This is a genomic window from Phenylobacterium sp., from assembly GCF_030645195.1.
GTDB lineage: Bacteria > Pseudomonadota > Alphaproteobacteria > Caulobacterales > Caulobacteraceae > Phenylobacterium.
The window spans coordinates 1-112,987 of sequence record NZ_JAUSLW010000198.1 but is presented as its reverse complement, the minus strand read 5'-3'; the positions used below and the strand labels follow the sequence as shown (position 1 = coordinate 112,987).

Genomic DNA, 112,987 nt, shown 5'->3' with positions numbered 1-112,987 from the left:
CATCATGGTGCGCGGCGGGGTGTTCCTCTATCCGTGGGACGCCCGCGAGCCCGACCGGGCCGGCAAGCTGCGGTTGATGTACGAGGCCAACCCCATGTCAATGCTGGTGGAGCAGGCCGGGGGCGCGGCCTTCGACGGCCAGGGGCACATCCTGGACGCCGAGGTCACCTCCCTGCACCAGCGCATCTCGGTGATGCTGGGGTCGCGCGCCGAGGTGGAGCACCTGATGGCGCTGCACGCCGAGGCGACAGGGGTCTGAAGACGCCGGCTACGCCCCTCCGGGTCTAGAGCATTTTCCGATAAGTGTGAAACGGTTATCGGATCGAAAAATGCTCTAACCTTTTGAATTAGAGCCCTTTTTATCCGATCTGATTGAAGCGATCAGATCGGAAAGGGCTCTAGGCGTCCATGTCCAGGGAATAGCCCGCCGAGCGCACGGTGCGGATCGGATCGGCCTCGCTCTCCTGGCGGTTCAGCGCCTTGCGCAGTCGGCCGATATGGACGTCCACCGTGCGGGCCTCGACATAGACGTCGGAGCCCCAGACGGCGTCCAGCAGCTGCTCGCGGGAGAAGACCCGGCCCGGATGCTGCATCAGGTAGTCCAGCAGCCGGAACTCGGTGGGGCCAAGATGGACCTCGGACCCGGCGCGCTTCACCCGGTGGGCGACGCGGTCGATCACCAGGTCGCCGATATGCACCCGATCCTCGGCCAGGCCCGGCCGGATGCGGCGCAGCACCGCGCGGATGCGGGCCGACAGCTCGCTCATGGCGAAGGGCTTGATGACATAGTCGTCGGCGCCGGTGTCGAGACCGCGGATGCGGTCGCTCTCCTCGCCGCGGGCCGTCAGCATGATGATCGGCACGTTGCGGCTCTCGGTGCGCTGGCGCAGCCGGCGGCAGACCTCGATGCCCGAGACCTTGGGCAGCATCCAGTCCAGCACGATCAGGTCGGGCAGGCGTTCGCTGACCAGGGTCAGGGCTTCCTCGCCGTCGGCGGCCACGACCACGTCATAACCTTCCTTCTCAAGGTTGTATTGCAGGAGGGTGGACAGCGCGTCCTCGTCCTCCACCACCAGGATGTTGGGGATCATGATCAGGCGTCCCGCAGCAGGTCGTCGGTCTTGGGCCGGGCCGAGCCTATGGTCTCGGCGCCGGTGATCTCGTAGTGGATGATCTCGGCGATGTTGGTGGCGTGGTCGCCGATCCGCTCCAGGTTCTTGGCCACGAACAGCATGTGGGCGCAGGCGGTGATCGTGCGCGGATCGCCCATCATGTAGGTCAGAAGCTCGCGGAACAGGCTATTGTAGTGTTCGTCCACCTCGTCGTCGCGGGACCAGACGGCGAGCGCCCGGTCGAGGTCGGAGCCGGTATAGGCGTCCAGCACATCCTTCAGCCGGCCCAGGACCAGCTTGCCCATCCGCTCGATGGAGCGGGTCAGCGGGCTCATCGGCTCGGCCTCGGTGAGCACCAGGGTGCGCTTGGCGATGTTCTTGGCCAGGTCGCCGCAGCGTTCCAGGTTCATGGCGATCTTCATGGCCGCCACGGTCTTACGCAGGTCGTTGGCCATGGGCTGGCGCAGGGCGATCAGCCGGATGGCCTTGCGCTCGATGTCGGCCTCCAGCACGTCCAGCCGCTCGTCGCGGCCGACGATGGCCTCGGCCAGGGCCTGGTCGCGCTTGACCACCGCCTCGATGCTGTCGCCCACCTGGGCCTCGGTGAGGCCGCCCATCCGCGCGCATTCGGCGGTGAGCGTGTTCAGCTCGTCTTCGTAGGATTTGACGATGTGCTCGTTCATGGTCGTCTAGCCCCTAACCGAACCGGCCGGTGATGTAGTCCTGGGTGCGGCTGTCCCGCGGGTTGGTGAAGATCTCGCCGGTGGGACCGGCCTCCACCAGCTTGCCCAGGTGGAAGAAGGCGGTCTTCTGCGACACCCGCGCGGCCTGGGCCATGGAGTGGGTGACGATGACGATGCAGTACTGGTTGCGCAGCTCGTCGATGAGCTCCTCGATCCGCGCCGTGGCGATGGGGTCCAGGGCCGAGCAGGGCTCGTCCATCAGGATCACCTCCGGGGAGACGGCGATGGCGCGGGCGATCACCAGGCGCTGCTGCTGGCCACCCGACAGGCCGGTCCCGGGCTGGTGCAGCCGGTCGGCCACCTCGCCCCAGAGGCCCGCCTTCTTCAGGGCGGTCTGCACCAGGGCCTCCAGCTCGGCCTTGCTGCTGGTCAGCCCGTGGATGCGGGCCCCGTAGGCGACGTTTTCGAAGATGGTCTTGGGGAAGGGGTTGGGCTTCTGGAACACCATGCCGACCCGGGCGCGCAGGATCACCGGGTCGATGGAACGGTCATTGACGTCCTCGCCGTCCAGCTCGATCCGCCCGCGCACCGTCGCGCCGGGGATGGTGTCGTTCATCCGGTTGATGCAGCGCAGGAAGGTGGACTTGCCGCAGCCGGAGGGCCCGATCAGGGCGGTCACGGACTTTTCCGGAACGTCCAGGGAGACGTCGAACAGGGCCTGCTTGTCGCCGTAGAAGACGTTGACGTCGCGGGCGCGGATCTTGATGCCCGTGCTGGTTCCGTTGGCGTGGGCGCGGTCCACGGCGATGTGGACGGGCGCGGCCGCTTGGGCCTGGCTGTCGTCGCGCTGGCTGGGCATGGGGGACCTTGAGGTTTGACGCGGGGTCATCGGACTACCACCGGCGTTCGAAGCGGCGGCGAAGCAGGATCGCGGCCAGGTTCATGACGATCATGAAGGCGAGGAGGACCAGGATCGCCGCGGCGGTGCGCTCGTGGAAGGCGCGCTCCGAGGCGTTTTCCCAGATGAAGACCTGGACCGGCAGGGTGGTGGCGGCCCCGGTGAAACCCTCGGGCACGCCGGGGACGAAGGAGATCATGCCAATCATCAGCAGGGGGGCGGTCTCCCCCAGCGCGTGGGCCAGAGACAGGATCGCCCCGGTCATGACGCCGGGCATGGCCAGCGGCAGGACGTGGTGGAACACGGTCTGGGTGCGCGACGCGCCGACGCCGAGGGCCGCCTCGCGGATCGAGGGCGGCACCGCCTTCAGGGCCGAGCGGGTGGCGATGATCACTGTCGGCAGGGCCATCAGGGCCAGGACCAGCCCGCCCACCAGGGGCGAGGACCGCGGCACGTGCAGCCAGTTGATGAACACCGCCAGGCCCAGCAGGCCGTAGACGATGGAGGGCACGGCGGCGAGGTTGTTGATGTTGACCTCGATGAGGTCGGTCCACCGGTTCTTGGGCGCGAACTCCTCCAGATAGGTTGCCGCCAGCACCCCGATGGGCACCGCCAGGACCGCGGTCACCAGCAGCATCATGGCCGAGCCCACCACCGCGCCCAGGACGCCGGCCTGCTCGGGCTCGGTGGAGTCGGACTTGGTGAGGAAGCCGAAATTGAAGCCCTTGGACACCGCCCCGGAGGCCTGCATCCTGTCGAGCCAGGTCAGCTGCCGGTTGTCGAGCTTGCGCTCCTCCTCCGGCGTCGAGCGCTTCAGCTCGCCCTTGTAGTAGAGGGCGGCGTCGGCCTTGACCGGGCCGGTCACCTTGACGGTCTTGCCGATCAGGGTCGGGTCGGCCTTGACCATCTTCAGCAGCTGGAAGCCGAAGTCGTTGGAGATGATGTCCATCATCTTCCCCGACGTCTCGCCGAACTCGTCGTCCTTCTCCCCCAGGCGGGCCAGCATCTGGTCGGCCACCAGCAGGTCGAAATTGGCGCCGCCGATGTCGGAGCGATCGACCTTGGCCGGATCGACATAGATCGACTGGGTGATCTGGTAGTCGATGAAGGTGGAATAGCCCTGCAGGGCGATGCGGCCCACCAGAAGCACCAGGAAACCCAGCGCCAGGGTGATGGCCAGCTGGCCATAGAGGCGGAAGCGCCGCTCTTGGGCGTAGCGCTTCTTCAGGCGCGTCTCCAGCCCCTGGCGGAAGGCGGCCTTGTCCGTGGGGAGGGCGGCGTCAGTCATACTGTTCCCGGTATTTCTGCACGATGCGCAGGGCGATCACGTTCAGGATGAAGGTCACCACGAAGAGGGTGAGCCCCAGTCCGAAGGCCGAGAGCGTCTTGGGACTGTCGAACTCCTGATCGCCGGTCAGCAGGGTGACGATCTGCACCGTCACCGTGGTCACGGTGTCCAGGGGGTTGAGGGTGGTCTTGGCCTGCAGGCCGGCGGCCATGGTGACGATCATGGTCTCGCCGATGGCCCGCGAGACCGCCAGCAGCATGGCGGCCATGATCCCGGGCAGGGCCGCGGGCAGGACCACCTTCTTCACCGTCTCCGAGCGGGTGGCGCCCATGGCCAGGCTGCCGTCGCGCAGGGACTGGGGCACGGCGTTCATGATGTCGTCGGAGAGCGAGGAGACGAAGGGGATCAGCATGATCCCCATCACCGCGCCGGCCACCAGGGCCATCTGGTTCTGAACCTGGCTGAGATAGACACCCAGGCCGTCCAGGGGGCCGCCGATCATCAGGCGGCCCAGGCTGTTGAAGCCCTCGCGGAAGATCGGACCCACGGTCAGGGCGGCGAAGAAGCCGTAGACCACGGTCGGCACCCCGGCCAGGATCTCTAGCAGCGGCTTGACCACGCCCCGGGTCAGGGGCCGGGCGTATTCCGACAGATAGATCGCCGAGAACAGGCCGATGGGCGCGGCCACGATCATGGCGATCAGCATGATCAGGAAGGTGCCCACGAAGAGGGGCACGGCCCCGAAGGCGCCCTTGGTGGCGTACTGGTCGCTGCGCATGGCGATCTGCGGGTCCCAGTCGGTCCCCAGCAGGAAGTCGATGGGCGACACCGACTGGAAGAAGCGCCAGCTCTCCCAGACCAGGGAGGCGACGATGCCCACCGTGGTCAGGATAGCGGTGACGGCGCAGGCGATGAACAGCACCGCGATCCAGCCCTCCACCCGATTGCGGGCGCGGAAACTGGGGCTAATGCGCGGATAGGCCAGCGCCAGACCCGCGAGGCCGAGGACCGCCCCGGCCGCCAGGGCGCCGTAACGGATCAGCTGCTCCAGGCGCTTGGCCTGCTGGGCCTTGGCCTCCAGCGCGACCCTCAGGTCGCCGTCATAGGCCGTCTCGCTGGCCTGGCCGCCGTGGGCCAGGGCGCGGGCGTCGTCGAAGAACACGTCCTGCATCTGGCCCTGCAGGGCCGCAACGGCGGGGGGGATGTCGGCCCGCAGCAGGGCGGCTTCCATCCGGCCGCCAAACATGGCCGCGGCCAGCACCACCAGGGCCGCCGGCAGGCCCGCCCACAGGGCGACATAGCTCCCGTGGTAGCCCGGCAGGGAATGGAGGGCGCCCTTCTGTCCGCGGACCAGGGCCTGGGCCTTGCGGCGACCGAAGGCGTAGGTCGCGCCGGAGAACAGGAAGAGCGCCAGAAGGGCGATCCAGGTGAGCATCGGGGCTCCAGAGCCAGAACAACTTGCCCGACGGTGGTCCGCCTGACGCCGCGCGGAACCTGCCCGCGCAATGCTGTCGGCTTACGACACTTCTACGACGGTTTTGTAACAACGTCTTCGATGGGTGGCTCCGGCATGGCCAAGGCGGCCGCCGAAAGCGGGAAATAGGCGCTGAAGGTCGTCCCCTCCCCCTCGACGCTTTCCACCGCCAGGCCGCCGCGGTGACGGTTCATGATGTGCTTGACGATGGCCAGGCCCAGGCCGGTGCCGGACCGCTCACCGCTCTTCTGGCCCTCGACACGATAGAACCGCTCGGTCAGCCGCGGCAAATGTTCACGCTTGAGGCCAACCCCGGAGTCGGACACCCGCAAAGCGGCATAGAGATCATGCCCATGATCCGGGGTCAGCAGGGACAGCCGCGCGGCTTGGGGCCGCAGGGGCGCCGCGGCGGCGTCGGCCGTCAGGGCCGACTGCAGGACGATGGTCACGGCCCCGCCCTTGGGCGAGTACTTCAGCGCATTGTCCACCAGGTTCTGCACCACCTGGACGATCTGGTCGCGGTCCCCGGCCACCACCACCTCGCCCCGGGGCGGCAGGCAGGGCGCCAAGGTCACGCCGCGCTCGCGGGCCAGGGGCCCCAGGGCGTCGACCACATCCATCACCGCCAAGGTCAGGTCGGTCTCGCCCTGGGGGGCGATGTGCTCGTTGAGCTCGATGCGGGAAAGCGAGAGCAGATCGTCGATCAGGCGCGCCATCCGCTCGGCTTGGGTCTGCATGATGGTCAGGAACTTCTCCCGTGCGCCCTCGTCGGTGCGGGCATGGCCGCGCAGGGTCTCGATGAAGCCGCTGAGGGAGGCGAGTGGCGTGCGCAGCTCGTGGCTGGCGTTGGCCAGGAAGTCGGCGCGGGTTTGCTCGGCCCGCCGGATGTCGGTCTCGTCGCGCAACACCAGAAGGGCCAGGCGGGAGCCGTCGGGCGCCTGGCCGAGCGGCTTGGCGAAGGCCTTCAGCACCCGAGCCTGGGCCCCGCCGGGCTCATAGACCGCCTGGCTGTCGAGACCCCCGAACAGGGCCTCGTCCACCGCCTCCAGCACCTGGGGATCGCGAATCGCCGTAACCAGGAGGCCAGCGTCGTGCTGGATCCTCAGCAGGTCGCGGGCGGCTTGATTGACCACCACGAAACGCCGCCCCGTGAGGTCATCGGGTTCATGCGCTGCGATCACCAGCACCGGGTCGGGCAGGGCGTTGATGATGCTGACATAGGGCGGCGCGTTCTCGTGGGGCGGCCGGGCCGGAACCTGCGGCGCCTGGGTCGCGTCCTGCGCGAGCTGCCCGGCCCGCCAAGCGACCGCCAGGACCAGGATCGCCACGATCAGGGCCATCCAGGCCGCGGCGTCGCTCTGATCGCCCCTTCCCGCGGAGACCACCAGCAAGGCCAGGACACCCAGACCGCCGGCGATCAGCGCCGGGCCCGAGAGCCGGAGCCATCGGCGCGGCGGCGTCTGCGACAAGGCGAATCTCCGAAACTGCAATATCCGAGCAGACTCCAGACTTATGACACCGACATGACAACCGCCCAAGCTTGGCGGCCCTGTCAGGAAATCTGCGGCCACTTCAAATCAATCTCTATTTATCCAATGGGATTTGCCGGGTCTTTACGGACCTGAGTTTTGGAAACTCCAACAATCGAGGGGCTAGAGGCCAAATGGCTTGGAAATCGAAACTGCTGGCGGGGGTCGCGGGCCTCTTCCTGGCGTGGCCCGGGCTGGCCGCGGCCGATCCGGCGACCGACGCCAAGATCGCGGCGCTTGAGGCGCAGCTCGCCCTGCTCCAGGCCCAGATCGCCGACCTGAAGGTCTCGACGGGGGCCAGCATCGCGGCCCTGCGCACCGACGCCACCACCACCTCGGCCACCATCGCGGGCGGCAAGCCGACCATCGCCACCTCCAACGGCCGCTTCTCGGCCACCCTGCACGGGGTGATGCAGCTCGACACCGCCAAGTACGACCAGGAGGACCGCCTGCCGGCCGCCGTCACCGTCCGCGACCTGTCCGGCGGCGCCAACTTCCGCCGCGCCCGCATCGGGGTCGACGGCAAGGTGTTCGGCAATTTCGACTACAACATCCTCTTCGACTTCGGCGGCAGCGGCGCGGAGGACTCCGGCCGGGTGCAGGAATTGTGGCTCCAGTATTCGGGCCTCAAGCCCCTGCGGTTCCGGGTCGGAGCCTTCGCCCCGCCGCTCGGCCTCGAGGACGCGGCGTCGACCAACGGGGCGCTGTTCCCCGAGCGTCCGGCCGCCGCCGACATCGCTCGCGGCCTGGCCGGCGGCGACACCCGCATCGGCGCGGGCGTGATCGGTAACGGCGACCACTGGTTCGCCTCGGCCATCGCCACCGGGCCCCTGGTCCAGAGCCTGAACTCCGGCGCCACGGCCTTCAACGCCCCGATCTTCGACGAGCAGCAGGGCTACGCCCTGCGCCTCGCCGGCACGCCGCTCCATGGCTTCGACTGGCTGGTGCATGTGGGCGCCAACGCCAGCATCGTGGCCCAGCCCACCGACCTGGGCGCGGCGGCCGCCACCCGCTACACCCTGCAACTGCGCGAACGTCCCGAACTGCGGGTCGACGGCACGCGGCTGATCGACACCGGCCAGATCGACGCCAGGGGCGCTCAGGCCTATGGCCTTGAACTGGCCGCCCAGACGCAGAACCTGTTCGTCCAGGGCGAGTACTTCGACATCTCCGTCGACCGCCGCAACCCGGCGGCCGGCGCCTCGGACCCAAGCTTCAAAGGCTGGTACGTCGAGGGCGGCTGGGTCCTGACCGGCGAACGGCGCAAGTACAACATCACCACCGCGGCCTTCGACGCGCCCAGCGTCGACAAGCCCTTCGACCCGGCCAACGGCCAATGGGGCGCCTGGGAGCTGGCCGCCCGCTACTCCACCATCGACCTCAACTATGCGGAGAACAGCCTCGTCGCCGCCGACCGTGTGCGCGGTGGCCAGCAGCACATCTGGACGGTCGGAGTGAACTGGTTCCCCAACCCCGCCGTCAAGTTCATGCTCGACTACTACAACGTCAGTGTGGACCGGAAGAACACCGCCGGCCTGGCCATCGGCCAGGACTACCGCGCCCTCAACCTGCGCTCGCAACTGGCCTTCTAACCCGAGTAGCCCGAGCCCCAAACCCAAGGATCTCGATCCATGCGTGACTTCGGCACGCCGGCCCGCCGGCGTCGCAACTCAACTTGCGTGACCGATTGCCGCGGCGCTGACGAGGACCCGCGCCATGACCATCCCCCACCTGTCGCTCACCGATCTCGTGGGAACCCTGGCGGCCCTCTGCTCGATGGCCAGCTTCGTGCCCCAGATCGCCGAGATCTGGCGGGAGAAGGACGCCGCCTCGGTCTCCCTGCGGATGTACGTGGTGACCGTCACCGGCTTTATTCTGTGGACGGCCTACGGCGTCCTGATCGAGAGCGGCCGGTGGCCGCCTCCAACATCGTCTGCCTGGCGCTGTCGGCGGCGATCCTGGCCCTGAAATGGCGATTCAGCGGAAAGCCCGGCTGAGCCGCTGACCGGTTGGCGCCGCGACCGTCGCACTCTAGATTACCGCCAACCGCGGGCGCGACGACGAGCCCGCACACCACAACCCCCAATCGCGGCCGAAGGCGCCTCGGATTCCCGAGCCCTCACGCGTGACAGGACGCCGCGATGTCAATGGAACGGTTCGCCCAGGCCGAAGCCGCCCTCAAGGCCGGGAACCGGGACGAAGGCATCCGCCTCACCGCCGAGGAACTGACCCGCGAACCCGACGCCCCGGTGCGGGTCTATCAGAACTTCACGGCCCTGCTCATCCGCCAGAAGCTCTACGACCAGGCCCAGCACTGGGCCGAGATCGCCACCAGCCGCTATCCCCGCGACTACGACCTGTGGAACATCCTGGGCGTCGCCCTGCGGCGCCTGAACCGCTACCCCGAGGCCCTGAAGGCCCTGGATCGCGCGGTGAAGCTCAATCCCAAGAGCATGACCGCCCACATCAATCGCGGGAACATCTTCAACGACATGAAGAACGGTCCGGCGGCGATCGAGGTCTTCACCCGCATCCTCCGCCAGGGCCCCACCAACGCCGAGCACCAGCGCTCCCTCGGCCGCGCCTTCTGGAACGCCGGCGACCTGGAAAAGGCCGAGATGCGCTTCAACCTCGCGGTCAAGCTCAAGCCCGACTATGTCGACGCCTGGCTGGACCTGACCTCACTGACCGCCGATGTGAAGAGCGCGGCCGAGACCCTGCCGGTCCTCGACCGGGCCGTGGCGGCGCTCGTCGACAGCCACCGCATGCGCGAGGCCAAGGCCGTGATGCTGCGCCGCGCCGGCCGCAACAAGGATTCCGAGGACTATCTCCTCAGCCTGCTGACCGAGCTGGGGGACCAGGGCTGGATCCACTACCAGCTCGGCATGACTCTGGCCGACTTCGACCGGGTGCGGACCAACGCCTACCTGGAGAAGGCCCACGAGCTGGAACCGGACAACGCCGAGTTCCAGATGGCCCTGGCCGAGAGCTATTCCCGGACGCGGCACGGCGACGAGGCGCAGCACCTTGAGCGCGCCTACCAGCTTCTGAAGCCGGTGATCGGCAAGGCGGGCGACGGCGCGGGGCCGGTGAAGGTGGCCAGCGACATCTTCGTCCGGGTCGCCGACTACGACGCCGCCGACGCCCTGGGGGACTTCCAGCACCTGGGCCGGCTGTGGGCCTCAAACGGCCGCCACACCGCCCTGCTCTCCCACCTGGCCCGCGTGCGCACGCCCGAAGACCGCCGGGAGCTCCTGCATCAGCACCGCATATGGGGCGAACTGATCGAGACCGCCGTGGCCCGCCGCCCGATCACCCACCCGGCCCCGCGCCAGCCCAACGGCAAGATCCGCGTGGGCTTCATGTCCTCGGACCTGCGGGCGCACCCGGTGGCCTATTTCTCCCTGCCGCTGTTCGAGCACTACGATCGGGCGCGGTTCGAGGTCTATTGCTACTCCTACTATACGGGCCAGGAAGACCCGACCCAGAAGCGGATCGCCGGGATGGTGGAGGGCTTCCGCTGGAACCCCGACATCGGAGACCGCGACGCCGCCCAGCTGATCGCCGACGACCAGCTGGACATGCTGATCGAGCTGGGGGGCTCGACCCACATGAACAAGCTCACGGTGATGGCCTACAAGCCGGCGCCCCTGCAGGCGAGCTGGCTGGGCTATCCTCACTCGGCGGGCCTGAAGGCCATCGACTACCTCATCGTCGATCCCTTCATGCTGCCCGAGCACGACGGCCTGCTGATCGAAAAGCCCCTGGTCCTGCCGCACGGCTGGTTCGCCCTGTCGGCCGGCGCCTTCAACGAGCGTGTGGCGGTGCAGAACCCGGCCCCGGTGGCGCGCAACGGCTACGTCACCTTCGGCACGGCCAACAATCCCTACAAGTACAGCCGCGACCTGGTGCGGACGTGGGCCAAGATTCTCGCCAGGGTCCCCAATTCGAAGTTCATGTTCGTGCGGCCGGAGGGCGGCTCGGAGAGCTTCCGCGAGAACCTCTTGGCGATCTTCGCGGAGGAAGGCGTCAGCGCCGACCGCCTGCGGTTCGAGGCCGTCCGCGGCGCCCACCTGCCCTTCTACAACGAAATGGACATCTCCCTGGACACCTTCCCCCAGACGGGCGGCACCACCACCTGCGAGAGCCTCTGGATGGGGACGCCGGTGGTCACCCTGGTGGGCGAGACCCTGTTCGAGCGGCTCAGCTATTCCAGCCTGATGAACGGCGACCTGCCCGAGCTCTGCGCCCGCGACGTCGACGGCTATATCGCCGCGGCGGTGACCCTGGCGGAGAATCCCGACCGCATCATCGAGCTGCGGGCCGGCCTGCGCGAGCGGATGCGAAACAGCCCCATCGGCCAGACCACCCAGTTCGCCCACGACTTCTTCGACCTCATCGAGAAGGCCGTCACGGGCAAGGCCTAAGCCAGCGCGGTGAGCAGGCCCCGGGCCTCGACCTCGCGGTAGTAGTCGACATAGGCGTCCCAGAACCCGGTCTCGTCCCAGGGCCGGGTGAGGGTCGGCTCGGTGTTGGCCACCAGATAGGGTTCGGGGAAGTCGGTCTGGGCCAGGCGCTCCACCGCACACTCGCGCCCGAGCCGGACGCTGGCCTCGCCGGCCACCCGCAGGGCGAAGTCGCCCTGGGCGCCGACATAGCCCGCCGGCCGGCAGACCCGGTCCAGCTTCGGGGTCTGCAGCATCTCGGCGACCAGCTCGGCATAGGCCCGCGCCAGCAGGACCACGGGGATATTGTCGCGCACATAGTCCGGGGTTCGAACCACGCCGGCCTTGCCCGCGAACCAGGCCTGGAACAGGGACCAGACCAGCCGCCCCTCCTCCAGCGGGCCGAAGGGGCCGTTGATCATGAAGCGGCCGAAGGCCAGGCCCCGCCACAGGGCCAGGTGGCGGAAGCCGTCATTGGTGAGCTTCTTCGACAGGCCGTAGGGCGAGACCGCCAGGCCGCCCGCGGCGTCTTCGAAGCCGGTGCCCGTGGCGATGATCCCGCGCACGCCCGCCTTGGCGGCGGCCTCGAACACCGGTCCCGCGCCGCCCAGATTGCGGGTCACGCCGGCGGCCACGTCATAGTCGGCGTTGCGGTAGCCGGGGATGTCGGCGGCGTGGTGAGCCAGGATGTCCAATGGCCCCGCCGTCTTCAGCAGGTCGAGGAAGGCCGGGGACCCGAAAGGCGTCTCGAAGGTCACCTCGGCGACGGCCTTGAGCCGCGCGACCCGGTCCAGGCGCAGGCCGGCATAGTCGCCCTGCGCGCGCTTCAGGGGGGCGATCACCTGGTGCCCGGCCTCGTTCAGGGCCTGGGCGATCCAGACCCCGGTGAAGGAGGTCGCCCCGGTGAGCAGGATCCTGGCCATCCCTAGGCTCCGTGGTCGGGATAGGCGGCGTCGCGCTGCGAGATCACCACGGGCTGGGCCGGCCAGTCGATACCGAAGGCCGGGTCGTTCCAGCGGACGCCGCGGCCGTGGCCGGGCTCGAACATGCGGTCGATCTGGTAGAGGACGTCGGTCTCGGCCTCCAGGGTGATGAAGCCGTGGGCCATGCCGGCCCCGATCAGCAGGGCCCGGCCATTGTCGGCCGAGAGCTCGGCTCCGGTCCATTTCAGATAGGTGGGACTGTCGGGGCGCAGGTCCACGGCCACGTCGAAGATCCGCCCACGCGTCGCCCGCACCAGCTTCACCTCGGCCCGGGGCGGCGCCTCGTAGTGCAGGCCGCGCAGGGTGAAGGCGGCGGTGTTGCGCGACAGGCTGGTCTGGGCCGGAACGAAGGGATGACCCGCCGCGGCGAATTCGTCGGGGCAGTGCAGCCGGGCGAAGGACCCGCGCTCGTCCGTGGACGGTTCGAGATCCACCACCGTCACCCCGTCGATGGCCGTGCCCGAAAACCGCATCAGCTGATGACCTTCGTCTCCGGCGAGGCGGTGACGAAGCGGCCGCCCCAGTCGGCGATGTGGGCCAGTTGGCCCGTGATCTCGTCCTTCAGGTTCCAGGGCAGGATCAGCAGGTAGTCCGGCTTGATCTCGTCCACCTTGGCCGGCGCGTAGATCGGGATGTGGCTGCCCGGCATATAGTGATCCTGCTTGTGCGGATTGGCGTCGAACACCGCCACGATGTCGTCGGTCCCCACGCCCGCATAGTTCAGGAAGGTGTTGCCCTTGGCCGCGGCGCCATAGGCCGCCACCCGCTTGCCCTGCGCCTTCGCCTTGGCCAGGAAGGCCAGGAAGTCGGCGCGCACCGCCTCGGCCCGGGCGGTGAAGCCCTGATAGCCCGACAGCTTGTCCAGGTTCGCGGCCTGCTCGCGGGCGCGCAGGTCCCTCAAGCCCTGGGTCTCCTGATGGCTGGACGCCTCATGGGCGCAGAACAGCCGCAGCGACCCGCCGTGGGTCGGCAGCAGCTCCACGTCGAAGGGACGCAGGCCGTTGGCCCGCAGCACCCGCTCCACCGCCAGCAGGGACAGGTAGGAATAGTGCTCGTGATAGATGGTGTCGAACTGCACCAGCTCGATGAGGTTGAGCAGGTGCGGGAACTCGAAGGTCAGCACCCCCTGCGGCTTCAGCACGTGCTGGAAGCCGGCCACGAAGTCGCCGATGTCGGGCACGTGGGCCAGCACGTTGTTGCCGGCCATCAGGTCGGCGGCGATCCCGCGCGCCTTCAGGGCGCGGCCGGTGGCGTCGTTGAAGAACGAGACCTCGGTGGGGATGCCGCGCTCGCGGACCGCCACCTCGGCGGTGTTGGCCGTCGGCTCGATCCCCAGGACCGGAATGCCCATGGCCTTGAAGTGCTGCAGCAGGTAGCCGTCGTTGGAGGCCACCTCCACCACCAGGGACTGGGGCCCCAGGCCAAATCGCTTGGCCATGGCTTCCGCGTAACGCTTGGCGTGGGCCACCCAGCTGGCGGAATAGGCGGAGAAATAGGCGTAGCCCTCGTCGAAGATGTCGTCGGCCGCCACCGGGTCGTCGGCCTGGACCAGGAAGCAACTGCCGCAGACGCGGGTGTGCAGCGGATAGGACTTCTCGGTCCCTGCCTCAAGCTGGGCCTTGGTCAGATAGCTGTTGGCCAGGGGCTGGCTTCCCAGGTCGATGAAGTCCTGGGTCAGCGGCGCACGGCAGAAGCGGCAGGTGGGAGCAGTCATCAAAGGCCTTCGTAACGCGAGATCTGGTCCCGGCACAGGGTGAGGGCGTCGCCGCCGTCGGCCTGCAGGCGATACCAGTCCATGGTCCATTCGACGGCCACCGGTGCGTCGAGGCGGCTCTCGAAGCCCAGCACCCGCTTGGCGAGGCTGGCGTCGATGCCCAGCGACCGGGCTTCCAGGGAATTGGGGTCGGGTTCGTGGCGCCAGGGCTTGGCGCCCAGGGCCTTGACCGCGGTGGTGGCCAGCTCGCCCACCGTCACCTCGGGCCCGCCAGGGCGAGGGCCGAAATTCAGGGCGCGGGGCGCGGCGGGATCGGTGGCCAGGCGCTCAAGATAGGTCAGGTAGCCGGCCACGCAGTCCAGCACATGCTGCCAGGGTCGGGTGGCCTCCGGATGGCGCAGCACCGTCACCCCCTGGGCCTGACCGGCGCGGACGATGTCGGCGACGATCCGGTCGCGGGAATAGTCGCCGCCGCCGATGACATTGCCGCCCCGGGCCGTGGCCACGGGCACGCCGGCCTTGTCGAAGAAGCTGCGGGCGAAGCTCTGGGTGACGATCTCGGCCGCCGCCTTGGAAGCCGAATAGGGGTCCTTGCCCCCCAGGGCGTCGGTCTCGGAGAAGGCCCGGCCGGTCTCGGCGTTGGCGTAGACCTTGTCCGACGTGATCACCAGGACGGCCTTCAGGGCGGCCTGACCGCGCAGGGTCTGCAGCAGGTGGGCGGTGCCCAGGATGTTGGAGGCGAAGGTGGCCACCGGATCCTCGATGGAGGCCCGCACGATCGGCTGGGCGGCCATGTGCAGCACCAGATCGAACTCGCGGCCCTTCAGCGCCGCCTCGACGGCGGCCTGGTCGCGCAGGTCGGCGATCTTCGACTCGATCAGGGCCCCGACGCCCGCCTGGTCGAACAGGGCGGGCGTCTGGTCGGGGGCGAGCGCCAGGCCGGTGACCCTGGCGCCGAGCGCTGTCAGCCAGATCGCCGCCCACGAGCCCTTGAAGCCGGTGTGGCCGGTGAGCAGGACGCGCTTGCCCGACCAGAAGGCGGGATCGGGTCGGCTCATTTCCAGACGTGCCAGGGCGCTTTGCCCGAGGCCCACAGGGCCTCCAGTTGATTCTTGTCGCGCAGGGTGTCCATGGCCGCCCAGAAGCCCTCGTGGCGCCAGGCCATCAGCTCGCCGTCGGCGGCCAGGCCCTCCAGCGGCGCGGACTCGAACGGGATCTCGTCTCCGGCGATGCGGCTGACCACCTCGGGCTGCAGGACGAAGAAGCCGCCATTGATCAGCCCGTTGTCGCCGGGCGGCTTCTCGATGAACCGCTCCACCGCGCCATTGACGATGTCGAGCGCGCCATAGCGGCCGGGGGGCGAGACCGCCGTCACCGTAGACTGCTTGCCGTGCGCCTTGTGGAAGGCCGCCAGGGCCGCAAGATCCACGTCGGCCACCCCGTCGCCATAGGTGAAGAAGAAGGACTCGCCCGGCGTCAGGTACTTGGCCACTCGCTTCAGGCGCCCGCCGGTCATGGTCTCCGGGCCCGTCTCCACCAGGGTGACCTTCCAGGGTTCGTGATTGGTGGCGTGGTATTCCATCGAGCCATTGGCCAGGTCGACGGTGAAGTCGGCGTTGTGGAGCACGTAGTTGGAGAAGTACTCCTTGATCACGTAGCCCTTGTAGCCAAGGCAGATGATGAACTCGTTGAAGCCGTAGTGGGAGAACAGCTTCATGATGTGCCAGAGGATGGGCCGGCCGCCGATCTCGATCATCGGCTTGGGCTTCAGGTGGCTTTCCTCGGAGATGCGGGTTCCCAGCCCGCCGCACAGGATGACGGCCTTCATCGGCCGCTCGCGGGGGCTTTGCCGGCATGCGCGGCGGTGTCGATCTTGGCGGTCAAGGCTCTGAAACCCGTTCTAGCGTGGCGCCGCGCGGGGCCCGTCGAGGGCCGGCGGCGCAGTCCCCTTCCTATTATCGCGTGTCGTCGCGCGCATGAAGTCGTATCCACGCCAAGCGTAGGTCGGGGCCGCCCCGCCTCGCGCGCAGGGTGAGCCCAGAGGAACCATGCCCCTCGTCGACTTCATCATCGCCGGTGTGCAGAAGGCCGGGACGACGGCCCTGTTCGATCACCTGGGCGACGTCCCGGGAATCTCGCTCTCGACCATCAAGGAGGTCCACTTCTTCGACGACGAGACCGTCGACTGGAGAAACCCCGACTATGGCGCCTACCACGCCCAGTTCGCGCCGGGCCCAGGCGCCGTGGTCGGCGAGGCCACCCCCATCTATCTCTATTGGCCGCGGAGCCTGGAGCGGATCGCGGCCTACAATCCGGCCATGCGCCTGATCGTCATGCTGCGCGATCCCGTCGAGCGGGCCTGGTCCCACTGGCGGATGGAGACCTCCCGCGGCGCCGAGCGCGAGCCCTTCGGCTGGTGCGTCCGCCAGGGCCGCCAACGGCTGTTCGACAGCCAGCCCTGGGGCCATCACCGGGAATACTCCTATGTGGAGCGCGGCTTCTACGGCGAGCAGTTCGCGCGCCTCTACGCCCTCTTTCCCCGTGACCAGATCCTGGCTCTGAAGGCCGAGGACCTGCGCGCCGATCCCAACCGGGTGCTGGGAGAGGTCTGCGCTTTCCTGGGCGCACCCCCGCCGCCGCCCACCAGCCCCCGCGCCATCCATGTCGGCCAGGAGATGGCGGGGCTGGAGCCCGCCGATGTCGACCACCTGCGCGGCGTCTACGCCGCCGATCTCGCCCGGCTGCAGGCCCTGACCGGGATCGGCTTCTGACGCGTCACAGTTCCGTCCCAGCAGACCCCCAGGATCGCGGCTTCAGGGAGCCATACCGATGACTGTCAACCGTTACGCCGCCCTGGCCCTCCTGGCCCTGATTACCGGCTGCGGTCCCGGCACGCCGGCGGCCACCGCGCCCAAACCCGCCCCGGCTCCGGCGGCGCCGGTGTCGGCCATCGTCCCGCCGCCGGCCGACGCCCCGCGCCTGGCCCTGCCCATCGCCTGCGCCATAGGCGTCGACTGCGCGGTGCAGAACTACCTGGATCGCGACCCTGGCCCCGGGGTCCAGGACTACCGCTGCGGGGGCCAGACCTATGAGGCCCACGGCGGGATCGACTTCCGCATCCCCAACATGGCCGCCCAGCGCGCCGGCGTCCTGGTGCTCGCCGCCGCCCCGGGTCTGGTCGCCCGCCTACGCGACGGGGTGGAGGACATCTCGGTGCGGACCGCCGGCGTCGATGTCGCCAACCGCGAGTGCGGCAACGGGGTGGTGGTCGACCACGGGAACGGCTGGGAGACCCAGTACTGCCACCTGGCCCGGGGCAGCATCGTCGTGAAGACCGGCGATAGGGTCGAGGCCGGCCGCCCCCTCGCCAAGGTCGGCCTCTCGGGCAATACCGAGTATCCCCACCTCCACCTCACCGTGCGCCACGACGGGGTGACCATCGACCCCTTCGCGCCGACCCCAGGCGCGGCCTGCGACCCGGGCGCCGCCCCGGGATCGAGCCTGTGGGATCCCGCCACCGCCCGGAAACTGGCCTATCAGCAGGGTGCGGTGCTCAATATCGGCTTCGCCGCCGCCCCGGTCTCCGGGCAGGCCGTGGAGGCTGGGGGGATCGCCGCGCCCACGGCCGACAGCCCGATGCTCATCGCCTACGTGCGCGCCATCAAGCTAGGGGGCGGAGATATCCAGAACGTGACCCTGACCGACCCGGCCGGCCAGATCCTGGCCCAGTCGCAGTTACCGCCCCTGGATCGCGACAAGGCCCAATACCTAGTCTATGTGGGCAAGAAACGCCCCGCTGCGGGGTGGCCGAAGGGTCGTTATACCTTGCTCTATACTGTCGTCCGGCGCGGTGCTGTTGTGGTGGAACGCCAGGAGCGCCTGACCTTTTAGGCGAGTGATTCGGCCTCGGATGCGCGGCCAAGCCGCCGCCGGCCGCGCCTCCTCGCGAACTGTTGATTTCGCCTGCAGCGGGATTTTCTTTTTTCCGCCGTTGAATTGGATTACAGTTTTTTGTCAGCCGAGCTCTCCAAGGCTGTGTCGCTTTGGCCGGGCGGTCAGCCCCTGGGTGAGCCGCCCGGCCTCTCGCCTCCTCAATTCCATGAAGTCTGCGCAACGTCCTCGGCGGCGGCGGCGGTCTCGTCAGCTTGCGGAGCGATTGGTGACCGTTGGCGGGGCGACGAGCTCGACGATGCCGAATTTCACCAGCCATAGCAGACCGCGTTCCAGGAATGACCGTCGGTTGACGGGGAAGGTCTCGAGGATCTCGGCGACGCTGGCCTCCGGCCGCGCCGAGAGATGGCTGAATACCGCCTCGGCCTCCGTCAGACTGGGCAGGGCCCAGGCGCCGAGCGCACCCAGGGGCAGGGTCAGGCGGTCTCGCCCCATCTCCCAGGTCATGGCCGGCGCCACGCGCAGGCGGTCGACGGCCGAGAGAATGCCGGTCGGATAGGTCTCGAACAGCTGGAAGGGGTCGAGCCGTCGCGGATTGTCGATCGGGCTGGTGGAGGCGCCGATCTCCGCCCTCGCGGCCGCGGCTCGCCGGGCCGCCAGCTCCGACCACAGCGCCTGGTAGCGCGGAATGATCGCCGACCAATCGAAATGCTCCCGAGCCTGGCGGGCGGCGGCGGCCCCCATGGCGCCCCGCAGCTCGGGATTGCTGACCAGGGCCACGATCGCCGCCGTGGCCGCGCCATGGTCGACGCCGGTCATCTGGGCGGCGCTGGCCAGATAGAGTTCGTAGGTGATCCAGTCGTTGGCGAACTGATAGGCGAGGTCGCGCCCAAGCCCGGGGCGCGGCGCCGTGGTGGGGATACGGAAGCCATCCACGCCATGGCGGACCGTATCTCGGTAGCCGTCCCAGTCGGTGACCACCGAAGGCAGCCCCGCGGCCATCGCCTCCACCGGGGTCAGGCCGAAGGTCTCCTGCACGTTCTCCGAGAACGAGATGAAGAAGTCCGCGGCCGACCAGAGGGAGAATCGGGTGTCGGCCGGGCGGCCGTCCACCGGCCGATAGTGGATGCTGGGGCAGTAGGCCTGGGTCTGCGCGTGGAAGAGCGCCGTGGTCTCGTCGGTGGCCGACCATCCGCCCACGATCCAGTAGATCGGCCTGCCCGTCTGCTGGGCCGCCGCCTCCAGGGCCAGGGCCATGGTGGCCGGGTTCATCTTGCCCGCGGCGTGGAAGCGACCGAGATAGAGGGCGACGACGGCGTCGGCGGGAATGTCCAGACGGGCGCGCCAGTCGGCGCGGGCCTGGTCGTTGGCGGCGAAGTCCGACGCGTTGACGCCCAGGGGGATGGTGGCGAGTTCCGGGGTCGGGAAGCGCGTGGCTCCCAGCCGGGCCCGCAGGTCCTCCCGGGTCGCCTCCAACAGAACCTCGACCCCCGAGCGGACGGCGTCGGAGGTGCAGATCAGAGCATCCCAGGCCTCGACCGGCGAGGTCATCATGTCGGCGATGATGTCGGTGGCCCGATGGGTCGCGGTGGTGTGAGTGATGCCGCAGAGGCTGTAGCGGTTACGGCCCAGGGGACTGCGCAGCCAGGCCTCGGCCGCCAGGGTGGGCTGGGGAAGGTAGAGGCATCCGGGATCGGCCAGTCGGCCGCGGCCCATCCTGTTCAGCCAGGTCACCGGCCGTGTGCTGGGCTCGATCCGGTCGAGGAGCGGTTGCAGGGCCGCCGGCGGACGTGTGCCGGCGTTGAACAGGTGCAGCCGGTCGATGTCGCCGTGCCGCAGGAAGCCGCGAAGGAAGCTCTCCCCCGCGGAGTGCCGGCCCATCAGCCGGGCGCCGGTGGTGTCATAGCCGTCGGGATGAAAAAAGATCGCCGCATTGCTCATCGGCCTAGGCCGTAGCGGATATTCGCAGGCTCTACAAATTCGCCCAAAAGAAAGGGGCCGCCCCGAAGGGCGGCCCCAAACCTTGGTCCGTCGTCGTCGGTCTTAGGCGACGAAGTCGGTGTGGTCGATGGTGCCGGTGGCGCCCGTCAACTTGATCGCGTTACCGATCGTGTTGGTGCCGGCGCTGTCGGCGAAGACGTAGGTGCCGTCGTCGCTGGCGGTGCCCGAAACCGTGATCACCACGATGTCGCGCGAACCACCAGTGATCAGCGAGTTCGCATCCGTGATGGCTTGCGACAGGCTGGTGGCCGTCGTGCCGATCAGGAAGTTGCTCGCCGTGCCGGTGACACCCAGAGCGAAGGTGTCTTCAGCGGTGAAGGCGACCGTGCCCGAGATCAGGTCGATCGAGGTGGAGGAGGAGTCGCCCGCCGCGAAGACGAAGCGATCCGCGTCACCACCCGCACCGGCCGCGATGGTGTCAACACCAGCGCCGCCCGTGAGGGTTTCGGCACCGGAACCCGCCACGATGGAGTCGTTGCCGACCCCACCGGAGAGCGAACCCGTACCCGCGCCCGTGCTGCTGATGGTGTCGTTGCCATCATCACCAGCGATCGTCTGAGCGCCAGCCGCGACCGTGATCGAGTCGTTGCCCGTGCCGCCGGAGACGTTGTTGGCGCCAGCGCCACCGTCGATGGTGTCAGCGTCGGCCCCACCGGTGATGGTGTCAGCGCCGGCGAGCGTGGTGATCTTGTCCGCGCCCGCGCCGCCGTCGGCGAGGTTGGTGCCACCAACGCCACCGGCGATGGTGTCAGCGTCGTCGCCACCCAGGAGGGTGTCGAGACCCGTGCCACCCAGCAGGCTGTCGGCGCCAACGCCGCCGTCGGCGTAGTTGGTGTCGTTGGCGCCCGAGAGGGTGTCGGCGCCGTCGTTGCCGAACATGGTGTCACGGCCGGTGCCACCGGCGCCGCCGAGGATGGAGTCGTTGCCAGCGTCGCCGGTGGCGTAGTTGGTGCCGTCGCCGAGGCTGATGGCGTCGTTGCCGGCGCCCGAGGTCACGGTGTCGTTGTTCGCGCCGCCGGTGTAGGCGTCGTTGCCCACGCCCAGATCGGCGATGTCGTTGCCGCCGCCGACGTTGGAGACAGCGTCGTCGCCGTCGCCGCCCCAGACCGTGTCAGCGCCAGCGCCGGACACCAGGGAGTCGGAGCCCAGATCGCCGAAGATCAGGTCCGAACCGCCAGCGCCGTCGATGGTGTCGGCGCCTTGGCCGCCCAGGATGGTGTCGGTGTCAGCGCCGCCGAGAACCGAGTCATCGCCGAGGTTGCCGTGGGCGTAGTTGGAGCCCGCGCCAGTCGCGATGATGTCGTTGCCTTGACCGCCGAGCAGGCTGTCGGCCAGAGCGCCGCCGGTGATGTTATCGTTGCCCTGGTTACCCTGGACGGAGTTCACGCCCGTGCCAGCGTTGATGCTGTCGTCGCCGTCGCCGCCGAAGATCACATCGTTGCCGATGCCGGAGGTGATGGTGTCGCTGCCGACGCCGCCGTCGAGGGAGTTCGCGCCATCGCCGCCGAAGACGCTGTCGGCGCCGTCGACGCCGAGCAGGCTGTCAGCGCCCGTGCCGCCGACCACGGTGTCGTTGCCCAGGTCGCCGAAGACCAGGTTGGCGCCGTCGATGGCGTCCAGGTAGTCGTCGCCTTGACCGCCCAGCAGGGTGTCAGCGCCCGTGCCCGCACCGGCGACGACGCTGTCGTTGCCGAGGTTGCCGTGGACGTAGTTGGCGCCCGTGCCGGAAGCGATGGTGTCGTTGCCCTGGCCGCCGAGCAGGGTGTCAGCGCCGGTGCCGGCGAGGATGCTGTCGGCGCCCTGGTTGCCCTGGGCGTAGTTCTTGCCGTCCAGGCCGCTCAGGGTGTCGTCGCCCGCGCCGCCGTAGAGGGCGTCAGCGCCGGCCGAGGCCACCGCGATGGTGTCGGTGTTGTTCGAGCCGATGACCAGCTCGGTGCCGTCGGCGAAGACGCTGTTTTCGTTCTGGGTGATCAGCACCGCCGGGTCGAAGGACCGGGTGGTGCCGGCGTAGGTGACGTCGATGCGCGCCGGGCTAGCGCCCGCCGCCGGAACGTAGACGACGGAAACGGCGGTCGCCGTGGCCGCCGAGGGGAAGACGAGGGTGTCAGCCGCGACAAAGGCCGCCGCGTTCGCCGCCGTCATTGTGTCGAAATAGTACGTAGCCATGAGTCTCTCCAGTCATGTGTCACACGGACCGCCTGAAAACGCCTGGCCACCATTGCCGAATGGCGCGGTCCCAGGAAGTCCTTACCGTCCGCCATAACATGGTCGTGGCGAAGGTTAAACGAGCCCGAGGAAGACGTATCGGAACCGTCGAAAATGCGCAACAGTAAAAACGGCGGGCAACCCACCCCTTCCACAGGCGCGAGCGAGGACGGTTCGCCCCCTGTTCAGTCCTCCTTCAAGGAGTCGCGGATCGTGTCGGTCAGCGGGCTGACGACATAGGACAGGATGGTGCGCGTCCCGGTCGTGATCGACACCGTCGCGGGCATGCCAGGGCTCAGTTTGGCGCCCTTCGGCAGGGTCGCGAGCTGGGCCGGCGGAATGCGGACATCGGCGCGGAAATAGCCCTCGCCGGACTTCGGATCGCTGAGCTGGTCGGCCGAGACGGCGATGACGTCGCCTTCCACCGGCGAGACCTTGCGGTAGTTGAACGCGGTGAGCCGCACCTGGCCCTTCATGCCAACCTTAACGTCATCGATGTCGGCGGGCTTGATTCGCGCCGAGACGATCAGCGGGGCGTTGGCGGGCACGATGTTCATCAGCACCTCGCCGGAGCCGATCACGCCGCCGATGGTCGATTGGCTGAGGTCGAGCACGTAGCCGTCGACCGGCGAGCGCAGGACTGAGTGCTCGAGGGTCTGGAGGGCGGCGGTGAGTCGGGGCGACACGTCCGACAGCCCCGACTGCATCTGCCGCAGCCCTTCGGCCGCCTGGCTGACCCGCTGATCGCGCAGACTGTTGAGCTGCATTCGGGTCTCGCCCTTCTGCTGGCGCAGGCGGGTGATCTCGGAGGTCAGGGCGCCGCGACGGCCGGCCAGCTCCGCCAGGCTGCGGTCATAGCGCAGGATCAGGGTCTTGGGCGCATAGCCCTTCTCATAGAGGGTCTGATAGCCGGCCAGTTCTTCCTTGGTCAGCCGGACCGACTCCTCCAGGGCGTCGAGCTGCGCCTGCACGCCGGAGATCTGGGATTCGATCTGGCTCTGGCGCTGGTTGAGCACATCGGCCTGGCTGTCGAAGAACTGCAGGCGGGTGGTGAACAGCAGCTGCTGATCGCGGATCAGGCCGGCCACGCGGGGGTCCGACATGCGGTTGGTGAGGCTGGCCGGGAAGGCCAGGACGCGCCGGCCCGTCGCCTCGGCCTCGAAGCGCGCGCTCTGCGCGGCCAGGGCGTCATACTGGTTCTGGAAGACGTCGACGGAGGCCCGCGGCTGCACGTCGTCGAGGATCAGCAGCGGTTGGCCCAAGGTCACGTGCTGGCCTTCCTTGACCGGAATGGCTTTGACGGTGCCGCCCTCGCGATGGCGGATGACCTTGCGGTTGGCTTCCACCCGCACGACGCCCTGCGCCATGATCGCGCTGCGAATCGGCGCGACGGCCGCCCAGAGGATCGTGGCGACCACGAAGACCCCGACCACGGCCCCACCGATGATCATCGGTTGCCGCAGCTTGCGCTTCAGCTCCGGATCTAGGCTCTGCTCGGCGCCGCTGAAGGACGGCGTCACATAGGGTTTGAGCGGGGTGACTTCGCGGTTCATCGCGCGGCGCCTATGGCTTGTACGGCGGCCGGCTGGGTGAAGCGGGCCATGACCTGATCGCGCGGGCCGAACAGCTCCATGCGGCCCTCGCGCAGGACCAGGATCTTGTCGGCGGCCCGGAACAGGTTGGGCTTGTGCGAGACCACCACGATGGTGACGCCGGAGGCCTTGAGCGCGTCGAGCGTCGACATCAGGGCGTCCTCGCCCTCGGAGTCGAGGCTGGCGTTAGGCTCGTCGAGCACGACGAAGCGGGGCTGGCCCATCACCGCGCGGGCCAGTCCGATCCTCTGGCGTTGCCCGGCCGAGAGCACGTGGGCGCTCTCCCCGAGGTCGGTGTCATAGCCCTTGGGCAGGCGCAGGATCAGGTCATGCACCCCGGCCAGCTGGGCCGCGGTGATCACATGGCTGTCGTCCACGCCGGGCTGGAAGCGGGCGATATTGTCCCGGATGGTGCCGGCGAACAGCTCGGTGTCCTGCGGCAGGTAGCCGACGTTCCTGCCGAAGTCCTGGCGGTCCCAGGTGAAGACGTCGGCGCCGTCGAGGCGGATGCTGCCGTTGCTCGGCTGCCAGATCCCCATCATCAGACGCGAGAGGGTCGACTTGCCGGCGCCGGAGGGACCGATGATGCCCAGCATCTCGCCGGGCTCGATCTTGAAGTTGACTCCCTGGAGCACGAATCTCTGGCCGCCCGGGGGCACGAAGTTGACGGCCTCGACCGAGAGGCGGCCGGTGGCGCGGGGCAGGCCGGTGACCGGCTTGGCGGGCTTGTAGTCGCCGAACATCAGCATCAGTCGGTCGAAGGCCCGGGTGCCCTGGAGCATGCCGTCCCAGGACCCCACCAGGCGGTCGATGGGCTGCAGGGCGCGCGCGGCCAGGATCATGTTGGCGAACAGCAGGGCCATGTGGATCGTGCCCTTGACCACCAGATAGGCGCCCACGGCGATGATCAGCACCTGGATGCCCTGGCGCCAGAACTTGCTGACGTTGGAGATGGCGCTGGCCAGGGTGCTGGCCTCGGCGCTGCGGTCCATGGTGACCTGGCGGAAGACCGCCCAGCGGCCGCCCAGCGGCTCCACCATGCCCATGGCCCGGACCACCTCGCTGTTGCGCAGGGCCGCGTCGGTGAAGGAATAGCTGCGCAGGGCCGCGTCGTTGGCCTCCCCCAGCATCGGCCGGGTCACGCGGTCCTGGGCCAGGGTCAGGATCACCAGCACCACCGCCCCCAGCAGGGTCACCATGCCCACCAGGGGGTCGATGATCCACAGCACGATCATGAAGATCGGCATCCAGGGCAGGTCGAAGACCACGCCGAAGGTGGGGCCGGTGAGCATCTGGCGGAAGGAGTCGAGGTCGCGAAGGGCCTGGGAGCGGATGGCCGGATTGCCGCGCACAACGCCGTCGAACAGGGCCGAGAAGACGTGGCCCGAGACCCGCTGGTCCATCACCACGCCGAAGTTGATCAGCACCTTGGACCGGTAGTGGTCGATGACGCCGGAGACCGCGAAGGTGGCCAGGACGCCGAAGGTGATCACCAGCAGGGTGGGGATGCTGCCGCTGCTCATCACCCGCCCATAGATCTGGAAGGTGTAGAGCGGCAGGGCCATGTAGAGCAGGTTGGAGACCATCGTGAAGACGAAGGCCACGGCCAGGGACGGATAGCCTTCACGGATCGACCGCGTGAGCGGATTGTTCGGCTGGTCCGCCGACAGCAGCTTGAAGATCTTCATGGGCGCCAGGCCGTCTCGTTACTTGCGGGCGAAGGTTCGCAGCGCGGATCGTGGGCGCCAACTGTCACGACAGCGGGCGGCATGAGCGGGCGAGAGATGATCGGCGCCCTTGGGGATGTCAATGCCGCACGCCCGAGGCGGGCGGGCGCGGCCGCCCCCGACGCGGGATGGCGACCGGGCGAGCTGTGGTAAGGAGCGGGCGACAGAGTTGTGATGGGAGACGTGCCCGGGTGGCCAGGGTCGCAATAATCGGCAGCTGCATAACCCGCGATTTGTGGCCGATCCTGGGCGAAGCGCCCGCGGACCTGCTCTATATCTCGCGCACCAGCCTGCCGAGCCTGTTCGCCCGGCCCCTGGCCGATGTCGAGGTCGCGGCCGATCCGCCGCCGGGCCTGGCGCGGCATCAGAACAACGCCGTGAGGGCCGACCTGCGCAAGTCGTCTCTGGCCGCGCTGATCGCTCACCGTCCCACCCATGTGATCTTCGACTTCATCGACGAACGTTTCGACCTCCTGGCGGCGCGCGACACCCTGGTAACGCACAGCTGGGAGCTCGAGGTCAGCGGCTATCTGACCCAGCCGGACTTTTCCCATGCACGGATCGTGCCGCGGGCCTCGGCCGAGTGCGACCAGCTCTGGGGCGAAGCCTGTGTCGAGCTGGCCGCCTTCCTGCGCCAGACGCCCCTGCGCGAGGCTCGCATCATCCTGCACGAGAGCCAGTGGGCGCAGCGCTACCTGGACCGCGCCGGCCAGCCCCACGACTTCGACCAGGACGTGATGATCTTCGACGGCAACCTGGGCCGGCTGGACGCCCACAACGCCCTGCTGCGCAGCTACCAGGACCGATTCGCCGCCCTCACCGGCGCGTCTCGGGTCCGGGCCGACCCCCGCCTGCGGATGGGGGACGTCGGGCATCGCTGGGGCCTGAGCCCCTTCCACTATGTCGCCGACTACTACCGGGACATCTGGCGCCAGCTGCGGGACCTCGGACTCTAGCCCTCGTCGGACAGCGACGCCCAGCGCTCCAGGGGGGTCAGGCGCGGATCGACGCCGTCGACGACCAGGGGCTCGGCCACCGTCCAGGCGCCGCCCTGCAGATAGTCGGTGAGCGGGTCGACATCGGACCGCAGCTGGTCGCCGCGCAGGGCCATGTAGCGCCCGACGTCGAACCACGGCCCGGGGTTGCGGCCCTCCCGGCCTCCGGCGACCACATAGTGGCTCAGAGCCTCGAAGCCGCCCGCCGCCACGTCGGGATACTCGGTGCGATACCAGGCCGGATCGAACAGCCGGTGCGGCTTCAGGCTCCGGGCCGAGCCCTCGGTGACGTAGTGGACCAGGGCCGGAACCTGCGCCGCCTCGCCCCGCAGGCGGGCGCGGTAGCGGGCGGCCTGGAACAGGGGATGCGGATCGAGGTCGTCCTTCCAGCCCTGGCGCAGATAGTGGGCCAGAGGGTTCTCGCCGCTCTGGGCCAACTCCGGCGCCTGGGCGACATAGTGGCCGATGCTGAACAGGGGGTGGGGATCGAGGCCGAGCGCCGCGCCGATGTGGACGAAGTGCTCCAGGGGCGACAGGCCGGTGGCCGCTAGGTCGGCGGCGTTGCGCGCATTGTAGAAGGCTGGGTCGAACAGCGGATGGGGCGCGCGGCCCTCCATCCAGCCCTGGGCCACATAATGGACCAGGGGAGCCAGCCGGCCGGCGGCCACGTCGGGATAGGCGGTGAGATACCAGGCCTGGTCCAGGAGCGCCGGCGGCTGGAGGCCGGCGTCGGGCCCGCGCCGCGCATAGGCCGCCATGCCCCGCAGATCGCCGCCGCGCCAGAGGCCAGAACGGGCGATCACCAGGGCGCCGCCCAGGGACCGCAGGCCCGCCAGAACTCGGTCGAGGCGACGCTTGATCCGGTTGCGGCGCGTCGCCCGGATCTTCGGGGCGGCCGCCGCGCGATAGGCGGCCGCCGCGGCCGCCCGCCCCTGGGCCTGGGCCTGCGCGTTGGCGACCAGGGCCTGGGCCAGGGCCTGGCTGAGGCGGGAGCGGGTCAGGGCCTCGGCGGTCTGGGCCCGCTGCACCTCCTCGCGCAGGGCGGCGTGGCGCAGGGCCAGGGTCTCGACCTTAGCGAGGAGATCGGGGCCGTCCTGGCCTGGGGTCGCGGAGGTCGCCACGGCTAGAGCGGCGGAATGACGGGCATCTTCAGGCTCGAGAATCCCGAATCCAGATGCTCGATCTCGAGGAAGCCCGCCGAGCGGCCAAAGGCCTTGTAGATCGAGAAGGTCTTGGCGATCCCCAGGGTGGCCGCGCTCTCCAGGGGCGAGATGAAGCTGACGTCGCGGTCCATCCAGTGGGGCCGCCGCATCCAGTAATTCAGCTGGTCGCGGGTCAGGGCGAAGAAGCCGGAATGGGGGTTGCGGGCCCGACGCATCACCATCTGGCGGCCGAGGGGGGCGCCGTAGAGGGCGTCGTCGTCGGGGACGAAGGCGTTCATCTGGTCGGCGATCTGCGCATTGAGATCGCCGTCGATATAGGTCTTCAGGGTCGGGGCCTTGCGGTTCCACTCGATGCGGTTGGGCGACAGCACCCGCTTCTGGCCATAGGCCTGGTTGAACCAGGCCAGCTTGGAGAAGAAGCTCGGATCATTGACCCGCAGGTCGTCCTCGCTGAACACGAAGAGATCGTACTGGTTGGCCCGCTGGGCCATGATCTGGTGGGCGCTGAACCCCAGCATGCGGGGGTTCTCAAGTTCCAGCTTGGCGACCTTCACCCCATAGGTGCGGCAGAAGTCCGGCTCCAGCAGGTGCTTCTCGTGAGTGGTCACGGCGACGATGTCGATGTCGTCGTCGGAACCCACCCCCGGCTGGAAGCTCTTGGTCCCGACATCCATGGTGGTGGAAGTCCCGAACTGACCGCGATAGGCGCAGATCACCTCCTCGACCGCCCGCTTGCGATCCTCGCGGCGCGACTCGCGGGTGGAGGCGTGACGCGGGTTCGCCTCGGCGGAAAAATAGTGGGCGATGGTGACGAGGATTCGCATCGAACAGCCGGCTACGGAAAGGGAGCGGCACGGTAGGGAACCGCCGGCGCCCACGCAAGCCGAGGCTCTGGCGTGGGACGTCGGCGGCCACATGTCGGCGCGTGTCGGTCACCTCGCGGCCCCGCAGATCCTTGCCGGGCAAGGCCCCGCGCCGACTCGCCGCTGAACGCCTTTTCTTCCATCCGCGCCGACCGACATGTGGCCCGGTCGGGGGCCTAGGCCAGGCCCTCGTTCTCCAGCCAGGCCAGGTAGCCGCCGGCCTCGAAGGGGTCCGGGAAGGCCGCCTGCAGGTCGGGGCGGCCGCGATAGAGCACGCGGTGAGCCTTGGCGATCTTCGCCCCGTCGCTGTAGGCCTCGTAGGCCCAGTAGCGCTCGGGAATGATGGGGTCGGTGGTCTTGGCCACCTCGTCCTTGTACCAGCGCCAGATCTCGTAGACCGCGTGGTTGTCCCCGGCGTAGCGCTTGGTCATGGCGTCGCCGGTGGGGCCGAGCTTGGTGAAGTGCCAGAAGCGCAAGGGATGGCCGTTGACGGTGATCGCCCCATCCTTGCCCACCGCCACCGTGCGCTTGGAGAGGTTCCAGCTGGCGACGTTGTAGCCGGGGTCGCGGACCACCTTGACGTGATCGAACAGGGCCGGGACGTGGTCGCACCAGCGCTGGTCGACGAAGAGGCCGTTGGGGATATCGTCGTAGCAGAAGGAAAGTAGGCGGTCGTTCCACCACTTGCCGAACCGCGAGCCCTCCCCGCCCGCCTTCACCGCCACGAAGCCCAGGTTGAAGATGCCGGTGCGCGAGGCCGAGAGGTCGTTGTCGAGGATGGCCTCCAGCTCGTCATTGGCGTCGATGAGGTGGGGGGTCAGCAGGATGTCGTCGACAGCCAGCATCTGCTCCAGGGGGGCTAGGCTGGCGAACAGGGCGGTGTCGGGATCGAGATAGACCACCGCATCGGCGCCGGCGCCCAACGCCTGATGCAGGAAGGGGCCTTTCACCGCGGTGCAGACCTCCACCACGTCGTGCTTGAACAGCCAGGTCTTGAAGTCGGGGATTCCCAGGTCCTGGGCGTAGACCACCCGGTCGAAGGGCTCGGTGGCCGGATCGAAGCGGAAGCCCGGGGGCGGCTCGTCGGTGATCAGGGCCACCCGCTCCCAGTCCGGCTGGTGCGCCTTGAGGGTCTGGAACAGCACCCGGGCGCGGTTCAGATAGGAGAAGGTGAAGCTGGAGAAGCAGACGACCTTCACGCTGCGGTCTCCGCGATCAGGTCGGCGGACAGGTTGCTGAACTCCAGGTCATAGAGCGGCGGGGCGCGCCGGGCGCGGGCGAGCTTAAGGATCTCGCCGCTTTCGAACATCGCAAACAGGGCCGCCTCGTCAGGCAGGACCAGGCCATGACCGCCCTCTCGCGTGAAGGCGGCGATATTGCCCGAATCGGGGCCGGTGACGATGGCCGACCCGGCGGCGGCCGCCTCATAGGCGGTCAGCGAGAAGGTCTCGCGGCACAGGGACCAGATCATCGCCGCGTCGATCTCCAGGCGCCTGAGCGCGTCGCGCATGGCCATGGGCTTGCGGGCGGTGGCCGAGACCGGATGGTGCTCCAGGGGCAGGCCTGGCATCGGGGTCTTGCCCAGGTGCAGGAAGGTGTAGCGCGGGTCCTTCTCGAACCGGATGGCCAGGTCGCGGAAGATCGGCCAGCCCTTGTGCAGGGATGGCGTGCCGGGGAAGGCGAAGCGGAAGGGTCCCGGCGTCGGCGCGCGCGGGCGCGCGCGGCTCGGGACCAGGCGGGCCAGGGGCAGGACGCGGGCGTCGACGGCGTCCAGGTCCGAGCCGCCGCGCCAAGTGTCCATCGCCGCCTGGGAGGGGGAGACCACCGTCAGGTCCAGGTGACGGAACAGCCGGGTGTGCTCGGCGATGTGCAGCTCGCGATAGGGGCCATAGAGGCAGATGCCGCAGGCCGGGCTGCTCGGGGGCGGGGCGCCGCAGTCCTCGACATCGTTGCGCAGCAGGTGGATCCCCGCGCAGAGGCTGGTGAAGTCGTGGGTCCAGTAACAGCCGGCCTGCGCGCCGGCGACCCGCACCACGTCGATCACCTCGCGGCTGGAATGGCCCAGCATGGAGTGGATGGCGAAGCTGCGCTCGCCGTCACGCCAGTTCGCCAGGGCCGCCCGCAGCCCCTCGATCACCACCGGCGGGACGAAGGCGCCCACCTTCTGGCCGTTCCACAACACTCCGAGCGGCGGGCCCGACAGGCCCGTGGCGACGATGGGCCAGGGGGAGGCCGGATAGATGTGCAGGTGGTCGCGTCCCAGTTCGGCGAATCGCTGCGCCTCCCGCTGGACGCTGGCCTGCACCCCGCCCACCACGGCGGCGTAGTTGTCGTGGCTGAAGGTGATGTGCAGGTGGCGCCGTCCCGAGCGCGACTCTGCGAGCCCCGCCACGAGATCCTCCGCGGGGCTGAGGCCGACGGCGCGGGCCCAGACCTCGCAGTCGGCCAGCCGCTCCTGCAGGGGCCGCAGCCGGGCCACCGCGTCGTGGCGGAAGCCCAGCCGGCGCACGGCGATGCGGCCCTCGCGCCGTCCCTGGCTGAGGTAGTGGACGAAGGGCTGGACCCCGGCGGCGGCCACGTCGGGATTGAGTTCCAGATAGTCGGCCAGGCTGAAGTCCCGCGACGGATCGCGCCCCTCCTTCCAGCCGCGCTGGAGGAAGTGGTCCAGCGGGTCCTGGCCGGCGGCGGCCACGTCGGGATTGTTGAACAGGTAGAAGGCCGGATCGAACTCGGTGGCCGCCAGCGCCCGGTCGGCGGCGGTGACGGGAACGTCGGCCTTGCCGTCGCGCGCCAGCTTCCGCGCCTCCAGATAGGCCAGGGCCCGGACCGAGGGGACGGCTTCGCGGCCCTCCCGGCGGCCCATGGCCAGGTAGTGGTAGAGGGGGTTGGCGCCGCCCTCGGCGACGTCGGGATAGCGCTCCAGATAGCCGGTGGTGGAGAACCAGGGCGCGGGATCGCGCCCCTCGCGCCAGCCGGCCTGCGCATAGTGGGCCAGGAGGTCGACGCCGGTGGCGGCCAGGTCCGGGTAGGTCGCGCCATAGAAGGCCACGTCCACAGCCGGACCCAGCACCAGCAGGCTGCGATCGAGGGCGGCGGCCATGGGACGAACTCTCTCCAAGGCGGTGAGCTGTGCCGCAGAAACCCGCCCCGATCAACCGCGCCCTTGCCCGCGCGCGCCGGCGGTCATAGAGGCAAGGGTTCACGCGCGTTCGTGGCGCGCCAGTGGGGCCCGATGGCGAGAACGACAACCCGACCGGCCAAGCATGGCGCCTACCTCGTCCTGGGCATGCACCGGTCCGGCACCTCGGCGGCGACCCAGTTGCTGGCGCTCGCCGGCGCCGAGCTGCCGCAGAACGTCATGCCCGGCGACGAGCACAACGCGCGGGGCTATTTCGAGCCCTGGAAGATCGCGCTGTTCAACGATGAACGCCTGCGGGCTGGCGGCAGCGCCTGGGACGACGTCTTCGCCCTGCCCTACGCCCCGCTGGCCAAGGCCGACGAGGCCGCCTGGATCGCACGGGCCACCGCCCTCTATCGCGACGAGTTCGGCGAGGCCCGCTTCCCCCTGCTGAAGGACCCCCGCGTCTCGGTCCTGGCCCCCCTGTGGCGGGCGGTGCTGAAGGACGTGGGCATGCCGGCCCGGGTGGTGATTCCCGTGCGTTCCCCCCTGGCCGTGGCCGGGTCGCTGGCCCGCCGCGACGGGTTCCCCGTGGAGAAGTCGGTGCTGCTATGGTGCGCCTACATGCTGGCCGCCGAGCTCTATTCCCGCGACCTGCCCCGGGCCTTCATCTCCTATGACGGCCTGATCGCCGACTGGCGGGCCGAGGTGGTGCGCATCGAGGCCGCCCACGGCGCGCCCCTGCCCCGGATGAGCCCGCATGCCGAGCGGGAGATCGACGCCTTCCTCACCGGCGACCTGCGCCACAACGCCGGGACCGGCGACCTGGCCGCCGTGCCCACCGTGGGGCCGATGGCCAAGACCGTGTTCGACTGGTTCGCCGCCGCCGCCGTGGGGCCGCACCCGCCGCTCGCGCCCCTGGAGGCCGCCGCCGCCCAGATCGCCGAGCTGAAGGCGAAGATGGGCCCCTTCGTCTCGCCGGTGACCTGCGCCCTGTCGGCGGCCCGCGCCGAGCTGGACGAGGCCGTGCAGGACCGGGCCCGCGACGCCTTCCACACCCGTGAGCTGGAGACCGAGCTGGCCCTGCTGCGTCGCGAGCGCGCCGCGATCGAGGCCCAGGTCGACAACCTCCTGGCCGCCCGCTGATCGCCTTGACCAAACGCCCCACCCGGAAAAAGACGGAGATCTCCGCCGTCGCCACCGAACTCCTGGACCGCCGCCGCGCCCTGCATGCGGCCCATGTGGCCCTGGCCCAGGACCGCTGGAAACGCTTCCAGGCCGCCGCCGCCAGGCGCCAGTGGGACCGCGAGCGCGGCCGGCTGGAGCAGCGGTTCGACCTGACGCTGGCGCGGGGCAAGTGGCCGGGGCGTGTGGCCCTGATCCTGCGCTCGGGCCTGTGGACCTTCGGCCTCGACAAGGGCCTGGGCCGCGAGGGCGGCGCGACCCGCGGGGTGATCAGCTATGTCCGGGCCGGGCCCGATTCCAACGCCCACCCCAAGGCCCTGTTCGACCAGACCTGGTACATCGAGAAGAACCCGGACCTGGCCGGCACCGCCTGGGCGCCGCTGGCCCACTATCTGGTGGCCGGCGACAAGGAGGGGCGCGACCCGCACCCCCTGTTCGACCTGGCCGACTACCGGTCGCGCCACGCGGTCAAGATCGCCGCCAGCGGCCTGACGGCCCTGCAGCACTTCGTCTTCACCGGGGCACGGGAGGGGTTCGATCCCCACCCGCTGTTCGACCTTCGCCACTATGTCGGCCAGGCCGAGGAGGTGGCCCGGTCCGGCGAGAACCCGTTGGCCCACTACCTGCGCGAGGGCTGGCGGCTGGGCTATGAGCCGCATCCGCTGTTCTCCGGCGCCTGGTACCTGCAGCAGAACCCCGACGTGGCCGAGCGCGGCGTCCCGCCCCTGCTGCACTATGTCACCAGCGGGGCCGGCGAGGGCCGCCCGCCCCATCCGCTATTCGACACCGGCTGGTACGCCGACCGTTACCGCGATGCGACCGCGCTCGGCGCCAGCCCGCTGGCCGACTTCCTGGCCCATGGCCGCGAGGGCGGACGCGACCCCAGCGTCCACTTCGATTCGGCCTTCTATCTGGAGCAGAACCCCCAGGCGCCGGCGGGCGTCCATCCGCTGCTGCACTACATGGCGGCAGGCGCCTTCGAGGGCGCCTCCCCGGCCGCCGACTTCGACGAACTGACCTATCTGGCCGCCAATCCCCAGGCCGCCGAGGCCCCGATCTCGGCCCTGGAGCACTGGGCGCTGAGCCGGGCGCCCAAGCCCGATCCCGGGGCCGGCCACGCCCGGGCCGGCGGCTCCGACGTGGGCCTGTTCGAGCAGCTGCGCGGCGCGCGCAACCGCGACGCCAGCCTCTACGACGTCCAGGCCTATCGCGACCTGACCACCGAGCGCCGGCGCATCGAGGACGGCCGCAAGGCGGGCCTCAAGGTCAAGCCCCTGAAGCTGATCAAGATCACCGACCTGGAGAAGGGCGCGGCGGGCCTGGCCTTCCACGCGGCGGCCAGGCCCGCGGCCTCCATCGTCATCCCGGCCTACAATAATCTGAAGTTCACCCTGGAGTGCCTCGCCTCCCTGCAGGCCGCGGGGGGACTGGAGACCGCCGAGGTGATCGTCATCGACGACGCCTCGGCCGACGAGACCTCGGCGGTGCTGGCCAAGGTCCAGGGCCTGACCCTGCTGACCAACCCCGAGAACCTCGGCTTCATCCGCACCTGCAACCGGGCGGCGCAGGCGGCGCGGGGCGAGGTGGTGATCTTCCTGAACAACGACGTCCAGGTGCGGCCGGGCTGGCTTTCGGCCCTGCTGGCGCCCTTCGACGAGGAAACCGGTGTCGGGGCCGTGGCGCCGAAGATGCTGTTCCCCGACGGCCGGCTGCAGGAGGCCGGCGCCCGGATCGCGCCGGACGGGACCGCCGAGATGATCGGGCTGTTCGAGGACCCGGCCCTGCCCCGCTGGAACGTGCGCCGCGAGGTGGACTACGCCTCCGGCGCCTGCCTGGCGGTGCGGCGCGAGGTATTCGCCGAGCTAGGGGGCTTCGACCTGGCCTTCGCCCCGGCCTATTGCGAGGACGCCGACCTCTGCTTCCGCCTGCGGGAGCGTGGCTTGAGGATCATCTACGAGCCGACCTCCGAGATCGTCCACCACCTGTCGGTGACCGCCAACTCCATCGACGCCGGCTACAAGATGCGGCTGGCGACGCGGAACCAGCAGGCCTTCGTCGAGCGCTGGGGCGAGCGCCTGGAGGCGCTCAACACCATCCGCACCATCGCCTTCCACCTGCCCCAGTTCCACGCCATCCCCGAGAACGACCGCTGGTGGGGGGCGGGCTTCACCGAGTGGACCAACGTCACCCGGGCCCTGCCCAACTATCGCGGCCACTACCAACCCCACCTGCCCGCCGACCTCGGCTTCTACGACCTGTCGGACGCCCAAGCCCTGAAGCGCCAGGGGGAGCTGGCCGCCCGCTACGGGATCGGCGGCTTCTGCCACTATTTCTACTGGTTCTCCGGCGGCCGCCGGGTGCTGGAAAAGCCACTGGAGCACCTGCTCACCGGGGCGGCGGGCGACTTCCCCTTCTGCCTGTGCTGGGCCAACGAGAACTGGACTCGGACCTGGGACGGCCAGTCCGGCGACGTGCTGCTGGCCCAGACCTATGAGGAGGGCGACGCCGAGGCCCTGATCGCCGAGATGGGCCCGTACCTCAAGCGCCCCAACTACATCCGGGTCAACGGCAAGCCCCTGGTCCTGCTCTACCGGCCGGGCCTGCTGCCCGACGCCAAGCTGTGGGCGGCCCATTGGCGCGACTGGTGCGCCAGGAACGGCGTGGGCGAGATCTACCTGGCCTATGTGGAGAGCTTCGAGATGGCCGGCGGGGTGACTGATCCGGCCAGCCTGGGCTTCGACGCCAGTGTGGAGTTCCCGCCGGCCGGGTCCCAGGCCCTGATCCATCCGCCGGGACCGCTCTACAACGCCCGCTTCGAGGGCCGGGTGAACGACTACCGCCAGATCGTCCGCCGCTACATGGCCGAGGCCGTCCCGCCCCATACCCGCTTCCGTGGCGCCATGCCGAGCTGGGACAACACCGCGCGGCGGCAGGACAATAGCTGGTCGCACCACCACGCCACGCCCGGCGCCTTCCAGGCCTGGCTGGAAGCCATGTTCGCCGACACCCGGCGGCAGAACTTCGGCGAGGAGCGGATCGTCTTCATCAACGCCTGGAACGAATGGGCCGAGGGCGCGCACCTGGAGCCCGACCAGCGCTATGGCCACGGCTGGCTGGAGGCGGTGAAGAACGCCGCCGACGCCGCCCTGCTGGACAAGCCGTGAGCGGCGACCTCGTCCTGGTGGGCCACCCCTTCTCGGCCATCGGCATGGCCGAGCACGTCCGCTCGGCCTGGCGGGCGTTCCGGGCGGCGGGGATCTCGCCGGGCCTGATCGACATCTACGGCCTGGACCGCAACAAGGACGCCGACTTCGAGCGCGAGTTCGGACCCCACACGGTCCCGACCCTGAGCCCCCGCGCCAACCTCTTCTGCATCAACGCCAACGAGGTGGAGCAGGCCCTGGGGGTGCTGGAGGCCACCGGCTCCAAGGCCGCCTTCGAGAGCGCCTACAACATCATCTATCCGGCCTGGGAGCTGGCGAAATATCCCGAGCCCTGGGCGCGGATCCTGGAGCGCTTCGACGAGGTCTGGGCGCCCTCGGACTTCATCGGCCAGGCCATCACGCCGGCGGTCAGCAAGCCGGTGGCCCACATGCCGTTGGCCGTCGACCTGACCCTGTCGAGCTTCCTGGGGCGGCGCGCCTTCGGCATTCCCGAGCACGCCTTCGTGGTGCTGTTCTCCTTCGACTTCTCGTCCTTCTCCGAGCGCAAGAACCCCCTGGCCATGCTGGAGGCCTTCGAGCGCCTCTGCGCCCTGCGGCCGGCCGCGCCCCTGCACGCCATCGTCAAGTACAAGGGCGGCGACGCCAAGCACCCGGCCCGCAAGGCCCTGGAGGCCCGACTCTCAGCCCTCGGCGGCCGGGCCCAGGGGATCACCCGGGAGCTTTCCGACAATGAGAACAAGAACCTGATCCGCTGCGCCGACGCCTTCGTCTCCCTGCACCGCTCGGAGGGATTCGGACGGGGTCCGGCCGAGGCCATGGCGCTGGGCCGCGTCGCCATCGCCACCAACTATTCGGGCAACCTGGACTTCATGACCCCGGAGACCGGCCTGCTGGTGGACTACGACCTGATCCCCGTGCCCGCCGACGCCTACCTCTTCCCCGAGGGCCAGGTCTGGGCCGACGCCCATGTCGATCACGCCGTGGCGCTGATGGCCCGCATGCTGGACCACCCCGGGGAGGCTCGCGCGCTCGGCCGCCGCGCCAGCCGCCATATCCGCACGAACTTCGGCGCCCGGGCCGTGGGCCTGCGCTACGCCGCCCGGCTGGACGAGCTGGCTAGGGTTTAGGTTTGGGCGCCGGCTTGGCGGGTTCCGGCCGCTTGGGCGGCGGGGCCAGGCCCAGGGCCTCGCGGCCGGGATTCTCGGTCACCGCGATCTGCCGGATCACGAAGCCGCCGCCCGGCGAGTCGTCGGTGTCCAGGCGGATCTGGCTGATGAGGGACGTCGTCCAGTCATCGCCCCCGCCCATCGGATGGGCCATGTCATAGGCCAGGATCAGGGTCTCGTTGACGGCGGGATTTCCCCCCATCACCGGCTTGGCGAAGAAGCCCTGGGATTCCCCGTGGGCCAGGGTCGAATAGTAGAGGGCGCCGTCCCAGGCGGGGCTGGCCTGCTTGCGGGTCAGGCGCACCAGCACCAGGGAGCCGCGGGCGCCGTTGAGCTCCAGGCCGCTGGGAGAGCGCAGGGCCGGGTCGGCCGCCTGGTTGGTGAGCCGCAGGCCGGCGTTCTGGGCCAGGCCCGTCAGGCCGCCGGTGAGCACCCAGCCGTCGCTGGCGCCGTCGAAGGTCCACATCCGCACCGCCTTCAGGGGGGTCGCCCCCAGGCGGAAGGTCTGTTCGGCGGGGTCCCAGGTGATCGGCTGGGCCCGCGTCGAGGGGGCCACGACCTTGTCCACCGGCAGGGCGGGCTTGGGGACCGGCGCCAGCCTGGGCGTGCGAGGGGCGGGCTTGTCGCAGGCCGAAAGCACCAGGACCAGGGCCAGGATCGGCAGGATCGGGCGGGCCATGGTCAGCGCCTCAGCAGCCGGCGGACCTGGGCCACGGGGGGATCGAGCGCCAGGTAGAGCAGGCCGGTCAGGGCCGCCAGGTCCAGGAAGTAGAGATAGCGGTAGTCGCAGGCGATGGAGATGGCCAGGAAACTGCCGGTGAAGGCCAGGCTGGCGGCGAGCATCGCCACCATGACCATGTCGGCCCGATCCCGGCGCAGCAGCAGGGCGCCGGCGGTCAGCAGGGCCGTCAGGGCGTAGCTCAGGTGCGAGAACAGCGGTCCGTCCAGGAACCAGGTCCCGTAGTTGTAGATCGCGCGGTCCGAGGCGTCCTTGCCCACCGCGATCTCGAGCTTCTTCAGGCTATCGGCCGGTCCCTCCACGCCCACGAACAGCGGCAGGCAGGAGTCGATCCTGGGGGTCAGGAACACCCAGCGGAACACGTCGAGGCGGTGGGCCAGATAGGCGCGGGGGTGATGCAGCACGATGTCCAGCCACTGGTCGCGCACCACCTGGTCGCTCTGGCGCCACAGCACCGCGCCGACGGCCGGGTCGGCGTCCAGATAGTCGATGCGGACCGGGGAATAGAGCGGCGCGCCCCGGGCGCGGATCACGGTCTGCGCCTCCGGGTCGGCGGTGTTGAAGACGCTGAGCTGCAGGGTCGGGTCGTGGGCCACGGCGCCGATGATGTCGTAGTGCTCCAGGATGCGGACGCCCACGCCGGAGGCCTTGTCGGGCCCGGCCTTGGCCGGCTGCGCGGCCACGCCGATCAGGTGGGAGGCTGCGACGATGGCCACCAGGGATCCCAGACCCCAGGCCAGGCCGCGCCGCCAGCCCTCACCGCGCACGGTCCAGGCGACAGCCAGGGCCGCAAAGGGGGCGACGATGATCCCGTTCTGGCGGACCTGGGCGGCCAGGGCCAGGGCCAGCAGGGCGCCGGCCAGGACGATCCAGGGCGGCCGGCGCGCGGGCCAGCTCACCGAGGCCCGGGCCAGCAGGAAGAAGCCGCCGATGGCGAGGTTGGCGAACAGCACATCCTTCCAGACGATCCCCTGGAAGACCAGGATGGCCGGCGAGGCCACCATCAGCAGGGTCACCGGAACCGCCGCCCAGGACGCCCGGGGGCGCAGGCCCCGCAGGCCGAGCAGGCTGGCGAACAGGATGAAGCCGCTGGCCACCAGGTAGAGGCCGGTCCCCGGCACGATGGAATCGAAGATCGCCAGCACCGAGGCGTAGGCGGCTGGGCCCCAGGTCTCGCGGGTCCCCATCCGGCCTTCATAGAGCTGGGAGATCGAGTCCGGCGACAGGTGGCCTGGCATGGCGCCGGCCAGCATCACCAGGAAACCCGCGATCAGCAGGCCGCGAACCACGTCGTCGGCGGTTAGATCCAGACTCCGTCGCGGCATCCGCCAAGCTCCCCGTCCCGCCTGAGAGGTAGGGCGCGCGGAGGACGATGAGAAGGTGCAAAAAAGCGTCCGTTGCCGCGACGCGGCGACGCTTCCATGATCGCCCCTGCATGACGACCCCACCAAACCTCCAGATTCGACCAACGGGCGCGGCGCCGCAGGAGCTCGCCGCCTATTCGGCCCTGCTGCAGAAGGTGTTCGGCGCGGCCGAGAAATTCTCCCCCGAGGCCCTGGCCTGGCGCTATCGCGACAATCCCGACGGGGCGGTGCTGGGCTTCGACGCCTGGGACGGGGATCGGCTCTGCGCCCACTATGTCACCTGCCCCACCACCGCGCGGATCGGGACCGAGTCGGTGCGCGGCCTGCTGTCCATGAACACCGCCACCGACCCCGACTACGCCGGCCAGGGGCTGTTCACCCGCCTGGCCCAGGCTGCCTACGCCGCGGCCCCGCGGGAGGGGTTCGGTTTCGTCATGGGGGTGGCCAACGCCAACTCCACCCCGGGCTTCCTGCGCAAGCTGGGCTTCCAGCTGGTGGCGCCCCTGGAGGCCGGCCTGCTGCTGCGCCGCCCCAGCCGGTTCGAGACCACCGACACCGGGTTCCGCATCGACTGGACCCCGCGCCGCCTGGCTTGGCGCCTGGCCAATCCGGCCAGCGCCTATGGCGTGCGCGACCGCGCCGGCCTGACGTTGATCTCGGCGCCCACTCACCTGCCCCTGGTGCGCTGCGTGGGTTTCGTCAGCGAGGGGCTTGTGGAGCCCGGCGGCCCGGCCCTTGGCGCCAGCCTCTTCATCGGCCTGGAGCCGCGGCTGGACCTGAGGTCCCTCGGCTTGCTGCGGCTGCCCCAGCGGTTCCGCCCCTCGCCGCTGAACCTGATCTACCGGCCCCTCAACGCCCCGGCGCCCGCCAGCCTGGACGCGGCCCGCACCGCCATCGGCTTCCTCGACTTCGATCCCTACTGATGGCGATCGCCTACATCCTGGCCCATTTCGACGACGAGTATTTCGCAACCCCCCTGATCCGGCGGGCGGCGGGCGCCGACCAGCGGTTCCTCTATGTCGCCGACTACGCCTCCCCGCAGCTCGCTGCCGTGCGCCTGGCCGAGACGCGGGCCTATCTGGCCGATCTCGGCGTCCCGCCCGAGCGCGTGATCCACGTCGGCGCCGGCTCCGGCGCGCTGGACGGAACCGTCCACCGCCACCTGCCCCGGCTGCGGCGGCTGCTGAGCGCCGAGCTATCGCGAATCGGCCCGGTGGAGCGCTTCGTCGTCACCGCCTGGGAGGGCGGTCACATGGACCACGACGCCTGCGCGGCCCTGGCGCTCGCCCTGGCCAAGGGTGCGCCCGTCGAACAGCTCACCCTCTACAACGGCCCACGCCTGCCGGGCCGGCTGTTTCGGGCCGGGGCTCCCCTGGCGGAGAACGGCCCGCCGATCCGCACGCGCCTGCCGGTTTCGCAATGGCTGGCCTTCGCCGCCGGGGTGCGGCGGTTCCCGTCCCAGGCGCGGACCTGGCTGGGGCTGTGGCCGGTGATGTTCGCCAACTACCTGGCCCGGGGCTACGTCCACCAGCGGCTCGATCCGAATCGCGTGAACGAGCGCCCGCACGCGGGCTCCCTGCTCTATGAGCGGATGTACGGCGTGCCCTATGCCGAGGTCTCCGAGGCGATCAGGACGGCTTGGCCTGCAGGATCACCAGGAAGCCCGCCAGCATGAGGCCGTAGCCCACGGCGAACTTCCAGCTGGCCGGCTCCTTGAAGATTACCCAGGCCATCAGCGGCACCAGGGCCGAGCCCAGGATCGAGAAAGCATAGGCCGTCGACAGCGGCGTCCGGGTCAGGATGTAGAACCAGACTAGCGCCGTCAGTCCGTACCAGCCGAAGGCGCCCATCAGCGGGAAGTTGCGCAGCAGCTTCCAGGGCATCGGGCCCACGATCTCCGCCTGATAGAGGGCCGCCCACTTGAACAGCAGCTGGCCGATGGGCAGGGCCACGGCGAACCCGGCGCAGAGCAGGTAGTCCAGCGCCTTCACGCTCCGTGCTCGCCGGCTTCCATCTGCTGGATGGTGCGCAGATAGGGGTGGATCGGCCGCGAGGGGGTGTTGAGCACGTCGAAGTTCATGGCCTGCAGCAGCATCTGGGTGCCCACGATCACCGGCAGGGCCGCGGCCATGACCACGCCGGCCGAGGCGGTCTGGCCCGGCGCCCGGGTCGCCAGCCAGTGGATGCCGTAGGTCCCCCCGAAGGCCAGGAACAGGGTCCCGAAGATCAGCTCGAGCGTCGCGGCGTGGAAGTCGCGGACGAAGTACTGGCCCATGACCCTCTGGCAGAAGTTGGTGAAGTGCTTCAGGGCGAAGGGGCCGACGATGGCGCCGATGCGCAGGTTGCTGACCTCCTCGCCGTAGCGGGCCGGGATCGGCACATCGCGCACCACCGCCCGCAAGGTGCCCAGGTGGTAGAGCAGGTCGGTCTCGAAGAAGAACCGCTGGGAGACCCGTTTCTCCATCACCCGGTCGGCGACGCAGGCCTCGATGGCGGTGAAGCCGTTGGTAGGGTCGAAGACGTTCCAGTAGCCGGTGGAGACCTTGGCCGCGAAGCTGAGCGCCGCGTTGCCGAACACCCGCACCCCCGGCATGGACTTCAGGTGGCTGATGGAGGTGAAGCGGTTGCCCTTGGTGTAGTCGGCCTCCCCCAGCAGGATGGGGGCCACCAGGTGGGGGATGTAGCCCAGGTCCATCTGGTCGTCGCCGTCCACCTTGACCAGCACCCGGGCGCCCCGGCGGATGGCCTCGGCGTAGCCGGCCAGGACGGCGCCGCCCACCCCGCGGTTCTTCGACAGCCGCACCACCACCACCCGGGGATCGGTGACGGTCGACTCGATGAAGTCCCCCGAGCGTTCCGGACAGCCGTCGTCGACGCAGACGATGCCGTCGGCCCAGGTCGGGATCTTGGCGATCACCTTCAGGACGTGGTCGCGCACGCGGTAGCAGGGGATGACGATCCAAGTGCCCGAGCCCTCCAGGCTGGGCAGGCCGGGGACCGGCGCGACGACGGGCCGGGCCGAGCGGGCCTGGACCATGGTGGCGTCGGGTGGCGTCGGCGGCATCAGGCGTTTTCCCCTATCCTGGTCGGCTAGCATGGCTCCCGGCGGTTGCAAAGCGCGCGGCCTGCGACTACCCCCGAAGCCGACCTGACGTCCCTCAAGCGGCGAGACCCATGCCCCACCACCTGGTGCGCGCCCGCGCGCCGCTCCGGCTCGGCTTCGGCGGCGGCGGCACCGACGTCTCCCCCTATTGCGACGAGCATGGGGGGGTGGTGCTGAACGCCGCCATCGACCTCTTCGCCCATGTCAGCCTGGAACGGCGCGACGACAACCAGGTCCGCCTGGTGGCCGCCGATCGCGAACACTACTGGAACGCCGCGGCGACCGCGCCGCTGCCCACCGACGAGCCCCTGCGGCTGCTCAAGGGGGTCTATAACCGCTTCATGGCCGACCATGCGGAGGGGCAGGCCATTCCCCTGACGCTCACCACCTACGCCGACTGTCCGCCGGGCTCGGGCCTGGGGTCGTCCTCGGCCCTGGTGGTGGCCATGGTGGAGGCCTTCCGCCGGTTCCTGGAGATCCCCATGGACGCCCAGGCCGTCGCCGCCCTGGCCTTCGACATCGAGCGGCGGGAGCTGGGCCTGGCCGGCGGCCACCAGGACCAGTACGCCGCGGCCTTCGGCGGCCTGAACCTGATGCACTTCCAGTCCGGCGACCGGGTGGACGTCGATCCGGTGGAGGTCGATCCCGCCGTGATGAAGGAGCTGGAGGCCTCCCTGGTGCTCTACTTCACCGGAGTCTCCCGGGAATCGGCCTCGATCGTCGACGAGCAGACCGCCAATATGAAGGCCCACGCGCCCAAGGCCCTGGAGGGCCTGCACGAGTTGAAGGCGGGGGCTTTTTCGATGCGCGAGGCCCTACGGGCCGGCGATCTGCCCCGCTTCGGGGCCCTGCTCGACTCAGGCTGGACAGCCAAGAAGCTCACTGCCGCCAAGATCTCCTCGGCCAAGATCGACGAGGTCTATGAGGCGGCCAAGGCCTTTGGGGCCTTCGGCGGCAAGGTCAGCGGGGCCGGCGGCGGCGGCTTCATGATGTTCCTCATCGACCCCACCCGGCGCGACGGGCTCAAGCGCCTGCTGGCCAGCTTCGGCGGCACCGCCCAGTCGGCGCGCTTCACCGATGTCGGCGCCGAATCCTGGGTGGTGCGGTGAGCGGCGAAAACGGCTAGAGCCGAAGCGTGAAAGAGCTCTCCAAGTCCATCGTCCGGCGCATGGCCGACCCCAACTTCGCCCGGCGCTGGTTCATGGGCGAGGGCCTCGACATCGGCGGCAAGCCCGATCCCCTGTCGCTCTACGCCCAATTTTTCCCGGCCATCACCGGCGTGCGGGTCTGGGACTGGGAGGACGGCGACGCGCAGCAGCTGGCGGGCCTGGCGGCCGAGAGCCTGGACTTCGTCCATTCCAGCCACTGCCTGGAGCACCTGGTCGATCCCGTCGAGGGGCTCGCCTCCTGGTTCCGGGTGATCAAGCCCGGCGGCTTCCTGGTGGTGACGGTGCCGGACGAGGACCTCTATGAGCAGGGGGTCTTCCCCTCCACCCACAACCGCGACCACAAATGGACCTTCACGGTCCTGAAGAGCCGCTCCTGGAGCGACAGGTCCATCAACCTGGTGAATCTCTTGTCGGGCCTGGGCGAGGCGGCCGACATCGAGCGGCTGGCCCTGCTGAATTCCACCTTCCGCTATGACCTGCCCCGTTTCGACCAGACGCTCACCCCCATCGGCGAATGCGGGATCGAGTTCGTGGTCCGCAAGCGCACGGCCCGCGAACTGGCCTATGGCGGCCTGGTGCGCAACACGGCGCAGCCCTCTGCCGCCGATCGGCGCCACTTCAACCAGTATCGCGCCGACCACGCCCACATGAAGACCAGCCCGCCCCCCTTCGAGGACGACGGCGAGCTCTAGGAGCGCCCTCCTCCGTGGCGGCCCACCTGGCTTGACGGGCTTGATGCGCCTGACTATTTAACCTATACGTTAATTATGGATTTTGTTAAATGCAGGCGGCGACGGACCCCTTGAGCGCGACGCTCTCGGCGCTGGCCGACCCCACCCGCCGGGCGATCCTGGCGCGGCTGGCGGATGGCGAGGCCACGGTGGGCGAGCTCGCCGAGCCGTTCGACATCAGCCTGCCGGCGGTGTCGCGGCACCTGAAGGTTCTGGAGGCCGCGGGCCTGATATCCCGCGGCCGCGAGGCCCAGTGGCGGCCCGCCCGGTTGGAGGCGGGGCCCTTGAAGGACCTCGCCGGCTGGCTCGAGCACTACCGCCGCTTCTGGGATGGCAGCTTCGACAGGATGGACGCCTATCTGTCCGAGCTCACCAAGGGAAAGCCCCATGGGCGCAAGCATTGAGCCCCGCCGCCCGGCGCACGGCTCTCCCGTGCCCGACGACGAACTCTTCATCGTCCGCGCCTTCGCCGCGCCCGCCGCCCTGGTGTTCCGCCTCTGGGAGGACCCGGCGCATCGCGTCCGCTGGTGGGGACCGAAGGGGGTCACCTGCGCCCATTTCACCCATGACTTCCGCGAGGGCGGCGCCTGGCGCGCCTGTATCAACTCGGCCCAGTTCGGCGAGCAATGGCAGGGCGGCGTCTACCGCGAGATCGAACGCGACAAGAAGATCGTCTTCACCTTCGCCTGGGACTCCGGTCCCTCCGGCGGGGCGGAGAGCGTGGTGACCGTGACGCTGGCCGAACGCAACGGCATGACGGTGCAGACCTTCCACCAAACCCCCTTCGCCAACCTTGAGCGGCGCGACAACCACCTCGTCGCCTGGAGCCGGCTCTTCGACCGCCAGCAGGCCTATGTCGAGGCCATCGCCGAGCCGTAAGGCCGCCCCTCTCCCAGCAGCGCTCTTGCCGAGCTGCTGTCCACCTGGACCGTCGGAGTTCGGCGGCCCTCCTTTCTCCCGGGTGAAGCGCGCAATGGGCGCGAAGCCCACAAACCGAACGGAGACTTCGATGGATACCGTAAGCGTGCGTTACTTCGTCGCCGACATGGACGCGGCCGTCGCCTTCTATCGCGATCTGCTGGGGTTCACCGTCGACATGCAGGCGGGGCCGGGCTTCGCGATGCTCAGCCGTGGGCCGCTGCGAATGTTGCTGAACCGCCCCGGCGCCGGGGGCGCGGGCCAGAGCATGCCCAATGGCGACGCGCCCGCCCCCGGCGGCTGGAACCGCATCCAGCTGGCGGTCGGGGATCTCGAGGCGGAGGTCGAAAGGCTCAAGGCGGCGGGCGGCCGTTTCCGCAACGAGATCGTGCAGGGCAACGGCGGCAAGCAGATCCTCATCGAGGACCCCTCGGGCAACCCGATCGAGCTGTTCGAGCCCCCGTCGCGCTAGGATCGCGCCTCCTGAGCTCCGAGATCGCCGACACGGGCGCTGGAACACCGCTGATTCCCGGGGAATTCGCGGCCCGGCGCCACGCTTGCGCCGCAAAATGCGACCTGTTACCAGCGGCCCCGGTCGGGAGAGTTGATGCAAACCTCGGAACACATGCTGCGCACGGGCCGCCACGGGACCCTGCACGAATTCGGCATGGCGTTCGCTGACCTCAAGGCCTCGACGAAACGCATCGACCTGGCCTGGTCGCTCGCCTGGCACGACATCGTCTCGCGCTATCGCGGTTCGATCCTGGGCCCGTTCTGGATCACGCTCTCCATGGGCCTGATGGTCCTGGGAATGGGCTTCCTCTACGCCGAGATCTTCAAGGTCCCGATCCAGGAATACATGCCCTTCGTGGCCCTGGGCATCGTCTTCTGGGGCGTCATCGTCGGCGTCGTCACCGAGGGCTGCGACACCTTCGTCCATGCCTCGGGCATGCTCAGCCAGACCTCGCTGCCGATGTTCACCTTCGTGTGGCGCACGGTGCTGCGCAACCTGATCACGCTCGCCCACCACCTGGTGATCGTGGTCGTGGTGCTGATCTGGTTCGGCTACTGGAAGGTGGCCAACCTGCCCATGGCCGTGCTCGGCCTGGCCCTGCTGATGCTCAATGTCTCCTGGGTCAGCATGGCGGTCGGCATCGCCTCGGCCCGCTTCCGCGACGTGCCGCAGATCGTCGGCTCGATCATGCAGTTCGCCATGTTCATGACCCCGATCTTCTGGCAGCCCGGCCGTATGAGCGGCGGCAGGGCCCACGCCCTGCTGGTGCTGAACCCCTTCTTCCACATGATCGACGGCATCCGCACCCCGCTGATGGGCGGCCAGTCGGGATCGGGGACCTATCCGATCCTGGCCCTGCTCGCCGTCCTGGGCTGGGCCGGCGCCTTCACCGCCTTCGCCCTCACCCGCCGCCGGATCGTGCACTACCTATGAAGGGCCCGCAGGTCTCCATCGTGGTCAGCGACCTGACCATGCGCTTCCCCGTCTATGGGGTGGACGCCAAGTCGCTGAAGAAGAGCCTGGCCGTGGTCACGGTGGGGGGCCGCCTGGGCTCGTCCCTGACCGGGGCCACCGAGGTCACGGCGCTCTCCAAGGTGAATATCAAGCTCAAGGCCGGCGACCGGCTGGGGCTGATCGGCCACAACGGCTCGGGCAAGACCACCCTGCTGCGGGCTCTGTCGGGGGCCTATGAGCCCGACGAGGGCCAGATCGAGATTCACGGCCAGATCGCCTCCCTGCTGGACCTCAACCTGGGCATCGACGCCTCGGCCACCGGCTATGACAACATCCGCCTTCGGGGCCGCATCGCCGGCCTGAGCGCCCGCGAGATCGAGGACAAGCTGGAGGAGATCGGCGATTTCACCGGCCTGGGTCCCTTCCTGGCCATGCCACTGAAGACCTATTCCGCCGGCATGCAGGCGCGCCTGGCCTTCGCCGTGGCCACCGCCGTCGACGCCGATGTGCTGCTGATGGACGAATGGATCGCGGTCGGCGACGCCCAATTCCAGAAGATCGCCCACAAGCGGCTGCTGTCGCTGATGGAGCGGGCCGGCATCCTGGTGCTGGCCTCCCACGACATCGATCTGATCCGCCTCTACTGCAACAAGGTCATGGTGATGAAGGGCGGCGTCGCCTCGGCGGTCACCAGCGTCAAGAACCTGGACGACCTGCTCGCCGACGCCTGACGGCGCGGCCCGGGACTGCTAGACCAACGATCCCAGAGGCAGGCGCGAGACCCCGTGGACGTCGTCTTCACCATCGTATCGCGCAACTATGCGGCCCAGGCGGCGACCCTGATGGAGAGCCTGGCCGCGGCCGAGCCCGGCGTGGCTCGCGTGGTCATCGCCACCGACGGACCGATCGCCTTTTCCGACAAGGCCATCCGGGTGATCGAGGCCGGGACCATCACACCCAACTTCGCCAACCTGTGCGCCTATTACGACGCCCTGGAGCTGAACACCGCGGTCAAGCCGCACGCCTTCCGCGCCCTGCTGGCCGAGCCCGGCGTGACCTCGGCGGTCTATCTGGACCCCGACATCTACGTCTGCCGGCCGCTCACCGAGGTCCGTGAGGCCCTGGCCCGCGCGCCCCTGGTCCTGACCCCGCACATGACCCGCCCCCTCAAGGGCGACGCCAATCCCAACGACCACGTCATCCTGACCTCCGGCGCCTACAATCTCGGCTTCATGGCTGTGCGCGATGAGCCGCAGATCGAGGCCCTGCTGGCCTGGTGGGCCGAGAAACTGGAATTCGACTGCCGGGTGGATTTCGCGGCCGGCCTGTTCACCGATCAGAAGTGGATGGACCTGGCGCCAGGCCTGGTCAGCGACCTGGCCATCCTGCGCACGCCGGCGCTCAACCTCGCCTACTGGAACCTGGAGGGCCGGACGCTGGAGAAGGCCGCCGACGGCTGGCGGGTGGACGGCGAGCCCCTCGCCTTCTTCCACTTCTCGGGCTTCGATCCCGCCCGCCCCGACCTGCTCTCCAAGCACCAGGACCGCATCAAGGTCGTCCCGGGCTCGCCCCTGGCCGAGCTGCTGAAGGCCTATGCCGGCGCCATGCTGCGCAACGGTCACGCCACGACCCGGTCCACGCCCTATGGCCACCGCGCCTTCCCCTCGGGGCGGCTGGTGAGCCCCGAGCAACGCCGACGGATGCTGGCGGCGGCGCGGGCCCGCGAGCCCTTCGGCGGCGGCCTGACGGCGGCGGCGGAGGCTTGGCTCGACGCCCCCTCCGGCGCGAGCGCCCGCCAGCCGGTCGCCCCGCCGCCGGGGCCGTGGCTCAGTCCGTCGGAGGAGTTGGTCCGCTGGCTGGGGGAGACCTCGCCCGCCCCGGCCCTGGCCGCGATGCTGGCGGCGCGGAAGGACCTGCGCGACCGCTTCGCCGACGACGACAGGGGCCTGCGGGCCTGGCTGCTGGGGCCCGAGGCCCTGGCCGGCCGGTTCGACGCCCGCCTGCTGCCCACCGACATCTGCGACTCCGGCCTCGTGGCCCGCGCCGCCCGCTATGTGGTGGGCGAGGCGCCCGAGGCCCGCCTGCAGGTGGCCGCCTACGGCCTGGCCGATCGCGCCGGCTGGCCGCACGGCCTGACAGATCCCAGCCTGGAGACGCTGGCGGCCCGCCTGGCCAGGGGCCTGCCCTTCCCGCGCCTGTTCCTCGACATCTGGGAGGATCGCGGAGACCTGCAGCGGCTGTTCCCGCTTGGCGGCTTCCGCCAGGGGTTCGCCTACCTCCGCTGGCTGATCGGCGGCGGCCTGGCCGAACTCGGGATCGATATCGCGGCCCTGCCGGCGAGCGTTCGCAACCATCCGGTCTTCCGGCTGGCCCGCCTCACCGTCCGCCACGCGCCCCAAGTCCCGCGGCGGTCTCCGGCGACCGGCGCCTGCCCGACCCTGGTGGTGATGGAGCGCTGGGCGCAAGGGACCAACGCCCCGGTCTTCGAGGCGGCCACGACCCGCTTCCTCACCGCCTCGGGCGAGCCCGCCGCCGCGCCTGCCCAGGTGGGCGAGGTGGTGTTCCAGACCGACCGGGGCCTGGTCCCCGCCGACGCCATCGCCCTGCTGGCCCACGGGGTGGCCTGGCGCGCGGCCCGGGCATGAGCCCTGTCGCCGCCGCCCGCCGCCTCTGGCGCGGCCTGGTCCCGGAGTCCCTGCGCCGCGCCGCCCAGCCGGTGCTGAGCCGGGCGCTGGCGGCCTATGTCCGCGCCTCGGCCCGGGCCCCGCACGGTGCGGAGTCCGTGGACGGACCGATCCGGGTGGTGGGGTTCTTCGAGGGCTCCCACGGCATCGCCGCCTCGGCCCGCCTGGCCGTCCGCGCCTTCGAGGCCCTGGGCGTGCCGGTGGAGCAGGTGGACGTCTCGGCCGCCCGGCTGGACTGGCTGGGCAAGGCCGGACCGGCGCCGGCCGCAGGCCCCTGGATCTTCCACCTCAACCCGCCAGAATTGCTGGCGGCCCTGGCCTTCCTCGGCCCCAGGCGGGTCCGTGGCCCCCGTTACGGCTACTGGGCCTGGGAGCTGCCCAGGGCGCCCGATCTCTGGCTGAAGGACGGCGCCCTGGTGGACGGGATCTGGGCGCCCAGCGCCTATACCGCCCAGGCGCTCTCCGGCGCCGCCGCCCCGGTGCGCGTGGTGCCTCATCCCTTCTTCCTGGAGGACTATCGCGATGTGGTCCCGGCCGCGCGCGCGCCGGGCTTCCTGGCGGTCAGCCTGTTCGACTTCAACTCCGCCGCGGCCCGCAAGAACCCGGAGGGCGTGATCGGCGCCTTCGCCCGCGCCTTCGGCGACGACCCCAGCGCCCGCCTGGTCATGAAGACCCAGAACGGCCACCTCTTCCCCGATCACCTGGCCCGTCTGCGCCGCCTGGCGCCGGCCAACGTCGCCATCGAGGACGCGGTCTGGCCCTATGCCCAGGTCAAGAGCCTGATCGCCAGCGCCGACGTGCTGGTCTCCCTGCACCGGGCCGAGGGCTTCGGCCTGACCCCGGCCGAGGCCATGGCGCTGGGGACCCCGGTGATCGCCACCGGCTGGTCGGGGAACCTGGACTTCATGGACGCCTCAAGCGCCCTGCTGATCCCCGCCCGCCAGATCCCGGTGGAGGACAGCCAAGGCATCTACAGGGGCCAGACCTGGGCCGATCCCGACCTCGACGCCGCCGCCGAGGCGCTCAGGCGCGTGCGCGCCGAGCCGGACCTGGCCCGGCGCCTGGCCGACAACGGCCGCCGGATGGTGGCCGAGCGCCTCTCGCCCCAGGCCTGGTTCACCACCCTGCCCGACGAGGTGAAGCGCGCGGCGATGGCGGCGATCCGGGCAGGCTGAGAAGGTCGTTCCACCAACAATACGAACCATACGACCGAACTTAAGGGTGCCATCCCGCGTGTAGGCCGAAGGCCGGAAGTGCGGGACCCATACTCACCGATCTCTCCGGCACGCCCCGCGCGTCTGGGTCCCGGTCTTTCCGCCTGCCGCGAAAACCGGGATGACACGCTTGAGTTCGGTCGTATGGTTCGTGTCGTTCGTGGACGGATCTAATCCTTCACCGGCCTGCCCACGCTCATCAGCGCGAACACGGCCACGGCCCCCACCAGCACCACCGGCACCATGGACAGGAACACCTGGTCGGCGCTGTAGCCCGCGCCGCGCAACTCTCCGGCGATCAGGGGCCCGGCGATGGACCCCAGCCGCCCCACGGCGATGGCGGCGCCGGCGCCGGCGGCCCGCACCTGAACCGGATAGTAGATGGGCGCCAGCGCATAGAGCACATAGAGCCCCCCCACCACGGTGAAGCCCGCCAGGGCGGCGAAGCCGTTGATGGCCGGCAGGCCCGCCGACTGGGCTAGGCCGTACATGGCGCCGGCCAGCACCAGGAACACCGCCAGCAGGGGCCAGCGGAAACCGACCCGGTCGGCCAACCAGCCCAGGATCAGGGCGCCCACCACGCTGAAGACGTTGAAATAGAGCGAGGTCGCCGCGCCGTCGGCGGCCGTGAAGCCCTTGGCCACCACCAGGGTCGGCAGCCAGTTGAGCAGCAGGTAGGTCACCAGCAGGTCCAGGCCGAACACCAGCCAGATCAGCAGGGTGGTGAGCGCCCGGCGCTCGGAGAACAGACCCTTGGCCAACCCGCGGTCGGCCGCGGGGTCATGCTCGGGCCGGGTTTCCGGCAGCAGGAAGAGCACCACCGGGGTCAACAGCAGGGGCAGGGCCCCGCCGATCAGGAAGATGGTCCGCCAGTCCAGGGCCTCACCGCCGTTGCTGGCCAGCAGGGCCACCAGGGAGCCCCCGGCCGGCAGGCCGCAGAACATGCTGGTGGTGGTGGCCGCCCGTTTGGCGGGCGTGCTGATCTCGGTGGCGATGGCGATCAGGTTGGGCATGGCCCCGCCGAAGCCGATGCCGGTGAGCAGGCGCGCGATGGTCAGCGTCTCGAAGCTGTTGGCGAAGGCGGTGGCCACGGAGAATATCCCGAAGGCCGCCACCGAGACCGCCAGCACCGGCTTGCGCCCCACGCGGTCGGCGAACCAGCCGCCGGTGAGCGCCCCTATCACCAGCCCGATCATGGCCGCGCTGCCGGCCCAGCCCATCTGGCCGGGATTGAGGTGAAGCTCCGGCGCCATGTGCGGCGCCGAGACCCCGAAGGCTTGGATGTCGTAGCCTTCCAAGGCCGCGATGCAGAAGCAGATGGCGACGATGAAGCCTGGGCTGAGACGCTTGGCGACCGCTGCGGTCATGGCCGATTCCCCCGTTCGGATATTCTCGACCGGCAGGAAGCCCCAAGGCGCCGCTCCGCGCCAGTGGCGATGTTCAGGTGGTCCACGGTCACCCCCCAGGACTGGCCGCGGTTCGTCCGCGGCCTCGATTGGCGCGGAGAGTGGGAGGCACGGACGCTCCCGTCAATGCTAAGTAAGGCGAATCGTCAGTCTTACGTCTTATTTGGGGCCGCAGTCAGGCCTCAGGTGGCCGGAGCAAGCGGGGGGATGCCGCTCCGGCCTGGAGCATGGTCCGCCTGAGGCCGAGGCCGGCTCAGGCGGTGGTCACGCTCCAACCTGGAATGAGGGCGGCCTATTGCGGCATCGCGGCGCCGACCTTGTCGAAGGTGCCGCCGACCTTTTGACCCAGGACGGAGATCGATGCGATCAGCACGACGGCGATCAGGGCCGCGATCAGGCCATACTCGATGGCCGTGGCGCCGGACTCGTCGGCGATGAAATTGCGCAGGAACTTGGACATGTGCACCTTTCCCTTTCCGGGAGCCTCGCCAGGCCCATGCCCGCGACGCTAAGGCCCAACTCTGCTCGGTTGGGTTGAAGTAAAGCTTTCCAAGCACGAATAAGATGTATTAAGGCTGACGGCCCGTTTACCCTGCCCCCGGCTCTTAACGCCTTTGAAGGCCCCCGGGCCTAGACTGGCGGGGAACAAGGAAGGGAGCCCGTCATGGCGACCCGTACATCCAGCTACCACCGGCACGCGGTCGATCATTTCGAGCCGCAGGAGACCGACGATCCTCAAGCCCAGCGCCGCATGCGCGGACAGCTTGAACAGATCGACTACACGGCCTTCGCCTCCAACAAGGAGGTGATCGGCGCCGTTCTCGGCTACGCCGACAGCGGCAAGTTCCAGCGGATGGCGGTGGCCGCCGCCATGGCCCGCGCCCAGTGGGTGAAGGAAGCCCTGGCTCTGAGCGAGACCGTCAATCCCCGGCCCGACCAGATGGCCCGCCTCTCGGCCCTGCGGGGGGCCTATGAGGAGCTGGCCGAGGCCTATGAGGCCATGCGCCGGATGGTCGAGCGCGGCTACCTTCCCTACCGCGCCCCGCCCGGAAGCTGACCGGGTCCCGGGGCTCATCCTGGCGGCGCAACCTCGCCTTAAGACCCGCTTCACCCTGAACTCCTAGACTCCAGGCGTGTCTAGCCAGGCCGCGCCATGAAGGTCGCACCGCTCACCTCGATCCCCTCCGCCGCCCTCGTGCCGGCGCTCACCCCCGTGCGCCCGGTCGCCCGGGTGGTGGGGGGCGAGCTGCTGCGGGAGATGCAGCGAGCGGTGGAGGCCGACGCGGTCGATCCGGCCCTGCCCGTCGAGGGCTCTGGACAGGCCGCCCAGATCAAGACCGCCCCGCGCCAGGCGCCGGCCCTGCCCCAGACCCAGGACCAGGCCCTGGCCCTGGCCACGGCCATGCGTTCGGCCCTCACCCGCCAGAGCGGGCTGGCCCCCCTGCTGGCCGATCTCGGCCAGGCGCTGCAGGCCCAGGCCCTGTCGCCCCCGGCCCGCGCCGCGGCCCTGCAGATGCTGACCCAGCTGGTCCCCCTCGACCCCAAGGTGGGCGCCGCCGACATCAAGCGGGCCCTGAAGGGCTCGGGCCTGTTCCTGGAGGCCAATCTCGCCGCCCATCCGGAGGCCTCGCCCCTGGGCTCCGACCTGAAGGCCGCCCTGCTTATCCTGCGCCAGGCCCTGGGGCCGCCCCCCAACCGCCGCGCCCCGGGCGCCACGCCGCGCCCGCCCTATGGCGGCGCCCCCACCTCGGCCCAGCGGGCGGCCCTGCCCAGCCTGCCGCTTGAGGCCGGCGCCGGCGCCATCGGCGAGACCCTGGCCGCCGAGACCCAGGGGGCCCTGGCCCACCTGGATCTTCTGCAGCTGGCCTCCCTGCCCGAGCCCGAGCGGCCGGGCGAGCCCACCCGCTGGATGTTCGAGACCCCGCTGCAAACCCCCCAGGGCCCCAGCGTCGCCCAGTTCGAGATCAGCCGCGACGGCGGCGGCGGTCAGGGGCGCGAGGACGACCGCGAGCCCCTGTGGCGCGCCCGCTTCTCCGTGGACTTCGAACCCGTCGGCCCGGTGGACGCCCAGCTGGCCTTCGAGGGCGACCTGGCCCGGGTCAGCCTGTGGGTCGCCCGCGGCCCCATCGCCGATCGCCTGCGCGCCGCCCAGCCAGCCCTGGCCCAGGCGCTCGCCGCCGCCAATCTACAGCTGGAGATGGCCGTGCACTCCGGCCCCCCGCCCGCGCCCGCCACGCCGTCGGGACGCCTGCTGGACCAGTCGGCATGACCCCCGACCGCAACCGTCTGGCCGTGGCCCTGCAGTACGACGCCCCCAATGCGCCCCGCGTGGTGGCCACCGGTCGCGGCTTGGTCGGCGAACGGATCATCGCCGCGGCCGAGAGCCATGGCGTGCCCCTGGAGCACAATCCCCTGCTGGCCGAGGCCCTGTCCAAGGTCGAGCTGGACAGCGAGATCCCCGAGCGCCTGTTCCTGGCCGTGGCCGAGATCCTCGCCTTCCTGATGCGCGAGGGCGCCCAGGTCCCGGAACCCCCTCCGACCCAGGGCTGACCCAGGACGGCGAAATGCCGCGCCGGCAGTAACCCTATCCCCATATTCGCCCGCCATACTGCTCCCCGGGTGAGGATGGGAGGAAGCCGATGGCGAAGCGATCCGAGGCGGCCAGGTTGCGGGCCCTCGACAGCTACGGCGTGCTCGACACCCCCCCCGAGGAGTCCTTCGATCGCCTGACCGCCCTGGCGGCGGACATCTTCGACGCCCCGATCGCGCTGATCTCCCTGGTCGACGCCGAGCGGCAGTGGTTCAAGTCCAGGCAAGGCCTGGAGGCTCAGTCCACGCCCCGGTCCTGGGCCTTCTGCGCCCATACGATCGAGCTGGAGGCCGGCGCCACCCTGGTGGTGGAGGACGCCGCCCGCGATCCCCGGTTCCGCGAAAACCCCTTGGTGACCGGCGATCCGAATATCCGCTTCTATGCGGGCGTGGTGCTGACCGACGCGGACGGATTCAATCTGGGCACGCTCTGCGTCATCGACACCAAGGTCCGTCCCGCGCCCTCGGCCGAGGCCCTCCATCGGCTGAAGACCCTCGCCGACATCGTCGTGGACAAGCTGGAGATTCACCGCGCCGCGCGCCTGGCGGGCGAGGCCCGCCGCCAGTTGAACATGGCCGAGCGCATGTCCGGCGTCGGTCGCTGGCGTTACCACGTTTCCAGCGGGCAGGTGACCTGGTCCGACGAGGTCTACCGCATCCATGGAGTGTCACGGAAATCCTTCGACCCCGACTATGATGGAACCGTGGCCTTCTATCCCGAGGAGGACCGCGCCAAGGTCGCCAACCTCGTCGCCGAGGCGATCCGGACCGGTCAGGGTTACGAATTCGAACTGCGCATCCGCCGGCCCGACGGCGATCTGCGCGACGTGATCTGCAAGGCCGATTGCATGCTGGATTCCCGCGGCGGCGTCGCCGCGATCTATGGCGTCTTCCAGGACGTGACGGACCATAAGCGGGCGCTGGCGGCCCTGGAACTCGGCAAGGCGCGCTACAAGTTGCTGGCCGACAATGTCGGCGACGTGATCACCCGCATCGGCCTCGACCGCAAGAGCCGGTACGTCTCGCCGGCGGTCCACAAGCTGCTGGGCTACCATCCGGCGGAGATGGCCGAACACCCGGCCGAGACCTTCGTCTACGGCCCCGACCAGGCCGTGGTTCTCGCGGCCATCGACGAGATGGCGCAGGGGGCCGGCGAGAAGACGGTGCAGCATCGCGCCGCCCACAAGGACGGTCGCCTCCTCTGGCTTGAGTCCCACTTCCAATTGGTCCGCGACGAGGCGGGTGCCCCGGCCGAGATCGTCGGCGTCATCCGGGACATCACCGAGCAGAGGAAGGCCGAGGTCGCCATGGCCGAGAGCGAGGCCAAGTATCGCGCCCTGGCCGAGAACTCGACCGACATCCTGGTCCGGGTCGGTCCGGACGGCCTGATCCGTTACCTGTCGCCGGCCTGCCGGGCTCTGGGCCTGGATCCGGAGGAGGAGGTGGGCCAATCGATCATGAGGCTGATCGCGCCCGATAATCTGAAGCACTCCGCCGAGTTCATCTCGGGCCTGTTGAGCGGAATGGTGTCCGACCCCAAGGCCCGACAGCTACACAAGATCATAAACAAGTCGGGCCGAGAGATCTGGCTGGAAGGCAGTCCGACGATCCTGCGCAACGAGGCCGGCGAGGTGGTCGAGGTGATGAGCGTGCTCCGCGACGTCACCGTCAAACACGAGATGGAACGCGCCCTGGCCGAGAGCGAGCACCGCTTCCGAAGCCTGACCGTGAACGCACCCGACATGATCAGCGAAAGCGGGCTCGACGGTGTGCTCACCTATATGTCGCCCGCCTGCCTGGCGATCACCGGCTTCACGCCGGAGGAGCTGATCGGGCAAACCTCCCTCACCTTCATGCATCCCGAGGACGCGGCGAAGGTCGTCGAGATGTGCCAGGCGGTTCTGATCTCCAATGGCGCCGTCGCGCCCTGGGCGGTTGAGTACCGCGCCCGTCATAAGTCCGGGGGCGAGATCTGGCTGGAATCCAAGCCGACCCCGGTCACCGATCCGGTCAGCGGCGCCGTCGTCGGCCTGACCGACGTCATCCATGACATCACCCCGCGAAAGGTCCTCGAGGCCCGGCTGCGCCAGGCCCAGTCGGACGCCGAGGCCGCCGCGGCGGTGAAGGCCGAGTTCCTCGCCAACATGAGTCACGAGCTCCGCACGCCGCTGACCAGCATCATCGGGTTCACCAGCTTGGCCGCCGAGCAGGCCGATCTGGCCCCGCTGACCCGTAACTATGTGGAGCGCGTCGGCGACGCCAGCCGCGCGCTGTTGTGCACCGTCAACGACATCCTCGACTTCTCCAAGCTGGAGGCCGGTCAGGTCAGTTTCCATGTCCAGCCGGTGCCCCTGGCCAAGCTCAGCCGCGCGACCCTGGACCTGTTCACGCCCCAGGCCGGGGCCAAGGACCTGACCCTGACCCTGGAGGGGGACGCCGAGGACCTGATCATCTCCGCCGATCCCGACCGCATTCGCCAGATCCTGCTCAACCTGGTGGGCAACGCCGTCAAGTTCACCACCCTCGGCGGCGTCACCCTGCGCACGGCCTATGACCGGTCCGCCCAGACGCTCAGCGTCGAGGTCGTCGACACCGGCGCGGGCGTCTCGCCGGAGCAGCAGGAGCGTCTCTTCAAGCGGTTCTCCCAGGTGGACGGCTCGCTGACGCGGGCCCATGGCGGCACGGGGCTTGGCCTGGCGATCTGCAAGGGGCTGGTGGAGGCCATGGGCGGGGAGATCGGCGTCGACAGCGTCGTGGGCCAGGGCAGCCGGTTCTGGTTCAGGATCCCGGCGCCCCTGGCGCAGGCGGCGCAGGGCGGCGCCGACGGGCCGGCGATCGAACGCCTGACCTTCGCCGGCGTCCGCGTTCTGGTGGCCGACGACCACGCCGCCAATCGGGAGCTGGCGCGCCTGTTCCTGGCCGGCGTTGGGGCCGAGGTCTCCGAGGCCTGCGACGGCGAAGAGGCCGCTCAGTTGGCGGCCCTGTGGCCCTACGACGTCATCCTCATGGACGTGCGCATGCCCCGGCTCGACGGACCGGGCGCCCTACGGCGGATCCGCGAGACCCCGGGTCCGAACGACGCCACCCCGATCCTGGCCTACACCGCCGACGCCGATGCAGAGATCGGGGGCCGGCTGACGGCCATGGGCTTCCAGGACATCGTGGCCAAACCCCTGGACCCCCGGGCCCTGATCAGCGCGGTCGCCCGCGCCACGGCGTTCGACCATGACCAACAGGCCCAGGAGCAAGCCCATGTCGGCTAGTCCTCGCATCCTGGTGGTGGACGATGAGGTCGGCATCCGGGACCTCATCCGCACCCGGCTCAGGATGGCGGGTTACGACACCCATACGGCGCGAAACGGCGCCGAGGCGGTGCAGCGGATCGCCGAACTGCATCCGGACGGCCTGGTTCTGGATATCAACATGCCGGAGATGGATGGCTTCGGCGTGCTCGAGCACCTGAGGGCCCGGGAGAACCCCAAACGCCTGCCGGTGCTGATGCTCACCGCGCGGCACGACGCCGGAGACGTGCAGCGCGCCGTGGCCCTTGGCGCCAAGGACTATCTGACCAAGCCCTTCAGCGAGAGCCAGCTCCTGGCCCGGGTCGCCCGCCTCCTGCGCCCCCCGATCCCCCCGGCGCCGCGGCGCGACGAGTTTCTACTTTAGCCCCCATCGCCCAGGCCGGCGCCTGATCGGTCAGCGGCAGGGCTGGGCCGTGGCCGTGCACTTGTAGACATAGGTGAAGGCGGGCTTGGAGGACTGGCAGTTGGTGCTCTTATTGGCCGCCTTGTTCCAGAACGTATAGGCCCCGCCAAAGGCGCTGGCCTTGGCGCTCCAGTTGCTCCGGGCGCCCATCTGGGCCTGCTGCTGCTGACTGGCCTGGGCGGTTCCGGTGATCAGGGTCGGCGCCCCATAGGCCTGGGTCTTGCAGTTGGGATTCGGCGGCGGCTGGGCCAGGGCCGAGGAGGCCGACAAGGCCGCCGCGGCGGCCAGCACGATGATCGTCTTCATGGACATTTCCCCGGGGTTCAGGACGGCCACGCCGTCCTGTCGATGTCGGGCGCGGCGGCTTACCGCTTGCCCCAGCGGTCGAAGATGGTGAGCTTGACCCGCAGCTGCCCCCCGGCCCGGCCGCCGCCCTGGACGCCACGCGGGATCGCCACGCTGAGCCTCCGGCCGGCCTTGTCCACGGCGTAGGCGCGCCCCTTGCCGGGCGCGATGGGTTCGGAGGTGACCATGGGCCCGTCCGGCGTTCCGACGCTGATCCGTATCGGCCCCTTCAGGATCGATATGTCATTCAGGACGACGCTGTAGCGGGCGGGCGCCAGCTTTCCGAACATCGCCTCGCCCCGGGCGTCGGTGACGCCGGGGACCCGCACGCTGCCAGGGTCCCCCTCCAGGCCGATGGGGATTCCCTGGATCGGCCCGCCCTCGGCGGCGAGCGCCAGGGGCGCGGCGAAGACGGCGGCCAACACCAGGCCGGCCAGGATGATGCGGCGAGATCCCATTGTTCCCTCCAGGGAACGCCGGGCGCCGGCGTCGAGACGGCGCCGCGGATTTGGACCCGCTCAAGCGCAAGACCTTCACCATGGGACCAATCCCCGAACCGCGATACCTGAATTCACGCGCCGGCAACGTCGCGCCCGCCCGCGCGTTGGGCCCGGAGCGACCATGCGACTATCGATCACCACCGACCTGACCTACCGCTTCGAGCGGCCCTGCGAGGTGCTGCTGCTGCTGGAGGCCGCCCGCGCCGCGGACCAGGCCATCCATTCCGAGCGCCTGACGATCACGCCGGCCGCCGAGATCGCCCGCCTGGACGATTCCGTGACCGGCGAGCGCCGCGCGGTGTTCACCGCCCACGGCGAGGTGGCCATCGCCTATGTGGCCCAGGTCGAGCTGCTGGCCCGCGACGCCAACCTCAAGGGCGCCGCCGCCGCCGCCATCCGCGACCTGCCCGGCGAGGCCCTGCGCTACCTGCGGGCCAGCCGCTACTGCCCGTCGGACCGCTTCGAGGCCTTCGCCAGCGAGGAGTTCGGAAACCTCTCCGGGGGCGACAAGGTGGCCGCCATCCTCGCCTGGATCGGCGAGCACCTGACCTATCAGGCCGGGGTCAGCGACGCCGCCACGACGGCGATGGACACCTTCGTCGACCGCGCCGGGGTCTGCCGCGACTTCACCCATCTGGCCATCAGCCTCTGCCGCGCCGCCGACATTCCGGCCCGCGCCGTCTCCGCCTATGCCTGGAAGCTGGAGCCGCCGGACCTGCACGCCGTGGCCGAGGTCTATCTGGGCGGCCGCTGGCGGCTGATCGACGCCACGGGTCTCGCGCCCATCGACGGCCTGGTGCGGGTCGCCACCGGCCTGGACGCCGCCGACATCGCCTTCATGACCATCTTCGGCAAGGCCGAGTTGATCTCCCAGTCCTTCGCCATTGAGAAGACCCGGGACTGACGGCCCGGCCGGGACCGGCGGCCGTCTGACTATTTTTCGATCATTCACCCTCGTCCAACCCGCCCCGGCTGCACTATCGTGCGCCCCATCGGACCCTGGGGTCGGTCCGGCGGGGGAGTGGCAGATGAACCATTGCGAGTTCCCGTACGGCGTGGAGGCGCCGCTGGCGTTCTCCAGCCTCAGCAGTCTCGGCTGGCTGCTGGCGGGCCTGGAGCTGCTGGTGATCCTGGCCCTGCTGGCGCGCCGCGCCGTCGCCGGCAAGGCCCCCGACACCGAGGTCATCGCCTGGAAACACGCCACGATCCTGGTCTTCGCCGAGGCCGCGGCCAAGGCTGAACTGGCCAATATCTACAAGGCCCGCGACAACCTCCTGCGGGCGATCGAGCCGCTGCTGGGCGACGTGCTGAGGATCAGCGCGGGACTGGCGGCCGAGGTCGGCAAGCTCCGGGCGGTGGGCGAACCGGCCAAGCCCCCGCCTCATCCGCCCCACGCCCCGGCGCCGGCGCACGGGCCTTCCCCCGCCGGCGCCCTGACCGCCCACGGCCCCCAGGTCATCGTCAACGTCCAGGGCCCTGGGCCCGGTCACGGCGATCCTGGCCACGGCGGTCACGGCCAGGACGCGCCCAAGCCCGAACCCTCCCTCGACGACCGGTTGGCCGAGGTCCGCGCCGCCGCGGGGGTCTTCGCCGAGTACTGGAGGAACCGGTCGGCCCGCCTGGCCGAGCTGCAGTCGGCCCGCGACCTGCTCAACCGGCGCGGCGACCTGCCCGCCGACCTTGAGAAGCTACGCGCCGCGACGACCAACACCGCAAAGTCCGGCGGCGCCCGGGGCGGCGGCGACGCGACGAGCCATCGGGGCTTGCACACGGCTTGAGGCGACGCCTCGGCCGCCGGCCTTGACCCGCCCGGGCGCGTTTTTGCCGCACGGTCAGCCCCGCCAATGGCGCGGCCGCCGGGCCGGCGCCGGCCAAGCCGCTGCTCGGCGTCATCGAGAACGCCCTGCGCGCGGCAGGCCTGATGCGCTGACGGGGTTCAGTCGGAGATCCAGCCCTCCGGCAGGCTCGACAGCTGCACATTGACCAGGACCAGCTGGTCGCCGCCCGCGGTCTCGACCACGACATCGGCGCCGCTCTGGCGGACCGTGAAGACGGTGTCGTCATCCAGCAGCACCCGGTCCCCCTCGGCGAAGGAAAAGTCCGTCACCTGATCGAGTCCCGCCCCGGCGAAGAAGTGGAAGGTGTCGGCGCCCCCGCCGCCCGTGAGGGTGTCGGCGCCGCGGTCTCCGGACATCCAGTCGTCGCCGGCGCCGCCGGAGAGGCTATCGCTCCCCTGGCCCCCCCGGACCTGGTCGCGCCCCGAGCCGCCGTCCTCGGTATCGTCGCCGAGGTTGCCGTTGACGATGTCGTCCCCGTCATCGCCGCTCAGGTCGTCATTGTCCTTGCCGCCGACCGCCCAGTCGTCTCCGTCGCCGCCGTGCAGGGTGTCGGCGCCGACATTGCCGTTGAGGTCGTCGAAGCCGGATCCGCCCCGGATGTCGTCGTTCCCGTCGCCGCCGCGCAGATGGTTCTCGCCGCCGCCGCCCTCGATGTGATCGTCACCGGCGGAACCCTCCAGGGAGTCGTCGCCGTCGGAGCCGCGGAGGACGTCCGTGGCGTCGTCGTCCGGCTCGGTCCCGCCGCCGGCCTGGGTGTCGTCGTCCTCCGGCTCGAGGCCGCGGCGATCCTCGATGTCGTCTTCGCGATCGACGTGGGGCATGTCTTCCTCCGGTCGTCGACGCGCCAGGCGGCGCGCCTCAGCTATGGCTCATCCCTAGACGGTCGCGGTTACCGCGCCGCCGACAAGCAAGGTGAATATCGGAACTCCGGCCCCCTTGGCCGCCGCGGCGCGTGGCCGCAGCGGTTTGATCGGGATCAAGGCCCCCGCGCGCCACCGGGCGGAGCCTTCCCCCGGCGCACACCGCAGAACGGCGTACGCCGATGGAGTGAACGGCCATGACCTCCCGCCTGTCCGCCTTCGCCACCCTCGCCACCGCCCTGCTGACCGTGGCCGCCCCCGCCGCAAGTCAGCCGCGCCTGGCGCGAATTCCGGCGCCGCCCGGCGCCCTGCCGCCAGCGCTGCGCGTCTTGCCCGCACCGCCCAAGCCGCCGCCCCTGGCGCCCGCCCGGCTCGTCCAGGCGTTCGGCCAGTTGGCGCCCGGCGCCCTGCCGCCCGCCGTGGGCCAGAAGGTGCAGCTGACCCCCGACGCCCCGGCGACCGCCTCGGCCTTCCTCTCCATTGGTGAGGCGTCGGTGTCGGCGGAGCCCGGGCGCGGCAGCGCCCTCATCAAGCCCATCGGCTGGGCGCAGGTCTCCTTCAAGCCGCTCGGCCAGAAGACCTACCTCATCGACTGCGCCGTCGACCCCAGGGAGGGCGGCGCCAGCCAGGCCAAGTACTATGTCAACGGCGCGGGGATTTCCGGCCCCGGCGGCCAGGCCTATATCCAGGGCATGGCGCCCATCGCCCAGGGCCACGTCCTGATCGCCGCGCCCCCCGGCTCGCCCGACGACACGACCCGGGCCCAGGTGGTATTCTGGCCTTTCGACACCAAGATCGACTGGTACTTCTACGGCTGCGACGTGATCCCGGCGGGTTGAGGCGGGCGCGCCGGGGATCGCGCGCCGCTAGCCCACGCCTCGAACCTGGCGCTATCCTTCCACATGCGTCCGCGCCGCCGCTCCGGAGACGTCCACGTCTCGCCCGCCGATCCCGGCTCGGAGGAGGTCCGCCGCCTGCTGGCCGAACGCGACGCCTATTTCGCCGCCCTCTATCCGGAGCGGAACACCACCCTGCTGCCGGTCGCCACCCTTGCCGGCCCCGAGGTCACCTTCCTGATCGTGCGCGTAGGCGGCGAACTGATAGGCTGCGGCGCCCTGATCGCCCAGGGCCGGGTCGGCGAGCTGAAACGCTTCTATGTCCGTCCCGGCGCCCGACGCCTGGGCCTCGCCGCCCGCCTGCTGGTCGCCGCCGAACGCCGCGCCGCCCAGCTCGGCCTCTGGCGCCTCCGCCTCGAGGTCGGCCGCCGCCAGCCCGCCGCCATCGCCCTCTACCGCCGGGCCGGCTATCGCCCCATCCGATGTTTCAGCCCCTATCGGCCCGATGCGGTGTGCACCTTCCGAGGGAAGGTGCACCGACCCGTCCCCAGGAGACGACCCGCGACATGAGGTGGCGCCGCAAGGAAAAGGAGGTTGAGGACGATCCCAGAGCCACCTTCTGGGCCTGGGCGGGCTATATCGTGCTCGCCTTCACCACAGCCATGCTGCTGTTCATGTGGACCCACCCGGACTTCATCCCCCCGTGTCATGCCACGGGCTCGATTAGAGGGATGGGTGGCGGTAGCTGTGGTCCCCTGTGGGGAAGCGGCAGCCACGTGACGCCGTCCGACATCCGCTACGCCCTGACCCCGCAACGTGAGCCCCCGGCGCCGGTGGAACTCCCTGAGCGCCACCATCCCACACTACGTGAAGCCCTTCCTGCGGCCGCGCCCAGTCCCTAGCCCAAGCTTTTCTCGATCTTGTCGAGCGTCTCCATCGCCGGCAGGCATTGCGCCACGCTGGCGTTCGGCTCCCGCCCCTCGCGGATGGCGGCGAAGAATTCGCGGTCCTGCAGTTCGATGCCGTTCATCGAGACGTCCACCTGGCTGACGTCGATGGGGTTTTCCTTGCCGTCCACCAGGTCGTCATAGCGGGCGATGTAGGTCCCCTCGTCGCAGATGTAGCGGAAGAAGGTGCCCAGGGGCCCGTCGTTGTTGAAGGATAGGGACAGCGTGCAGATCGCCCCGCCCGGGACCTTCATCTGGATCGACATGTCCATGGCGATGCCGAGCTCGGGGTGCGGCGGGCCCTGGACGCCGCGGGCGATGCTGGCGGTTTCGCCCGTCTGGTACTGGAAGAGATCCACCGTGTGGCAGGCGTGGTGCCACAGCAGGTGGTCGGTCCAGCTGCGCGCCTGGCCGAGCGCATTCATGTTGGTGCGGCGGAAGAAGTAGGTCTGGACGTCCATCTGCTGGACCTTCAGCTCGCCGGCCACGATCTTCTTATGGATCCACTGGTGGGACGGGTTGAAGCGCCGGGTGTGGCCGGCCATGGCGATCCTGCCGGCCTTCTTCTGGGCGGCGTCCAGCCTCTGGGCGTCGGCCAGGTTGTCGGCCATGGGGATCTCGACCTGCACATGCTTGCCGGCCTCCAGGCACTGGATGGACTGGGCCGCGTGCAGGCCGGTGGGGGTGGCCAGGATCGCGGCCTCGACGCCCGGCTGGGCCAGGGCCTCGGCCAGGTCGGTGGTCCAGTGCGGGATCTTGAAGCGCTCGGCGACCACCTTGGTGCTCTCAGGCGAACCGCCCGCCAGGCTGACGACCTCGACCCCGTCGATCTTCTCGATCGCCTCCAGGTGCTTGATGCCGAAGGCGCCCTGGCCGGCCATGACGATCTTCATTGTGGGCTACTCCGGGACGGGTTCGAGGATGAGGTGGCCCACCGCCGTGTTGGAGGCGGGCACATGATAGAAGCGGTGCAGTTCGCGCACCTGGCGTGTCAGCGCCCCGCGCATGATCAGCCACATGACCAGCTCGATCCCCTCCGACCCGGCCTCGCGGACATAGTCGATGTGGGGGACGCGGGCCTGGACCTCCGGGTCTTCCACCAGCCGGTCGAGGAAGGCCAGGTCGAACTCCCTGTTGATCAGGCCGGCGCGCGGCCCCTGCAGCTGGTGGCTCATGCCGCCGGTGCCCCAGACCTGGACATTGAGGTCCTGGGGGAAGCTCGCCACGGCGCGCGCGATGGCCTGGCCCAGCTTGAAGCAGCGGTTTCCCGTCGGCGGCGGGTACTGCACCACATTGACCGCCAGGGGGATGACCTTGCAGGGCCAGGCGTCCGGCTGGCCGAACATCAGGGAGAGCGGCACGGTCAGGCCGTGGTCGACGTCCATCCTGTTGACGATGGTCATGTCGAACTCGTCGAGGATCAGGGACTGGGCCAGGTGCCAGGCCAGCTCCGGATGGCCCTGGACCGTCGGCACCGGGCGCGGGCCCCAGCCCTCGTCGGCGGGGGCGAAGCTCTCGGCGCAGCCGATGGCGAAGGTGGGGATCAGTTCCAGGGAGAAGGCCGAGGCATGGTCGTTATAGACCAGGATGACCACGTCGGGCTTGGCGCCCGCGATCCAGCCCTTGGACTTCTCATAGCCCGCGAACACCGGCTTCCAGTAGTCCTCGCCCGAACGGCCGTTGTCGATGGCGGCGCCGATGGCCGGCACATGGCTGGTGGCGACGCCGGCGGTGATACGGGCCATCAGACGCCTCCCTTGCTGCGGTTGCCTTCGATGGTGCGTCCGCCGGCCAGCATCATGGCCGCATAGTCGGCCTGGCTGACGCCGGACATCACCGCGGCGATCTGCTGGAAGGAGAGGCCGTCGGTGGCCGCGATCTTGGAGGTGAAATAGATGTTGCCGCCCAGCGCCAGCATGCCGTTCCAGTCGCGATCCAGGACGGTCTGCTTCTGGGCCTGGGTCATCGGATAACGGTCGAGATAGGCCCGCTCGTCGGCCTTGAAGGCCTCGCGGTTGGGAGCCTTCATCAGCGACATGCAGAACATGTTGAGGTGGTAGCCCTTCCGCGACTGCTCGGCGTCGAACAGGGTGGTGCCCGGGATGTCCTTGAAGGGGTTCTCAGCCACGGTCATCTCCCCAGTAGAGGGCCATCGGATTGTCGATCAGCAGCTTTCGCCGGGCCTCTTCGGTCGCGGCGAACTTGGGGATCTGGTCGACCAGCACGCCGTCGTCGGCCATCTGTCCCTTGAGGTTCGGATGCGGCCAGTCGGTGCCCCACAGCACCCGGTCGGGGAACCGCTCGACGATGGCCTTCTGGAAGGGGACCACATCGTCATAGGGGGGCCCGGCCAGGGAGAGCCGCTCGGGGCAGGAGACCTTGGACCAGACGTCCGGGTCGTCCTCCATCCACTGGATGAAGCGCTGGAACTGCGGGTGGTCGACCCCGAGCGCCACGTCGGGCCGACCCATGTGGTCGACCACGACCTGGGTGGGCAGGCTGGTGAACAGCGGCTGCAGTTCCGCCAGGTCCGGGGCCTCGAAATAGACCACCACATGCCAGCGCAAGGGCGCGACCTTGGCCGCGATCCTTTGCAGGACGTCGTGTGGCGTGAAGTCCGCCAGCCGCCGCAGGAAGTTGAACCGCACCCCGCGCACCCCGGCGTCGTGCAGGGCCTGGAGCTCGCCCTCCGTGATCTCCTCCCCCACCGTGGCGACCCCGCGGGCGAGGCCGTTGGAAGCCCTCAGCGCATCGACCAGCGCCCGGTTGTCCTTGCCGTGGCAGGTGGCCTGGACGACGACGTTGCGGCTGAAACCCAGGAAGTCGCGCAGGGCGAAGAGCTGGTCCTTGCCCGCGTCGCACGGCGTGTACTTGCGTTCCGGCGCGAAGGGGAACTGCGCCTCCGGCCCGAACACGTGGCAGTGGGCGTCCACCGCCCCGGCCGGCGGCCGGAAGGCGGGCTTGCTGGGATTGGGGTGGAAGGGCAGCCAGTCAGGGTCCATTGTATGTCTTACTTACTAATTTCCAGGCGCGGTGAAAAGCCGATCTGCGCGTCCATGACCGACTGGTCGATGGCGCCCTCCCATTTGCAGACCACGATGCTGGCGAGCGTATTGCCCACCAGGTTCACGAAGGTCAGGGCCTCGGCCAGCAGCTTGTGGACCCCCAGGATCAGGGCGATGGCGGCCACCGGGATGTGCCCCACCGTGCCCAGGGTGGCGGCCAGCGCCACGAAGGCCGCGCCGGGCACGGCGGCCGCCCCCTTGGAGGTCAGCATCATCACCCCGATCATCCCGGCCTGCTGGGCCAGCGTCATCGGGGTGTTGGTGGCCTGGGCCAGGAAGATGGCGGCGGTCGCCAGGTAGAGGCAGGTGCCGTCGAGGTTGAAGGAATAGCCGGTGGGCACCACCAGGCCGACGACCCCCTCGTCGCAACCCAGATCCTTCAGCCTCTGCATCACCCGGGGCAGCACCACCTCGGTGGAGCCGGAGCCCGCCACGATGGCGATCTCGTCCTTCAGGTAGGCCAGCAGTTTGAGGATGTTGACCCCCGCCGCCCAGGCGATGGCCCCCATCACCCCGAAGACGAAGACCAGGCAAATCGCCCAGAACTCCAGGACCAGGGTTCCGAGCGACAGCAGCGCGCTGGACCCGAATTTCCCCACCGCGAAGGCCATGGCCCCGAAGGCCCCGATCGGCGCGACCCGCATGATGAAGCCGACGACGTTGAAGAACACCTCCGAGACCCGCTCGATCAGGTCCAGCACCGGCCTGCCCCGCTCGCCGGTGAGCGCCAGGGCGAAGGCGAACAGCAGGGCTACGAACAGCACCTGCAGGACGTTGGGCTGCGTAAAGGCCGAGACGAAGGTGGTGGGGATGATTCCGGTCAGGAACTGGGCCACGGTCTGGCCTTCGGCCTGCTTGGCGTAGTCGGCGACCAGGCCGGTATCCAGGGCCGCCGGGTCGATGTTCATCCCCGCGCCGGGCTGCAGGACATTGGCCGCGGTCATGGCGAAGACCAGGGCCAGCAGGGTCACCCCGAGGAAGTATGCCAACGCCTTGCCGGCCACCCTGCCGACCTTGGCGAAGTCCCCCATCCCGGCCACGCCGTGCACCACGGTGCAGAAGATCACCGGCGGGATGATCATCTTTACGAGCGCGATGAAGGCGTCCCCCAGCGGCTTCATCGCCGCCCCAAGCTCCGGGTGGAAATGCCCCAGCAGGGCGCCGGCCACGGTGGCGGCCAGCACCTGGACCCAGAGCTGGCCGATCAGCCTCACGCCGCCGCCAAACGCTTGGCGAGACGCGGAAAGACCGTCTTGGCGTTGCCCTCGAAGATCGCCGTCTTGTCGGCGTCGGGGATCGCGCTGGCCTCGATATAGCGCTTGGTGTCGTCGTAGAACTGGCCGCTCTCGGGATCGACGCCGCGCACCGCGCCCACCATCTCCGAGCCGAACAGGATGTTCTTGGCCGGGATCACCTTCAGCAGCAGGTCGATGCCCGGCTGGTGATAGACACAGGTGTCGAAGAAGACGTTGTTCATCACCAGCTCGGAGAGCGGCGGGCGCTTCATGTCCTGGGCCAGGCCCCGGTAGCGGCCCCAGTGATAGGGCACGGCCCCGCCGCCATGCGGGATGATCATCCGCAGGGTCGGGAAGTCCTTGAACAGGTCCCCTTGGATGAACTGCATAAAGGCCGTCGTGTCGGCGTTGATGTAGTGGGCGCCCGTCGCGTGGAAGGCCGGATTGCAGGAGGCCGAGACGTGGACCATGGCCGGCACGTCCAGCTCCACCATCTTCTCGTAGAGCGGATACCAGTGGTGGTCGGTGAGCGGGGGGGCCGTCCAGTGGCCACCGGAGGGGTCGGGATTGAGGTTGCAGCCGATGAAGCCCAGCTCGGTGACGCACCGCTCCAGCTCGGCCACCGAGTGGGCGGCCGGCACGCCCGGCGACTGGGGCAGTTGGCAGACGCCGACGAAGTTCTCCGGATAGAGCTCCACCACCCGGCCGATCAGGTCGTTGCACAGCCTCGACCACTGCAGGCTGACCGCCTCGTCGCCGATGTGGTGGGCCATGGCCGAGGCGCGGGGGGAGAAGATCGTCAGGTCGGTGCCGCGCTCGCGCTGCAGCTTGAGCTGGGCGCCCTCCAGGCTCTCGCGGATCTCGTCGTCGGAGATGTTGGGCAGGGTCAGGCGGGCCAGCTGGTGGGCGTCGCAGTTGCAGGCGATCTGCCGCTCGCGGAACTCCTGGAGGGAGGCCGGCGCCGTCGTGTAGTGGCCATGGCAGTCGATGATCATGCCGTCTTCCTGATGATGTGGTCGAGCATGGCGCCCAGGTCGGTTTCGGTGAGCGCCTCGCGATGGTCGGCGGCCCAGTCCTGACGTTCCGCGATCGCCTGGCTCATGAGCGGGGAGACGCGGGCCTCCTCCACCGTGCGGGCGGCCTCGCGCATCTCCTCGGCCCGGCGCACGCCGTGCTCAAGCGAGCGGCTGATCATGTAGCGGGCCGTCGCCTCCCAGTCGGGCAGCGGCAGCAGGTCTGAGAGGGAGGCCAGCACCGTGGCCTCCACCCCATAGTGACGGGCGGCCAGCATGGACTCCGTCAGCAGGGCCTCGATGCCCTTGATCATCACGCTGCGGCACATCTTGGTGGCCGAGGCCTGGCCCACCTGGTCGGAGAACACCTCCAGCCCGGAAAAGCCAAGAGGCCGGGCGACGTCGGCGAAGGCCTGGGCGTGCGGACCGCCCAGCAGCATGGGGGAGCCCAGGCGCTTGGGCGGGAACGGCGCCATGACCGCGGCCTCGACATAGCGGCCGCCGGCCCGGTCGATGATCGCCGCCGAGGCCTGCTTCATGCCCGGCGAGGCGGAGTTGAGATCGAGGAAGAAGCAGCCCTCGCCCAGCGCGCCGGCCACCGAGCGGGCGGCCTCGACATCCTGGGCGGCGGTCACGGCGCTGATGACCAGCTCCGCGCCGGCGACGGCGTCGGCCGCCGTCCCGCAGTCGCGAATGGCGTGGCGCGGCAGGGCCCGGCTTGGGAGGCTGTCGGGGTCGGCGAACAGGAGGTCATGGGCCGACAGCTCGGCCGCGCCGCCCGCCGCCAGGTCCTCGGCCAGGATCTGGCCGACCTCGCCAAACCCGATGAGGCAGATGCGGGTCATTGGCCGCCCCAGACGCTGGCCGGCACATAGACCTCGCCGGACATCAGCTTGCGGGCCGTCCGCAGCAGGGCCGAGCGCCTGACGCTCACCTGACCGTTCACGACCGCCACCTCCATTGCCACGGTGAAGAAGCCGGTGGGATGCTCCACCTCCAGCTCCTTGACCGCCTCTACATCGGCGATCCCGGCCACCTCGGCGGCGATGGAGCCGGGCACGACACAGGCCGTCGCCACGCTGACCGCGCCGAACACCCCGATGGCCTCATGGACGCGGTGCGGGATGAAGTTCCGGGTGCAGATGATCCCGCCATGCTGCGGCGGCGCCACCAGGCACATCTTGGGTACGGTCTTCCTGGCCACATCGCCCAGGTTCATCATCGGCCCGACCCGAAGCCGGATCGCCTCGACCCGGGCCTTCAAGGTCGCGTCGGCCTCCAGCTCTTCGGGGCTCTCGTAGCCGGTCTTGCCGAAGTCGGCCGCGCGCATGACGACGACCGGCATGCCGTTGTCGATGGCGGTCAGCTCGATCCCGTCCACCACGTCGCGCACATTGCCGGTGGGCAGCAGGGCGCCGCAGCTCGACCCCGCCACATTGAGGAAGTCCGTCGGGATCGGCGCGGCCGTCCCGGGCACGCCGTCGATGCGGGCCTCGCCGTCATAGCGCACCACCCCGCCCGGCGTCTGGATCGCGGCCACGGCGATGGACCCGGTATTGACCATGTGGATGCGAACCTCGGTCACCCCGTCCCTGGCGGGAAACAGGCCGGTCTCGATGGAGAAGGGGCCGACGCCGGCCAGCAGGTTGCCGCAGTTCTGGCCCGCATCGACCCGGGGCTCGTCCACCACCACCTGGAGGAACAGGTAGTCCACATCGGCGTCGGGCCGCGTCGCGGGCCCCACCACCGCCACCTTGCTGGTGAGCGGATGAGCGCCGCCCATGCCGTCGATCTCGCGGGGGTCGGGCGACCCCATGGCCGCCAGCAGCACGGCGTCGCGGACAGCGACGTCGGCGGGCAGGTCCTCGATGCGGAAGTAGAGCCCCTTGGAGGTGCCCCCCCGCATCACCGTGCATGGGATGGCGGTCTGCATGCCCCTAGGCCTCGTCGACCCAGACCAGGCCCTTTTCGGCCAGGCGCTCGCGCATCTTGTAGATATCCAATCCGAGTTCGCCTGCGGCCAGTCTCGCGCGCTTGTCGATCTCGTTGGCCTCGCGGACGCGGGCCTTCTCGGCCACCGAGGCCGCCAGTTCGCGGCGCACCACGCAGACCCCGTCGTCGTCGGCGACGATCACGTCGCCCGGATGGATCAGGGCGCCGGCGCAGACCACCGGCGTGTTCACATTGCCGATGGTCTCCTTGACCGTGCCCTGGGCGAACACCGCCCGGGACCAGACCGGGAAGCCCATCTCGGTCAGGACCGCGATGTCGCGCACCCCGGCGTCGATGATCAGGCCGCGCACGCCGTGCGCCTGCAAGGAGGTAGCCAGCAGGTCGCCGAAATAGCCGTCCTCGCAGGGGCTGGTGGGGGAGACCACCAGGACGTCGCCGGGTCGGCACTGCTCCACCGCCACGTGGATCATCCAGTTGTCGCCGGGCGCCACCTCGCAGGTCACCGCCGAGCCCGCGATCTTGGCCGGGCGATAGATGGGTCGCATATAGGAGGCCAGCAGTCCGATGCGCCCCTGGGCCTCATGGACCGTGGCGACGCCGTACTCGGCGAGCGCGTCGATGGCGGCGGACTCCGCGCGCGGGATGTTTCGAACGACGAGCGCCATCTCTGGGTCCTACCTAATTTGTAATGTTTTATCTAGTTCGTACATTATGGTCTTTCCCGTCAATCAGTACGGCAAGCCCACGTAATTTTCAGCCACCGTCATCTGAGCGGCTCGCGAACTGACTATATAGTCTATTTCCGCGCGCTGCATCCGGCGGCCGAAGGCGTCGGTGTCGGTGTCGGGGAAGCGGTGGGTCAGGCCGGTGAACCACCAGGAGAACCGCTCGGCCTTCCACACGCGCGCCAGCGCCTTGGCGGAATAGGCCTCGATCCCGTCGCTGGAACCCTTGGCGTAGAAGGCGATCAGGGCCTCCGACAGATAGTGGACGTCCGAGGCCGCCAGGTTCAGGCCCTTGGCCCCGGTCGGCGGCACGATGTGGGCCGCGTCGCCCGCCAGGAACAGCCGACCCCAGCGCATGGGTTCGGCCACGAAGCTGCGCAGGGGGGCGATGGACTTCTCGATGGACTCCCCGCGGGTCATCGAAGCCGCGGCCTTGGGACCCAGGCGCAGGGCCAGTTCGTCCCAGATCTTGTCGTCGGGCCAGTCCGCCAGGTCCGCATCCACCGGAGTCTGGATGTAGTAGCGGCTGCGCACGTTCGAGCGCATGGAGGCCAATGCGAAGCCCCGCTCGTGGTTGGAATAGATCAGTTCGTGATCGCAGGGCGGCACGTCGGCCAGGATGCCCAGCCAGCCGAAGGGATAGACTCGCTCGAAGCTCCTCAGCACCTCGGCTGGGATCGAGGGCCGGCTGACCCCGTGATAGCCGTCGCAGCCGGCCACGAAGTCGCAATCCAGCCGCTGGGCGACCCCGTCCTTGGCGTAGGTGACGAAGGGCGTGTCGGTCTTCAGATCGTGCAGAGCGACGTCCTGCGCCTCGAAGATCACCGGGGTTCCGCGCGCGGCGGCGGCGTCGTTCAGGTCCTTGGTGACCTCGGTCTGGCCATAGACCATCACCGTCGATCCGCCGGTCAGGCCCTTGAGGTCGATGCGGTGAACCTGGCCGTCGACGGCCAGGGCGAAGCCGTCGTGGATCAGGCCCTCGCGCTTCATCCGCGCATCGACCCCGACCTGCTCCAACAGGCGCACGGCGCTCGTCTCCAGCACGCCCGCGCGGATGCGCGCCTCGACATAGTCGCGGCTGCGCTGTTCCAGCACCACGCTCTCGATCCCGGCAAGGTGCAGCAATTGCTGCAGCAACAGGCCCGCCGGACCGCCACCAATGATCGCAACTTGCGTACGCATCAGACTTCGAGCCTCAGGGGGGACATTGAGCGCCCCGATCTCGGGCGGCTCCACGTGGATAGGATGGGGGCTGTCGACGTCTCTGAAGTCAACGTATCGAGGTCGGTGGGTCGGTCGGTCATGGCGTTTCCCCGAAGACCCCTTTGCGCCGGGCCATCTCAAGTAGTATGTGTTGCAAACAATTTGCCGCCTCGGCAGCCTCACGTCCAGAGGCGGCGCAAAAAAGAGGTGGGACGCGTGACGAAGGGGGAGGACATGGACACGCAAGACTCCTGGTTGTCTCGGGATTTCATCTTCCGCCAGGCCCGCGCGCGGCCCGGCAAGCTGGCGGCCCAGGAGCTGGCCGGCGGCCGCGCCCTGACCTATTCCGCTCTCGAAGCCGAACTGCGGGCCTGTGAAGCCTTCCTGCGGGCGACCCTGAGCGGCCCCGGCGCCCGGGTGGCGATCCTGGCGCGCAATCGCCTCCACCACATCACCCTCTTCTATGGCTGCCCGCGGGCCGGGGCGGTCTTCCAGCCCCTGAACTGGCGGCTGGCGGGGCCGGAGCTGAAGGTGCTGCTGGAGGACGCCGCCCCGGAGCTGCTGATCTACGAGGCCGAGTTCGAGGCCGAGGCGAGGATCGCGCTCGCCGATGTCCCGGTGGCCAGGGTCATCCGCATCGCACCGGGCGAGGACGCCTTCGCCGCCGCCCTGACGGCCGTGACGCCGGTGGCCGAGCCCGGTCGCATCGACCCGGCCGCGCCCGCCATGCTGCTCTACACCTCGGGCACCACGGGCCGGCCCAAGGGGGTGATCGTCACCCCGAAGACCGCCTTCTATTCGGCCATGAACTACAGCCAGGTCGGCGAGCTCTGCGCCGACCACGCCATGCTCTGCGACGTGCCGCTGTTCCATGTGGTGGGGCTGCTGGCCATCCTGCACGGCAGCTTCTTCACCGGCGGCACGGTGCATCTGTCAGACCGCTTCGTCCCGCAGGAGACCCTGAAGCGCCTCTCCGATCCGGCGCTCGGCGTCAGCCACTATTTCTGCGTCCCCCAGATGGCCCAGGCCCTGCTGGACGATCCCGGATTCCCCGACGCCAACCTGGAAGGCCTGCGGCTGTTCACCGGCGGCTCGCCCATGCCGGCCCAGGTGACGCTCGCCCTCGTCGACGCCGGCGTGCGGCCCTCCAACGGCTACGGCATGAGCGAGAACGGCACCGTCCTGGGCGTGCCCCTGGACCCGGAGATCGCGCGGGCCAAGGTGGGCTCGGCGGGGATCGCTTCGCCCGCCATGGAGGTTCGCCTCGTGGGCCGCGACGGCGCCGATGTGAAGCCCGGCGAGCCCGGCGAGATCTGGCTGCGGGGTCCCTCGGTCATGCCCGGCTACTGGAACCAGCCCGAGGCCACCGCCAAGAGCTTCGCCCCCGGCGGCTGGTTCAGGACCGCCGACGCCGCGCGCCAGGACGAGGACGGCTTCTACTTCATCGTCGACCGCTGGAAGGACATGTACATCACCGGCGGCGAGAACGTTTACCCCGCCGAGGTCGAGGCTGCGCTCGCCGACATGCCCCTGGTGGCCGAGGCCGCCGTGGTGGGCGTGCCCGACCCCCGCTGGGGCGAGTCGGGCTGCGCCTATGTGGTGCTGCGGCCCGGAACTTCGTGCGACAGCGCCGCCGTCCTGGCGTGGTGCGACGGCCGGCTGGCCCGCTACAAGCGCCCGGCCCACATCCGGTTCCTCGACGCCCTGCCCCGCACGGCGTCGGGCAAGGTCCAGAAAGACATCCTTCGGCGCGTCTTCGCCGAGCCCCAAACGGAGTCCCCATCGTGAGCTTTGATCGCGTCGAAATCCCCTATGGCGCCTACTGGTCGACCCCCTTCGCGAAGTGGCAGGGATCCCTGCAGCACCTGCACGCCATGAAGCTCGCCGCCCATGTCGCCAAGGCCTGGCTGGCCGAGCGCGACATCGACGCCAAAAGCTTCGACACCGGTGTCTTCGGCATGACCAACACCCAGTACCAGTCCTTCTACGGCGCCCCCTGGCCGCTCTACGAGCTGGGCGCCACCCATACGCCGGGCCACATGATCAGCCAGGTCTGCGCCACCGGCGCCCGGGTGGTGTTCGCCGGCGCCTCGGAGGTCCAGCTCGGCCTGGCCGACCAGGCCCTGCTGATCGCCGCCGACCGCTGCTCCAACGGTCCCCACATCTACTACCCCGCGCCCAAGGGCCCCGGCGGCTACGGCCAGTCCGAGGACCAGGTCACCTACAACATGATGCACGACGCCATCGCCGGGCACTCCATGCTCGACACCGCCGAGAACGTGGCGGCCAAGTTCCAGATCACCAAGGAGGAGCAGGACGAGGTCACCCTACGCCGCTTCGAGCAGTACCAGGACGCACTCGCCGACGACCACGCCTTCCAGCGTCGCTACATGACCCTGCCCTTCTCGGTGCCCAAGCATAACTTCAAGGGCGAGGACGGCGTGATGACCGGCGACGAGGGCGTCTTCGCCACCACCGCGGAGGGCCTGGCCAAGCTGCGTCCCACCCAGGAGGGCGGCACGGTCACCTTCGGCAGCCAGACCCACCCGGCCGACGGCAATGTCGGCCTGATCCTGACGACCCCCGACCGGGCTCGGGAACTCTCCACGGACCCCTCCATCAAGGTCACCTTGCGGGGCTTCGGCCAGTCCCGCGCCGACCTGAAGTTCATGCCCGAGGCGCCGATCCAGGCCAGCCAGCGGGCCCTGGACCACGCCGGGGTGAAGATCGGCGACATCGCCGCCATCAAGTCCCACAACCCCTTCGCCGTGAACGACCTGGCCTTCGCCAAGGCCATGGGGATCGATGTCATGGGCATGAACAACTACGGCTGCTCCCTGATCTGGGGCCACCCCCAGGGCCCCACCGGCCTGCGCGCCATCGTCGAGCTGATCGAGGAGCTGGCCATCAAGGGCGGCGGTCTCGGCCTGTTCCAGGGCTGCGCCGCCGGCGACAGCTCCATGGCCGTGGTGGTGGAGGTCGGGAACCGGTAGCGCCGGGCGGCCTTTGCGGTACGACTTGTCGGCTTGAGATGAGTCGTACCGGCGGAGGCGCGGATGCTGATCCTGTTGGGGGTGGCGGTGGTGGTGGCGGGCTTCGCCGCCGGCTTCAATCCGCTGCTGGTGGTGATGGTCTCGGCCGTGCTGACCGGCATGGCCGCGGGCCTGGCGCCGCTGGAGGTGCTGGCCGCCTTCGGCAAGGCCTTCAACGAGAACCGCTATGTCAGCGCCGCCCTGCTGGTCCTGCCGGTGATCGGGGTGCTGGAGCGGGCCGGCCTGCAGGAGCGGGCCCGGGGCCTGATCGCGGGATTCAAGGCCGTGACCCTCGGCCGCCTGCTGATCGGCTACCTGCTGTTCCGCCAGCTCACCGCGGCCCTGGGGCTGACCTCCATCGCCGGCCAGGCCCAGACCATCCGGCCCATCGTCGCCCCCATGGCCGAGGCCGCCGCCCAGAGCGAGGCGACCGGGGACCTGCCCGAGGAGACGCGGCAGTCCATCCGCGCCATGACCGCGGCCACCGACAATATCGGCCTGTTCTTCGGCGAGGACATCTTCCTGGCCATCGGCTCGATCCTGCTGATGGTGGGCTTCCTGGCCCAGAGCGGCATCGTCATCGAGCCCTTGCATCTGTCGGTCTGGGCCATACCCACGGCCATCGTCGCCTTCCTGATCCATTCGGCCCGGCTGGTGCTGTTCGAGCGCAGGCTGAAGCGGGCCGCGCCATGATCAAGCTCGGTTTCGTCTACGTCCTGGCGGGTCTGGTGTTCGCGGGCTTCGCGGTGCTCAGCGCCCGGGACGCCAGCAATCCCAAGCGCTGGATGAACACCGGCTTCTGGGGCCTGTTCGCGGTCAGCTTCCTGGCCGGCGACTGGCTGGGGGACCTGGGCAACGGGGTGCTGGTGCTGTGCATGGCCCTGATCTCCGGAATCGGCGGCCTGGGACGCGGAGAGCCCGACGGCTCACCGGAGGCCCGCAAACTGTCGGCGGAAAAGTGGGGAAACCGCCTCTTCATCCCGGCCCTGGTGATCCCCGCCACCGTCCTGATCGGCACTCTGGCCCTGCAGCACGTCTCCTTCGGCGGGACCCCACTGTTCCAGGCCAAGCAGGCGACCCTGATCTCCCTGGCCCTGGGGGCGGTGCTCGCCGTGATCACGGCGCTGGTCCTGCTGCGCCAACCGATCCTCAGCCCGCTGCAGGAGGGCCGCCGGCTGATGGACACCGTCGGCTGGGCCGGCCTCCTGCCCCAGATGCTGGCGGCGCTGGGGGCTGTCTTCGCTCTCGCCGGCGTCGGCAAGGTGGTCGGCGACCTGGTGACCACCGCGATCCCCATGGACGGCCACCTGGCGGCGGTCGCCGTCTACTGCCTGGGCATGGCGCTGTTCACCATCATCATGGGCAACGCCTTCGCGGCCTTCCCGGTGATGACCGCGGGCGTCGGCCTGCCCTTCCTGATCGTGAAGTTCGGCGGCGATCCGGCGGTGGTCTGCGCCATCGGCATGCTGTCGGGGTTCTGCGGCACCCTGATGACGCCGCTGGCCGCCAACTTCAACATCGTCCCGGCCGCCCTGCTGGAGCTGAAGGACCGCCACGCGGTCATCCGCGCCCAGATCCCCACCGCCGCCCCCTTGCTGCTCGCCAACATGGTGCTGATGTATGTCCTGGCCTTCCGCTAGCCTGACGCCCGAGATCGCCTCGCGGTTCGCCGCCATCGCCCTGGGTCACGTCGAGCGCGAATATCCCAACAAGATGGATCACGTGCTGGACGGACCGCAGGACGCCGTGGGGCCCCGCGAGCTGCACCCCATCTTCTTCGGCAGCTTCGACTGGCATTCCTGCGTCCACGGCTACTGGACGCTGGCCACCCTGCGCCGCCTGCATCCGGAGATCCCCGAGGCCAAGGCCATCGACGACCTGTTCGCTGGCGCCTTCACGCCGGAGAAGGTGGAGGCCGAGCGGGCCTATCTGGACCGCCCCTCCAGCCGCGGCTTCGAGCGCCCCTATGGCTGGGCCTGGCTGCTGATGCTGCAGGCCGAGCTGATGCGGCATGGGGACGAGACCTGGGCCCGGCGGCTGGCGCCGCTCGCCGAGGCCTTCGCCGACCGCTTCCGCGCCTTCCTGCCCAAGGCCACCTATCCGGTGCGGACCGGGGTCCACAACTCCACCGCCTTCGCCCTGGCGCTCGCCGCCGACTACGCCTCAGCGACCCGGGACTCTGGTCTCGAGACCCTGCTGCGGGACACCGCCCGGGGCTGGTACGGGGCCGACCGCGACGCCGCGGCCTGGGAGCCGTCGGGGGACGACTTCCTGTCGCCGACCCTGATGGAGGCCGAGGCCATGCGCCGCCTGCTGCCGCCCGCGGAGTTCCGAGTGTGGTTCGCGGCCTTCCTGCCGGACGCGGCCAAGGGGGCGCCGGCCAGCCTGTTCACCCCGGCCACGGTCAGCGACCGCACCGACGGCAAGATCGCCCACCTGGATGGCCTGAACCTCAGCCGCGCCTGGTGCTGGCGGGCGATCGCCCAGGGCCTGGACCCCGACGACCACTTGCGCGCCACGGCCCACGAGGCCGCCGACCGCCACCTGGCGGCCAGCCTGTCCCATGTGGCCGGCGACTATATGGGCGAGCACTGGCTGGCCAGCTTCGCCCTGCTGGCTCTCACGGCCTGATCAAGCGCATTGATCTTGGAGCGTGACGGTCGCCGAAACCGGCGGCCACTTTCGGCTGTCACGCTCTGCGCAAGACCACGTCGCCGGTCACCGCCTGGATGAACAGCTCCACCTGCGGCTCGCCGGCCCGGGGCGCGTCGCTGGCGTCGAGGGACGAGGTCACGTCGCCGGTGACGGTGGAGACGTCCAGATAGGCCGAGGAGCCCTGGGCCACCCCCACCAGGATATCGCCCGAGGCGGTCTTGGCCCGCACCCGGCCATGATCCACCCGGGCCACGGAGAGGTCGCCGGAGCCCGCGGTGGCGTCCACCGTGTCGCCGGCCTGGCGGACAGTGACGTCCCCCGAGCCGGTGACGGCCCGGAAGCCGCCGGTGATCTCCCCGGCCTCGATGTCGCCTGACGTACTGGTGAGATCGGCGTGACCGGCCCGGTTCACCGAGATGTCCCCCGAGCCGGTCTTGACCTTCAGGGCGCCGGCGATCTCGCCGATGACGATGTCCCCCGAGCCGGTGATGACCTCGGCGTCGCCGCCGATGGTTCGCACGCTGACATCGGCCGAGCCCCCGCGGGCGTCGCAGTCGCCCTCGACGGTCCCGAGCTGGATATCGCCGGAGCCGGTCTGGACCTGGGCGCGGGCCACATGCTCCAGCTCGACATCGCCCGACCCGCCGTGTGTGGAGACGCGGCCGAGCCGGCCCTTGGTCTCCACGTCGGCCGAGCCGGTGTGGACCAGGGCGTCGCTGCCGACGGGAACCGTGATCACCGCCCGCACCCCGCCGCGGATCTGGAACAGCCGTCGCCGCGGTCGGGGCAGCAGGACGACGATCTCGTCGCCCCGCTGCTCCACCGTCGCCTGGTCGATGAGCTCCTGGGCGTGGGAGTCGCCCAGCATGGCGCTCAGCTCGACCGTCGTGGCGCCGGTCTCGGAGGCCAGGACGGTCACCCGGCCCTGCCAAAGTTCGACCCGCAGCTTGACGGGATCGGGGGTCTGGAAGTTGTGCATGGAAATCTCCCGGGTCATCGCGCCCATCCCTGGATGCGCTTGGACGAACGGTTGCGGCCGGGGGCTCCCGGTCCGATGGGGGCCGATCCGCCGGCCGCGGCGCGGGCGGCGTTGACCAGCCAGGTGTTCAGCGACTGGCCGCGCTGGCCGGCCAGCTCCTCGGCCCGGACCTTCAGGGTCTCGGGCAGGCGCAGGGTGATGCGGGTGACGGCGTCGTCGCCCTCCTTCTCGGCCGCCTCGACCGCCACGGAGGGGGCCGCGGCGCCGGTGACCACGAAGACCGGCTCGCGGCCCGCCAGGCGCACGTCCACCACCGGCCCGCCGAGCTCGGCGGTGATGTCGGCGGCGGCCTGGCTGAGCGCCTCCATCAGGGCCAGCCGGACGGCGGGCTCCAGGGCCATGGTCAGGCGCTCGGCGGCGGCGCGGGTCGCCTCGCCGCCGGCCTCGGCGGCGTTGATCAGGTCCTGACGCAGGGCGTCGACAAAGGGCTTGATGTCCATGGGCGTCAGTTAGACACCACTATGGTGTCACGTCAACACCATCTCGACGCGGACGTGCGGAAGCGCGCCGCGGCGAGGCGCCGGGCGTGTTGACCTTTCAGACAATCGGGGACGTCAGACCTGGTTGTGGATCCGGCTCAGGGCCGCCACCAGGATCTTCAGCTCGGCGGGGGTGAAGCGGGCCTTGAAGCCCCGTTCGTGCCCATCGATAGCCCGCTTGGCGTCGGCGAGCATCGTCTGGCCCGCGTCGGTCAGGTAGAGTTCCTGGCGCCGACGGTCCTCGGTGGAGCGGCGGCGGATGACGAAGCCGCGCTGTTCCAGGCGGTCGATCATGGCCATCATGGTGGCGCGGTCGGTGCCCAGGGTGGCGGCCAGGTCCACTTGGCTGACGGCGGGATTGGCGCCGATCAACTGCAGGGTGGCGCATTGTTTCTGGGTCAGGTCCAGGGCGGCCAGGGCGGTCGTGAAGTCCCGATAGACGGCCACGTGGGCCAGACGCAGATGGAAGCCCAGCAGGTCCGGCAGGCCATCCAGGTCGAGCTTGCCGGTGTTGGCCAGGCCAGATTCGGCGGCGAGGAGGTCGATTTCGCTCATGGGCGAACGATACCGGGGAAGCGACGCATCACAAACGATTGTTTGCAGTGCAGCGACGGGGGGCCGCAGGCGCCGGGTTCCAGGCTCGGGCTATGAGGCGAATCCGACAGACAGAACCAGATCACGACATTGGAGGATAATGGGCGTACAGCTTAGGTATTGGCCCGCCTGCGGGGCGATCGTGGAGATCCTGGCGATCAGGATCGGATGAATTCCCCGCCCCATGAAGCCTTCCCTCCAGGGAATCGAAGACGCCCAGACGCTGGCCCAGGCCATTGTCGACACAATTCATGAGCCGCTGCTGGTGCTCGACGCCCAGTTCTGCGTGCTGGCGGCCAGCCGGTCCTTCTACGAAATCTTCCAGGTCGACCCCGAGCACACCATGGGCCGCCTCCTCTATTCCCTGGGGGATGGCCAGTGGAACATCCCGGCCCTGCGGCTGCTGCTGGAGACCATCATCCCCGAGCACACGGCCATGGACGGGTTCGAGGTCGAGCACGACTTCCCTGGGCTTGGCCACCGCAACATGCTGCTGAACGCGCGCAAGGTGATCTACCAGCGCAGTTCGGACACGACGATCCTGCTGGCCTTCACCGACATCACCGCCCGGCGGTTGATCGAGCGCGAGAAGGCCGAACTGCTGGAGCGCACCGAGGATCTGCTGGGCCAGAAGCAGGTGCTGCTGCAGGAGATGCAGCACCGCGTGGCCAACAGCCTGCAGATCATCGCCAGCATCCTGATGCTCAAGGCCCGGGCCGTAACCTCCCAGGAGACCCGCGACCATCTGAAAGACGCCCACCAGCGGGTGATGTCGGTGGCCGAGGTCCAGGCCCACCTGCACGCCTCCGGCGGCGTCGACAAGATCGAGGTCGGCGCCTACCTCACCAAGCTCTGCGGCAGCCTGGCCGGCTCGATGATCGGGGAGGAACAGCCGATCGAGCTCGAGGTCGCCGCGGACGGCGGCCTGATCGGCTCGGACAAGGCCGTCAGCATCGGCCTGATCGTCACCGAACTCGTGATCAACGCCGTCAAGTACGCCTTCCCCGACTCCAAGGCCGGCGCCCAGATCCTGGTCTCCTTCTCCAGCGACGGGGACGACTGGACCCTGACCGTCGCCGACAACGGCGTCGGCAAGGTCGCCGACCCGGCCCAGACGAAACATGGCGGCCTGGGCACGGTCATCGTCGAGGCTTTGGTCAAGCAGCTGGAGGCGAAGATGGATATCCGCAACGGGCCGGGCATGACCGTCCGATCCAGCGGGCCGCCACCTCGAAGCTTCCGCGGGCCGCCTAGAGCGTTTTTCGACCCGCTCTCGACCCTATTTCCGGCTGGCGTCGTAGGCTTCGAAGCTGCCGCCCTCGCGGGCCAGCTTCACCAGCAGGTCAGCCGGCTTCCAGTAATGGCCGAGCAGGCGGTGATAGTGCTCCACCCGCTCCAGCACATGGGCCAGGCCCAGGGTGTCGCCGTAGAACATCGGGCCGCCCAGGTGACGTGGGAAGCCATAGCCGGAGGTCCAGACCACGTCGATGTCCTTGGCGCGGTAGGCGATGCCCTCGTCCAGCAACTGGGCGCCCACATTCACCAGGGGCAGCATGCAGCGCTCCTGAATCTCGGCGTCGGTGATCTGGCGTGGGGCGATCTTCCGGTCGGCGGCCAGCTGGGCGATCAGGGCCTCGGTGGCCGGGTTCGGATGGGCGGTGCGGTCGCCGGCCTTGTAAAGGAACACGCCCTCCCCGGTCTTCTGGCCGAACTTGCCCTGGGCGGCGAGCGCGTCGGAGACCGCGAAATAGGGGTCGGGCCGGGTCTGGTGCTTGAACAGCTCCTCGCGGACCTTGTAGCCCACGTCGACGCCGGCCATGTCGTTGACCTTGTTGGGGCCCATGGCGAAGCCCAGGGCCTCCACGGCGGAATCGATCTGCGCCGCGCCGGCGCCCTCCAGCAGCAGCTGCTCGGCCTCGCGGAAATAGCCCTCCTGCATCATCCGGTTGCCGATGAAGCCGAAGGCGTCCCCGGAGACCACGCCGATCTTCTTCAGCTTGCGCGCGATCTCCAGGCTGGTGACCAGGGTCTGGGAGGAGGTCGCCCCGCCCCGGACGATCTCCAGCAGGCGCATGACGTGGGCGGGCGAGAAGAAGTGCAGCCCCACCACCTTCTCCGGCCGGCGGGTGACGGAGGCCAGCTCCGTCACCGACAGGGTCGAGGTGTTGGAGCCCAGGATGGTGTGGGGCGGGGTCACCCTGTCCAGCTCGGCCAGGATCTTCTTCTTGAGGTCCATGTCCTCGAAGACCGCCTCGATCACCACGTCGGCGTCCCCGGCGTTCTCCAGGCCCACGGCGCCGGTGATCAGGCCCATGCGCTGCTCAAGCTCGGCCGGCGTCATGCGGCCGCGCTGGACGGTGACCTCGTAGTTGGCGCGCACGACGCGCAGGCCGCGGTCCAGGGCTTCCTGGCTGACGTCGATCAGCACGGTGGGGACGCCGGAATTGGCCAGGCTCATGGCGATGCCGCCGCCCATGGTGCCGGCCCCGACCACGGCCGCGGCGCGGATCGGTTCGGGATCCATGGCCGGCAGGCCCGGGATCTTGCCCACCTCGCGCTCGGCGAAGAAGATGTGCCGCAGGGCCAGGCCCTCGCGGTCCTTCAGCGAAGCCCGGGAGATGACGTCCTCGGCCTTGAGGCCCTCGGCCAGGGGCAGCTTCGTGGCGGCCTTGATGGCCTCCAGGGTGCGGAACTGGGTGGTGCGGCCCTTCAGCGCCCGGGCCTGGCTGGCCAGGTAGGCCTCGATCTCCGCTTCGGAGAAGCCGGCGGTGTCGACGCTGCGCTCGCCGGTGCGGCGGACCGGCGCGCCGGTGTCAGCCAGCTTCTGGGCATAGGCGAGGCCGCCCTCCAGGGGCGAACCCTCGACGATGGCGTCGATGATCCCCAGCGCCTGGGCCCGGCCCGCGTCGACGGGCGCGCCGGCGATCATCATCTCCAGGGCGGGACGGGCGCCGATCAGGCGCGGCAGGCGCTGGGTGCCGCCGGCGCCGGGGACGATGCCCAGCGTGATCTCCGGCATGCCCATGCGAGCGTCGGCCACGGCCACGCGGTAGTGGCAGGCCAGCGCCATCTCCAGGCCGCCGCCCATGGCCGTGCCGTGTAGGACGGCGACCACCGGCTTGCCCGAGGCCTCCAGCCGGTCGAGGGTGTCGTAATAGGTGGGGGCCTCGATGGTCCCGTTCAGCTCGTTGAGGTCGGCGCCCGACAGGAAGGTGCGGCCGGCGCAGGCCAGCAGGATCACCTTCACCGCAGGATCGGCCAGGGCCTTGTCCAGGCTCTTCCAGATCCCCTCGCGCACGGTCACGTCGATGGCGTTCACCGGGGGGCGGTCGACCAGGATCATGCCGACGTCGCCACGGACGTCGAAACGGACGGTGCTGCTCATAGGGGCTCCCCGGGGTCGCTTATTGTAAGTTAGGCAAATGATTTCTATCACTGCCTAACATCGGGGCGCGGGGCCTAGCAAGCCTTGACCGGCGTTCCCTGGGCGATCACCGCGCGCGCCTTGCGATAGATGGCCTCTCCCGGCAGGCCGTACTCCGCCAGGCGCTGGGCGTTCCTCAGGGCCTCGGCGTCGTAGGCGGCGTCGAAGCGGGCCTGTTCGGCGGGATCGACCGGGACGATGGACATCCCCTCGCTGCGGGCCATGGCCATGCCCTCGGCCTCGGCCTTGCCGATTTCCCGGGCGAGCGCGGCCTCCCAGACCGGGGTGGCCTCGGTGAGGACCCGGCGCAGGTCGGGGCTGAGCGCGCGCCAACGGGCCTCGGAGATGGCCCGGGCCGGATAGGCGCCGCGGCTGACCTGCAGCAGGGAGAGATGCTGGGCCACCTCGTTGAAGTGCAGCGATTTCACCGCGTCGGCCGGCGCCACCACCCCGTCCACCACCCCCTTGGAAATGGCCGAATAGACCTCCCCCATGGGCATGGTGACCACGTCGACCCCCAGGGACTGCAGCACCGGCGTCAGCTCCCCCGGCGCCCGCAGGCGCAGGCCCCGCAGGTCGGCCAGGCCGCGCACCGGTTTGTCGCGGGTTAGCACATTGGGCAGGTTGCCCCCCTGGACCGCCAGGACATGGACGCCGGCCATCTCCTGGCCGAAGATCGGGAAGGCCTGCTCCAGGCAGCGATAGACCGCCACCTGGTCCTCGATGGTCCGCACCCCGCCATAGAAGCCGGCCTGGGTCTTCATCACGTGCATGCCCGAGCGCATGTAGATCGGGGTGATCAGGGCGATGTCGGCCACCCCGTGGCGCAGCTCGATGACGCTCTGATCGGAGCTGATCAGGGCGCCGCCCCAGAAGGGCTGGATCTTGATCCGACCGCCAGTGGCCTTCTCCACGTGCTTCATCCAGGCGATGTCGGCGCGGCTGAAGGGATGGTTGGGGGAATAGGGCGAGGCGTATCTCAGCACCTCGACCCCGCCGGCGGGCTTGGCGGGGGCGCAGGCGGCGAGCAGCATCAGGGCGGCGACCATGCCGATCAGCTTCCAGCCCGTCATCCTGGTTCTCCCTGCGCGCGGTTGGTCCGGCGTCCATCGGTCGCAATTTGGTTCAGGTCTCAATCGTTTGCAAATTAAACAATACGTGTCTAATCACCAATAACGACAAGACAGGGAGCGTAGCAGGATGTCCGGGCCTTTGGCGGGAATGACCGTGGTGGACCTCACCCACGTCATGGCCGGACCCTTCTGCACCCACGTGCTGGGACTGCTGGGGGCGGAGATCATCAAGATCGAGCGGCCCGGCGAGGGCGACGTCTTCCGCCATTATGACCGCCGCCCGGAGTTCGTCGGCATGGCGCCGGCCTTCCAGACGGTGAACGTCGGCAAGAAGTCCATCACCCTGGACCTGAAGAATCCGCAGGCCGTCCAAGTGGTCCTCGACCTGATCGCCAAGGCCGACATCCTGGTGGAGAACTACCGCCCCGGCGTCCTGGCCAAGCTGGGCCTGGGCTACGAGCGGGCCCGCGCGGTCAATCCCGAGCTGATCTACTGCTCGCTCTCCGGCTACGGCCAGACCGGGCCGATGCGCGACAACCCGGCCTATGACCACATCGTCCAGGCCATCTGCGGGGTCATGTCCCTCACCGGCGATCCGCAGGGCGAGGTGGCCAAGGTCGGCTTCCCGATGATCGACACCTTCACCGGCTATGCCGGCGCCTTCGCCTGCCTGGCCGCGGTGCTGCAGCGGCTGCGGTTCGGGGGCGGCGGACGCCACCTGGACGTGGCCATGCTGGACTCGTCCCTGATCCTGATGATCTCGATGATCGGTCCCTATCTGATCGCCGGGGACGAGCCGGCGCGGGTGGGCAACCGCGGCTTCAATCCCAGCCCCACGGCCGCAACCTTCCAGGCCAGCGACGGGCCCCTGCTGCTGGGCGCCAACACCCAGAAGCAGTTCGAGAAGATGTGCGCGGTCCTGGGCTGCGGCGAGCTGACCCGCGATCCCCGCTTCGCCGACCCCAACGCCCGGATCGACAACGAGGCCGCCCTGCTGGCGATCCTGCATCCCCTGTTCGCCAGCCGCACGGCCGAGGCCTGGGAGCTGGCCTTCAACGCCGCCGACGTGCCGGCCGGCGCGGTGCGCACCGTGCCGCAGATCACCGACAACGCCCATGTCGCCAGCCGGTCCCTGCGGGCCGCCTTCGACCTGCCGGGCACGGACCGCCAGGCCGCCACCCTCAATCTCGGCTTCGACCTGGGCCGGCCGCGGGGCGACCGCGTCGCCCCGCCCCCGACGCTCGGCCAGCACACCGACGAGGTGCTGAAGGGCCTGGGCTACGACGACGCGCGCATCTCCGCCCTGAAGGCGGCCGGCGCGGTCTGACCCGCGGCGAGACGCCGCCCGCGTGACGCGGGCGGCGCTGCGAACGCCTTGGACGCCTACTTCTTCTTGGCGGCCTGGACCTCGATCTCGGCCAGCATGCCCGGCGCCACCAGGGCGGCCACCTGCATGGTCACCCGCGCGGGCTTGTTGGGCTGGTCCGCCGAGCCGAAGAACTGCTTGTAGCCCTCCATCATGCCGGCGAAGTCCATGCTCCCGCCCTTGGCCGGGTCGCCCACCAGGTAGACGCGCATCATCACCACGTCGCCCATGGCGTAACCCTGGCCCTTCAGGACCGCGTCGATCTTCTTCATGATCCCGATGGTCTGGGTCTTGGTGTCGCCGAACTCCACCGGCGTACCGGCCGGGGCGCCGGCGTTCAGCGGCGGCGGCGTCTGGCCGCTGACATAGATGGTGTCGTAGCCGGCCGGGACCACGGCGGCCTGCAGGATGGCGGCGGTTGGCGGGCCCACCCGCACGATGGCGTCGGCGGCGGCCGCGGGCGCCGCGGCGGCCGCCAGCACCGGCAGGAGGGCGGCCAGGATCAGTCTGCGCATCGGATCTTCCTTCATGTCGGCGCCGGCGTTCGGCGAGGGCGGCCCACCTTCGGACAGGCGGGCGGGGTTGTTCAAGCCACGCCAGCCGTCGCCCCGTCCGCCCCGATGCGCGCGCAGACCCCACATCGGCCCGCGAAACGGCCTGCGTGATTAAATCGCGGGCAAGCCGTGCATAGTTATCGTGCAGTTGTCATGGCATTTATCCGAGTCGACTTAGGTCATGATCCATCTCGTGTTCCAAAATATGGCGCACTCGATGGTTGTCGTGCCCGATTATCGCGCACGAAATGCGTCAAAAACCCAACATCTGGAGACATTGAGGCCGGAAACCTCCATCTCGTTGACACGAAGAAGGATTCATGTGGACTGTCTTACTATCAGATGAACGTCTTTGAAGAAATCGGGGACAAGCATCTTCTAACTGCAGTAAAATATAAAATATATGAGGAAACATCCGGGCCGGGCGATCTCAAATTCTGCGTGAGCTCTTCGGTATGAGTGTTGATAATTCAGCTTATATCCTGGATGCGGCTATAGAAGCCGAACATCTCGCGGTTCTCTACGCGGATATTGAGCCAAACCACCAACATTTCTGGGCGACCACCAGGAACTAAGGGCCAAAGCCCAGTCCTGGACCGTCCGTCAACGCCCCGACGCCGCGCACATCCGGCGCACGGGGAATCTGCGGCCAATCTGCGCCGCGATTATGAGGGGGCCTACAAGATGAAGACCACGACCCGAAACGCATGGCTGGCGAGCGTCTCTCTCGCCTCCGTATTGATCGCCGGCGCCACTGGCGCCTCGGCCCAGACCCTGGCGGCGGCCACGGTGGACGTCGATGAAGTCATCGTCACCGGCACGCGCCAGACCGGCCTGAAGGTCGAGGACAGCGCCGCGCCCGTGCAGGTGGTGGATACCGCCGCACTGACCCGCACCGGCCAGACCGACCTGCGGGTCGGCCTCAGCAACCTGGTGCCCTCCTTCAACGCCCAGGCCTTCGGCGGCGACACCGCCAACCTGACCCTGTCGGCGCGCCTGCGCGGCCTGTCGCCCAACCACGCCCTGGTGCTGATCAACGGCAAGCGCCGTCACACCACCGCCAACTTCGCGGTCCTCTCCGGCGCCTATCAGGGCGCGGCGGCCACCGACCTCAGCTTCATCCCCATGGCCTCCATCGGCCGTATCGAGGTGCTGACCGACGGCGCCGCGGCCCAGTACGGCACCGACGCCATCGCCGGCGTCATCAACGTCATCCTGAAGAAGGCCGATGCGGGCGGCTCGATCTCGGCGACCGCCGGCGAGTACATGGACGAGGGCGGCAAGACCGCCGCGATCTCGTTCAACATCGGCACGGCGCCGACCGAGAACAGCTGGCTGAACCTGACGGCCGAGACCAAGTACCACGGCTTCAGCAATCGCGGCCTGCCCGACCAGCGCGTGTTCAACCCCGCCAGCCCGAGCTATTCGGCGGCCCACAACGCCATCGAGCGCCTGATCCCCGGCTACCCGAACCTCAACCTGATCTCCGGCGACGCCGAGTACCGGCTGAGCAACCTGGGCTATAATGGCGGCGTCTCCATCGGCGACGATTTCGAGGTCTATTCCTTCGGTTCCTACGGTCACAAGGACGCCTCGGCCTACGAGAACTACCGCCGCTACAACCGCGTCACCGGCAAGATGGGCGCGGTCGACCGTCCCTATCCCCAGGGCTTCAGCCCGCGTGAGCGCATCATCGAGGACGATTATGCCGGCGCCATCGGCTTCTCCGGCGTGGTCGGCGGCTGGAACTTCGACCTGAGCTCCACCTACGGGGTCGACGACATCGAGGTCCGCGTCGAGGACTCGATCAACGCCAGCCTCTATGTCGACACCTCCACCACCACGACCAAGGGCTCCAGCCCCACCAGCTTCCACGCCGGCTCCTGGACCACCACCCAGCTGACCAACAACCTCGACCTCTCCAAGGAGTTCGAGGTCGGCTTGGCGACCCCGCTGGCCGCGGCCTTCGGCTTCGAGAACCGTCACGAGACCTACGAGATCGGCGCCGGCGACGTCGCGTCGCGCTACAAGGAGGGCTCGCAGTCCTATCCGGGCTTCGCGCTGACCGACGCCGGCAAGCACAGCCGCGACAGCTGGGCGATCTACGCCGACCTGGCGGTCTCGCCCATCGAGGCCCTGCAGGTCGACGCCGCCATCCGCTACGAGCACTTCAGCGACTTCGGCGAAACCACCGTCGCCAAGCTGACCGGCCGCTATGACTTCAACGACGCCATCGCCATCCGCGGCACGGCCAGCACCGGCTTCCGCGCCCCGACCCTGGCGGAATCCTACTACTCGGCCACCAACGTGTCGCCGACCGCGGCCTTCGTGCAGCTGGCGCCCAACTCGCCGGCCGCCCGCCTGCTGGGCATCGACGCCCTGAAGCCGGAAGAATCCACCAACTACAGCATCGGCATCGTGGCCCATCCGCTCCCGGCCATGACCCTGACCCTCGACGCCTATCAGATCGAGCTGACCGACCGAATCTTCGGCTCCAGTTCGCTTTACGGCACCCGCAATGGCGTGCTGGCCTCGCCGCAGGTGCTGGCGGCGATCCTCGCCAACGGCAACGTGCTTGATCCCACCGTCACCACCACCGGGATCAACATCTTCTCCAACGGCCTGGACACCCGCTCGCGCGGCGTGGACCTGGTGATCTCCTACCCGACCGACCTGGGCGACTACGGCCGGATCGACTGGACCCTCAGCGGCAACTACAACACCACCAAGGTCACCAAGGTGAAGGCGCCGCCCGCGGCGCTGGCCACCCCCAGCGTCCCGTACCCGACCGGCCAGACCCTGTTCGCGGGCAACGCCAAGTCGCTGCTGGAAGCCGCCTCGCCCAAGTACAAGGTCGGGATCGGCGCCCTCTACACCTTCGGCGCCCTGACCGTGAACCTGACCGAGACCGTCTACGGCAAGTCCTCGTCGCTCTCCGACCCGGGCACCGGGCCCCTGCTGCAGACCTCGATCGGCGCCACGGCCATCACCGACCTGGAAGTCTCCTACAAGTTCGTCGACGCGGTCACGCTTTCGGTGGGCGCCAACAACCTGTTCAACAAGTACCCGGACAAGCTGTCGGCCCAGTACCAGGCCGCCTGCGTCGCCTCCGGCGGCGGTTGCGTGGGCCAGTATCCCAGCTACTCGCCCTTCGGCATCAACGGCGGCTACTATTACGGCCGGATCACCTACACCTTCTGAGCCAAAATTCAGGAGAGCGTGGAAGGGCGGCCCCCCGGGGGCCGCTCTTTTGCGTTCAGGAGAGCGCCTTGCCCATGCGCAGCAGGGGCACCCGGTAGCCGGTGGAGGTCTGAGCCTCGAAGGGCTCGATCACCTGGTAGCCGGCCGCCCGGTAGAGCGGCTCTCCCGACAGGGTGGCGGCCATCTCGCAGCGGCCGAAGCCCTCCGCGGCCGCGGCGGCCTCGCAGGTGTCCAGGATCAGCTTGCCCACTCCCCGGCGGGCGAAGTCGGGGTGGGTGTACATGGCCCGGATGCGGGCGGGCTCGACGGCGGGATCCACCAGGGCTGAGTCACGGCCGGCGCTGTGGTCGCCGCCGAACAGGGTGGCCCGCCGGCTCCAGCCGCCGCAGCCGGCGATCTTGCCGTCGGCCTCCACCACGAAATAGGCGCCATCGGCGATCAGCTGGGTGTCCAGCCCCATCACCTCGAAGGAGGCCGCCACCCCTTCCGGCGGCAGATAGGCGGCCAGGTGGATGCGGATGGCCTGCTCCATCAGGGCCCGCAGGGGCTCCACGTCGGCCATTGTCGCGGTCCGGATGGCCAGGGCGCCGCGCGGGGCGGCCAGCACCGCGCGGGCGGCGTGGCGCCGGTTGAGCAGGGTCACCGCCACCCCCTGCTCCAGCCGGTCCAGCATCCAGGCCGGAAGGGTCACGGTGCGCGCGTCCGGGTTCCAGGCGAAGGCTCGGGCCTCGTCGGCGTCCCGCAGCAGCTTCAGCACATGGGCCCGCGAAACGCCGTGACGCCGCGCCAGGTCGGCCACCGAGACGGGCGCGCGCCCGGTCTCCGAGCCGAGCTGGCCGGCCACCAGGTCCGACAGGATCGCCAGGCCCGCATCCCGCTGCGCGAACAGCAGCAGTTCGGGACCCAGGCCGGGATGGGTCAGGGGCGGATTGACGCTCGCGCTGGCCATGCTGCGGCGCGTGTAATGGAAGAAGTCCGCTCCCGCCATCAGGGGAAGGGCCGCGGCGGCGGACGGGTCCACCAGGGCCAGGGCGCGAAGGCCGGAGCGGACATAGTCCCGGAACCAGGCGAGATAGTCCTCGCTGAAGCCGTGGCGGACCGGCAGGCCCGAGGACTTGCCGAGCGGGATGAGCGCGCCGCGCTGGCGCATCAGGGCCAGGTAGCTCTCCACCCGGCCGGCGCTGCAGATCCCCGATTCCACGCACATCCGGGTCAGGCGGCCCGCCGTCAGCCCCTCCTCGGTGTCGTAGAGGCACAGGGCCAGGGTGCCGATGGTCTGGCTGCCACGGTCCTTGAACAGGCTGCGCAGCGGGCCAAGGGTCAAGGTCGGCCGGGTGGCGTGCTCGCCGCTGGCCAGGAAGGCGGCGCCGAAATTGGGATGGCGCCGCACCTGCGCGATCTCCTCGACCGTCAGCCTCGGCGGCCATCCCCCCAGGTCGAAGGGGTCGTCGAAAATCCGGCTCGTCGGCATCCACACCCTCCCCCGCTCGCCTCTCAGGCGAACCCTCGCAACACCGGCGGGCGAATCCCTCCCCAAAATTCGCCAATTGTCGGTTGCGACGCCAGACCCTTGAATAACACGGGTAGATTTAGCCGTCTTGGGAACTCCCCGGGACGGTGTATCGGGGGTTTTGCTTCATGTCGGAACGGACGCAGAAGCTGCTGCGCCTGGCGCAGGCGCTTGAAAGCCTGCGCGCGCGGCTGCTGGCCGACGCCGCCGATCCCCATACAGCCGCGGCCCTGCGCCGGCAGTTCTCCGGAACCCTCGCCGAACTCTCCGCCCTGCGCCGCTTGGTGGGCGACAGCCCAGCCACGGCGGCGACCCAGCGACTCTACCAGGCGTTGGAGGCCGTGGAGGATGCGGTCGCGGCCCTGCCGCGGACGAACCTGGTCCCGATCTCCCGCCCCGCTGGCCGCCGCGCCCAGAGGCTGGACCAGGCCGCACGGCGTCTCATCGGCCGCGCCGCCGCCCTGGCCCTGGTGGTGGAGGCCGCCAGCCCGCTGGCCGCCGCCGCCGCGCCGGGGCCCAATCTCGAGGTCGTCAATTCGACGCCGGCCACCTACGCCAGCGGCGCCACGGCCCAGTCGCGGGCGGTGACCTTCAACCGGGTGGGCGAGCGTAACGACGCCCAGAACCGCCTGAACCTCGGGAACAACGCCCTGGCCGCCATCAACGGCGACACCAGTCCCACGGCCACCAGCGCGCTCTTCTTCTTCAACTGCACGATCAATCCCGGCTGCCTGTTCGGCGGCGCCCCGGACAAGGCCAAGCTCGCCCCCTATGTGCTGGGCTACATCGCCGTCCAGACCAACACCTTGACCTTCCTCGACGCTCCGCCCCAGCCCGAGGAGGCGCTCGACAGCCTGACCGGCGCCGTGCCGACGATCAGCGCCGGCGGCGCGGCGGCCAACTTCCAGGACGGCGAGCCCGGCGGGACCGTCAGCCTGACCAACACCGCCACGGTGAGCGCCAGCGGCGACTACGGCGCGGGCCTGCTGGCCAAGTCCCAGGGCGGGATCGGGCGGTTCCGCTTCAACGCCGGCCTCTTCAGCCTCGACGTCTACACCAATGGCGGCGCCGGCGGCGCGGTCACCGTCGACAACCGGGCGGCGGTCACCACAAGTGGGGTCAGCGGCCCGGCCATCGCCGCGCTGAGCCTCGGCGCCCTGGGCGTCCAGGGCGGCCGCGGCGGCGACGTCACCGTGACCACCACCGGGGCGCTCGCCACCTCCGGGGTCGGCGGCCACGCCATCCTGGCCGAGAGCCTCGGCGGCCAGTCGGTGAACGACAGCCCCAACGTCACCGGCGGCTTCGCCGGCAAGATCCTTGTCACCGTCAAGTCGGCCATCGTCACCACCGGCGCCAAGGCCTATGGCGTCCTGGCCCGCAGCCTGGGGGGCCAGGGCTCGGCCGGCGACAGCGCCTCGGGCGTCAGCGACAGCTCCAACGCCGGCGGCCGGGGCGGCGATTCCGGGGCGGTCCGCGTCGACATCGCCTCGGGCGGCGCCATCACCACCTCGGGGGCGGGGGCCCACGCCGTGGCCGGCTTCAGCCTCGGCGGCCAGGGCGGCCGCGGCGGCGGCGGCAACAACGCCTATGCCGGCGCCACCGGCGGCGACGGCGGCCTCACCGGCGACGTCACCCTCACCAACGCCGGGACGCTCAAGACCTCCGGCGACCGCGCCTATGGCATGCTGGGCCAGTCCCTGGCCGGCAAGGGCGGCGACGGCGGCGACGGCGACTCCATCTTCGTGGGCCAGGGCGGCAAGGGCGGCGCTTCGGCCCCCGGCGGCGCCATCACCATGAGCAACACCGGGACCATCGCCACCAAGGGCCTGGAATCCTACGGCATGTTCGGCCAGAGCCTGGGGGGCGTCGGCGGCGACGGCGGCTCCTCGGACGGCATCTTCTATTCCGACGCCGGCAACGGCGGCACCGCCGAATCGGCCCGCTGCCGGGTCTACTTCGTCTGCCCGGACGGCGGGGCGGTCAGCCTCAGCAACATGGGGACCATCATCACGCAAGGCGCCCGGGCCCACGCCCTGTTCCTGGAGAGCATCGGCGGCGGCGGCGGCAACGGCGGGTCCGCCGGGGGCTGGATCAGCGTCTCGGGCGGCTCCGGCGGCGACGCCGGCAATGGCGGCCTGGTCACCGCGATCAACGGCCAGGGGGCGACCCTCACCGCCTCGGGCCAGGGCGCCTCGGCGATCTTCGCTCAGAGTATCGGCGGCGGCGGCGGCAACGGCGGCGACGCCTTCGGGGTCGGGGCCTTCGCCTCGGTGGCCGTGGGCGGGGCCGGCGGCGCCGGTGGCAAGGGCGGCGAGGTGGTGGTGCGCAACGACGGCGCCATCAAGAGCTCGGGCCTCGGCGCCGACGCCATCTTCGCCCAGTCCATCGGCGGCGGCGGCGGCAAGGGCGGCTCGGCCACGGCCATCAGCGTCGGGGCCTTCGTCTCGGCCTCGGTGGCGGTGGGCGGCTCCGGCGGCTCCGGCGGCGACGCCTCCACGGTCGATGTCCGCAACTCAGGCGCCATCGAGGCGGCCGGCGACTTCGCCAACGCCATCTTCGCCCAGAGCGTCGGCGGCGGCGGCGGGGCGGGCGGCCAGGCGACCTCGGTGGCCATCGCCGGCGGCGACAAGGTGGCGGTCGCAATCTCCGTGGCCGTCGGCGGCTCCGGCGGCGACGGCGGGGCCGGCAAGCAGGTCGACGTGGCCAACACCGGCGCGCTCACCACCTACGACTTCAACGCCGCCGGCGTCTTCGCCCAGAGCGTCGGCGGCGGCGGCGGTCGCGGCGGCGACGCCTCGGCCACCGCCATCACCGCGGCCGGCGGCAAGGGGACCGAGGTCAATGTCGCGGTCGCCGTGGGCGGCTCCGGCGGCAAGGGCGGGGCTGGCGACATCGTCAATGTCGACAATTCTGGCGTCGTCAGAACCTATGGCGACGGCTCCACCGGCATCTTCGCCCAGAGCGTCGGCGGCGGCGGCGGGGCCGGCGGCGACGCCTCGGCAACCACGGCGGCCTTCAATGTCGGCGGCCAGGTGCGCAGCGCCGAGATCAAGGTGGCGGTCGGCGGCCACGGCGGGGCGGCCGGCGACGGCGCCCTGGTCCATGTGGTCAATAGGGGCGCCATCGTCACCCTGGGCTCGGGCGCCAACGGCGTCACCGCCCAGAGCGTCGGCGGCGGCGGCGGGGCCGGCGGCGCCGGGTCGATGGGCTCCCTGCTGGAAGGCGTCGACATCCCCACCGTCCTGCCCGACGGCAAGGGCGAGGACGCCAACACCAGCCTCAAGCAGAAGGCGACGGAGAAGTACGCCAGCTTCAAGCGCGAGTTCTCCCGCATCGTCTCCAACCCCGGCGCCTTCGGGAAGAACCTGGCCCGCGACGTGGGCAAGAAGACCAGCAAGGCGCCCGACAGCATCGCCATCTCCATCGGCGTGGGCGGCTATGGCGGGGCGGCCGGCAAGGGCGGCGACGTGGCCCTAGAGAACACCGGCGAGATCGTCACGGCCGGCTTCATGTCCTCGGGCGTCTTCGCCCAGAGCGTGGGCGGCGGCGGCGGGTCCGGCGGCGGGGGGGACGGCGAGGCCAGCGGCGACATGAGCATCGGCGGCGGCCTGGGCGGGACCGGCGGCGCCTCGGGGGCCGGCGGCTCGGTCACGGTGGCAAACAAGGGCGCCATCTCCACCCTGGGGGACCTCTCCTACGGGGTTCTGGCCCAGAGCGTCGGCGGCGGCGGCGGCCTCGGCGGCTCGGGCGCCGGCGAGATCGGCGGCGGCTATTCCCTCTCCCTGTCCATCGGCGGCAAGGGCGGGTCGGTGGACAATGGCGGGGCGGTGAAGGTCGCCCAGGACGGCGACGTGGTCACCTTCGGCTCGAGCTCGGTGGGCGTGCTCGCCCAGTCCGTCGGCGGCGGCGGCGGTATCGGCGGCGCGGCCAATGCGTCGAACTACCTCAACGTCGCCCTCGGCGGCCAGGGGACCTCCGGCGGCAATGGCGGCGATGTCGAGGTCTCGGTGAAGGGCGCCATCGCCACCTCCGGCAAGGCCGCCTATGGCGTGCTCGCCCAGAGCGTCGGCGGCGGCGGCGGCCTGGGCGGCGGGGTGGTCCCGGCCACCCTGGTCTTCGGGGTCGATCCCCTGGGCCTGGTGAAGATCGACACCGGCATCCCCTATTCCGTCGCCAGCCTGGGCATGGGCGGTGGCGGCGGGGCCGGCGGCAACGGCGGGGCGGTGAAGGTCACCACCAGCGGGACCATCACCACCACCGGCCAGGGAGCGCACGGGATCTACGCCCAGAGTGTCGGCGGCGGCGGCGGGATCGGCGGCACAGGCGCCAACACCTTCCCGGCGGCCATAGCCCTGTCCGGCTCCAACGGGGACAAGGGGACGGCGGGCGCCATCACCATCGTCCACGCCGGCGACATCAAGGCCTTCGGCGACGGGGCCCACGGCATCCTGGCCCAGAGCGTCGGCGGCCAGGGTTCGAACGGCCGCGGCGGCGACATCAACATCACCGTCAACGGGACGATCCAGGGCGGCGCGAACGGCGGGGCCGGGATCTTCCTGGCCGGGGGCGCGCACAACAAACTCACCATCGGCGGCGGGGCGGTCACGTCGAAATCGCTGCTGGCCATCCTCGGCTCGGACGGGGACGACACGGTGGACAACGCCGGCCGGGTCACCGGCGAGATCGGCCTGGGGGGCGGCGCCAACAGCTTCACCAACCGCGCGGCCGGCCTGGTGGAGAGCTACCGGGTCGCCGCCCTCAACGGAGGGACCTTCGCCAACGCCGGGGCGCTCTCGCCCTATGGCGCGGGCGCAGTGGGGACTACCCGCATCCTCGGCGACCTGACCCAATCCTCCACCGGCGGCCTGAAGATCGACGCCCGCTATCACGCCGGGACCGCCGACCGCATCGAGGTGGCCGGGGCCGCGGCCCTGGCCGGCCAGGTGATGCTGGAGCCCTATCACGTCCTGGACCTGATCCCCGGCAAGTACGTCACCGTGCTGAGCGCGGCCTCCCTCACCAACAACGGGATCGCCGCCGACGCCAGCGACACCCTGGTGATCGACTATGGCCTCACCGCCACGGCCACCGAGCTGAAGGTGGGGACCAACAGGGTCGACTTCGTGCTGGCCGGCCTCAGCCCCAACCAGGTGGCCATCACCAAGCACCTCCAGGCCAGTTGGGCGGCCGGCGGCACGGCGTCCCAGGAGCCCCTGCTGGACGACCTGGCCTTCCAGAAATCCCGCGCGGCCTATGTGGCCCGGGTCAACACCCTCGATCCCGGCGCCGCGCCGACCCAGGGGGTCACGCCCCTGATGTCGTCCCTGACCTTCGTCGGCGGCCTGATGAGCTGCCCCGGCGGCGAAGGCGCGAGCGACGTGCTGCACGAGGGGACCTGCTACTGGGCCAGGGCCGGCGGCGGGTCCAGCCGGATGGAATCCGATGGCGGGACGCCCGGCTACCAGCAGCACGCCATGCGCCTGCAGGCCGGCGGCCAGTTCGCCCTGCCCCAGCCCGGCTGGTTCGGCGGCCTGTCCCTGGGCCTGGAGGACAGCCAGTTCGATTCAGGCGCCCCGGCCCATTCCCGGGCCCGCCGGGTCCAGGCCGGCGGGGTTATCAAACGCGAGATGGGGCCCCTGCTGCTGGCCGCCGCCGCCAGCTACCAGTACAGCCGCGCCGATCTCTCCCGGCCGGTGAACTTTCCGATTCCCCAGGTCGCCGCCAGCAGCCATCCGGTGACCGACCTGGCCTCCCTGCGCCTGCGCGCGGCCTATCTGGCCCAGGGCGCGACCTTCTACCTGCGCCCCTCTCTCGAAGCGGAGGCCTACCACCTGGGCCTCAAGGGCTATCGCGAAAGCGGGGCGCCCGGCCTGAACCTGATCGTCCGGGACTCCGACCAGTCCTTCACCTCGGGGACGGCCAATCTGGAGATTGGCGCCACCCACGTGACGGCCAAGGGGGTGGTGCTGCGGCCCTACGCCAATGTCGGCGTCACCCGCTTCTCGCAGGGGAGCTGGGACATCAAGGCCCGGCTGGAGAGCGCGCCGGCCGCCGCGCCGGACTTCACGGTGAGGACCGAGCTTCCGCGACAGCTCACCCGCGCCGCCGTCGGCCTGGAGGCCGACTTCGAGAAGGGCGCGATCCGGGTCGAGTACGAAACGCGCCAGGGCGACCGCTATCGGGACGACACCGGTTCGATAAAGTTCCGCATGCAGTTCTAACCCTGGGATGACAAGGCCTGTGCATCAGGCCAGTCTCACCCCATGAGCCTGCCGCCCCTGCCCACCCAGCCCGCCGGAACCCCCTGGCCGACGGAGGAGTGGCCACTCGGCCTCTTCCCGCCCGGCTTCGACCGGCTGCGCCTCGACGACCTGATGGCCGAGCAGTTCGAGCAGCTGGCCTTCGGCGAGGCCCACGCCCTGGTGATCGTCAAGGACGGCCGGCTGATCTTCGAGCGCTATGGGCCAGACCACGGCCCTGACAAGACCTGCATGTCCTGGTCCAAGGCCAAGAGCATCACCCACGCCCTGACCGGCCTGCTGGTGGGGGACGGCAAGCTGGACATCCACGCCCCGGCCGACGTGCCCGAGTGGCGCGACGCCGGCGATCCACGCGGCGCCATCACCCTCGATCACCTGCTGCGCATGTCCTCGGGCCTGAGGTTCAGCGAGGTCTATGAGCCCGACCAGCCGTCCGACACCATCGCGATGATATGGGGCGCGGGGAAGGACGACGTCGCCCACTACGCCGCCGACAAGCCGCTGGACTACGCCCCCGGCCGCCATTGGTCCTATTCCAGCGGGACCACCAACATCGTCAGCCGCACCCTGGCCCGAACCCTCGACGCCTATGGCCCGGACTTCGAGGCCTTCATGCGCGAGCGACTGTTCGAGCCGCTGGGCATGGTGAGCCCGGTCCCCAAGTTCGATCCGGCGGGGACCTTCATCGGCTCGTCCTTCTGCTTCGCGACGGCCCAGGACTTCGCCCGCTTCGGCCTGCTCTATCTGCGCGGCGGGGTCTGGGAGAACCGGCGCCTGCTGCCCGAGGGCTGGGTCGATCATGCGAGAACCCCCACCTATCAGCAGCCGGGCGTCACCGAGGGGGCCTATGGCGCCCACTGGTGGCTGGGCATGGCGGGACCAGGAAGCTTCTCGGCCAACGGCCACGAGGGCCAGTTCACGGTGATCGCCCCGGATCTCGACCTGGTGGTGGTGCGCCACGGCAAGACGCCGACCGAAAAGAAAGAGGATCTCAAGGCCTGGCTGGCGGAGCTGGTGGACTGCTTCCGGCCGTGAGCCTGCTTGCCGTCCTGCTGGCCCTGGCGATCGGGACGTTCCTGGTCGCGCGCGGCCAGTTGAACGACGGCGCGGTCCCAAGCGCCCGCTCCCTGCTGGCGCCCGGCCAGCCCAGGACCGCCATGGCGATCTGGGCCCATCCCGACGACGAGATCACCAGCGCCGGAACCCTCGCCAATCTGGCCCGCGAGGGCGCGACTGTGGTCCTGGTCTATGTCACCCGCGGCGAGGCGGCTCGCGATACGGGCTACAGCCGCGAGGACTTGGCGGAGGTGCGGCGGAAAGAGGCCCAGGCCGCCGGCGCGACGCTCGGGGCCCATGCGGTGGAGGTCCTCGAATGGCCGGACGGCGGCCTCGCCACCGCCGACGGCGAGGCGATCAAGGCGGTGCTCCGTGAGCGGATCGACCACTGGAGGCCCAGCCTGCTCATCAGCTTCGACGAGCGCGTCGGCTATTACGGCCACCCCGACCACATCGCCGTCGGCCGCTGGGCCCGGGAGCTGGCGCGGGAGGACAACTCCATCCGCCGCCTCTACCAAGCCACCCTGCCCCGGGCGATGATCCGGCTGGCTCTGAAGCTGGTGGCCGCCTTCCGCGACAACTATCCGAGCGCTCCCGAAGCCGGCCTCCCGGCCCCCACCGTCGCGGTCCCCATCGCCGGCCAGGCCAGCGTCAAACGCCGCCTGCTGGATGTCCACGCCAGCCAAGCCAAGGTCATCGCCGACGTCCAGCCCGGCTACGACCGGGTCCCCGCCTGGCTCTACTACCGCCTGTTCGACCGGGAGTACTTCGCCCTGGCGGTGAGCAAATAGATCCTCCCCCAGCGCGCAGCGCGATGTGGGGGAGGTGGCGCGGACCGCAGGTCCGGGACGGAGGGGGATCGACGTAGTCGACCTCAGTCAAACGAGAGTCAAAGTCCCCCTCAGCCGGCCCTTCGGGCCAACAGCTCCCCCAGTGGGGGAGCATCTAGAACGTCAATCCGCATCCCCCGCCAGCACCGTCTCCCGGTGCGCCAGGGCGACGGCCGCCGGCAGGCTGGACCAGCCCTGCAGCAGGGAGCCCCGACCCCAGGGCGGAGAGAAGTATTCCACCGCCCCCATCCAGCCCTGGCTGAGACAGAACTCCCACCACCGCGTCAGGGGATAGCGCCAGCCGGGCAGGCCCCGCCGCAGCCGCTCCCCGGCATAGAGGCCGTCCAGCCAGGGCCAGTCGGAGCCGTTGTGGTAGCGGTAGGGGAAGACGGTCTTGGACCTCAGGTCGCCGCGCCGGCTGAAGGGCGGGTGGGCGCACATCATCCCCCAGTCGCCGAAGCCCTGGCCGGGATTGTGCCGGGTCTCCAGGCGCCGGCGGACGGACTCCAGCACCTCCAGGGCCTCGGCCCCCGGCACGGCGTCGTGGCGCAGCAGGGTCAGGCTGTCGAGGGTCAAATGGTCCTCGGCGATGTCCGCCGGCGTATCGAGATAGTCGGGATAGCCGCCGTGCGGCCGCTTCAGCTGCGTGGCCACCGCCGCCCGCGCCTCGACGGCCGTGGCCCGCGCCCGTCGCGCGAGGTCGGGATCCTGGGCCTCGCCCATCGCCGCCATGGCGTCCAGGGCCCCGATCCACAGGCCGATATTGTAGCTGACATGGCCGGCCCGATAGACGTTGTCGGCCCAGTCCCGGTCATGGCGCGGCTTGGCCGGCAGGCCGTCCCGCGACAGCTCGACATAGCGCTCATAGATCGCCCGCACGAAGGGCCAGTTCCGATCCACCGGCTCCACGTCGCCGGTGACCCGGACATAGTCCCCGAGCGCCAGGACGAAGAAGAGCGGGCTGTCGAAATGGTCGCTCCACCAGTCGGCGCGGCGCTTGTGGATCCAGTCATAGCCGAACACCGTGGTGCGCAGGGCTTCCCAGGCCTGGGCCATCTCGGGCCCGGAGACGATCACGCCACTTGGGGCCTCGCCGTCGGGCTGGACGCCGGCGGCCAGCAGATCGATCTGGGCGTGGACCACGGCCGGCGCGGCGGTCAGCAGCAGCTGCAGGGTCCAGTAGCCGTCGCGGTAATAGGTGCGGGCAGGGGCGCTATAGGCCAGGCCCGCCGCCAGGCCGTCGAACCGTCCCCGCTCGTCGCGGCGCACCGACGACAGGGCCGCGTGGGTCCCCTGCATGACCATGGAGCGCAGCACCGGATCGGCCTGCGCCATCTGGTCGCAATGGGCGGCGTAGTGCTCGGCCTCGGTGACGATGGTCTCCACGGCCAGGCCCAGGCCCCGCTCGGCCTCGTCCAGGTCCGCCCCGGCCGCGATCACCAGGTCATCTCCCCGGGTCTCGATGAGCAGCACCGCCCAGGGCAGGTCGATCCGCCGCCTCTCGCCCCGGCGCGTGACCTTCGACCTCGGGTGCGCCGTGCGGTCCCAGGACGCGCATTTCCGCGCCGGGGTGAAGCCACGATAGGCCACGCCGCGCAGCACCAGCACCGGGTCGGACTGGGCCGCCCAGGCGCCGCCGGAGGGCGTCGTCAGCAGGTTCGGCGCATGGACATAGGGCCCGGCGAGACCTGAGAACCGCAGCCGCCCCAGGTCGCCGGCGCCCCAGAGGGCCAGCTCCACCCGGCCGTCGGCGTGCAGCTCGCCCTGCAGGCGCGGGGCCATGATCGGCAAGGTGACGGCCATCTGGCTCTCCACCCGGCCGTCGGGGCGGGGAGTCAGCATGGCGCGCCATGGGCGGCCACGGCCACGGCCAGTTCGTCGCGCATCATCTGCTTCAGCCGCTCGGGCGCCAGGATCTCCACCTTGTCGCCCCAGGTGAACAGGTGCCAGGCGAGCTCGCGCATGCCGGCGGCCTGGAAGCTGGCGATCACCCCGCCGTCGGGCTGGGGCTCCAGCTTCTGGGTCGGGTGGAAGCGCCAGCCCATGGCCTCCTCGGCCCCATGCGGCAGGATGCGCAGCCGCACCTCCTCCACCACGTCCTGATAGATGCCGAAGGACCGCTCCACGAAGGCCTGCAGGGTGAAGTCCTCGGGCTTGGCGCCGAAGGTGTCGGTGACCTCCAGGTCGGCGATGCGGTCCAGCCGCCAGGTGCGCGGCTCGGTGGACTTGCCCTCCGCCCCCACCAGGTAGTTGGCCCGGCCAAACAGCACCCCGAAGGGCGTCACCTCCCGCACCCGCCCCGGCGTCGAGCCGCCCTGGTAACGGAAGCGCAGCCGGCGCAGGGACTTGATGGCCTGGCGGATCGCGCCCAGCACCGCCTCGTCCTCGAAGGGGCGCGGTCCGGCGTGAATGGAGATGGCCTCGGCTTCCAACAGGGCCTCCAGGTCCGGGGCGAGCTTGCGGCGCACCCCGGCCCGCATGGCCGAGAGCACCTTCTGTTCCAGGTTCAACAAGGCGCCGGCCCGCCCGGTTGCGCCCATGGCCCGGAACTGCTCGGCCGCGGCGTGCAGGGCGGCGAACTCATCGGCGGTCGGCGCCTGGAAAATGCCGTCCAAGCCGGAGGGAATCTTGAACCGCCGGGTGGGGGGATCCTCCACCTCCTCCATCTGCGGAAAGGCGTCGCGGACCGCGTCACGCATCCGCTCGGCGGTGCGCCGCCCCACCCCCATGGCCTGCGCCATCTCGTCCAGGGTCAGGCCCTCGGCGGAGGAGGCCAGGAGGCGGGCCAACTCCAGCAGCCGTGTCGCCTTCTCGTGCCGCAAGCTCCGTCCTCCGCCTTGGTCCGCATACCCTTTAACCGGTTGCGGGCCTTGCCTGCTACCGGTCCGCGCGGGGCTCGGCGGCGATGGCCGCGGCGAACCGCGCCAGGCCGCCGGCCAGGGCGGTCGACAGCTCCGGGTCGGCGGCGATGGCGGCGGCGTCCAGGGGCCGGCCGCGCAGGGGCAGGGTCACGAAGGCCTCCTCCACCAGCCGCGCCGACATGGTGGTCAGGATCTCCCGCAGCTGGGCCGGGGCGTGGATTGAGCTCGGCGAGGTGCTGATCAGGATGGTGGGGGTGTCGTGGAATTCCAGGCTGGCCACCAGCCAGTCCAGGCCGTTCTTCAGGGCGCCCGGGACACCGTGGGCGTATTCCGGCGAGCTGATCAGCAGGCCGTCGCTGGCCCCGACGGCCTGGCGCAGGGCCACCACGGCGGCGGGCGGGGCGTCGGTGTCGAGGTCGGGATTGAAGGGCGGCAGGCCCGCCAGGCCCTCATAGGCCGCCACCTCCACCCCGACCGGAGCCAGCAGGGCGGCGGCCAGCAGGGCCGCGCCGTTGGAGGAGACGGCCCTCAGGCTGCCGCAGAGGGCGAGCAGGCGCATGGAAATTTCCCACCTCGGCAACTTCATGAATCGACGCCCGTTGATAGGCCGAGTCGGTCCGGGGTCCGGGGCCTCGGAAAAAGAGAACATAGCAAAAACATACGACCGTTTCTGACGCACCCGCCCCCTAGGGTGATCCTGCCGAAACGAAAGGAGCTGCCCATGCCCAACGTCGCTCAACTCCGCCGCCCCCGCGCCGTCCGCTCCGAGCCGTTGTTCCTGTTCGACGTCCGCCGTCCGGTGGAGCCGGCCAACGCCGAGATGATCGCCAAGGTCATCACCCACGCCGACATCGCCGTGCGCCAGGCCGGCGGCCGCATGAAGCTGCGGGTTTCGCCCGAGATGGTCGAGCGCCTGCAGATCCAGGGCCGCCTGGCCGCCGGCGACCATCGCCTGACCGACCTCACCGTGGTCTGGGACGAGGCCCAGGGCGAGGTGGTCAGCGTCCGCGACGACGCCCGCCTGCGCGACGCCAACGCCCGCTTCGCCGAGTGGGACTCGCTGTGGGACGAGGCCAGCTACGAATTTGCGGATGAGCGGCAGTCGGTGGCGGCTTAGTCGGCCTGATCGGCCTGATCGGCCTTGGCCCAAGCCTCGATTCCGGCCGGCGTCAACGCCCCGGCTTCAGGTAGGCACATGAACTTCATGGGCGTTCCATCGCGCAGATAGCGATCCAGTTCGCGCATCCTGGTCTCCGCCGTGTCCATTTCCTTGGCGAGGTCCCGGCTCCATCGAAACCACTCCCCGTCGCTGTCATTCAGGCTGAACCATCGCGGCGGTCCACGATAGATCCGTCCATCCATCCAGGCGACGTAGGTGGTGGGCGGAACCACGACACGCGGGTCTGTCGTCATCCACTCGATCACGAAGCGGCCATTGGAGTATTTCGACCAGTGCAGACCGACTTGGTCGAGTTGCCCTTCCCTCATCCGCCGCCAGCCCAAACGACTGCGCATGCGCTTCACCGGAAGTTTTGCGCCGCGCCGGAATTCGAGTTCCTTGAACAGGGGATAGAGTCGGGCGTGGGCCGCCTCGCGCGTCGCCTTCTGCTTCTCGCTAGCGTTCATGGCCGTCGCCGCCCCATCTCAAATCCACTGGAGAAACCAGTGAGCGGAAGGGCCAACAGCTTTCCGATATCTTCAGGCAAGAAGTGGTCGATCCGATAGTTGGGCAACTCCTTCCACGCCAAGGTTTGCGCTGGGCTTAGATCAGCCTCAAACCCGAACTTCGCCTCTACGGGCTTGCCGGTCTTCGTTAGATGATCAACTCGCGTATAGCTTTTCGACAATTTGACGGGGCGTTGGCGCCGAGCGACACCTTCGCCTTCTAGCCGGCTGCGCATTTCGGAAAGCGCGTCCCCAACCGTACCCTTTCGTAACCCCTTAATGCTGTTCAGCCCCGGGAGTGCATGGACGCCCAAGGTCCCCAAGGCGCCGGCCGTCTTGCCCAGGACGCTCCCGGCCGCCGCACCTTCGGACATCCGGACAAGGGATGGCATGCGCCCGTTGAACGCGTCGTCTGCAGCCGACCCCGTGGCGCCGCCCAGGGCGCCGCCACGGGCCGGGCCTAAGTAGATTGTCCCCACCGAGTCGACCGCGCCACCAACCGCTGACGCCGCATACGACCTCAGACTACTTTTCCGCTGGGAGGCGACATCTGACACAGCCTGCCCTGTCACGCCCGCGGCGCCGCCGGCACCCGCCGCGATCCCCGACCATCGCACATGATCGCCCAACCCTCGGGCCAAGGGCGTGATCCGCCTCGTCGCCGTGGCGCCCTTCACGAAGCGGGCTGCTTTCGGGACATAGCTGGCGGCCTTGAGGGCGCCCGCCTCCACGCCCACCGGTGTGAAGGCCGTCGCGACCGCGCCGGCGACCTGCCCCGCCGTCCGCGTCATCGGATAGTGCGCCTGATCATAGGCGTCCTGGGCGCGCAGCGCCTCCATCTGCTGGTGATAGCGATCCGACCAATGGCCGTCCCCAGGGAGGCCGGCATGGACCAGGGCGGACGCTTGGTCCCCCGCGCCGAAGGTCGCGCCATCGCTGAAGCCGTGGAAGGCAGCCGCCGCGCGCTCGCCGGATGATGTCGGGCTCGGGGCCGCGTCCGGACGCTTCGCCGGCGGGGAATAGCCACGTCCCATAGGTCTGGAGGCCAGGGCCGGGGCTGGGTTCTGACGCTTCGGCGCCGCCATCGGGGAGCTTGACGACGTGGCCGGCCCTCCGCCAGCTTGCGCATAGCTTCGCCCCATCATCTTGGACGTCTGGGGTTGCGCGATCGTCTGACGCCTCGGCGCCGGCGCCGGTTCAGGAGACCCCAGCTTGCGCAACGCGGTCAGCGTGTCGCCCACCGCCGATCCGCCCGTTCGAGTCGCCTCGTTCCAGAGCGTTCGGCCCCGGTCTTCAAACCGCTGGCGCGCCTCGTCGATCTCCGCGGTCGTCCTTCGATAGTAGCGATCAAGCGATCCGCTCATGGCCATCCTTAAGGCTGATGATTGAACACGCCGGCGGCCGGTCTTACGCACCGAGCCGCGCTCCTCAAAGCCGCCATAGGTGCGGCTCAAGCGACCAAAGAACCCTACTACTGGTGAAGCTTGAAGTCGAACAAAAGAAGAACATTTTTCATCCTGCGACCACCGTCAAGCGCCTGCCAGCTCGGCCAACGCCCCCCGCAGAAGATGATGAAGCCGGCTCGCGATCTCTTGTTGCGAGTCATTCTCAAACGCAATAAGCCTGGAGGCCCGCAAGGAGTCGCCCATGGCGCAAGACACCCTCCCCGACCTCACCCATGGCGAGCGCCTGCTGCTCTTCGGCTTCCGGGCGCTCGCCTTCGAGCTGGGGGCCTGTCCCCTGGTGCGGCGGTCCTTCCACCAGGCCTGCGGGGACACCGAGACGCTCAACGCCCTGGAGGTCTTCGTCCGCGAACTGGCCCGCCACGGGCGGCGCAAGGTGACCCTCGGCGTCCCCGGCTCCCTGCCGCTCAGCCGCGACGAGCAGCTGATCCTGGCCCTGTTCGCCGCGGCGCAAGCCGAGGATTATCCGCGGCTGGAGGCCCACCTGGCCTGGCTGCTGGCCGACAGCCCCCGCGCGCCCTTCGCCGCCGCCGCCTGCCTGGTGGCCCAGGCCTTCGGCTTCAACGGCCTGATCCTGCGGGTCCCGGACATGGCCCCCGGGCCCGAGGCCCGCGAGACGGCGGAGGTGGTCGTCCCGTTCCGCCGGGCGATCTAGGGTCCATCGGCGCGCGGCCCCCCCTAGCCCCCCTCATCCGCTCATCCGCTCATCCCGGCGAAGGCCGGGACCCAGATTCATCCCGCGCCGACAGAGATGATCCCCCTCCGCATCCTGGGCTTCCCACGCGCTCGGAGTGGGTTTCACCTGGGTCCCGGCCTTGGCTGCTTCGCGCCGCCGAAGATCGGTCGCCGGGATGAGCGGTATGGAAGACGACCCTCCACAGCGTTCAGTCTCGCCCCATGCTGCGCAGGGTCCCTCTCCCCCGCTGCGCAGGGGCGGAAAAGGAGATCAGGTCCCCGGCTGGATATAGGGGACCTTGGCGAACAGCCGCCGCTCGGCGCCGCGCGGGTCGTCTGCCAGCCGCGTCTGCGCGTCGAAGACCATGGTGGCCCGCCGGGTCAGGTCGTAGGGCGTCCAGGTGGGAAGCGCCGGGTTGTTGGGGTTTCCGGTCCTGGCGAGCGCGATGAAGGCCTCGCTCATCTTGTCGGCCACCGATTGCGCGGCCGCCGACGGCGCCACCGGCGAGCCCTTGGCCGCCAGGTTGTCGAACACCAGGGGGATGTCGGTGGTGTGCATGGCCCGCAGCCGCCCGCCCTCCACAGTGCTCGGCAGGTCGAGCTGATAGACCCAGGCCGGCGCCCCGGCCCGCGCCCGTTCCTCGGCCTCGATCACCGCCCCGCGCCAGGAGCGGCCCGCCGTGATGGCGGCGAAGAACACCTCGCTGGGGGAATAGCCCGGGTACAGATTGCGATATTCGGCCACCACGTGGTCGGGATCGATATCCACCCGCATCTCCGGGGCGATCCGGCCGGCGACCTCGTCCCACCCCAGGTTGAAGGGGTCGGGCCTGGAATGGGCCACGAAGGCGCGGGCCTCGTCGTGGGTGTTGCCGATGATCATCGGGATCTTCAGCCCTTGCGGCGCGGCGTCCGGCCAGAAGGGGTGGCGGGTCAGCGAGCGCTCGTCCAGCACCGGCCCGAAATAGAGGCTCCCCTGGGTGAAGGGATCGCGGACGCTGAGCCCCTCCAGCAGCTTGGCCGTCGGCAGGGTCGCGGCTTCGGCGGCCCGGTCCGACGTCAGGCCGATGGCGGCCAGGAACAGGGTCATCCGCTCGGTGGCGTGCAGGGGACCCGAGGCCGTCACCTGCTGGCCGCTCATGGTGGCCGCGCTGTGGAACAGGCCCGCCGCGGCGGGCATCGCCATCATCGTGGCGATCTTGGCCCCGCCGCCCGACTGGCCGAAGACCATGACCCGGGAGGGATCGCCCCCGAACTGCGCGGCGTTGTCGCGGACCCAGGCCAGCGCCAGCAGGATGTCCAGCATGCCGGCATTGCCGCTGTCGGCGAACCGCGGCCCCGCCAGCCTGGCCAGGAACCCATAGCCGAACACGTTGAGCCGGTGATTGATCGTCACCACCACCACATCGCCGCGACGGCTCAGGCGCACCCCGTCATAGAGGGGGGAGGACCCCGAGCCGTTCGAATAGGCGCCGCCGTGGATGTAGACCATCACCGGACGCCTGACGCCGTCCCTCAGGCCCGGCGTCCAGACATTGAGGAACAGGCAGTCCTCGCTCTGGACGGTGTCTTCGCGGCCGCTCTGGGGCGAGCTTGGGCCATAGGCCGTGGCCTCCAGCGTCCGGGTCCAGGGCGCAGGCGCCACCGGCGGACGGAAGCGGCGCGGGGCGGCGCCGTAGCGCACGCCCTTGAACACCCTGATCCCCCGCTCGACGAACCCTCGCACCGGGCCGTTCGTGGTCCGCGCCACCGGGGATGTCCCCGCCGCGAAGACGCCCGAGGGCGCCAGCAGGGCCCCACCGGCGGCGATCAGCCTGCGTCGCGAGACCTCGCCCATCGGCGTCTCCCCTCGTCTGGTCCGACAAGGATAGCCCCACCCTGACACCGGTGTCACGCCTCCGGAGTCGCTGGGCTGTGGGTCAGCGTTCCGGTGGGACCTCAGCGGTCACATGTCGGCCAATGACGGCCGGCCTGGCCGCCCGCAAGGCCTTGCCCGACAAGCCTCCGTCGGCCACCACGCGGCGAAAAAGGCCTTCTCCTCCATCCGCGACCACCAACATGTGAAATCGGGGCGGCGCGCGCGCTCTAGAACACCACCACCGAGCGGATGCTCTCGCCCGAATGCATCAGGTCGAAGGCCCTGTTGATGTCCTCCAGCGGCATGACGTGGGTGATCATCGGGTCGATCTCGATCTTGCCGTCCATGTACCAGTCGACGATCTTCGGCACATCGGTGCGGCCCCGCGCGCCGCCGAAGGCCGTGCCCTTCCAGACCCGGCCGGTGACCAGCTGGAACGGCCGGGTGGAGATCTCCTTGCCGGCCTCGGCCACCCCGATGATGATGCTCTCGCCCCAGCCGCGATGGCAGGCCTCCAGGGCCTGGCGCATCACCGTGGTGTTGCCGGTGCAGTCGAAGGTGTAGTCGGCCCCGCCGTCGGTCAGGGCCACCAGGTGGGCGACGATGTCCCCGTCGATCGTCTTGGGATTGACGAAGTGGGTCATGCCGAACCGGCGGCCCCATTCCTCGCGGTCGGGATTGATGTCCACCCCGATGATCATGCCCGCGCCCACCATCCGCGCGCCCTGGATGACGTTGAGCCCGATGCCCCCCAGGCCGAACACCACAACATTGGCGCCCGGCTCCACGCCGGCCGTATTGACCACCGCGCCCACCCCCGTGGTGACGCCGCAGCCGATGTAGCAGGCCTTGTCGAAGGGGGCGTCGTCGCGGATCTTGGCCACCGCGATCTCGGGCAGGACCGTGTGGTTGGCGAAGGTCGAGCAGCCCATATAGTGGGCGATCGCCTGGCCCTTGTACGAGAACCGGCTGGTCCCGTCCGGCATCAGGCCCTTGCCCTGGGTGCCCCGGATCGCGGTGCACAGGTTGGTCTTGCGCGACAGGCAGCTTTTGCACTGGCGGCATTCGGGCGTGTAGAGCGGGATCACATGGTCCCCCGGCTTCACGCTGGTCACCCCCGGCCCCACCTCCAGCACGACCCCGGCCCCCTCGTGGCCGAGGATCGAGGGGAACAGCCCCTCTGAATCCAGCCCGTCCAGGGTGTAGGCGTCGGTGTGGCAGATCCCCGTGGCCTTGATCTCCACCAGCACCTCGAAGGCTTTCGGCCCCTCCAGGTCGACCTCGACGATCTCCAGGGGCTGCTTGGCTTGGAAGGCGACGGCGGCGCGGGTCTTCATGGGGGACTCCTCCAGAACTTGCGGGGACCATGTCGGCCCCTCGCCGGAGAGGCAAGACGCCCGGGCGGTCAAAATTTCCCACAGGCGCGAACGGCCTAGCTGCGCGGGGTGAAACGCCGGGTCCACTATGACAGCCGGGTTTCATAGTTACTGGATTTGCCGGAAAATTCCGGCGTCCGCGTCCGAACTGTTTCAGTCTCGCCCCGCCGATTGAAACAAATCCCGCCGACGAAGCTGACCGGTCAATTGCATGGCTCCTCACCGGAGTTGCGCTCCTCCGGGCGCCGCTCCAGGCCAGACCCCCCTGGCCACGAACGAGGGACCAATGCAGATATCAAGCAGTTCAAGTACTTACGACACCAGCGCGACCCAGCGCATGCTGGCCGCCCTGATGCAGCAGCAGCAGGGCGCCGGGCAGGATGTGCAGGCCGGCGGCCGGCCGTCAGGCCCTCCCCCCGGCCCGCCCCCGGGACCGCCGCCGGCCGGCGACTCCCAGGCCTCCAGCCAGTTTTCCTCCAACACCCTGGCCAGTCTGCTCCAGGCCCAGGAGGACGAGCCCACGGCGTCGGATCTCGCCACCAAGCTGATCGGCGACGTGGACACCGACGGCGACGGGACCCTGAGCCTGTCGGAGATCGAGAGCAGCCTGAAGGGCGCCAACGCCGCCAGCGCGTCGTCGGACCTCACCAGCGCGCTCTCCAAGCTCGACACCGACGGCGACGGCAAGCTCGGCCTCGAGGAACTGACCAAGGGGCTGGAGGCGATGGCGGCCAAGCATCAGCGACATCACGCCGAGGCCACCTCCACCGCCGCCAGCATCCTGGCAACAGCGCAAAATGCGTCGTCAGCCACGGAGACCGGCGTCACCGTCTGACCCGTCCAAGGGCCGGAGCCGAAGCTCCGGCCCGAGACCGCCGAAAGCCAAGCGAGCCCCTCGTGCCGGCGATGACCGCCAAGGCGGCGGCGGTGTAGGCCAGGGCGGCGTAGATCGCGCCATCCTGGCTGAGGTCGCTGAAGCGGTTGAACGACCAGTGCATCAGGATGGCCGGCATGACCGCGCCCCGGGTGTTGATCGTCACCCAGGCCATCAGCACGGTCACCGACACCATGGACAGGCAGAACCAGCCGATCGGAAGACTGGACTGCGGCATGCCGGAAAACAGGAAGGCTGGCAGGTGCCAGACGGCCCAGATGACGCCCAGCAGCACCGCCGCGGCCGTCGGATTGAAGCGGTCGAGCATCCTGGGCAGCGCGAACCCGCGCCATCCCGGATCCTCGCCGATGGGACCCGGATCCAGCACCATCATCGCCAGGCCTGTCACGGCGAACTCCGGCCAGCGCGCGAAATCCCACACGGGCGGCGGGGCCGTCCCCCAAAGGTGCGCCTGCAGGAACCGCGCGCCCAGGGCCACCCCCGCGATCCCAAACGTCGCCGCCAGGTACCAGCGCAGCGGGAAGCGCCACCGGAATATCCGCCCCACCAGGTCCCGTAGGCCATCCCGGCCGTCATGCGCAGCCGTGACGGCGAACGCGAGGATCGTGGGCGACCACACGGTCACGAAGATCAGCGGATTGCCCAGGGAAACCTCCCCGAAGACCCTCGCCATCGGCCCGCCGGCCACGGCGAACAACAGGCCCACCCCCCAGGCCCAGGCGAAGACCAGGATGTAGAACACGCCGAGCCCGCTCGCCCGGCGGACGGCGCGCGGCGGCGCCTTGCCGCCGCCCCTGCGGGCGTCCGACTCGGCTCCAGAGCCTGAGTGTTTCTGTTTGTGCATGGCCAAGACCCTCCAAAAGAATTCAGAGGATCGCCGCTTCGGCGCATCGTCTCGGCGACACTGAAAAAGCCTCGTCGATTCCGAACTTAATCGGTGTCCTTGGCGATCTGGGCCTCCAGCGCCGCGCGCCGCCACGCTGTGGGCGTCGCGCCGGTGGCGGCGCGGAACGCCCGGTTGAACGGACTGAGGGAGCCGAACCCCAGGTCAAAGGCCAGGCTCGCGATGGTGGCCTCGGCACGGGCCGGATCGGCCAATCGCGCCTTGGCGGCCGCGATGCGGTAGCCGTTCACGAAGTCGGCGAAATTCCGATGCCGCAGGCGGGTGTTGATGAGCCGGCGCAGCCGGTGCTCCTGGGTTCCGAGTTCATGGGCCAGGGCCGCGATGTTCAGACCCTCCCGGCGCCAGCCGCCGGCGTCCATGAACGCCTCCAGCTTCGCCAGCAGCACCCGCTCGGCGGCGACGAGCCGGGCGTCCGTCACCTTGGGCAGGGCGGCGGGCGTCGCGAAGAGCGGGGTCCGCGCCTGGAGCAGCAGCCAGCCCATCGCCAGGGCCAGGGCCGCAATGGCCACCGCCCCGAACGCCTCCCCAAGGGCCACCGAGGCCCAGGCGCCGCCACGGCCAAGCCCGTGCAGGGCGCCGGCCGCGCCCTGAGTCGCCGCGAAGAGAGCCGCGATCCCCAGGATCAGGCCCCGAGAGGATCTGCGGCTGTCCACAAGGTCGCCGCGCCAGCTGCGGAGAATCAGAACCATCGCGTGCAGGCAGAGCGCGGCGGCGGCGACATTGAAGGCCGCGCGCAGCAGCCGGTCTGGGCCCGCCGGCGACCAGGTCGCGGCGATCCCCAGCAACAGCAGCAGGGCCGCGGGGGCGAAGGCGAACCCGCGGAGGGGGCGATCCTGGAACACGCAGGAGACGAAGGCCCAGAAGAAGCCCGCGGCCGGGAATGTCATCCAGAGCAGCAGCTGGGGACGGCCCAGCAGTATCGAGCTCTGCTCGGACCCGGTGAGCGTCCAGGCGGCGCTGCTCAGGAAGGTCAGGACCGTGGTCAGCTTGGCGTCGCGGCTGAGCTCGCTGCGCGCGACGCTCAGGGCGATGACCAGGAACGCCCCGATCGCGATTCCCCGCAACAATGGCGCCGTCGTCGTCAGCATCTGGCGCCCTCCGCCCGGAGGTCGGCTCAATGCGACCTAGCCTGCCGTCTGCGCCCCTTGCGCTATCTTTAACCTAGCAGCGTGGGAATCCCTCAACAACCGGACCACGCCTCCCCTAGCCCGCCGACAGCGGCAATCTCACCCGCGCCACCAGCCCCTCGGGCCCCGCCCGCAGGGTCACGTCCCCGCCGTGCGCCCGCGCGATGGACCGCGCCACGGCGAGGCCCAGCCCCACCCCGCCGCCGTCCAGCGTTCGCGCGGCCTCGGCGCGGTAGAAGGGCTGGAACACCCGCTCCAGTTCGCCCTCGGCCAGGCCCGGCCCG

General features: G+C 69.8%; 98 protein-coding genes and 1 pseudogene (1 of these 99 cut by a window edge). 44 read left to right on the top strand and 55 right to left on the bottom strand.

The features are described from left to right. On the top strand, window positions 1-259 hold the 3' portion of the coding sequence (locus Q7T09_RS17455) for a class 1 fructose-bisphosphatase (protein WP_304701436.1). Its footprint begins 740 nt before the window's first position; 259 of the gene's 999 nt are visible here — the last part of the coding sequence; its start codon lies beyond the left edge, outside the window; its stop codon occupies window positions 257-259. A 139-nt stretch (window positions 260-398) separates the two neighbouring features. Here Q7T09_RS17455 and phoB read toward each other — a convergent pair whose 3' ends face one another. From phoB to Q7T09_RS17425, 6 genes are all read right to left on the bottom strand, one after another. Further along, window positions 399-1,091, bottom strand: a complete 693-nt coding sequence (gene phoB / locus Q7T09_RS17450; protein WP_304701435.1) for a phosphate regulon transcriptional regulator PhoB — start codon at window positions 1,089-1,091, stop codon at window positions 399-401. Between the two features lie 2 nt (window positions 1,092-1,093). Beyond that, window positions 1,094-1,795, bottom strand: a complete 702-nt coding sequence (phoU, locus tag Q7T09_RS17445; protein ID WP_304701434.1) for a phosphate signaling complex protein PhoU — start codon at window positions 1,793-1,795, stop codon at window positions 1,094-1,096. 13 nt (window positions 1,796-1,808) lie between these two features. Then, window positions 1,809-2,654, bottom strand: a complete 846-nt coding sequence (gene pstB, locus Q7T09_RS17440; protein WP_304701433.1) for a phosphate ABC transporter ATP-binding protein PstB — start codon at window positions 2,652-2,654, stop codon at window positions 1,809-1,811. A gap of 34 nt (window positions 2,655-2,688) precedes the next feature. Beyond that, window positions 2,689-3,981 (bottom strand): phosphate ABC transporter permease PstA, encoded by a 1,293-nt coding sequence (pstA, locus tag Q7T09_RS17435; RefSeq protein ID WP_304701432.1) that lies wholly within the window; start codon window positions 3,979-3,981, stop codon window positions 2,689-2,691. Beyond that, window positions 3,974-5,416 (bottom strand): phosphate ABC transporter permease subunit PstC, encoded by a 1,443-nt coding sequence (gene pstC, locus Q7T09_RS17430; RefSeq protein WP_304701431.1) that lies wholly within the window; start codon window positions 5,414-5,416, stop codon window positions 3,974-3,976. Before pstC ends, pstA begins: the two co-directional genes overlap by 8 nt. Window positions 5,417-5,508: 92 nt before the next feature. Beyond that, window positions 5,509-6,924, bottom strand: a complete 1,416-nt coding sequence (locus Q7T09_RS17425) for an ATP-binding protein (protein ID WP_304701430.1) — start codon at window positions 6,922-6,924, stop codon at window positions 5,509-5,511. A 194-nt stretch (window positions 6,925-7,118) separates the two neighbouring features. Here Q7T09_RS17425 and Q7T09_RS17420 point away from each other — a divergent pair, with 194 nt between their 5' ends. The 3 genes from Q7T09_RS17420 to Q7T09_RS17410 all read left to right on the top strand — a co-directional run bounded on the left by Q7T09_RS17420 (window position 7,119) and on the right by Q7T09_RS17410 (window position 11,411). Beyond that, a complete protein-coding gene (locus Q7T09_RS17420) occupies window positions 7,119-8,576 on the top strand; it encodes an OprO/OprP family phosphate-selective porin (protein WP_304701429.1) in 1,458 nt (485 codons plus the stop codon). A 124-nt stretch (window positions 8,577-8,700) separates the two neighbouring features. Next, a complete protein-coding gene (locus Q7T09_RS17415) occupies window positions 8,701-8,952 on the top strand; it encodes a SemiSWEET family sugar transporter (protein ID WP_370689277.1) in 252 nt (83 codons plus the stop codon). A gap of 173 nt (window positions 8,953-9,125) precedes the next feature. After that, the gene (locus tag Q7T09_RS17410) at window positions 9,126-11,411 is read left to right on the top strand and encodes a tetratricopeptide repeat protein (protein ID WP_304701427.1); all 2,286 of its coding nucleotides are present in this window, start codon (window positions 9,126-9,128) and stop codon (window positions 11,409-11,411) included. On the opposite strand, the gene Q7T09_RS17405 is transcribed toward Q7T09_RS17410, so the two are convergent. From Q7T09_RS17405 to rfbF, 5 genes are read right to left on the bottom strand one after another with little or no spacing between them, the layout of a single operon-like run. Beyond that, window positions 11,408-12,352, bottom strand: a complete 945-nt coding sequence (locus tag Q7T09_RS17405) for an NAD(P)-dependent oxidoreductase (RefSeq protein ID WP_304701426.1) — start codon at window positions 12,350-12,352, stop codon at window positions 11,408-11,410. The genes Q7T09_RS17410 and Q7T09_RS17405 overlap by 4 nt on opposite strands. A gap of 2 nt (window positions 12,353-12,354) precedes the next feature. Next, window positions 12,355-12,885, bottom strand: coding sequence for a dTDP-4-dehydrorhamnose 3,5-epimerase family protein (locus tag Q7T09_RS17400; protein WP_304701424.1), 531 nt, complete (start codon window positions 12,883-12,885; stop codon window positions 12,355-12,357). Further along, window positions 12,885-14,126 (bottom strand): class I SAM-dependent methyltransferase, encoded by a 1,242-nt coding sequence (locus tag Q7T09_RS17395; protein WP_304701422.1) that lies wholly within the window; start codon window positions 14,124-14,126, stop codon window positions 12,885-12,887. The genes Q7T09_RS17400 and Q7T09_RS17395 overlap by 1 nt, the downstream gene beginning before the upstream one ends. Next, a complete protein-coding gene (gene rfbG, locus Q7T09_RS17390) occupies window positions 14,126-15,184 on the bottom strand; it encodes a CDP-glucose 4,6-dehydratase (RefSeq protein WP_304701420.1) in 1,059 nt (352 codons plus the stop codon). Before rfbG ends, Q7T09_RS17395 begins: the two co-directional genes overlap by 1 nt. Then, entirely contained in the window at window positions 15,181-15,954 is a 774-nt protein-coding gene (gene rfbF, locus Q7T09_RS17385; RefSeq protein WP_304701419.1) for a glucose-1-phosphate cytidylyltransferase, read from the bottom strand. The genes rfbG and rfbF overlap by 4 nt, the downstream gene beginning before the upstream one ends. Window positions 15,955-16,174: 220 nt before the next feature. Here rfbF and Q7T09_RS17380 point away from each other — a divergent pair, with 220 nt between their 5' ends. Both Q7T09_RS17380 and Q7T09_RS17375 read left to right on the top strand, forming a co-directional pair. Further along, window positions 16,175-16,897 carry a sulfotransferase domain-containing protein gene (locus tag Q7T09_RS17380; protein WP_304701417.1) on the top strand — a complete coding sequence of 241 codons (723 nt, stop codon included), beginning with the start codon at window positions 16,175-16,177 and terminating at the stop codon, window positions 16,895-16,897. Window positions 16,898-16,955: 58 nt separating this feature from the next. Continuing rightward, a complete protein-coding gene (locus tag Q7T09_RS17375) occupies window positions 16,956-18,017 on the top strand; it encodes a M23 family metallopeptidase (protein ID WP_304701415.1) in 1,062 nt (353 codons plus the stop codon). Window positions 18,018-18,266: 249 nt separating this feature from the next. On the opposite strand, the gene Q7T09_RS17370 is transcribed toward Q7T09_RS17375, so the two are convergent. The 4 genes from Q7T09_RS17370 to Q7T09_RS17355 all read right to left on the bottom strand — a co-directional run bounded on the left by Q7T09_RS17370 (window position 18,267) and on the right by Q7T09_RS17355 (window position 25,503). Next, window positions 18,267-19,958, bottom strand: coding sequence for a glycosyltransferase family 4 protein (locus Q7T09_RS17370; RefSeq protein ID WP_304701414.1), 1,692 nt, complete (start codon window positions 19,956-19,958; stop codon window positions 18,267-18,269). 102 nt (window positions 19,959-20,060) lie between these two features. Continuing rightward, the gene (locus Q7T09_RS17365; RefSeq protein ID WP_304701413.1) at window positions 20,061-22,184 is read right to left on the bottom strand and encodes a calcium-binding protein; all 2,124 of its coding nucleotides are present in this window, start codon (window positions 22,182-22,184) and stop codon (window positions 20,061-20,063) included. 224 nt (window positions 22,185-22,408) lie between these two features. After that, window positions 22,409-23,776, bottom strand: a complete 1,368-nt coding sequence (locus tag Q7T09_RS17360; protein WP_304701411.1) for an HlyD family type I secretion periplasmic adaptor subunit — start codon at window positions 23,774-23,776, stop codon at window positions 22,409-22,411. Continuing rightward, complete coding sequence (locus Q7T09_RS17355) at window positions 23,773-25,503, bottom strand: type I secretion system permease/ATPase (RefSeq protein WP_304701409.1); 1,731 nt, start codon at window positions 25,501-25,503, stop codon at window positions 23,773-23,775. The genes Q7T09_RS17360 and Q7T09_RS17355 overlap by 4 nt, the downstream gene beginning before the upstream one ends. 167 nt (window positions 25,504-25,670) lie before the next feature. On the opposite strand from Q7T09_RS17355, the gene Q7T09_RS17350 reads away from it, so the two are divergent. Beyond that, window positions 25,671-26,498, top strand: a complete 828-nt coding sequence (locus Q7T09_RS17350) for a DUF6270 domain-containing protein (RefSeq protein WP_304701408.1) — start codon at window positions 25,671-25,673, stop codon at window positions 26,496-26,498. Here the strand turns inward: Q7T09_RS17350 and Q7T09_RS17345 are convergent. From Q7T09_RS17345 to Q7T09_RS17330, 4 genes are all read right to left on the bottom strand, one after another. Then, window positions 26,495-27,658 (bottom strand): hypothetical protein, encoded by a 1,164-nt coding sequence (locus Q7T09_RS17345; protein WP_304701406.1) that lies wholly within the window; start codon window positions 27,656-27,658, stop codon window positions 26,495-26,497. The genes Q7T09_RS17350 and Q7T09_RS17345 overlap by 4 nt on opposite strands. Window positions 27,659-27,660: 2 nt before the next feature. Further along, entirely contained in the window at window positions 27,661-28,524 is an 864-nt protein-coding gene (locus Q7T09_RS17340; RefSeq protein ID WP_304701405.1) for a hypothetical protein, read from the bottom strand. Window positions 28,525-28,739: 215 nt separating this feature from the next. Further along, window positions 28,740-29,762, bottom strand: a complete 1,023-nt coding sequence (locus tag Q7T09_RS17335) for a hypothetical protein (protein ID WP_304701403.1) — start codon at window positions 29,760-29,762, stop codon at window positions 28,740-28,742. After that, on the bottom strand, window positions 29,759-31,663 hold the full coding sequence (locus Q7T09_RS17330; RefSeq protein ID WP_304701402.1) for a hypothetical protein: 1,905 nt from the start codon (window positions 31,661-31,663) through the stop codon (window positions 29,759-29,761). The genes Q7T09_RS17335 and Q7T09_RS17330 overlap by 4 nt, the downstream gene beginning before the upstream one ends. A 132-nt stretch (window positions 31,664-31,795) precedes the next feature. Between Q7T09_RS17330 and Q7T09_RS17325 the strand changes: the two genes are divergently transcribed. Genes Q7T09_RS17325 through Q7T09_RS17315 form a run of 3 tightly spaced genes read left to right on the top strand, consistent with a single transcriptional unit; the run spans window position 31,796 to window position 37,157 of the window. Beyond that, window positions 31,796-32,827, top strand: a complete 1,032-nt coding sequence (locus Q7T09_RS17325; RefSeq protein WP_304701401.1) for a sulfotransferase family protein — start codon at window positions 31,796-31,798, stop codon at window positions 32,825-32,827. 5 nt (window positions 32,828-32,832) lie between these two features. Further along, complete coding sequence (locus Q7T09_RS17320; protein ID WP_304701399.1) at window positions 32,833-36,030, top strand: glycoside hydrolase family 99-like domain-containing protein; 3,198 nt, start codon at window positions 32,833-32,835, stop codon at window positions 36,028-36,030. Continuing rightward, window positions 36,027-37,157: a glycosyltransferase family 4 protein gene (locus Q7T09_RS17315; RefSeq protein ID WP_304701398.1), complete on the top strand. Its 1,131-nt coding sequence runs from the start codon at window positions 36,027-36,029 to the stop codon at window positions 37,155-37,157. Before Q7T09_RS17320 ends, Q7T09_RS17315 begins: the two co-directional genes overlap by 4 nt. On the opposite strand, the gene Q7T09_RS17310 is transcribed toward Q7T09_RS17315, so the two are convergent. Both Q7T09_RS17310 and Q7T09_RS17305 read right to left on the bottom strand, forming a co-directional pair. Further along, the gene (locus Q7T09_RS17310; RefSeq protein WP_304701397.1) at window positions 37,147-37,875 is read right to left on the bottom strand and encodes a hypothetical protein; all 729 of its coding nucleotides are present in this window, start codon (window positions 37,873-37,875) and stop codon (window positions 37,147-37,149) included. The two genes, Q7T09_RS17315 and Q7T09_RS17310, sit on opposite strands and share 11 nt — an antisense overlap. Window positions 37,876-37,877: 2 nt before the next feature. Further along, window positions 37,878-39,260, bottom strand: a complete 1,383-nt coding sequence (locus Q7T09_RS17305; RefSeq protein WP_304701396.1) for a hypothetical protein — start codon at window positions 39,258-39,260, stop codon at window positions 37,878-37,880. A gap of 110 nt (window positions 39,261-39,370) precedes the next feature. Here Q7T09_RS17305 and Q7T09_RS17300 point away from each other — a divergent pair, with 110 nt between their 5' ends. Further along, the gene (locus Q7T09_RS17300; RefSeq protein ID WP_304701395.1) at window positions 39,371-40,222 is read left to right on the top strand and encodes a GNAT family N-acetyltransferase; all 852 of its coding nucleotides are present in this window, start codon (window positions 39,371-39,373) and stop codon (window positions 40,220-40,222) included. After that, window positions 40,222-40,974 carry a PIG-L family deacetylase gene (locus tag Q7T09_RS17295; RefSeq protein WP_304701394.1) on the top strand — a complete coding sequence of 251 codons (753 nt, stop codon included), beginning with the start codon at window positions 40,222-40,224 and terminating at the stop codon, window positions 40,972-40,974. Before Q7T09_RS17300 ends, Q7T09_RS17295 begins: the two co-directional genes overlap by 1 nt. On the opposite strand, the gene Q7T09_RS17290 is transcribed toward Q7T09_RS17295, so the two are convergent. Then, the gene (locus tag Q7T09_RS17290; RefSeq protein ID WP_304701393.1) at window positions 40,928-41,290 is read right to left on the bottom strand and encodes a hypothetical protein; all 363 of its coding nucleotides are present in this window, start codon (window positions 41,288-41,290) and stop codon (window positions 40,928-40,930) included. The genes Q7T09_RS17295 and Q7T09_RS17290 overlap by 47 nt on opposite strands. Next, entirely contained in the window at window positions 41,287-42,363 is a 1,077-nt protein-coding gene (locus Q7T09_RS17285; RefSeq protein WP_304701392.1) for a glycosyltransferase family 2 protein, read from the bottom strand. Before Q7T09_RS17285 ends, Q7T09_RS17290 begins: the two co-directional genes overlap by 4 nt. A 110-nt stretch (window positions 42,364-42,473) precedes the next feature. Between Q7T09_RS17285 and Q7T09_RS17280 the strand changes: the two genes are divergently transcribed. From Q7T09_RS17280 to Q7T09_RS17240, 9 genes are all read left to right on the top strand, one after another. Continuing rightward, window positions 42,474-43,511 carry a dehydrogenase gene (locus Q7T09_RS17280; protein WP_304701391.1) on the top strand — a complete coding sequence of 346 codons (1,038 nt, stop codon included), beginning with the start codon at window positions 42,474-42,476 and terminating at the stop codon, window positions 43,509-43,511. 26 nt (window positions 43,512-43,537) lie between these two features. Then, the gene (locus tag Q7T09_RS17275; RefSeq protein ID WP_304701390.1) at window positions 43,538-44,263 is read left to right on the top strand and encodes a methyltransferase domain-containing protein; all 726 of its coding nucleotides are present in this window, start codon (window positions 43,538-43,540) and stop codon (window positions 44,261-44,263) included. An 89-nt stretch (window positions 44,264-44,352) separates the two neighbouring features. Continuing rightward, entirely contained in the window at window positions 44,353-44,706 is a 354-nt protein-coding gene (locus tag Q7T09_RS17270) for a helix-turn-helix transcriptional regulator (protein WP_304701389.1), read from the top strand. Continuing rightward, entirely contained in the window at window positions 44,690-45,181 is a 492-nt protein-coding gene (locus tag Q7T09_RS17265) for an SRPBCC domain-containing protein (protein WP_304701388.1), read from the top strand. The genes Q7T09_RS17270 and Q7T09_RS17265 overlap by 17 nt, the downstream gene beginning before the upstream one ends. A gap of 130 nt (window positions 45,182-45,311) precedes the next feature. Next, window positions 45,312-45,692: a VOC family protein gene (locus Q7T09_RS17260; protein ID WP_304701387.1), complete on the top strand. Its 381-nt coding sequence runs from the start codon at window positions 45,312-45,314 to the stop codon at window positions 45,690-45,692. Window positions 45,693-45,827: 135 nt separating this feature from the next. Then, window positions 45,828-46,667, top strand: coding sequence for an ABC transporter permease (locus tag Q7T09_RS17255; RefSeq protein WP_304701386.1), 840 nt, complete (start codon window positions 45,828-45,830; stop codon window positions 46,665-46,667). After that, window positions 46,664-47,419, top strand: a complete 756-nt coding sequence (locus Q7T09_RS17250) for an ABC transporter ATP-binding protein (RefSeq protein ID WP_304701385.1) — start codon at window positions 46,664-46,666, stop codon at window positions 47,417-47,419. The genes Q7T09_RS17255 and Q7T09_RS17250 overlap by 4 nt, the downstream gene beginning before the upstream one ends. A 54-nt stretch (window positions 47,420-47,473) precedes the next feature. After that, window positions 47,474-49,333, top strand: a complete 1,860-nt coding sequence (locus Q7T09_RS17245) for a hypothetical protein (RefSeq protein WP_304701384.1) — start codon at window positions 47,474-47,476, stop codon at window positions 49,331-49,333. Next, entirely contained in the window at window positions 49,330-50,547 is a 1,218-nt protein-coding gene (locus Q7T09_RS17240; protein WP_304701382.1) for a glycosyltransferase family 4 protein, read from the top strand. Before Q7T09_RS17245 ends, Q7T09_RS17240 begins: the two co-directional genes overlap by 4 nt. Window positions 50,548-50,756: 209 nt before the next feature. On the opposite strand, the gene Q7T09_RS17235 is transcribed toward Q7T09_RS17240, so the two are convergent. Both Q7T09_RS17235 and Q7T09_RS17230 read right to left on the bottom strand, forming a co-directional pair. After that, window positions 50,757-51,953, bottom strand: coding sequence for an MFS transporter (locus Q7T09_RS17235; protein ID WP_304701380.1), 1,197 nt, complete (start codon window positions 51,951-51,953; stop codon window positions 50,757-50,759). Window positions 51,954-52,284: 331 nt separating this feature from the next. Beyond that, entirely contained in the window at window positions 52,285-52,452 is a 168-nt protein-coding gene (locus tag Q7T09_RS17230; protein WP_304701379.1) for a Flp family type IVb pilin, read from the bottom strand. A gap of 204 nt (window positions 52,453-52,656) precedes the next feature. On the opposite strand from Q7T09_RS17230, the gene Q7T09_RS17225 reads away from it, so the two are divergent. From Q7T09_RS17225 to Q7T09_RS17205, 5 genes are all read left to right on the top strand, one after another. Continuing rightward, a complete protein-coding gene (locus tag Q7T09_RS17225) occupies window positions 52,657-53,049 on the top strand; it encodes a hypothetical protein (protein ID WP_304701378.1) in 393 nt (130 codons plus the stop codon). A gap of 96 nt (window positions 53,050-53,145) precedes the next feature. Beyond that, window positions 53,146-54,261 carry a flagellar hook-length control protein FliK gene (locus Q7T09_RS17220; RefSeq protein WP_304701377.1) on the top strand — a complete coding sequence of 372 codons (1,116 nt, stop codon included), beginning with the start codon at window positions 53,146-53,148 and terminating at the stop codon, window positions 54,259-54,261. After that, window positions 54,258-54,542: an EscU/YscU/HrcU family type III secretion system export apparatus switch protein gene (locus Q7T09_RS17215; RefSeq protein ID WP_304701376.1), complete on the top strand. Its 285-nt coding sequence runs from the start codon at window positions 54,258-54,260 to the stop codon at window positions 54,540-54,542. The genes Q7T09_RS17220 and Q7T09_RS17215 overlap by 4 nt, the downstream gene beginning before the upstream one ends. Window positions 54,543-54,631: 89 nt before the next feature. Beyond that, complete coding sequence (locus tag Q7T09_RS17210; protein ID WP_304701375.1) at window positions 54,632-57,844, top strand: PAS domain S-box protein; 3,213 nt, start codon at window positions 54,632-54,634, stop codon at window positions 57,842-57,844. Beyond that, complete coding sequence (locus tag Q7T09_RS17205; RefSeq protein WP_304701374.1) at window positions 57,834-58,247, top strand: response regulator; 414 nt, start codon at window positions 57,834-57,836, stop codon at window positions 58,245-58,247. The genes Q7T09_RS17210 and Q7T09_RS17205 overlap by 11 nt, the downstream gene beginning before the upstream one ends. Window positions 58,248-58,277: 30 nt before the next feature. Here the strand turns inward: Q7T09_RS17205 and Q7T09_RS17200 are convergent, their stop codons facing one another. Together Q7T09_RS17200 and Q7T09_RS17195 are read right to left on the bottom strand one after the other, a co-directional pair. After that, window positions 58,278-58,592, bottom strand: a complete 315-nt coding sequence (locus tag Q7T09_RS17200; RefSeq protein WP_304701372.1) for a hypothetical protein — start codon at window positions 58,590-58,592, stop codon at window positions 58,278-58,280. Between the two features lie 59 nt (window positions 58,593-58,651). Continuing rightward, window positions 58,652-59,089, bottom strand: a complete 438-nt coding sequence (locus Q7T09_RS17195) for a hypothetical protein (protein ID WP_304701371.1) — start codon at window positions 59,087-59,089, stop codon at window positions 58,652-58,654. Between the two features lie 163 nt (window positions 59,090-59,252). Between Q7T09_RS17195 and Q7T09_RS17190 the strand changes: the two genes are divergently transcribed. Continuing rightward, on the top strand, window positions 59,253-60,035 hold the full coding sequence (locus Q7T09_RS17190; RefSeq protein WP_304701370.1) for a transglutaminase family protein: 783 nt from the start codon (window positions 59,253-59,255) through the stop codon (window positions 60,033-60,035). 124 nt (window positions 60,036-60,159) lie between these two features. Continuing rightward, the gene (locus tag Q7T09_RS17185; protein ID WP_304701369.1) at window positions 60,160-60,909 is read left to right on the top strand and encodes a hypothetical protein; all 750 of its coding nucleotides are present in this window, start codon (window positions 60,160-60,162) and stop codon (window positions 60,907-60,909) included. Window positions 60,910-61,067: 158 nt separating this feature from the next. Here the strand turns inward: Q7T09_RS17185 and Q7T09_RS17180 are convergent, their stop codons facing one another. Next, the gene (locus tag Q7T09_RS17180; RefSeq protein ID WP_304701367.1) at window positions 61,068-61,790 is read right to left on the bottom strand and encodes a calcium-binding protein; all 723 of its coding nucleotides are present in this window, start codon (window positions 61,788-61,790) and stop codon (window positions 61,068-61,070) included. 236 nt (window positions 61,791-62,026) lie between these two features. Between Q7T09_RS17180 and Q7T09_RS17175 the strand changes: the two genes are divergently transcribed. Continuing rightward, a complete protein-coding gene (locus tag Q7T09_RS17175) occupies window positions 62,027-62,668 on the top strand; it encodes a hypothetical protein (protein WP_304701365.1) in 642 nt (213 codons plus the stop codon). 63 nt (window positions 62,669-62,731) lie between these two features. After that, the gene (locus Q7T09_RS17170; RefSeq protein ID WP_304701363.1) at window positions 62,732-63,235 is read left to right on the top strand and encodes a GNAT family N-acetyltransferase; all 504 of its coding nucleotides are present in this window, start codon (window positions 62,732-62,734) and stop codon (window positions 63,233-63,235) included. 328 nt (window positions 63,236-63,563) lie between these two features. On the opposite strand, the gene Q7T09_RS17165 is transcribed toward Q7T09_RS17170, so the two are convergent. The 10 genes from Q7T09_RS17165 to pobA form a co-directional block, all read right to left on the bottom strand. Beyond that, the gene (locus tag Q7T09_RS17165) at window positions 63,564-64,505 is read right to left on the bottom strand and encodes a Gfo/Idh/MocA family oxidoreductase (RefSeq protein ID WP_304701361.1); all 942 of its coding nucleotides are present in this window, start codon (window positions 64,503-64,505) and stop codon (window positions 63,564-63,566) included. 6 nt (window positions 64,506-64,511) lie between these two features. Then, window positions 64,512-65,357: a class III extradiol dioxygenase subunit beta gene (locus tag Q7T09_RS17160; RefSeq protein WP_304701359.1), complete on the bottom strand. Its 846-nt coding sequence runs from the start codon at window positions 65,355-65,357 to the stop codon at window positions 64,512-64,514. Then, entirely contained in the window at window positions 65,357-65,740 is a 384-nt protein-coding gene (gene ligA / locus Q7T09_RS17155) for a protocatechuate 4,5-dioxygenase subunit alpha (protein WP_304701358.1), read from the bottom strand. Before ligA ends, Q7T09_RS17160 begins: the two co-directional genes overlap by 1 nt. Then, window positions 65,733-66,614 (bottom strand): amidohydrolase family protein, encoded by an 882-nt coding sequence (locus tag Q7T09_RS17150; protein ID WP_304701356.1) that lies wholly within the window; start codon window positions 66,612-66,614, stop codon window positions 65,733-65,735. The genes ligA and Q7T09_RS17150 overlap by 8 nt, the downstream gene beginning before the upstream one ends. A gap of 8 nt (window positions 66,615-66,622) precedes the next feature. Next, window positions 66,623-67,891 carry a C4-dicarboxylate transporter DctA gene (gene dctA, locus Q7T09_RS17145; RefSeq protein WP_304701355.1) on the bottom strand — a complete coding sequence of 423 codons (1,269 nt, stop codon included), beginning with the start codon at window positions 67,889-67,891 and terminating at the stop codon, window positions 66,623-66,625. Beyond that, a complete protein-coding gene (locus tag Q7T09_RS17140; protein WP_304701354.1) occupies window positions 67,888-68,907 on the bottom strand; it encodes an amidohydrolase family protein in 1,020 nt (339 codons plus the stop codon). Before Q7T09_RS17140 ends, dctA begins: the two co-directional genes overlap by 4 nt. After that, window positions 68,904-69,770: an NAD(P)-dependent oxidoreductase gene (locus Q7T09_RS17135; protein ID WP_304701352.1), complete on the bottom strand. Its 867-nt coding sequence runs from the start codon at window positions 69,768-69,770 to the stop codon at window positions 68,904-68,906. The genes Q7T09_RS17140 and Q7T09_RS17135 overlap by 4 nt, the downstream gene beginning before the upstream one ends. Beyond that, a complete protein-coding gene (locus Q7T09_RS17130) occupies window positions 69,767-70,858 on the bottom strand; it encodes a 4-oxalomesaconate tautomerase (protein ID WP_304701350.1) in 1,092 nt (363 codons plus the stop codon). Before Q7T09_RS17130 ends, Q7T09_RS17135 begins: the two co-directional genes overlap by 4 nt. A 4-nt stretch (window positions 70,859-70,862) precedes the next feature. After that, complete coding sequence (locus Q7T09_RS17125; protein ID WP_304701349.1) at window positions 70,863-71,543, bottom strand: 4-carboxy-4-hydroxy-2-oxoadipate aldolase/oxaloacetate decarboxylase; 681 nt, start codon at window positions 71,541-71,543, stop codon at window positions 70,863-70,865. A gap of 63 nt (window positions 71,544-71,606) precedes the next feature. After that, complete coding sequence (gene pobA / locus Q7T09_RS17120) at window positions 71,607-72,785, bottom strand: 4-hydroxybenzoate 3-monooxygenase (protein WP_304701348.1); 1,179 nt, start codon at window positions 72,783-72,785, stop codon at window positions 71,607-71,609. A gap of 255 nt (window positions 72,786-73,040) precedes the next feature. On the opposite strand from pobA, the gene Q7T09_RS17115 reads away from it, so the two are divergent. From Q7T09_RS17115 to Q7T09_RS17095, 5 genes are all read left to right on the top strand, one after another. Beyond that, on the top strand, window positions 73,041-74,594 hold the full coding sequence (locus Q7T09_RS17115; RefSeq protein WP_304701346.1) for an AMP-binding protein: 1,554 nt from the start codon (window positions 73,041-73,043) through the stop codon (window positions 74,592-74,594). Next, window positions 74,591-75,799 (top strand): thiolase family protein, encoded by a 1,209-nt coding sequence (locus tag Q7T09_RS17110; protein WP_304701345.1) that lies wholly within the window; start codon window positions 74,591-74,593, stop codon window positions 75,797-75,799. The genes Q7T09_RS17115 and Q7T09_RS17110 overlap by 4 nt, the downstream gene beginning before the upstream one ends. Before the next feature lie 63 nt (window positions 75,800-75,862). After that, window positions 75,863-76,531, top strand: a complete 669-nt coding sequence (locus Q7T09_RS17105) for a DUF969 domain-containing protein (protein WP_304701344.1) — start codon at window positions 75,863-75,865, stop codon at window positions 76,529-76,531. Next, the gene (locus Q7T09_RS17100) at window positions 76,528-77,478 is read left to right on the top strand and encodes a DUF979 domain-containing protein (protein WP_304701343.1); all 951 of its coding nucleotides are present in this window, start codon (window positions 76,528-76,530) and stop codon (window positions 77,476-77,478) included. The genes Q7T09_RS17105 and Q7T09_RS17100 overlap by 4 nt, the downstream gene beginning before the upstream one ends. Beyond that, window positions 77,459-78,469 carry a DUF2891 domain-containing protein gene (locus Q7T09_RS17095; protein ID WP_304701341.1) on the top strand — a complete coding sequence of 337 codons (1,011 nt, stop codon included), beginning with the start codon at window positions 77,459-77,461 and terminating at the stop codon, window positions 78,467-78,469. Before Q7T09_RS17100 ends, Q7T09_RS17095 begins: the two co-directional genes overlap by 20 nt. A 58-nt stretch (window positions 78,470-78,527) precedes the next feature. Here Q7T09_RS17095 and Q7T09_RS17090 read toward each other — a convergent pair whose 3' ends face one another. The 3 genes from Q7T09_RS17090 to Q7T09_RS17080 form a co-directional block, all read right to left on the bottom strand. Next, window positions 78,528-79,490 carry a DUF4097 family beta strand repeat-containing protein gene (locus Q7T09_RS17090; protein WP_304701339.1) on the bottom strand — a complete coding sequence of 321 codons (963 nt, stop codon included), beginning with the start codon at window positions 79,488-79,490 and terminating at the stop codon, window positions 78,528-78,530. After that, on the bottom strand, window positions 79,487-79,972 hold the full coding sequence (locus tag Q7T09_RS17085; protein ID WP_304701337.1) for a hypothetical protein: 486 nt from the start codon (window positions 79,970-79,972) through the stop codon (window positions 79,487-79,489). Before Q7T09_RS17085 ends, Q7T09_RS17090 begins: the two co-directional genes overlap by 4 nt. 114 nt (window positions 79,973-80,086) lie before the next feature. Continuing rightward, window positions 80,087-80,566 (bottom strand): MarR family winged helix-turn-helix transcriptional regulator, encoded by a 480-nt coding sequence (locus tag Q7T09_RS17080; RefSeq protein WP_304701335.1) that lies wholly within the window; start codon window positions 80,564-80,566, stop codon window positions 80,087-80,089. 223 nt (window positions 80,567-80,789) lie between these two features. Between Q7T09_RS17080 and Q7T09_RS20510 the strand changes: the two are divergent. After that, a pseudogene (locus Q7T09_RS20510) lies at window positions 80,790-81,758 on the top strand (sensor histidine kinase); the annotation flags it as partial. A 126-nt stretch (window positions 81,759-81,884) separates the two neighbouring features. Here the strand turns inward: Q7T09_RS20510 and Q7T09_RS17070 are convergent. Beyond that, window positions 81,885-83,990, bottom strand: a complete 2,106-nt coding sequence (locus tag Q7T09_RS17070) for a 3-hydroxyacyl-CoA dehydrogenase NAD-binding domain-containing protein (protein WP_304701333.1) — start codon at window positions 83,988-83,990, stop codon at window positions 81,885-81,887. Between the two features lie 74 nt (window positions 83,991-84,064). Beyond that, window positions 84,065-85,102, bottom strand: coding sequence for a TRAP transporter substrate-binding protein DctP (dctP, locus tag Q7T09_RS17065; protein WP_304701331.1), 1,038 nt, complete (start codon window positions 85,100-85,102; stop codon window positions 84,065-84,067). A 127-nt stretch (window positions 85,103-85,229) separates the two neighbouring features. On the opposite strand from dctP, the gene Q7T09_RS17060 reads away from it, so the two are divergent. Next, entirely contained in the window at window positions 85,230-86,429 is a 1,200-nt protein-coding gene (locus Q7T09_RS17060) for a CaiB/BaiF CoA-transferase family protein (protein ID WP_304701330.1), read from the top strand. Window positions 86,430-86,485: 56 nt separating this feature from the next. On the opposite strand, the gene Q7T09_RS17055 is transcribed toward Q7T09_RS17060, so the two are convergent. Next, window positions 86,486-86,983 (bottom strand): RidA family protein, encoded by a 498-nt coding sequence (locus tag Q7T09_RS17055; RefSeq protein ID WP_304701329.1) that lies wholly within the window; start codon window positions 86,981-86,983, stop codon window positions 86,486-86,488. 723 nt (window positions 86,984-87,706) lie between these two features. Between Q7T09_RS17055 and Q7T09_RS17050 the strand changes: the two genes are divergently transcribed. Continuing rightward, entirely contained in the window at window positions 87,707-90,223 is a 2,517-nt protein-coding gene (locus Q7T09_RS17050; RefSeq protein ID WP_304701328.1) for a TonB-dependent siderophore receptor, read from the top strand. Between the two features lie 55 nt (window positions 90,224-90,278). Here the strand turns inward: Q7T09_RS17050 and Q7T09_RS17045 are convergent, their stop codons facing one another. After that, window positions 90,279-90,785 (bottom strand): GNAT family N-acetyltransferase, encoded by a 507-nt coding sequence (locus Q7T09_RS17045; protein WP_304701566.1) that lies wholly within the window; start codon window positions 90,783-90,785, stop codon window positions 90,279-90,281. A gap of 1,076 nt (window positions 90,786-91,861) precedes the next feature. Between Q7T09_RS17045 and Q7T09_RS17040 the strand changes: the two genes are divergently transcribed. The 3 genes from Q7T09_RS17040 to Q7T09_RS17030 are packed head-to-tail and all read left to right on the top strand — an operon-like array spanning window position 91,862 to window position 99,840. After that, window positions 91,862-97,954: an autotransporter outer membrane beta-barrel domain-containing protein gene (locus Q7T09_RS17040; RefSeq protein ID WP_304701327.1), complete on the top strand. Its 6,093-nt coding sequence runs from the start codon at window positions 91,862-91,864 to the stop codon at window positions 97,952-97,954. Between the two features lie 42 nt (window positions 97,955-97,996). Beyond that, on the top strand, window positions 97,997-99,028 hold the full coding sequence (locus tag Q7T09_RS17035) for a serine hydrolase (protein ID WP_304701325.1): 1,032 nt from the start codon (window positions 97,997-97,999) through the stop codon (window positions 99,026-99,028). Next, the gene (locus tag Q7T09_RS17030) at window positions 99,025-99,840 is read left to right on the top strand and encodes a PIG-L deacetylase family protein (RefSeq protein ID WP_304701324.1); all 816 of its coding nucleotides are present in this window, start codon (window positions 99,025-99,027) and stop codon (window positions 99,838-99,840) included. Before Q7T09_RS17035 ends, Q7T09_RS17030 begins: the two co-directional genes overlap by 4 nt. A 162-nt stretch (window positions 99,841-100,002) precedes the next feature. Here Q7T09_RS17030 and Q7T09_RS17025 read toward each other — a convergent pair whose 3' ends face one another. From Q7T09_RS17025 to Q7T09_RS17015, 3 genes are read right to left on the bottom strand one after another with little or no spacing between them, the layout of a single operon-like run. Further along, window positions 100,003-101,721: a hypothetical protein gene (locus Q7T09_RS17025; protein WP_304701323.1), complete on the bottom strand. Its 1,719-nt coding sequence runs from the start codon at window positions 101,719-101,721 to the stop codon at window positions 100,003-100,005. Beyond that, the gene (locus Q7T09_RS17020; RefSeq protein ID WP_304701322.1) at window positions 101,715-102,701 is read right to left on the bottom strand and encodes a YafY family protein; all 987 of its coding nucleotides are present in this window, start codon (window positions 102,699-102,701) and stop codon (window positions 101,715-101,717) included. Before Q7T09_RS17020 ends, Q7T09_RS17025 begins: the two co-directional genes overlap by 7 nt. A 55-nt stretch (window positions 102,702-102,756) precedes the next feature. Next, the gene (locus Q7T09_RS17015; RefSeq protein ID WP_304701321.1) at window positions 102,757-103,299 is read right to left on the bottom strand and encodes an NADPH-dependent FMN reductase; all 543 of its coding nucleotides are present in this window, start codon (window positions 103,297-103,299) and stop codon (window positions 102,757-102,759) included. 162 nt (window positions 103,300-103,461) lie between these two features. On the opposite strand from Q7T09_RS17015, the gene Q7T09_RS17010 reads away from it, so the two are divergent. After that, window positions 103,462-103,857 (top strand): hypothetical protein, encoded by a 396-nt coding sequence (locus Q7T09_RS17010; RefSeq protein WP_304701320.1) that lies wholly within the window; start codon window positions 103,462-103,464, stop codon window positions 103,855-103,857. On the opposite strand, the gene Q7T09_RS17005 is transcribed toward Q7T09_RS17010, so the two are convergent. Both Q7T09_RS17005 and Q7T09_RS17000 read right to left on the bottom strand, forming a co-directional pair. Further along, window positions 103,854-104,366 carry a hypothetical protein gene (locus Q7T09_RS17005; protein ID WP_304701319.1) on the bottom strand — a complete coding sequence of 171 codons (513 nt, stop codon included), beginning with the start codon at window positions 104,364-104,366 and terminating at the stop codon, window positions 103,854-103,856. The two genes, Q7T09_RS17010 and Q7T09_RS17005, sit on opposite strands and share 4 nt — an antisense overlap. After that, a complete protein-coding gene (locus Q7T09_RS17000; RefSeq protein ID WP_304701318.1) occupies window positions 104,363-105,859 on the bottom strand; it encodes a hypothetical protein in 1,497 nt (498 codons plus the stop codon). Before Q7T09_RS17000 ends, Q7T09_RS17005 begins: the two co-directional genes overlap by 4 nt. A 193-nt stretch (window positions 105,860-106,052) precedes the next feature. Between Q7T09_RS17000 and Q7T09_RS16995 the strand changes: the two genes are divergently transcribed. Further along, complete coding sequence (locus Q7T09_RS16995; RefSeq protein WP_304701317.1) at window positions 106,053-106,523, top strand: hypothetical protein; 471 nt, start codon at window positions 106,053-106,055, stop codon at window positions 106,521-106,523. 291 nt (window positions 106,524-106,814) lie between these two features. On the opposite strand, the gene Q7T09_RS16990 is transcribed toward Q7T09_RS16995, so the two are convergent. Further along, window positions 106,815-108,380 carry a carboxylesterase/lipase family protein gene (locus Q7T09_RS16990; RefSeq protein ID WP_304701316.1) on the bottom strand — a complete coding sequence of 522 codons (1,566 nt, stop codon included), beginning with the start codon at window positions 108,378-108,380 and terminating at the stop codon, window positions 106,815-106,817. 248 nt (window positions 108,381-108,628) lie between these two features. Then, window positions 108,629-109,738 (bottom strand): S-(hydroxymethyl)glutathione dehydrogenase/class III alcohol dehydrogenase, encoded by a 1,110-nt coding sequence (locus Q7T09_RS16985; RefSeq protein WP_304701315.1) that lies wholly within the window; start codon window positions 109,736-109,738, stop codon window positions 108,629-108,631. A gap of 325 nt (window positions 109,739-110,063) precedes the next feature. On the opposite strand from Q7T09_RS16985, the gene Q7T09_RS16980 reads away from it, so the two are divergent. Continuing rightward, a complete protein-coding gene (locus Q7T09_RS16980; RefSeq protein ID WP_304701314.1) occupies window positions 110,064-110,612 on the top strand; it encodes an EF-hand domain-containing protein in 549 nt (182 codons plus the stop codon). On the opposite strand, the gene Q7T09_RS16975 is transcribed toward Q7T09_RS16980, so the two are convergent. The 3 genes from Q7T09_RS16975 to Q7T09_RS16965 all read right to left on the bottom strand — a co-directional run. Continuing rightward, entirely contained in the window at window positions 110,602-111,516 is a 915-nt protein-coding gene (locus Q7T09_RS16975; protein WP_304701313.1) for a CPBP family intramembrane glutamic endopeptidase, read from the bottom strand. The genes Q7T09_RS16980 and Q7T09_RS16975 overlap by 11 nt on opposite strands. 86 nt (window positions 111,517-111,602) lie before the next feature. Next, window positions 111,603-112,664, bottom strand: coding sequence for an AraC family transcriptional regulator (locus tag Q7T09_RS16970; RefSeq protein WP_304701312.1), 1,062 nt, complete (start codon window positions 112,662-112,664; stop codon window positions 111,603-111,605). A gap of 115 nt (window positions 112,665-112,779) precedes the next feature. After that, window positions 112,780-112,987: ATP-binding protein (locus Q7T09_RS16965; RefSeq protein ID WP_304701311.1), on the bottom strand; the 208-nt coding region annotated here is incomplete at its 5' end.

Bases quoted from the DNA above. Each gene is read 5' to 3' on its own strand.
- phoB (WP_304701435.1), bottom strand. From the start codon at position 1,091: ATGATCCCCAACATCCTGGTGGTGGAGGACGAGGACGCGCTGTCCACC.
- phoU (WP_304701434.1), bottom strand. From the start codon at position 1,795: ATGAACGAGCACATCGTCAAATCCTACGAAGACGAGCTGAACACGCTC.
- pstB (WP_304701433.1), bottom strand. From the start codon at position 2,654: ATGCCCAGCCAGCGCGACGACAGCCAGGCCCAAGCGGCCGCGCCCGTC.
- pstA (WP_304701432.1), bottom strand. From the start codon at position 3,981: ATGACTGACGCCGCCCTCCCCACGGACAAGGCCGCCTTCCGCCAGGGG.
- pstC (WP_304701431.1), bottom strand. From the start codon at position 5,416: ATGCTCACCTGGATCGCCCTTCTGGCGCTCTTCCTGTTCTCCGGCGCG.
- Q7T09_RS17420 (WP_304701429.1), top strand. From the start codon at position 7,119: ATGGCTTGGAAATCGAAACTGCTGGCGGGGGTCGCGGGCCTCTTCCTG.
- Q7T09_RS17415 (WP_370689277.1), top strand. From the start codon at position 8,701: ATGACCATCCCCCACCTGTCGCTCACCGATCTCGTGGGAACCCTGGCG.
- Q7T09_RS17410 (WP_304701427.1), top strand. From the start codon at position 9,126: ATGTCAATGGAACGGTTCGCCCAGGCCGAAGCCGCCCTCAAGGCCGGG.
- Q7T09_RS17405 (WP_304701426.1), bottom strand. From the start codon at position 12,352: ATGGCCAGGATCCTGCTCACCGGGGCGACCTCCTTCACCGGGGTCTGG.
- Q7T09_RS17400 (WP_304701424.1), bottom strand. From the start codon at position 12,885: ATGCGGTTTTCGGGCACGGCCATCGACGGGGTGACGGTGGTGGATCTC.
- Q7T09_RS17395 (WP_304701422.1), bottom strand. From the start codon at position 14,126: ATGACTGCTCCCACCTGCCGCTTCTGCCGTGCGCCGCTGACCCAGGAC.
- rfbG (WP_304701420.1), bottom strand. From the start codon at position 15,184: ATGAGCCGACCCGATCCCGCCTTCTGGTCGGGCAAGCGCGTCCTGCTC.
- rfbF (WP_304701419.1), bottom strand. From the start codon at position 15,954: ATGAAGGCCGTCATCCTGTGCGGCGGGCTGGGAACCCGCATCTCCGAG.
- Q7T09_RS17380 (WP_304701417.1), top strand. From the start codon at position 16,175: ATGCCCCTCGTCGACTTCATCATCGCCGGTGTGCAGAAGGCCGGGACG.
- Q7T09_RS17375 (WP_304701415.1), top strand. From the start codon at position 16,956: ATGACTGTCAACCGTTACGCCGCCCTGGCCCTCCTGGCCCTGATTACC.
- Q7T09_RS17370 (WP_304701414.1), bottom strand. From the start codon at position 19,958: ATGAGCAATGCGGCGATCTTTTTTCATCCCGACGGCTATGACACCACC.
- Q7T09_RS17365 (WP_304701413.1), bottom strand. From the start codon at position 22,184: ATGGCTACGTACTATTTCGACACAATGACGGCGGCGAACGCGGCGGCC.
- Q7T09_RS17360 (WP_304701411.1), bottom strand. From the start codon at position 23,776: ATGAACCGCGAAGTCACCCCGCTCAAACCCTATGTGACGCCGTCCTTC.
- Q7T09_RS17355 (WP_304701409.1), bottom strand. From the start codon at position 25,503: ATGAAGATCTTCAAGCTGCTGTCGGCGGACCAGCCGAACAATCCGCTC.
- Q7T09_RS17350 (WP_304701408.1), top strand. From the start codon at position 25,671: ATGGCGACCGGGCGAGCTGTGGTAAGGAGCGGGCGACAGAGTTGTGAT.
- Q7T09_RS17340 (WP_304701405.1), bottom strand. From the start codon at position 28,524: ATGCGAATCCTCGTCACCATCGCCCACTATTTTTCCGCCGAGGCGAAC.
- Q7T09_RS17330 (WP_304701402.1), bottom strand. From the start codon at position 31,663: ATGGCCGCCGCCCTCGATCGCAGCCTGCTGGTGCTGGGTCCGGCTGTG.
- Q7T09_RS17325 (WP_304701401.1), top strand. From the start codon at position 31,796: ATGGCGAGAACGACAACCCGACCGGCCAAGCATGGCGCCTACCTCGTC.
- Q7T09_RS17310 (WP_304701397.1), bottom strand. From the start codon at position 37,875: ATGGCCCGCCCGATCCTGCCGATCCTGGCCCTGGTCCTGGTGCTTTCG.
- Q7T09_RS17305 (WP_304701396.1), bottom strand. From the start codon at position 39,260: ATGCCGCGACGGAGTCTGGATCTAACCGCCGACGACGTGGTTCGCGGC.
- Q7T09_RS17300 (WP_304701395.1), top strand. From the start codon at position 39,371: ATGACGACCCCACCAAACCTCCAGATTCGACCAACGGGCGCGGCGCCG.
- Q7T09_RS17295 (WP_304701394.1), top strand. From the start codon at position 40,222: ATGGCGATCGCCTACATCCTGGCCCATTTCGACGACGAGTATTTCGCA.
- Q7T09_RS17285 (WP_304701392.1), bottom strand. From the start codon at position 42,363: ATGCCGCCGACGCCACCCGACGCCACCATGGTCCAGGCCCGCTCGGCC.
- Q7T09_RS17280 (WP_304701391.1), top strand. From the start codon at position 42,474: ATGCCCCACCACCTGGTGCGCGCCCGCGCGCCGCTCCGGCTCGGCTTC.
- Q7T09_RS17270 (WP_304701389.1), top strand. From the start codon at position 44,353: ATGCAGGCGGCGACGGACCCCTTGAGCGCGACGCTCTCGGCGCTGGCC.
- Q7T09_RS17265 (WP_304701388.1), top strand. From the start codon at position 44,690: ATGGGCGCAAGCATTGAGCCCCGCCGCCCGGCGCACGGCTCTCCCGTG.
- Q7T09_RS17260 (WP_304701387.1), top strand. From the start codon at position 45,312: ATGGATACCGTAAGCGTGCGTTACTTCGTCGCCGACATGGACGCGGCC.
- Q7T09_RS17255 (WP_304701386.1), top strand. From the start codon at position 45,828: ATGCAAACCTCGGAACACATGCTGCGCACGGGCCGCCACGGGACCCTG.
- Q7T09_RS17250 (WP_304701385.1), top strand. From the start codon at position 46,664: ATGAAGGGCCCGCAGGTCTCCATCGTGGTCAGCGACCTGACCATGCGC.
- Q7T09_RS17240 (WP_304701382.1), top strand. From the start codon at position 49,330: ATGAGCCCTGTCGCCGCCGCCCGCCGCCTCTGGCGCGGCCTGGTCCCG.
- Q7T09_RS17235 (WP_304701380.1), bottom strand. From the start codon at position 51,953: ATGACCGCAGCGGTCGCCAAGCGTCTCAGCCCAGGCTTCATCGTCGCC.
- Q7T09_RS17230 (WP_304701379.1), bottom strand. From the start codon at position 52,452: ATGTCCAAGTTCCTGCGCAATTTCATCGCCGACGAGTCCGGCGCCACG.
- Q7T09_RS17225 (WP_304701378.1), top strand. From the start codon at position 52,657: ATGGCGACCCGTACATCCAGCTACCACCGGCACGCGGTCGATCATTTC.
- Q7T09_RS17220 (WP_304701377.1), top strand. From the start codon at position 53,146: ATGAAGGTCGCACCGCTCACCTCGATCCCCTCCGCCGCCCTCGTGCCG.
- Q7T09_RS17215 (WP_304701376.1), top strand. From the start codon at position 54,258: ATGACCCCCGACCGCAACCGTCTGGCCGTGGCCCTGCAGTACGACGCC.
- Q7T09_RS17210 (WP_304701375.1), top strand. From the start codon at position 54,632: ATGGCGAAGCGATCCGAGGCGGCCAGGTTGCGGGCCCTCGACAGCTAC.
- Q7T09_RS17205 (WP_304701374.1), top strand. From the start codon at position 57,834: ATGTCGGCTAGTCCTCGCATCCTGGTGGTGGACGATGAGGTCGGCATC.
- Q7T09_RS17200 (WP_304701372.1), bottom strand. From the start codon at position 58,592: ATGAAGACGATCATCGTGCTGGCCGCCGCGGCGGCCTTGTCGGCCTCC.
- Q7T09_RS17195 (WP_304701371.1), bottom strand. From the start codon at position 59,089: ATGGGATCTCGCCGCATCATCCTGGCCGGCCTGGTGTTGGCCGCCGTC.
- Q7T09_RS17190 (WP_304701370.1), top strand. From the start codon at position 59,253: ATGCGACTATCGATCACCACCGACCTGACCTACCGCTTCGAGCGGCCC.
- Q7T09_RS17185 (WP_304701369.1), top strand. From the start codon at position 60,160: ATGAACCATTGCGAGTTCCCGTACGGCGTGGAGGCGCCGCTGGCGTTC.
- Q7T09_RS17180 (WP_304701367.1), bottom strand. From the start codon at position 61,790: ATGCCCCACGTCGATCGCGAAGACGACATCGAGGATCGCCGCGGCCTC.
- Q7T09_RS17175 (WP_304701365.1), top strand. From the start codon at position 62,027: ATGACCTCCCGCCTGTCCGCCTTCGCCACCCTCGCCACCGCCCTGCTG.
- Q7T09_RS17170 (WP_304701363.1), top strand. From the start codon at position 62,732: ATGCGTCCGCGCCGCCGCTCCGGAGACGTCCACGTCTCGCCCGCCGAT.
- Q7T09_RS17165 (WP_304701361.1), bottom strand. From the start codon at position 64,505: ATGAAGATCGTCATGGCCGGCCAGGGCGCCTTCGGCATCAAGCACCTG.
- Q7T09_RS17160 (WP_304701359.1), bottom strand. From the start codon at position 65,357: ATGGCCCGTATCACCGCCGGCGTCGCCACCAGCCATGTGCCGGCCATC.
- Q7T09_RS17150 (WP_304701356.1), bottom strand. From the start codon at position 66,614: ATGGACCCTGACTGGCTGCCCTTCCACCCCAATCCCAGCAAGCCCGCC.
- Q7T09_RS17140 (WP_304701354.1), bottom strand. From the start codon at position 68,907: ATGATCATCGACTGCCATGGCCACTACACGACGGCGCCGGCCTCCCTC.
- Q7T09_RS17135 (WP_304701352.1), bottom strand. From the start codon at position 69,770: ATGACCCGCATCTGCCTCATCGGGTTTGGCGAGGTCGGCCAGATCCTG.
- Q7T09_RS17130 (WP_304701350.1), bottom strand. From the start codon at position 70,858: ATGCAGACCGCCATCCCATGCACGGTGATGCGGGGGGGCACCTCCAAG.
- Q7T09_RS17125 (WP_304701349.1), bottom strand. From the start codon at position 71,543: ATGGCGCTCGTCGTTCGAAACATCCCGCGCGCGGAGTCCGCCGCCATC.
- pobA (WP_304701348.1), bottom strand. From the start codon at position 72,785: ATGCGTACGCAAGTTGCGATCATTGGTGGCGGTCCGGCGGGCCTGTTG.
- Q7T09_RS17115 (WP_304701346.1), top strand. From the start codon at position 73,041: ATGGACACGCAAGACTCCTGGTTGTCTCGGGATTTCATCTTCCGCCAG.
- Q7T09_RS17105 (WP_304701344.1), top strand. From the start codon at position 75,863: ATGCTGATCCTGTTGGGGGTGGCGGTGGTGGTGGCGGGCTTCGCCGCC.
- Q7T09_RS17100 (WP_304701343.1), top strand. From the start codon at position 76,528: ATGATCAAGCTCGGTTTCGTCTACGTCCTGGCGGGTCTGGTGTTCGCG.
- Q7T09_RS17095 (WP_304701341.1), top strand. From the start codon at position 77,459: ATGTCCTGGCCTTCCGCTAGCCTGACGCCCGAGATCGCCTCGCGGTTC.
- Q7T09_RS17090 (WP_304701339.1), bottom strand. From the start codon at position 79,490: ATGACCCGGGAGATTTCCATGCACAACTTCCAGACCCCCGATCCCGTC.
- Q7T09_RS17085 (WP_304701337.1), bottom strand. From the start codon at position 79,972: ATGGACATCAAGCCCTTTGTCGACGCCCTGCGTCAGGACCTGATCAAC.
- Q7T09_RS17080 (WP_304701335.1), bottom strand. From the start codon at position 80,566: ATGAGCGAAATCGACCTCCTCGCCGCCGAATCTGGCCTGGCCAACACC.
- Q7T09_RS17070 (WP_304701333.1), bottom strand. From the start codon at position 83,990: ATGAGCAGCACCGTCCGTTTCGACGTCCGTGGCGACGTCGGCATGATC.
- dctP (WP_304701331.1), bottom strand. From the start codon at position 85,102: ATGACGGGCTGGAAGCTGATCGGCATGGTCGCCGCCCTGATGCTGCTC.
- Q7T09_RS17060 (WP_304701330.1), top strand. From the start codon at position 85,230: ATGTCCGGGCCTTTGGCGGGAATGACCGTGGTGGACCTCACCCACGTC.
- Q7T09_RS17055 (WP_304701329.1), bottom strand. From the start codon at position 86,983: ATGCGCAGACTGATCCTGGCCGCCCTCCTGCCGGTGCTGGCGGCCGCC.
- Q7T09_RS17050 (WP_304701328.1), top strand. From the start codon at position 87,707: ATGAAGACCACGACCCGAAACGCATGGCTGGCGAGCGTCTCTCTCGCC.
- Q7T09_RS17045 (WP_304701566.1), bottom strand. From the start codon at position 90,785: ATGGCCGACGTGGAGCCCCTGCGGGCCCTGATGGAGCAGGCCATCCGC.
- Q7T09_RS17040 (WP_304701327.1), top strand. From the start codon at position 91,862: ATGTCGGAACGGACGCAGAAGCTGCTGCGCCTGGCGCAGGCGCTTGAA.
- Q7T09_RS17035 (WP_304701325.1), top strand. From the start codon at position 97,997: ATGAGCCTGCCGCCCCTGCCCACCCAGCCCGCCGGAACCCCCTGGCCG.
- Q7T09_RS17025 (WP_304701323.1), bottom strand. From the start codon at position 101,721: ATGCTGACTCCCCGCCCCGACGGCCGGGTGGAGAGCCAGATGGCCGTC.
- Q7T09_RS17015 (WP_304701321.1), bottom strand. From the start codon at position 103,299: ATGCGCCTGCTCGCCCTCTGCGGCAGCCTGAGGGCCGTCTCCTCCAAC.
- Q7T09_RS17010 (WP_304701320.1), top strand. From the start codon at position 103,462: ATGCCCAACGTCGCTCAACTCCGCCGCCCCCGCGCCGTCCGCTCCGAG.
- Q7T09_RS17005 (WP_304701319.1), bottom strand. From the start codon at position 104,366: ATGAACGCTAGCGAGAAGCAGAAGGCGACGCGCGAGGCGGCCCACGCC.
- Q7T09_RS16995 (WP_304701317.1), top strand. From the start codon at position 106,053: ATGGCGCAAGACACCCTCCCCGACCTCACCCATGGCGAGCGCCTGCTG.
- Q7T09_RS16990 (WP_304701316.1), bottom strand. From the start codon at position 108,380: ATGGGCGAGGTCTCGCGACGCAGGCTGATCGCCGCCGGTGGGGCCCTG.
- Q7T09_RS16985 (WP_304701315.1), bottom strand. From the start codon at position 109,738: ATGAAGACCCGCGCCGCCGTCGCCTTCCAAGCCAAGCAGCCCCTGGAG.
- Q7T09_RS16980 (WP_304701314.1), top strand. From the start codon at position 110,064: ATGCAGATATCAAGCAGTTCAAGTACTTACGACACCAGCGCGACCCAG.
- Q7T09_RS16975 (WP_304701313.1), bottom strand. From the start codon at position 111,516: ATGCACAAACAGAAACACTCAGGCTCTGGAGCCGAGTCGGACGCCCGC.
- Q7T09_RS16970 (WP_304701312.1), bottom strand. From the start codon at position 112,664: ATGCTGACGACGACGGCGCCATTGTTGCGGGGAATCGCGATCGGGGCG.